This window comes from Chitinophaga sp. sic0106, from assembly GCF_019219075.1.
Taxonomy (GTDB): Bacteria; Bacteroidota; Bacteroidia; order Chitinophagales; family Chitinophagaceae; genus Chitinophaga.
Genome location: NZ_JAHUWJ010000003.1, coordinates 461,372 through 549,188, shown reverse-complemented (window position 1 = coordinate 549,188; position 87,817 = coordinate 461,372). Strand labels below are relative to the sequence as shown.

Annotated in this window: 71 protein-coding genes (1 of these 71 only partly in view); 47 read left to right on the top strand and 24 right to left on the bottom strand. The window is 47.5% G+C overall.

The genetic code is table 11. The features are described 5' to 3' along the window. Together ltrA and KW844_RS07200 are read left to right on the top strand one after the other, a co-directional pair. Positions 1-1,290: group II intron reverse transcriptase/maturase (ltrA, locus tag KW844_RS07205; protein ID WP_218376033.1), on the top strand; the 1,290-nt coding region annotated here is incomplete at its 5' end. 621 nt (positions 1,291-1,911) lie between these two features. Next, positions 1,912-2,277 (top strand): hypothetical protein, encoded by a 366-nt coding sequence (locus KW844_RS07200; RefSeq protein WP_218376032.1) that lies wholly within the window; start codon positions 1,912-1,914, stop codon positions 2,275-2,277. 90 nt (positions 2,278-2,367) lie between these two features. Here KW844_RS07200 and KW844_RS07195 read toward each other — a convergent pair whose 3' ends face one another. Continuing rightward, positions 2,368-2,754 carry a DoxX family protein gene (locus KW844_RS07195; RefSeq protein ID WP_218376031.1) on the bottom strand — a complete coding sequence of 129 codons (387 nt, stop codon included), beginning with the start codon at positions 2,752-2,754 and terminating at the stop codon, positions 2,368-2,370. Between the two features lie 133 nt (positions 2,755-2,887). Then, a complete protein-coding gene (locus KW844_RS07190) occupies positions 2,888-3,862 on the bottom strand; it encodes an AraC family transcriptional regulator (protein WP_218376030.1) in 975 nt (324 codons plus the stop codon). Between the two features lie 176 nt (positions 3,863-4,038). Here KW844_RS07190 and KW844_RS07185 point away from each other — a divergent pair, with 176 nt between their 5' ends. Then, positions 4,039-5,025 (top strand): GlxA family transcriptional regulator, encoded by a 987-nt coding sequence (locus tag KW844_RS07185; protein WP_218376029.1) that lies wholly within the window; start codon positions 4,039-4,041, stop codon positions 5,023-5,025. A 74-nt stretch (positions 5,026-5,099) separates the two neighbouring features. Further along, positions 5,100-5,549 (top strand): nuclear transport factor 2 family protein, encoded by a 450-nt coding sequence (locus KW844_RS07180; RefSeq protein ID WP_218376028.1) that lies wholly within the window; start codon positions 5,100-5,102, stop codon positions 5,547-5,549. A 4-nt stretch (positions 5,550-5,553) separates the two neighbouring features. Here the strand turns inward: KW844_RS07180 and KW844_RS07175 are convergent, their stop codons facing one another. Further along, on the bottom strand, positions 5,554-5,994 hold the full coding sequence (locus KW844_RS07175; RefSeq protein ID WP_218376027.1) for a DoxX protein: 441 nt from the start codon (positions 5,992-5,994) through the stop codon (positions 5,554-5,556). Between the two features lie 500 nt (positions 5,995-6,494). Here KW844_RS07175 and KW844_RS07170 point away from each other — a divergent pair, with 500 nt between their 5' ends. Continuing rightward, complete coding sequence (locus tag KW844_RS07170) at positions 6,495-7,526, top strand: YhcG family protein (RefSeq protein WP_218376026.1); 1,032 nt, start codon at positions 6,495-6,497, stop codon at positions 7,524-7,526. A 69-nt stretch (positions 7,527-7,595) separates the two neighbouring features. Here KW844_RS07170 and KW844_RS07165 read toward each other — a convergent pair whose 3' ends face one another. Genes KW844_RS07165 through KW844_RS07155 form a run of 3 tightly spaced genes read right to left on the bottom strand, consistent with a single transcriptional unit; the run spans position 7,596 to position 9,221 of the window. Next, positions 7,596-8,468 carry an AadS family aminoglycoside 6-adenylyltransferase gene (locus KW844_RS07165; RefSeq protein ID WP_218376025.1) on the bottom strand — a complete coding sequence of 291 codons (873 nt, stop codon included), beginning with the start codon at positions 8,466-8,468 and terminating at the stop codon, positions 7,596-7,598. A gap of 7 nt (positions 8,469-8,475) precedes the next feature. After that, entirely contained in the window at positions 8,476-8,793 is a 318-nt protein-coding gene (locus KW844_RS07160; RefSeq protein ID WP_218376024.1) for a helix-turn-helix transcriptional regulator, read from the bottom strand. Then, positions 8,790-9,221, bottom strand: coding sequence for an SRPBCC domain-containing protein (locus KW844_RS07155; RefSeq protein ID WP_218376023.1), 432 nt, complete (start codon positions 9,219-9,221; stop codon positions 8,790-8,792). Before KW844_RS07155 ends, KW844_RS07160 begins: the two co-directional genes overlap by 4 nt. Positions 9,222-9,452: 231 nt before the next feature. Between KW844_RS07155 and KW844_RS07150 the strand changes: the two genes are divergently transcribed. After that, positions 9,453-9,698 carry a hypothetical protein gene (locus KW844_RS07150; RefSeq protein ID WP_218376022.1) on the top strand — a complete coding sequence of 82 codons (246 nt, stop codon included), beginning with the start codon at positions 9,453-9,455 and terminating at the stop codon, positions 9,696-9,698. Positions 9,699-9,729: 31 nt separating this feature from the next. Here the strand turns inward: KW844_RS07150 and KW844_RS07145 are convergent, their stop codons facing one another. Both KW844_RS07145 and KW844_RS07140 read right to left on the bottom strand, forming a co-directional pair. Further along, positions 9,730-10,164: a hypothetical protein gene (locus tag KW844_RS07145; protein ID WP_218376021.1), complete on the bottom strand. Its 435-nt coding sequence runs from the start codon at positions 10,162-10,164 to the stop codon at positions 9,730-9,732. Next, entirely contained in the window at positions 10,161-10,532 is a 372-nt protein-coding gene (locus KW844_RS07140) for a DoxX family protein (protein WP_218376020.1), read from the bottom strand. The genes KW844_RS07145 and KW844_RS07140 overlap by 4 nt, the downstream gene beginning before the upstream one ends. A gap of 114 nt (positions 10,533-10,646) precedes the next feature. Here KW844_RS07140 and KW844_RS07135 point away from each other — a divergent pair, with 114 nt between their 5' ends. The 9 genes from KW844_RS07135 to KW844_RS07095 all read left to right on the top strand — a co-directional run bounded on the left by KW844_RS07135 (position 10,647) and on the right by KW844_RS07095 (position 26,530). After that, positions 10,647-11,291 carry a MarR family winged helix-turn-helix transcriptional regulator gene (locus KW844_RS07135; RefSeq protein ID WP_218376019.1) on the top strand — a complete coding sequence of 215 codons (645 nt, stop codon included), beginning with the start codon at positions 10,647-10,649 and terminating at the stop codon, positions 11,289-11,291. Positions 11,292-11,413: 122 nt separating this feature from the next. Beyond that, positions 11,414-11,911 carry a ferritin gene (locus tag KW844_RS07130; RefSeq protein WP_073078794.1) on the top strand — a complete coding sequence of 166 codons (498 nt, stop codon included), beginning with the start codon at positions 11,414-11,416 and terminating at the stop codon, positions 11,909-11,911. A 148-nt stretch (positions 11,912-12,059) separates the two neighbouring features. Next, positions 12,060-12,353: a hypothetical protein gene (locus KW844_RS07125; RefSeq protein ID WP_218376018.1), complete on the top strand. Its 294-nt coding sequence runs from the start codon at positions 12,060-12,062 to the stop codon at positions 12,351-12,353. A gap of 454 nt (positions 12,354-12,807) precedes the next feature. Further along, on the top strand, positions 12,808-16,089 hold the full coding sequence (locus KW844_RS07120; protein ID WP_218376017.1) for a TonB-dependent receptor: 3,282 nt from the start codon (positions 12,808-12,810) through the stop codon (positions 16,087-16,089). Positions 16,090-16,113: 24 nt separating this feature from the next. Beyond that, positions 16,114-18,267, top strand: coding sequence for a RagB/SusD family nutrient uptake outer membrane protein (locus tag KW844_RS07115; protein WP_218376016.1), 2,154 nt, complete (start codon positions 16,114-16,116; stop codon positions 18,265-18,267). Between the two features lie 132 nt (positions 18,268-18,399). Continuing rightward, complete coding sequence (locus KW844_RS07110) at positions 18,400-21,348, top strand: sugar-binding domain-containing protein (protein ID WP_218376015.1); 2,949 nt, start codon at positions 18,400-18,402, stop codon at positions 21,346-21,348. A gap of 302 nt (positions 21,349-21,650) precedes the next feature. After that, complete coding sequence (locus KW844_RS07105) at positions 21,651-24,020, top strand: TonB-dependent receptor (RefSeq protein ID WP_218376014.1); 2,370 nt, start codon at positions 21,651-21,653, stop codon at positions 24,018-24,020. 20 nt (positions 24,021-24,040) lie between these two features. Beyond that, complete coding sequence (locus tag KW844_RS07100) at positions 24,041-25,264, top strand: DUF4374 domain-containing protein (protein WP_218376013.1); 1,224 nt, start codon at positions 24,041-24,043, stop codon at positions 25,262-25,264. A gap of 120 nt (positions 25,265-25,384) precedes the next feature. After that, positions 25,385-26,530 (top strand): PepSY domain-containing protein, encoded by a 1,146-nt coding sequence (locus KW844_RS07095; RefSeq protein WP_218376012.1) that lies wholly within the window; start codon positions 25,385-25,387, stop codon positions 26,528-26,530. A 179-nt stretch (positions 26,531-26,709) separates the two neighbouring features. Here the strand turns inward: KW844_RS07095 and KW844_RS07090 are convergent, their stop codons facing one another. Further along, positions 26,710-27,606, bottom strand: a complete 897-nt coding sequence (locus KW844_RS07090; RefSeq protein ID WP_218376011.1) for a hypothetical protein — start codon at positions 27,604-27,606, stop codon at positions 26,710-26,712. A gap of 190 nt (positions 27,607-27,796) precedes the next feature. Here KW844_RS07090 and KW844_RS07085 point away from each other — a divergent pair, with 190 nt between their 5' ends. The 6 genes from KW844_RS07085 (at position 27,797) to KW844_RS07060 (ending at position 36,957) form a co-directional block, all read left to right on the top strand. Continuing rightward, positions 27,797-28,390 (top strand): sigma-70 family RNA polymerase sigma factor, encoded by a 594-nt coding sequence (locus KW844_RS07085; RefSeq protein ID WP_218376010.1) that lies wholly within the window; start codon positions 27,797-27,799, stop codon positions 28,388-28,390. A 79-nt stretch (positions 28,391-28,469) separates the two neighbouring features. Beyond that, the gene (locus tag KW844_RS07080) at positions 28,470-29,612 is read left to right on the top strand and encodes a FecR family protein (protein ID WP_218376009.1); all 1,143 of its coding nucleotides are present in this window, start codon (positions 28,470-28,472) and stop codon (positions 29,610-29,612) included. A gap of 161 nt (positions 29,613-29,773) precedes the next feature. Next, positions 29,774-33,082 carry a SusC/RagA family TonB-linked outer membrane protein gene (locus tag KW844_RS07075; protein ID WP_218376008.1) on the top strand — a complete coding sequence of 1,103 codons (3,309 nt, stop codon included), beginning with the start codon at positions 29,774-29,776 and terminating at the stop codon, positions 33,080-33,082. A 12-nt stretch (positions 33,083-33,094) separates the two neighbouring features. Next, positions 33,095-34,516 (top strand): RagB/SusD family nutrient uptake outer membrane protein, encoded by a 1,422-nt coding sequence (locus KW844_RS07070; RefSeq protein ID WP_218376007.1) that lies wholly within the window; start codon positions 33,095-33,097, stop codon positions 34,514-34,516. A gap of 19 nt (positions 34,517-34,535) precedes the next feature. Continuing rightward, entirely contained in the window at positions 34,536-35,375 is an 840-nt protein-coding gene (locus KW844_RS07065; RefSeq protein ID WP_218376006.1) for a DUF4843 domain-containing protein, read from the top strand. Between the two features lie 19 nt (positions 35,376-35,394). Next, positions 35,395-36,957: a PKD-like family lipoprotein gene (locus KW844_RS07060; protein WP_218376005.1), complete on the top strand. Its 1,563-nt coding sequence runs from the start codon at positions 35,395-35,397 to the stop codon at positions 36,955-36,957. A gap of 139 nt (positions 36,958-37,096) precedes the next feature. Here the strand turns inward: KW844_RS07060 and bioB are convergent, their stop codons facing one another. Beyond that, a complete protein-coding gene (gene bioB / locus KW844_RS07055) occupies positions 37,097-38,080 on the bottom strand; it encodes a biotin synthase BioB (RefSeq protein ID WP_218376004.1) in 984 nt (327 codons plus the stop codon). Positions 38,081-38,112: 32 nt separating this feature from the next. After that, positions 38,113-38,724 carry a hypothetical protein gene (locus KW844_RS07050; protein WP_218376003.1) on the bottom strand — a complete coding sequence of 204 codons (612 nt, stop codon included), beginning with the start codon at positions 38,722-38,724 and terminating at the stop codon, positions 38,113-38,115. A 121-nt stretch (positions 38,725-38,845) separates the two neighbouring features. Here KW844_RS07050 and KW844_RS07045 point away from each other — a divergent pair, with 121 nt between their 5' ends. Further along, the gene (locus KW844_RS07045) at positions 38,846-40,324 is read left to right on the top strand and encodes a PLP-dependent aminotransferase family protein (protein ID WP_218376002.1); all 1,479 of its coding nucleotides are present in this window, start codon (positions 38,846-38,848) and stop codon (positions 40,322-40,324) included. Positions 40,325-40,367: 43 nt separating this feature from the next. Here KW844_RS07045 and KW844_RS07040 read toward each other — a convergent pair whose 3' ends face one another. Next, positions 40,368-41,192: a glycoside hydrolase family 16 protein gene (locus KW844_RS07040; RefSeq protein ID WP_218376001.1), complete on the bottom strand. Its 825-nt coding sequence runs from the start codon at positions 41,190-41,192 to the stop codon at positions 40,368-40,370. Between the two features lie 34 nt (positions 41,193-41,226). Continuing rightward, positions 41,227-42,099, bottom strand: a complete 873-nt coding sequence (locus KW844_RS07035; RefSeq protein ID WP_218376000.1) for a DMT family transporter — start codon at positions 42,097-42,099, stop codon at positions 41,227-41,229. A 58-nt stretch (positions 42,100-42,157) separates the two neighbouring features. Between KW844_RS07035 and KW844_RS07030 the strand changes: the two genes are divergently transcribed. The 7 genes from KW844_RS07030 to KW844_RS07000 all read left to right on the top strand — a co-directional run bounded on the left by KW844_RS07030 (position 42,158) and on the right by KW844_RS07000 (position 52,265). Further along, positions 42,158-42,403 (top strand): hypothetical protein, encoded by a 246-nt coding sequence (locus tag KW844_RS07030; RefSeq protein ID WP_218375999.1) that lies wholly within the window; start codon positions 42,158-42,160, stop codon positions 42,401-42,403. 75 nt (positions 42,404-42,478) lie between these two features. After that, complete coding sequence (locus KW844_RS07025; RefSeq protein WP_218375998.1) at positions 42,479-46,507, top strand: DEAD/DEAH box helicase; 4,029 nt, start codon at positions 42,479-42,481, stop codon at positions 46,505-46,507. A 125-nt stretch (positions 46,508-46,632) separates the two neighbouring features. After that, positions 46,633-46,983, top strand: a complete 351-nt coding sequence (locus tag KW844_RS07020; RefSeq protein WP_370626486.1) for a type II toxin-antitoxin system RelE/ParE family toxin — start codon at positions 46,633-46,635, stop codon at positions 46,981-46,983. Continuing rightward, entirely contained in the window at positions 46,961-47,269 is a 309-nt protein-coding gene (locus KW844_RS07015) for a helix-turn-helix domain-containing protein (RefSeq protein ID WP_218375997.1), read from the top strand. The genes KW844_RS07020 and KW844_RS07015 overlap by 23 nt, the downstream gene beginning before the upstream one ends. A 194-nt stretch (positions 47,270-47,463) precedes the next feature. Continuing rightward, complete coding sequence (locus KW844_RS07010) at positions 47,464-50,238, top strand: TonB-dependent receptor (RefSeq protein ID WP_218375996.1); 2,775 nt, start codon at positions 47,464-47,466, stop codon at positions 50,236-50,238. Positions 50,239-50,244: 6 nt separating this feature from the next. Beyond that, complete coding sequence (locus KW844_RS07005; RefSeq protein WP_218375995.1) at positions 50,245-51,003, top strand: GLPGLI family protein; 759 nt, start codon at positions 50,245-50,247, stop codon at positions 51,001-51,003. Between the two features lie 734 nt (positions 51,004-51,737). Then, on the top strand, positions 51,738-52,265 hold the full coding sequence (locus tag KW844_RS07000) for a hypothetical protein (RefSeq protein ID WP_218375994.1): 528 nt from the start codon (positions 51,738-51,740) through the stop codon (positions 52,263-52,265). A gap of 62 nt (positions 52,266-52,327) precedes the next feature. On the opposite strand, the gene KW844_RS06995 is transcribed toward KW844_RS07000, so the two are convergent. Beyond that, the gene (locus tag KW844_RS06995) at positions 52,328-52,813 is read right to left on the bottom strand and encodes a thioesterase family protein (RefSeq protein ID WP_218375993.1); all 486 of its coding nucleotides are present in this window, start codon (positions 52,811-52,813) and stop codon (positions 52,328-52,330) included. A gap of 86 nt (positions 52,814-52,899) precedes the next feature. On the opposite strand from KW844_RS06995, the gene KW844_RS06990 reads away from it, so the two are divergent. The 3 genes from KW844_RS06990 to rph all read left to right on the top strand — a co-directional run bounded on the left by KW844_RS06990 (position 52,900) and on the right by rph (position 59,888). Beyond that, positions 52,900-54,189, top strand: coding sequence for a PD-(D/E)XK nuclease family protein (locus KW844_RS06990; RefSeq protein ID WP_218375992.1), 1,290 nt, complete (start codon positions 52,900-52,902; stop codon positions 54,187-54,189). A gap of 37 nt (positions 54,190-54,226) precedes the next feature. Beyond that, on the top strand, positions 54,227-57,226 hold the full coding sequence (locus KW844_RS06985; protein ID WP_218375991.1) for an AAA domain-containing protein: 3,000 nt from the start codon (positions 54,227-54,229) through the stop codon (positions 57,224-57,226). 79 nt (positions 57,227-57,305) lie between these two features. After that, positions 57,306-59,888 (top strand): rifamycin-inactivating phosphotransferase, encoded by a 2,583-nt coding sequence (gene rph / locus KW844_RS06980; RefSeq protein ID WP_218375990.1) that lies wholly within the window; start codon positions 57,306-57,308, stop codon positions 59,886-59,888. A 212-nt stretch (positions 59,889-60,100) separates the two neighbouring features. Here the strand turns inward: rph and KW844_RS06975 are convergent, their stop codons facing one another. The 3 genes from KW844_RS06975 to KW844_RS06965 form a co-directional block, all read right to left on the bottom strand. Beyond that, positions 60,101-61,162 (bottom strand): serine hydrolase, encoded by a 1,062-nt coding sequence (locus tag KW844_RS06975; protein WP_218375989.1) that lies wholly within the window; start codon positions 61,160-61,162, stop codon positions 60,101-60,103. A 100-nt stretch (positions 61,163-61,262) separates the two neighbouring features. Further along, on the bottom strand, positions 61,263-61,637 hold the full coding sequence (locus KW844_RS06970; protein WP_218375988.1) for a glyoxalase/bleomycin resistance/extradiol dioxygenase family protein: 375 nt from the start codon (positions 61,635-61,637) through the stop codon (positions 61,263-61,265). Positions 61,638-61,711: 74 nt separating this feature from the next. Continuing rightward, on the bottom strand, positions 61,712-62,506 hold the full coding sequence (locus KW844_RS06965; RefSeq protein WP_218375987.1) for a DUF6597 domain-containing transcriptional factor: 795 nt from the start codon (positions 62,504-62,506) through the stop codon (positions 61,712-61,714). Positions 62,507-62,559: 53 nt separating this feature from the next. On the opposite strand from KW844_RS06965, the gene KW844_RS06960 reads away from it, so the two are divergent. From KW844_RS06960 to KW844_RS06945, 4 genes are all read left to right on the top strand, one after another. After that, the gene (locus KW844_RS06960) at positions 62,560-65,115 is read left to right on the top strand and encodes a M1 family aminopeptidase (protein WP_255578260.1); all 2,556 of its coding nucleotides are present in this window, start codon (positions 62,560-62,562) and stop codon (positions 65,113-65,115) included. 257 nt (positions 65,116-65,372) lie between these two features. Continuing rightward, on the top strand, positions 65,373-66,140 hold the full coding sequence (locus tag KW844_RS06955; protein ID WP_218375986.1) for a bifunctional 2-polyprenyl-6-hydroxyphenol methylase/3-demethylubiquinol 3-O-methyltransferase UbiG: 768 nt from the start codon (positions 65,373-65,375) through the stop codon (positions 66,138-66,140). A gap of 104 nt (positions 66,141-66,244) precedes the next feature. Continuing rightward, on the top strand, positions 66,245-67,111 hold the full coding sequence (locus KW844_RS06950) for an AraC family transcriptional regulator (protein ID WP_218375985.1): 867 nt from the start codon (positions 66,245-66,247) through the stop codon (positions 67,109-67,111). A 68-nt stretch (positions 67,112-67,179) separates the two neighbouring features. Then, entirely contained in the window at positions 67,180-67,866 is a 687-nt protein-coding gene (locus tag KW844_RS06945) for an SIP domain-containing protein (protein ID WP_218375984.1), read from the top strand. A gap of 59 nt (positions 67,867-67,925) precedes the next feature. Here KW844_RS06945 and KW844_RS06940 read toward each other — a convergent pair whose 3' ends face one another. From KW844_RS06940 to KW844_RS06925, 4 genes are all read right to left on the bottom strand, one after another. Next, positions 67,926-70,763, bottom strand: a complete 2,838-nt coding sequence (locus KW844_RS06940) for an outer membrane beta-barrel protein (protein WP_218375983.1) — start codon at positions 70,761-70,763, stop codon at positions 67,926-67,928. A gap of 3 nt (positions 70,764-70,766) precedes the next feature. Further along, positions 70,767-71,975 (bottom strand): 6-bladed beta-propeller, encoded by a 1,209-nt coding sequence (locus KW844_RS06935; protein WP_218375982.1) that lies wholly within the window; start codon positions 71,973-71,975, stop codon positions 70,767-70,769. Positions 71,976-72,183: 208 nt separating this feature from the next. Next, positions 72,184-72,708, bottom strand: a complete 525-nt coding sequence (locus KW844_RS06930) for a GNAT family N-acetyltransferase (protein ID WP_218375981.1) — start codon at positions 72,706-72,708, stop codon at positions 72,184-72,186. An 8-nt stretch (positions 72,709-72,716) separates the two neighbouring features. Then, positions 72,717-73,301 carry a histidine phosphatase family protein gene (locus tag KW844_RS06925; protein WP_218375980.1) on the bottom strand — a complete coding sequence of 195 codons (585 nt, stop codon included), beginning with the start codon at positions 73,299-73,301 and terminating at the stop codon, positions 72,717-72,719. A 97-nt stretch (positions 73,302-73,398) separates the two neighbouring features. On the opposite strand from KW844_RS06925, the gene KW844_RS06920 reads away from it, so the two are divergent. Beyond that, a complete protein-coding gene (locus KW844_RS06920; RefSeq protein WP_218375979.1) occupies positions 73,399-74,472 on the top strand; it encodes a class I fructose-bisphosphate aldolase in 1,074 nt (357 codons plus the stop codon). Positions 74,473-74,550: 78 nt separating this feature from the next. Here KW844_RS06920 and KW844_RS06915 read toward each other — a convergent pair whose 3' ends face one another. Continuing rightward, positions 74,551-75,801, bottom strand: coding sequence for a glutamate-5-semialdehyde dehydrogenase (locus tag KW844_RS06915; protein ID WP_218375978.1), 1,251 nt, complete (start codon positions 75,799-75,801; stop codon positions 74,551-74,553). Positions 75,802-75,813: 12 nt separating this feature from the next. Then, complete coding sequence (gene proB, locus KW844_RS06910) at positions 75,814-76,848, bottom strand: glutamate 5-kinase (protein WP_218375977.1); 1,035 nt, start codon at positions 76,846-76,848, stop codon at positions 75,814-75,816. Positions 76,849-76,928: 80 nt separating this feature from the next. Between proB and KW844_RS06905 the strand changes: the two genes are divergently transcribed. The 6 genes from KW844_RS06905 (at position 76,929) to KW844_RS06880 (ending at position 82,642) form a co-directional block, all read left to right on the top strand. Further along, the gene (locus tag KW844_RS06905; RefSeq protein ID WP_255578259.1) at positions 76,929-77,612 is read left to right on the top strand and encodes a response regulator transcription factor; all 684 of its coding nucleotides are present in this window, start codon (positions 76,929-76,931) and stop codon (positions 77,610-77,612) included. A 1-nt stretch (position 77,613) separates the two neighbouring features. Continuing rightward, a complete protein-coding gene (locus KW844_RS06900; protein ID WP_218375975.1) occupies positions 77,614-78,981 on the top strand; it encodes an ATP-binding protein in 1,368 nt (455 codons plus the stop codon). Between the two features lie 244 nt (positions 78,982-79,225). Beyond that, positions 79,226-79,495, top strand: a complete 270-nt coding sequence (locus tag KW844_RS06895; RefSeq protein ID WP_073078726.1) for a helix-turn-helix transcriptional regulator — start codon at positions 79,226-79,228, stop codon at positions 79,493-79,495. Positions 79,496-80,078: 583 nt separating this feature from the next. Next, positions 80,079-80,828 (top strand): SDR family oxidoreductase, encoded by a 750-nt coding sequence (locus KW844_RS06890; RefSeq protein ID WP_218375974.1) that lies wholly within the window; start codon positions 80,079-80,081, stop codon positions 80,826-80,828. A 281-nt stretch (positions 80,829-81,109) separates the two neighbouring features. Beyond that, positions 81,110-81,859, top strand: a complete 750-nt coding sequence (locus KW844_RS06885; protein WP_218375973.1) for a glucose 1-dehydrogenase — start codon at positions 81,110-81,112, stop codon at positions 81,857-81,859. A gap of 33 nt (positions 81,860-81,892) precedes the next feature. Next, a complete protein-coding gene (locus tag KW844_RS06880) occupies positions 81,893-82,642 on the top strand; it encodes an SDR family oxidoreductase (protein ID WP_218375972.1) in 750 nt (249 codons plus the stop codon). A 67-nt stretch (positions 82,643-82,709) separates the two neighbouring features. Here KW844_RS06880 and KW844_RS06875 read toward each other — a convergent pair whose 3' ends face one another. Beyond that, on the bottom strand, positions 82,710-84,137 hold the full coding sequence (locus KW844_RS06875) for a PLP-dependent aminotransferase family protein (protein WP_218375971.1): 1,428 nt from the start codon (positions 84,135-84,137) through the stop codon (positions 82,710-82,712). A gap of 101 nt (positions 84,138-84,238) precedes the next feature. Here KW844_RS06875 and KW844_RS06870 point away from each other — a divergent pair, with 101 nt between their 5' ends. From KW844_RS06870 to KW844_RS06855, 4 genes are all read left to right on the top strand, one after another. Next, positions 84,239-85,174, top strand: coding sequence for a DNA-3-methyladenine glycosylase (locus KW844_RS06870; protein ID WP_218375970.1), 936 nt, complete (start codon positions 84,239-84,241; stop codon positions 85,172-85,174). A gap of 7 nt (positions 85,175-85,181) precedes the next feature. Further along, complete coding sequence (locus KW844_RS06865; RefSeq protein WP_218375969.1) at positions 85,182-85,664, top strand: methylated-DNA--[protein]-cysteine S-methyltransferase; 483 nt, start codon at positions 85,182-85,184, stop codon at positions 85,662-85,664. 369 nt (positions 85,665-86,033) lie between these two features. After that, entirely contained in the window at positions 86,034-87,428 is a 1,395-nt protein-coding gene (locus KW844_RS06860; protein WP_218375968.1) for a pyridoxal-dependent decarboxylase, read from the top strand. 5 nt (positions 87,429-87,433) lie between these two features. After that, positions 87,434-87,817, top strand: the beginning of a protein-coding gene (locus KW844_RS06855) for an EamA family transporter (RefSeq protein WP_218375967.1). Its footprint extends 531 nt past the window's final position; only the first 384 of its 915 coding nucleotides appear in the window; the start codon lies at positions 87,434-87,436; its stop codon lies off the right edge, out of view.

Here is an 87,817-nt window from a genome sequence, read left to right as displayed (position 1 = left end):
TTTTTTTTTAGTAGTATGCTGGAAGAGATATTAGACATCCGAAATGTACAAAAAGCCTTTAAGCAGGTAACTGCTAATAAAGGAGCCGGAGGTATTGATGGTATGCAGACCGATAAACTTCGCGACTACCTGAATACACACTGGCAAACATTAAGGACTGATATTTTGGAAGGCAATTATCACCCGCAAGCCATCCGGAAAGTAGAGATACCCAAAGGCGGTGGAGGTGTGAGAGTGTTGGGTATCCCCACAGTAATCGACCGACTGTTACAACAAGCGATCTCCCAATGGTTAAGCCCGAAGTATGAGGGCGACTTTTCCTCCAATAGCTATGGTTTCCGTCCGAATCGGAACGCTCACGGGGCCGTATTACAGGCACAGACTAACTTAAATGAAGGTTATACCTGGGTTGTGGAACTTGATATTGAGAAATTCTTCGACAAGATCAACCACGATAAGCTAATGAGTTTACTGTCAGTAAAGATAAAAGATAAGCGCACCTTAAAGCTTATCCGCAGCTATCTGACCAGTGGCTTTATGGAAAATGGATTAGTGAGCGTCAGACAAGAAGGCACGCCACAGGGAAGCCCGCTTAGCCCCCTATTATCTAATATCTTTCTCAACGAACTAGACCAGATGCTAGAGGCACGTGGTCACCGGTACGTAAGATATGCCGATGATTGTAGCGTGTATGTCCGCAGCAGGAAATCCGCCCACCGGGTAATGGAAAGTATCACGAAGTATCTGGAAGATAAGTTGAAGCTAAAAGTGAATCGTGAAAAGAGCAAAATAAGCCGCCCGATGCGCAGTTCGCTACTAGGCTTTTCCTTCTATGGGAGCAAGACGGGTTGGGAAATGAGAATAGCGACCAAGTCTCTGTACAGTATCAAACAGAAGATAAAGGCCTGCACTCAACGTAACGACCCGACGCCAATAGCGGAGAAAATCCGGAAGCTTGAAACGATACTTCGGGGCTGGGTCAACTACTTTGCTATATCCAAGGCCAAAAGCCACATGCAAAGTCTGGATGAAATGGTTCGGGTCCGATTACGGATGATCCTATGGAAAAACTGGAAGAAGATTAGAACCCGGATGAAACGCCTGCTAACACTAGGAATAGACAAAGGGAAGGCGTACGAATGGGCCAACAGTAGGAAGGGGTTCTGTAGGGTGGCACACAGCCCAATATTGCAACGGGCGCTTAACAACGCCTATTTTACAAAGCAAAAATATACGGGCTTCGTGAACTACTACTATTGGAAAACAACCCACCAAATGAACTTATTCTAACAAACCGCCGTATGCGGAACCGCATGTACGGTGGTGTGAGAGGACAGTGAGGGAAATAATCCCTCACTTCCTACTCGATTTTTACGATCATGGAGATTGGTGGCTGTCCATACACAAATGATCTCCATTTTTTATTCCATCCTATAAAATGGTGCTTAATATTCTCCGTTAGAACCTGCTGCCAATAATCTGGCAAACCTTCAATAGGAGTCAAGTGATTATAATTATGACTCGACAGGAAACGTAATCCTGGATAATAATAAGGGCATATCCTAGATAATTTATAAGGATATACAGTTTTATGAAGACAGAGGATATGGACCTTCTTAATAAACTTTTTCCACTGAGGTTCCAAGAGACATATTTATAATCAGCAGAATAGCTGAGCTGGAAGGCGTTTCCTTGTCATACTGCAATCGTGTTAAAAGCTTATTTTCCACTGATCAGTTGAAAGCATTTAAAACCACTGAAAAGCAAAAACATAATGATGCTTTAAAACGTTTGAGAAAAAGAGCTGTGAGAATTGAAGGCGGCAATAATTTTATTCCGGATAGGATGTAAATTTGAACGACAAGCAGCATATTAATGTTGTCGGTCTTTGTTTCGGTAAAATAATTTTCTATGACACCACTTTTTAAAGTCCAGCTGCCAACTGGTTATTATATTACTGATATATTTGACGATTGTATTGATGCTAATATCATCTTGCCTAACAACCTGGTATATGTAGCCTCGTTTTATACGCTGAAAAAGGTTCAGTCATTAATGGAAAACGATGAGTCACCCTATTTTGCTGATCCGGACATGATACTGACCAGGGATCTTAAAAAAAGTACTATTAAGAAGGCTATCCGTACCATGGTGGAAGAAGAAAGTATCGCGTCGCTATGCAGTAAAATTGGTACTATTCAAAAGATTTATAGACTATCTGGTTACACTTCCTTTAAAGACGTAGTAGATGATCTGGCAGATGTAGAAGAGGAATAAATTTAGTTTGGATAACAGCGTCTTTCGTAAACCACAGACGCTGTTATCCTTAAAGACAGCTTTCTATTGCCCCTCAGGGAGCTTGCCTTGTTATGCCTTAACGTATGTTACCGTATATAATTTTCTGTACTGAATATAAGTAACTGAAATAATAGCAAATGCTATAATAGCATCGATTGTAGCCGGAAACCCCAGCACGGCGATTTTAGAAAAGAACGCAAAAAGGATGTCGAAAAATATGCCTGCGAATACCCATTCTTTCAATCTTAACAAACGGCCGGGGATCAACAGTACAGCCACTCCCAATAATTTAGCTACGCCAAGAATATAAATAAAGTGTGGAGGATAGCCTAATTGAACGGTGATGTCCCAAACCACTGGATTGTGAGTTAATTCGAAAAAGCCGCTTGCACCAAACCATAAAGAGATCAATATCGCGCCTGTCCAATAAATTACTTTAGTTGTCTGTGTGTTCATAGCATACATGTTTATTTGTGAATGATGACACAAAGATGGACTTCAATTTTCTGCCGGCATAAGGAGAGTTGCCCAACCGGGCATATTGATCCTTCAGGTGGACATATACTACCTTGGAATAGTCAACAACAATTCATTTTTTACCATTCCTGGGCGTCGTTCCAAACTTCTTTTTGTACGCCTTACTAAAATGCTGCACCGACGAATAGCCCATATCCAGTGCTATTTCACTAATGCTTTTTTCCTTTTTAGAGATCTCTGTTGCGGCCATTTCCAGTCGCTTGTCGGTGAGGTAGCCAAATACCGTGTTGCCGAACATTTCCTTAAATCCGTTCTTAAGTTTGAAGGTGTTGATGCCAACGATGCGGGCGAGGTCGGTGAGGGTAGGAGGCTGCTCCATGTGATTTAGGAGGTATTCCCGGGCGTATATGATACTTTCTTTGTCGGTAGCTGATTTCAGGAAACGACTATTGGAGGAATGTATTTTATGGCTGGCATCCGCCTGTAGTACCAGTAATTCGAGGCATTTGGATAAAAGGTACATTTGTTTGATACCTCCTACATAGGGGCAGTTCCGCATCTGTTCAATCGTATGAACTATTGTGCCATCGATATAAAGGTTCTGTGGCGATAGGGTACAGGGATTACCCAGGTGGATGAGGGACCCGAACTGCTGCAGGGCCTCGTTTGAATTCCGCGTAAGTTCAATGAATTTCTCTGTCCGGTATTGAACCATGAAAGTGATGAGACTGGTATCGTAACTTTTAATGATCCCCCTGCTTTCTGATGAATAGAAGATGTTATGCTGATAGTTGCCAAAGGGATACTCATGCCCATACACAGTAGTCGCAGTAGAGGTATTGCCCCGCAGATTAAAATATTGTGTGACCAGGTCGAGATTGGAAGTCCATTCGAAATGCATATCCTTTTTCAGGTTGCATTCAGCAAAGCCAATACGGATACCATCAAACCAGCAGCTTTGTATTTGCCCGGTCATATCAGGTGTTGAAAAGCGTGTATTTATTTCCGTTAGTCCGGGTGAGTCCATCCCTTCTTTTACTAAACTGTTAGAAAACAGTTCTTCCGTGGTAAATGTCTTTTCTTCCATAGCGGAGTAAAAATAGTTATTTAGGGGAGAGGGTGATTGTTTAGCAACATCAAAATCCCGCAGGTATAAAGAATAATCCCTTTAATACCATCTGTCTGATTACCGTAAAATGGTGATAATGCCTCTTGGTGGGGTGATTTGGACGGAATCTTGTGCTATATTTGTAAAAAATTGGTATGAAACGTCTGACTATTATTGTTCCGGAAGGGGATAATAACCTGAGCAGTATTGTAGGTGCTTACAAGATATTTTCGCGTGCAAATGCAATATGGAAAGGTCGCGAAGGAGAGGAGCTTTTTACCATTGAGCTGGCGGGAACATCACCCACTAAGGACTTCTATGGTGGTATTTTTAGTGTAAGGCCACATACCATGATTTCAAATGTCAGCCAAACGGACCTGATTATTGTTCCCTCTCTCAATCATGCATTTGATGCAGCTATAGAACAGAATAAGGTGCTGATCCAATGGCTGCGGACGCAATACCAGCAAGGGGCTGAAATTGCCAGCATCTGTACCGGTGCATTTCTTTTGGCTGCGGCAGGTATCCTGGAAGGAAAATCCTGCTCTACCCACTGGGCTGCTACGGACGACTTCAAACACCGTTTTCCAAATGTAAACGTGCAGTCGGATAAAATCATCACCGAGGAAAATGGTATTTATACTAATGGTGGCGCCTACTCATTTTTGAATCTGATTCTCTATCTCATAGAAAAATATTTTGACAGACAGACGGCCATCTATTGTTCTAAAGTTTTTCAGATTGAAATGGACAGGCACAGCCAGTCGTCTTTTATGATTTTCAATGGACAGAAAGAACACGGTGATGACCTGGTAAGGGCTGCCCAGTCGTATATTGAAGAAAAAATGGCAGAAAAAATTTCTTTTGAGCAGCTATCAGCAAAGTTTGCAATAGGTCGCCGCAATTTTGACCGCAGGTTCGTCAAAGCGACGGGTAATACCCCATTGGAATATTTTCAACGCATAAAGATAGAGGCGGCCAAGCGGGCATTTGAAACCACCAGGAAAACAATTAATGAGGTGATGTACGAAGTAGGGTATTCTGATCTGAAGGCATTCCGTGAGGTATTTCGTAAAATTACGGGGATGTCGCCGTTGGATTACCGGAGCAGATATAATAAGGAAGCACTCCCAGGTGGTTAACCCAATGAAAATTTAACCAGGAAGCACTAAAAGTATTACATTTAGCCTCGTAGCATTATTAACCTCCGATACTTATGAAATCTGGTTTCTTTATCATCTCCCTAATAATAATGGGCCTGACATCAGTGGCCCAAACAACAAAAGACAGCCTCGCTATCAAGTGGGCCGCGCTGGATTATATTGAGGCGCAGCATAATCCCAATCCTACTCAGATGGAAATGGCTTTACATCCGCAATTAGTGAAACGCACTTTTTGGAAGGACGCCTCCACGCAAAGAGACTATATACGCGAAACTTCAGCCGAATACATGATCCTCCTGGCAGAAGGCTACAATAAAAAAAATGATAAGTTCCCCGCCAATCCTAAGAAAGAAGTCATATTTCTTGATATTTCGGATAGAACAGCTTCCGTAAAATTAGTCGCTGATGAATGGATAGATTATATGCACCTCGTTAAATTAAATGGCTCGTGGAAAATCATCAATGTGCTGTGGCAGTATAATGATAGCTCCAGGCATAAATAGGATCTTATCTCTTAGCTGCCATCGCTTTGTCCAGACTAAATGAAAAGTCTGGCTGGCAAGCCAACAAAAATGCACCGGCACTTCCTGCCCAAACAGAATAGTCCAAAGGCGCTTTAACGCCTAGTGCTACGCTCATGGATAATGCGAAAATTAAAAGTAATAAACCAGTGAGATTGGAAACGATCTTTGTCTTATATCCAAGCAGCAGTAAAATCGCGAAACCAGCTTCCAATACTGTAGCCACAAAAGCGCTTATATTGCTTAATGCCATGGGTAGAAAAAAAGTTAACTGGCGGGTATATGCTTCAAAATTTTCCCAATTTCCCCAGGCGGCATAGCTCCCCCAGAAGCCCAGCCGATCGGCTACCGCTGAAAGTAAGCCGGCAGCTAAAGCTATTCGGAGGAACAGTTGTTGGAAATTTCCTTGAGTGGTTGTTTTAGTCATGATTTGTTGGTTAAGATGTAAAACTACAGTTCATATTTGAATACAATCTTAAACTGGTTTAAGATTGATTATTTTTGTTCTCCTTGAATTTCTATAAACCGCTCGCACTGTACGTTTATAGCATGTTGTGGTTGTCTTAATAAATGCCTGTCAAGATATAGAAAGAAAATAATTTTAGGTTACTTTAATTTAAGTTTTATTTTTGTGATCGATAAGTAGATGATGTGGCGCAAGAAATATTGGAGCAGTTTATAATTTTATTTTTTAAGGGGTAAATGTATTCCCCGCATATATCACAGCAGCGATAGAAATTCGATAAGAATTTGTATCGCTGTTTTTTTTAACCATATAATTTTGAATAAAGGCGTTATCCTACAGATGCTAAGCCGGCATCATTTGACGTTGTTAACCAGCATCGCAACACAACGTAATGTCTGACCCCGTAATCCCGAGTAATTTGGTGAACACAATTTTATTAATCTAAATTTTAAAACCAACGTATGTTAATCGACCAAACATTTATTAGCGACATCAAAACAATTATTACAGATTCCAGGGAAAAAGCTATTCGTGCAATAGACCATCAGCGGACGCTGATGTATTGGCACATTGGTAAACGTATTTTTGAAGAGGAGCAGCAGGGTATGGAAAGGGCGGATTATGGAACGTATCTCATAAAGCACCTTTCAGAACAACTTCAGCCAGAATATGGAACCAACTTTTCTCCAAGGCAATTGCATTGGTATAGGCAGTTTTATAGGACATTTCCAATTGTGTCCGCACTGCGGACACAATTGAGCTGGACACAGTATAAACTGCTGTTAAGTGTTGATAATGAAGAAGCTAGAGAGTTTTATATCGCAGAGGCAACTAAGAATAATTGGACTTCCAGGCAACTGGAAAGGCAGGTTTACAGCAATTTATACGGGCGCCCGTTATTAAGTAACGACAAGGAAAGTGTTCTTGCAGTGGCAAAAAAAGAGAAAGTGCCTTCTGATGCGAAAGAGATTATCAAAGATCCGATGGTCCTGGAATTTCTTGGTATGAAACGGGAAGCCTCTTATTATGAGCGGGACCTTGAAAGTGCAATCATCACCCATCTCCAGGATTTCTTATTAGAGCTGGGCAACGGGTTTTCCTTTGTAGCAAGGCAGAAACGAATCCATCTTGACGGTGACGAGTTCTATGTCGACCTGGTCTGCTATAACAGACTGCTCCAGTGTTTTGTAATCATAGAAATTAAAACTCACAAGCTCACGCATCAGGATTTAGGACAACTACAGATGTATGTAAATTATTTCGACCGGATAGAAAAGTTGCCACACGAAAATGCTACGATAGGTATTTTACTCTGTGCCAGTAAGAACGATACGGTCGTGAAATTTACTTTGCCGGAAGAACAAAAGCAAATTGTTGCAAGTCAATATGAACTGTATCTTCCTTCTGAAAAGCAGCTATTAGATGAGGTTGCGAAAGAAATGGAGATATTTCAGGAGAAAAGTGAAATGAGTAGTCATTTAGATAACAAGTAATGATTGATAGTGGTCACAGCTATCGGGCTGAATGCCCGATAGCTCTTCCGAAATAACTGGCACCTGAGTTCAGCGCAGGGCTTTCTTAGTATATACTTCACTGAGGTAGATCCTCACTTTTCGCTCTGTCTCGTACGGATATACGAAATTTAGCCGCTCCCCAAGTTCAGTACCAAGTTGATGAACGACATCAGTGTACGCAAATAAGGCGCGCCAGTTGTCCTCAATTTCAGCCCCGGAAAAGGTAGCCTGTATGGCACTCCAGCATTCAGGCGTAAGGTATTGGGGAAACAGGCGCCCATGTTTATTGGTGCTTACCTGCCAGTTATGTTGACTACCAATATACCATTCAATGAGGGGCACCAGGTAATTCGTACGCATCATATCTTCCGACATGAATTTAGCATAGAAGATATCATGGCGGGTGAGGCACTTGGCCACGTAGGTCATGTCCCACCAGGCATCGTTGATTACCTGTGCAAATTTTGCAGCAGATGGTGGTTGGATGATGGCCGGTGCATAGGAGGGAGGTAGTAGCTGATTTGTAATGCCGTCCTTGTCAAGGATGACACGATAGCCTATGTCCCAGTCCTCCGGCAGCTGTGGCTCAGCGGCATCCTCCAGGAAATGCTGTACGCTATATAGTTTGAAATCTATTTTTACATGATCTGCGTAGAGTACCATTTTCATCGCATGTCGGCCCTCAAAGGCTTCTTCACCTTCTTCTACAGTAGCATTGATGGAGCCGAATAACTGTAACCAGGAATTGTCGCTGATGTATTTAGGGAGATCTGTAAAGATCAGCTCTATATCGAGGTCACTGAATTCATCCACTGGTGCGTATGGGTTGACAAGGGAACTGGTGAGCAGCATGGCCCGGATTTCTGTGTTTGCCGCAGCCCAGGCAGTTACCGCTTCCAGTTTTAGATCTCTGGTGTTCATGTAAGATTTATGCGTTATTGGATTTATTGTTAAGTACTGTCTCCAGTTTCCTTAGTTTGTTATGCCAGAACTTATCGAAATAGGAAATCCATTCCTGCAATTGATTAAAACCTTCCTGGTTTAATAAACAGTACCGCTCCCGGCCAATATCCCGGATCGTAATAAATCCGGATTGGGAAAGGATTTTAATGTGTTTGGATACCGCTGGTCTGCTCATCTCAAAATTTTCTGCCAGCTCGTTGATCGTAAGCGTTTCCTTTGATAGCAGGTGCAGGATTTCCCTGCGACTAGGATCGGCTATGGTCTGAAATATATCGGGTGTCATACCGTTGCTTTGTTCAATAAGGTAGCAATTTCTCCCATGTTCTTCAGCCATCCGCCGTCCATGATGCCGAAAATCATAGTGTTTCTGTCCTGAAAGCCGCTATGGTTCAGCCGTAGCTCTGTACCGTTGTCTTTTTCATGTAGTTCCCATTCCACAAGTGTGTCCAGGGTGATTTCTCCCGGGCGGGGGCCACCTTTCCAACTGTAGGACAATCGCTTGTAGGGCTGCAATTCCAGTACCTTACAGTAAACGATTCCATCAAAATCGAACGCTGGCATTGGCCTGGTACGGAAGGTAAACTCATGGCCTATTTCCGGGCGGAAGTCGTTCGGCATCAGCCACTGGGCCAGGAGCTCAGCCTCAGTAAGATAGGCCCAAACAGCGGCGGGCGCTTGCTGATAAAAGTAAGTATGTCGGATACTATTCATGATATGTAACTTTTAGGTTACTTAAAATTAAGTGTAACTTTTGAGTTACGCAAATTTATTTTTGAATAGGAAGAGAAGGTCATGTTACACTATGAAAATGACATAATTTATTTTTCTTTTGGAGAAAATAGTGCAGCATTGGTAATAGCACAGGTAGGGCCTGTACTATTGGGAAATAATTCAGCCAGCTGGGGAGATTCAAAATTATTTTTTCTCCCTACCTTCGCACCCATGCGAAAACTATTCCTCTTCAACATCCTCATTTTTGGCTGCTTCCTTGCAGGTTCGCTACTCGTAATCCATTTCTCCGGCACACCAGTGAATCCCTGGATCGGCAGGTTCTGCCTATTCATCTCCTGCATACTCCACCTCATCGCCTTTTGGGCTAAAAACTTCGGTAGCGTAAATCACCGGATCATGGTGTTTCAATCATGGATAGTAATGGCGATGTATGTGATTGCAGGGCTGATCATCTGAAATAATTAATTCTCTTCCTAAATTATTACAGCTAATTAAACTTGAAAATGCTTAAGGTAAATAGGAGTACAAATAAAAGTAATTGTATAACCTGTACCAGATAAAGTTTATTACTCAGTTTCGGATCAGCTGATTTATCCAGGCGGTTACCCAACACCCGGCGTAGCCCCAGACCGTTAAAAATTACCACCAGCAATAGTATCATCTTTATTCGAAACCATAACTGCGTCCCCCATACCTCATGCATCTTTGCCATCATCGCCACGCCGGATACCAAAATAACTCCCATACCTATACCGATGAGCCGTTGTAATTTATTTAACAGCTCCAGGAGCACCTGCTTTTTGCTGATATCCGCCGCATTAAATGCGCGGAATACAATCAGGTCTGTAAAGGAAGTGCCGGCCATCATCGTTATGCCGGCCACATGCAGCACCAGTGCCGCATAATAAAGTGTGAAGCTCATATGGATTGGTTTTCAGTTTTGGAAACATATCGTATCGCCAGCAACATCAGCACCATATCCACACTCACAAAAATTACCTTCGACAAAGGATCGCCACTGCATATATGCGCAATCAGCGCTGATACCATTGCAATCATAAACCCGGCATACACCCACTCCTTCACCCGCAGCGGTGTGAAAGGTAATAAGAGTACTATTGCACCCAATACCTTCGCTATTACCAGCTCTATCCGGAAATAATCCGGAAAACCCAGTTTCCGCAGGTCCTCCCCATGCGTATACGAAAACCAGGCACTGAATAACATAAAGCAACTAATAAAGACCTTTGCAACCCTGTAAAGGGTTTTGTTAGATTTTTTCTGTTCCATAAAATAGTAATTTACTTCGAAACCGAATTTGTTTTGGTAAATATACTACGTTTTGGAAATAAAATAATGTTTTCGTAGTTTATTTGATAAATTTGTTACGAAACCGAAGTATATATGAATAAGACCGTAGAACTGGTAAACCACTGGGGGAATTTTGAAGAAAAGCACCCCAACGCCAGCATCGCCGATTTTTGCAGGTATTACCTGGCACAGCAGCAGCAAACACCAGTGGGCTCCGGAAAATTAGTAGGGGGCGTAATACCACCGGTTAAAGCAGGACTGCTGATGAAGATCATCGGCAGAATCAGCAAACTGAATATGTCATACGCCAACATCGCCCTGGAAGGTACCGGCCTGCATCAGATCGAAGAATTCGGTATCCTCCTGACTATCCGCCAGGAGCAATCCCCGCGCAAAACAGAAGTGATCTACGCCAACTTGTTCGAATTGTCCAGCGGCACGGATATGCTTAACAGACTACAGAAACGCGGACTCATAAAGGAATACGCCGATAAGGAAGATAAACGCTCCAAAAGAATTGAACTCACCGCCAAAGGCGAAAAAGTAATAAAAGAAAGTAAAGCCAAAATTGAGAAAAACGCCACCATGCTGCTTAATTCACTGGCAGATGAGGATAAAGACCTGTGTATCCAGTTGTTAAAGGAGATAGAAATCAAATTGTCTGAACAATGGCAGCGGCACAAAGGCAAATCCTTCGATGAAATATACGATGAACTGATGCCTGCACAAAAGGGCTAACCCCTGCCTGCACTTTTTTATTTTTTCTTGTAAGGACATGACTTTTATTCGTACTTTTCAGGAACTTAACAGTAGGAATACCCGTTATTATTTACCAATATTTAACCTGAACTTATACTAGCATGTTATCACAAAAAATGAAAGATGCGCTTAACAAACAAATCCTGATGGAAGCGCAATCATCACAAGCCTACCTGGCTATGGGCAGCTGGGCAGAAATCCAACCAGGTTTAAAAGGCGTAACTAAATTCTTCTACCGCCACAGCGAAGAAGAAAGAATGCATATGCTCAAACTGATTCACTTTGTGAACGAGCGTGGGGGCTTTGCCGTTATACCTGCCCTCGAGCAACCGGTAATGACCTTCGTATCACTCAAAGCAGCCTTCGAACAACTGTTCAAGCATGAAGTGAAAGTGAGTGAAAGCATCAACGACCTCGTGGAAATCGCCCTGGCAGAAAAAGATTACGCCACGCATAACTTCCTCCAATGGTTTGTAATGGAACAAATGGAAGAAGAAAGACTCGCCCGCGATTGTAACGATAAGCTTGAACTGATCGGCGACGATAAGAGCGGCTTGTATCTCTTCGACAGAGATATCATGACCATCGATCAGGAATAACTCTCAGTACCGCCTACACGCAATTACTGCGTTACCATATAATTACCCTGTAGAGACGCCATGTTGGCGTCTCTGCGCTTTTATCTCCTCCCTTCTTTACACAGTATTTCCAACAAAATCATTACTTTCGTACTTCACCTATATCGCAATGAAAGTAACATTTAAATTCACTAATGAGGTACCTGAAAAATGGATGCTTAAGAAAGCTTACAGGCGCGCCTTTCTCGTTTTCGGATTATTATTCATTTTAATTGGACTGCTATCTGCTGGACTCCAAATCTGGGGGACATCCGATTCACTGGTGTATAAAGCATCCGCCGGAGCTAACAGCAGTCCCTACCTGCAAATACTGCTAGGCTCAATTTCACTTTATGGCTACTTTTCTATTAAAAAAGCATTAAAAGCACAAAAACAAAAGGAAATCGACTCCATTGGCCAATAATCATTTTCTTTAGATTACTTCCGAACGATCATCATCGTATTGCAAGAATATCATCACCCGATAGCCCTCCGCTATCGGGTTTTTTTATACCCCACAGGACAGAGCAGGATAGTAGAAATCAGGATAGAAGTATATTTCGGGTTGAAATATAGTCCGATCAATTACACAACGATAAATCGCAGCAGATAGTAAATGTAGAAAGAGAGACATTGTCAACATAAAAACAGAACACGGACTATACTTTGCTCCTTATTCGCGGAAAACCAAACTGATAGAAATACTGGTCTAATCGTATAATTCTCCGGCAAAACCGGAGCTGGCCATCTTATCGGCCAATCACTAAATATATGTCCAAGTTATGAGAACAAGTGCTTGCCACCATTCAAACACAGGTGCCCGTCTTATTACAGTCTTACAGTCTTTCCGACGACGGGTAATGCAATCACATACTATTGTGAAATCAACTTTATCCCTGCTGGCAGCCATCTGCCTGCTGGCCGTTGCAATGCCAACCAACGCCATCGCCGGCATCCGCCAGCAGCTGACACCCATCGTCATCCACATCCAGGACACCACCAGCATGCCGCTCCCCGGCGCATCTGTCATGGTCGGTAAATCCGAAAGAAGAGGATTAACCGGGGGAGATGGTACGATCACGTTAAACGTTGCTGCCGGCGAAACAATCGCAGTTACCTTTATCGGGTATGATACAAAGCAGGTTCCCGTTACGGAAGAGGTCATCCGCCGCAAATCCATCACCATCCACCTGTCGTCCAAACAATCCATGCTCAACGATATCGTTGTCGTAGGTTATGGTACCCAGAAAAAAAGTGATGTTACCGGTGCACTCTCCCGCATCACTGCTGAAACCATCCAGGAACGCCCCGTTACCAACGTAGCCCAGGCACTCCAGGGTAAAGCTTCGGGTATGAACGTTGCCACCAACATGCGCCCGGGCGAAGTGCCGAGTATCCGTATCCGTGGTACACGCAGCCAGAACGCATCCAATGAGCCACTCTATGTGATCGACGGGGTACCGGTAGTAAGCGCCCTCGGCGTCACTTCCTTCTCCATCAACGATCTCAATCCTAATGATATCGCCTCGGTTGAAATCCTCAAAGATGCTTCCGCCACGGCTATCTATGGTTCCAGAGGCGCCAATGGGGTCATCCTCGTGAGCACCAAAAAAGGCTCCAAAGGAAAAGTATCCCTCAACCTCGCTTCCAACGTCTCACTCGATAGTTATAAAAATCTCACCGACTGGATGACAGGCGGTGAATATATCGATCGTATCCGCTATGGCCTGATCAACGGTCGCCGCTACCAGAGCGGCAGCCCGGCAGACCTCACCGTTGCACCGCAGCAATGGTACCCCGATCCGCGCCTCGACAGCCTCGCCTTCCCAGCCTCCGGTATCACCAATAACTACGCTGAACTGCTGGCCGCCACCATGAAAGGTTATGAATGGAACGCCGACGGCTCCGTGAAAATGCGCCAAACCACCGCCCAGGAAAAAGCACTCGGCTGGCCTGATATGATCCCCGTGTACAACTCCGCTAACATCCCTACCTACAACTGGAGAGATGCAGCCTCCCGTACCGGCGTCACCCAAAACTATCAACTGTCCCTGTCCGCAGGCACGGAAACGGCTAAACTCTATATGTCCGTGGGTTACAATAACCAAACCGGTGTGCAGAAAGACCAGGACTTCGAACGCTTCAACCTCAATCTCAATGGTGATGTAGTAGCGAACAAGTGGTTTACGATGGGCGTTTCCGTGATCGCGAGCATGTCCACCCAAAACTTTGGTATCTCCACAAACAGTGGTAATACAGGTGCGAAAGACCTCTATGGCCGCGCTACCACGCAGTTCCCATGGGCATTCCCGTACAACGACCAGGGCGTTGCCATCCGAAACCCCGGCGGCAACCTCAATACCTGGAACCCACTGATAGATATCGACCAGTCCATTAATGAAAGACGCTCCTCTTCCATTATGTCCAACGTTTACTCAGAAGTGAAACTGGCGCCAGGCCTGAAATATCGGGTGAACTTCGGCGCGCAGATGCGTAACTTCCGCAATGGCGCCTGGACAGGCCCTAACGTAACCGGACACCTCAGTCAGCGCGCTAACACCGCCTCCTACGCCAGAGAAGAAAACTTCTCCTGGGTGGTAGAAAACCTGCTGACCTACGATAAATCATTCAATAAAAACCACGCACTGGGTGTTACCCTCCTGCAATCCGCACAGAAATCACGGAAGGAAAATACCAGTACCAGTGTAGGCGGCGTCGTTATACCACTGAGCATGTGGTACGACCTGGCCTCCAACACACAAGGCAACCCTGGCATTGGTACCGGCTTCACTGAAAATACACTCAGCTCATTCATGGGTAGAATCAACTATACCCTCATGAATAAATACCTGCTGACCGCCTCCGGCCGCTACGATGGCTCCTCTGTGCTGGCTCCTGCCAATAAATGGGAGTTCTTCCCTTCCTTTGCCCTCGCATGGAAAATGCAGGAGGAAAACTGGATTCGCAACATCAGCTGGATCAATGAACTAAAACCACGTGTAGGCTATGGCGTTACCGGTAACTCCTCTGTGGCACCATATACTACCAGTGGCCCGCTCGACAGGGCCAGCTACTCATGGGGTTCCACTCCGGCCATCGGCTACCTGCCATTAACGGCACAAAATCCGGATATGAGCTGGGAAAAAACCGCGCAGATCAACGCCGGTATCGACTTCGCGGTGTTCAACAGCCGTATCTCCGGTTCCGTGGAGTACTACAATCAACAAACATCTGACCTCCTCTTCTCCAGAGACCTGAACGCGGTTGGCGGTTACGTAAGTAAACTGATGAACATCGGCAAGTCCAGAAACAAAGGATGGGAAGTTACCATCAACACGGATAATATCCGCACCAAAGACTTTACCTGGAGTACTAACCTCACCTGGTCTACCAACAAGGAAGAAATCGTGGAACTGATCAACGGCAAGCAGGATATGGTGGCGCAACGCCTCTTCATCGGCCAGCCATGGCAGGTGTTCTACCAATTGCAGGATGCCGGCATCTGGAGTAACAGTAAAGAAGATCTGGAGGAGATGGCCAAGTTCAAATCTATTGGTGGCCTCGATTTCAAACCAGGTACCGTTAAAGTAGTGGATCAGAACGGGGATCATAAAATCGATGCAGCCGACTACGTGATCCGCGGTACCGCGCGACCTAAATGGTACGGTGGTATCACCAATACCTTTACTTACAAAGGCTGGTCGCTAAGCTCCTTTATCTACGCCCGTGTAGGACAAACCTACTTCGGTGGTTATCCGGGCGTGTTCGGCAGAAATGAAACGAACCTCTGGAGCTGGGATAACCAGGGTGGCCGCTACCCGCTGCCTATCCTCGGCGCTACAGGTGTTACCAACATCGAATCAGCTATGCAGTACTATAGTGGCTCTTTCGCGGCAGTAAGGAATATTTCACTTTCCTACGACCTGCCAGAAAGTGTGATCAACAAACTGAAAATGAAAAATATTCAGATAAACGTACAGGTGCTGAATCCATTCATTTTTGGTGGCGACATCGTGAAAATGGGACTCAACCCGGATGATGAAACCAACTGGCAATCAGAATCGCAGGCCAACTCGTTCTTCACCAGCCCGGTGGGTGGACAAAACAACAATACCATCCTGCCACGCAGTATCGTATTTGGTGTACGCGCAGCATTCTAAACCTTAACGATCTTAACTGAAATTATGAAACGATATATTCCGATAGTCCTGGTACTGCTGGCCGGCTCGCTGGATTCCTGCAAAAAGTTTTTAACGGAAAAGCAAGTGTCTAACCTGACACAGGACTACTACAATACTGAAGAAGGGTTGAACTCATTGATCAACGGGTTATATAACATCTCCCGGCTGAAAAATGAATGGGACGCCAGCGGCGCAAGGCTGGTACAGGCAGAAACCGATGCGTATATGTCTGCCACCAATACCTACGCTACCATGACAGCGGCTATCTACGGCTCCAACGTAGCCACCATCGCATCTACCAACATGTACAATTTCCTGGGTGCCACCAATGCGGACAATCCGCCAATGGGCGTTTATCCGCATATCAACAACTGTAACATCGCCCTGGATATTATCGATAACCAGAAGCCCGGTAAATTTGGGTCTGACGAAAACTACCGTAAAATCAAACGGGGAGAGATCCTGTTTCTCCGTGCCTGGGCATACTACCTGGTCACTAATCAGCTCGGCGATGTGCCATTAACGCTGACGCCTAAACGAATGGACAATGGCGTCTATTATTATCCAAAAGCTAAGCTGGAAGATATCTATAAACAGATCATCGGAGATATGCGCGAGGCTTACGCCAACCTCCCGGCCACCGTATCAGAGCAGGGGCGCGTCACTAAGCTGGCAGCAGGGCATTTTCTCGCCAAATTATACTTAGCCAGAGCACAGGCCGCCACGTTCCAGAACAGTGGGGATAATGCCCTGAAAATGCTGTACAAGGGAAATGTGCCTACCGACCTGGATTCTGTGATCAGCATTACCACAGATGTGATCAATACTGCCGGTGGTGCCGCTGGTCTGGCCCCCGATTACTGGACCTTATTTGATCCTAAAGTATCTGAAACCTCTCCCAGCAAAGAGGTGCTGTGGGCAGCGCAGTTTGATATCAACACCTCACTGAATGGCCGCTTCAACAACCGCTCTGTAAACTATCACACCGGCAACTATACCGATGCTACAGGTGTAACCCGTGCCATGGCCTATGGCCGTCCGTTTGGTACGTTTAAACCTACTGACTTTGGTTACGATGTGTTCACGGATAAGGTAAACGATTCCCGCTACTACAAAACTTTCCAGTACGAATATATCTGTAACGCTGCCGGCTCCTGGACCTGGAATGCCAATGCTGCCGCCTGGTGGAATGCAAACAAGCCTGCCGGAGAGCCCTCAGTAGTGTCAGGTACTCCAAGAGCTACCTTGGGCAAGCGCGCACTCATTTACCTGGAGAACCAGAAAAACGAAGCGCTGGATAGCACCATGGTCATGAGCCAGCCTTACCAGTTCGCGGTAAGATGGATACGCTCCGCAGTAACAGGCCGCACCTACTATCGCGTAAACTACAATCAGAATCCGATAGGCTTGAACACCGGTAGCCCTGCACCGTATTTGTCTGTAAAGAAATTTGTGGACCCCTTACGTGGTGGTAGCGCCGACGAGAGCAATTTCAACAGCGAAAGCGGTACCAGAGACGCCATCCTGATGCGCTTAGGTGAAACCTACCTCGTGCGCGCAGAAGCGTATGGCCGTAAGGGTATGTATAATGATGCCCTGGCAGACATCAACGTGATCCGCCAGCGTGCAGCGTATAAGTCAGGCGAGAGCCGCCCGCAGGTACTGATCCAGTGGGAACCTGCTGCTACTGCATTAACAGCTGCTGAAAAAACAACGCCTTACCCTGCTACCGGTGCCTCTTTCAATGCCATCAGGGCCACGGAAGATTTCTTCACACCCGGTGCACCACAGGCGCTGGCAGAACGTTATATCCCTACTGTTACCAGTAAAGCGGATATGTTTGTTCATTTTATTTATAATGAGAAGACAAGAGAGCTGCTCGGAGAAGGTATCTTGTGGGAAGATCTGCACAATGCAGGTATTCTCTACGACAGAACAGTATACCTGAACCAGATGGCATCTCCGCTGGCAGGCCGCTGGCCGGTAGCCGATAATCCGGTGAACGGTGGTGGACAGGATGGTAACGGTAAAGGACAAATGAAAAAGGAATTTACCTTCCGCCCTTGGCCATCCAACTACCTGTTGCAGCTCACCGATGAAAATGGTAAACCGCTGGATGCCGCCGCTATGGCTGCCTACCAGAATCCCGGATATTAATAATACTTTGGATGGATGGCGCTAACGCCGGCATCGCAAAATTCCTGGACCGATGATAGCGGCTCGCCAGCCGCTATCATCGAAAAATCGGGAGGGCCGCCGGCCCTCCCGATTTTTCGTAACTCAAAACTTATGAAAAAAATTCAACTGGCCCTCCTCGGTGTGATGCTGAGTCTCACCAGCTTCGCGCAGCGAACCAAATACAACTTCAACAGCGACTGGAAAGTATTCATCGGCGATACCACCGCCGCAGCAGCCGATTTCAATGACGCCACCTGGAAAAAAGTAACACTGCCCTACGCCTGGAACGAAAAAGAAGCCTTTCGGAAAGACATTAAAGACCTGAGCACCAGCATCGCCTGGTACCGTAAAACATTTACACTGCCTGCATCCGCAGCCGGGCGAAAAGTATTTTTAGAGTTCGAAGGAATCCGTCAGGCGGGCGACTTCTACGTCAACGGCCAACATGTAGGCCTGCATGAAAATGGGGTCACTGCATTTGGCTTTGATATTACCAGCCTCGTAAAACCAGGTGTGGAAAATACCATCGCTGCCAGGATCGATAATAAATGGGATTACCGCGAAAAAGCCACCAATCAGAAGTTTCAGTGGGAAGATAAAAACTTTAACGCCAACTACGGCGGCATTAATAAAAACGTGTACCTGCATGTAACAGGCAAAGTATACCAAACCTTGCCGCTTAATTCCTTCCTGCACACTATTGGCACGTATATCTATGCAACCGATTTCAATATCAAGGGACGGTCGGCCACCGTACATGCAGAATCCGAAGTAAACAATGAAACCGCCGGTCCCCAAAGGGTTACGCTGGAAGTAGTGGTACGTGATATCAATAACAAGCAGGTAGCCACTTTCAGCAGTAACAACCAGACCGTCGCTCCCGGACAATCCCTGGTACTGTCCGCAGCAGCACCGGTGCAAAACCTGAACTTCTGGAGCTGGGGCTATGGCTATCTCTATAACGTAACTACCACACTCAAAATAAATAATAAACCGGTGGATGCAGTGGTGACCCGCACGGGCTTCCGTAAAACTGAGTTTAAGGACGGCATGATCTACCTCAACGACCGCGTGATCATGGTACACGGCTATGCGCAGCGTACGTCCAACGAATGGCCCTCTGTAGGCTTGTCGGTACCGGCCTGGCTGAGCGATTATTCTAATGGCCTCATGGTGGAAGGCAACGGTAACCTGGTACGTTGGATGCATATCACCCCCTGGAAGCAGGACATTGAGAGCTGCGACAGGGTAGGGCTCATGCAAGCCATGCCTGCCGGCGATGCAGAAGCAGATGTGAGCGGCACCCGCTGGGAACAACGTAAGGCCGTCATGCGCGACGCTATGATCTATAACCGCAATAACCCCAGTATCGTATTTTATGAGTGCGGCAATGAAAGTATTAGTGAAATACATATGGGAGAGATGAAAGCTATCCGTGATCAGTATGATCCGCATGGCGGCCGGGCGATCGGCTCCCGGGAAATGCTCAATAGTAAAGCGGCCGAGTATGGCGGTGAAATGCTGTATACCAACAAAAGCGCACATATCCCTATGTGGGCCATGGAATATTCCCGCGATGAGGGCTCCCGTAAATACTGGGACGACTACACGGCACCCTACCACAAGGATGGTGATGGGCCTTCCCACAACGGGCAGAGTGCCGCCGGCTATAACCGGAATATGGAGAGCCACGCCGTTGAAAATGTGAAACGCTGGTATGAATTCTGGCGTGAGCGCCCCGGTACCGGTACCCGTGTGAGTGCTGGTGGTGTAAACATCGTTTTCTCAGAAACCAATACCCACCACCGCGGAGAGGAAAACTACCGCCGGAGTGGAGAGGTGGATGCACTGCGCATCAAAAAAGAAAACTTCTATGCCCATCAGGTGATGTGGAATGGCTGGGTAGTGCCTGAAAAAGAAGGGCTGCACATCGTGGGCCACTGGAACTACAAAGCTGGCGTAAAGAAACCGGTCTACGTGATTTCCACGGCTGATAAGGTGGAACTCCGGGTAAACGGCAAATCCCAGGGCTTTGGCGAAAAAAGTGATGGCTTCCTGTTTACCTTCCCGGCAGTAGCCTGGGAGGCGGGTACTATTAGCGCTGTAGGTTTTGATAAAAATGGTAAGCAGGTGATATCGGGAGAGAAGAAAACCACCGGTGCACCAGTGGCTCTGAAACTGACCAATATTGCATCGCCACAAGGTTTTACGGCCGATGGGCAGGACCTGGCACTCTTGCAGGTGGAAGTGGTAGATGCCGCCGGTAACCGCGTGCCGGATGCATTAAACTCCATTCAATTCTCCCTGGATGGCCCGGCAGAATGGATTGGCGGCATGGCTATGGGGCCGGATAACTATACCCTTACCCGTGAGTTTCCGGTAGAAGGGGGTGTGAACAGGGCATTGATCCGCGCAGCCACCATCGCTGGTACGGTCACCATCAAAGCCACTACGGACGGACTCAAACCAGCTACCCTTACCCTCTCTTCCAAACCATTCCCCACTAAAAACGGACTGGCCACCACCTTGCCCGGCAGCAATCTGCCGGTAAGCCTGGTACGCGGCCCCGCACCACTAACGCCTTCGTATGTGCCTACCCGTACGGCCCTGCGCATTAAGAGCGCTACCGCCGGCGCCAATACGGACTCGGCATTCATGAGTTATGACGACAACGAACTGTCCGACTGGGTAAACGATGGTAAGCTGGAAACTGCCTGGATCGAGTACGAACTGGAGCGAGAAGGCACCATCCACGAAATCACCTTAAAACTCAATAACTTCAAATCCCGCTCCTATCCACTGCGTATAACCGTTGACGGTAAGGAGGTGTTCAACGGCAAAACGCCGCTCACCCTCGGCTATTGCACCCTTTCCTGCACGCCTGCCAAAGGAAAGAAAGTACGTATCCAGCTGGCCGCCATCTCCAAAGAACAGAATGGCACCCAAATGGTGGAAGTCACCGGCAAAAAGCTGGATGACGGCGTAGCCAGAGATGATTCCAAAGCCAAAGGCGCATTGAGTATTATTGAAGCGGAGATTTACGAAGCCGCCATCAAATAACTGAATGGTGGGAGGGATCACCGGTCCCGCCCCAAAACGGGCACTCGTTTATTCAGGAGTTGGTGGGATCACCGTTCCCGCCCTCCAAACGGGCACTCGCTTATTCAGGAGTGGACGGGACTACCACTCCCGCCACTCCTGACTTTATCGTCCTGCCGAAGGCGGGACGATAAAGTCAGGTAAAATTCAAAATTTCTTCAGAATTTCCGTATCCGATAAAAACTTTTCCCGATCCGATACCCCGCCCGCGCCATAATCCCGCACCTTTGCCCCCCGAACATTTTCGCACACATATACGCTATATGAAATTCAACTATTTTGTCCTGTTGATAATGGCAATGCTCTTTGCCGTTACCACAAAGGCACAACAACCAACTACTACATTGTCGGGTCAGATCACCGGCGCTGACGGGCAACCACTGCCAGATGCTGCGATCACCTTAAAAGGAACTAACGCCGGCGCATATACTACCGCCACCGGGAAATTCAAAATCGAAAAAATTAAGCCAGGGAAATATACCATCGTGGTAACCATGATGGGCTATACCAGGCAGGAAAGAAGTGTAACCCTCACCGTGGGAACCAACACGGAGAACTTCCAGCTGGCAGCCGAAAGCCTTGCTAAGGAAGGGGTGACTGTTATTTCCAAGTCCCAAAACCGCCAGGTAAAAGAAAGCGGCTTTGCGGTAAATGCCATTGAAACCAAGCTGCTGGCCAATACCAATACGGATATGAACCAGCTGCTCAACCGTACCACCGGCGTTAAAGTGCGTGAGCAGGGTGGTATGGGCTCCGACTTCAACTTCAGCATCAACGGCCTCTCTGGCAAAGCGGTACGCTTCTTTATCGATGGTGTACCCATGGAAGTATTGGGAAGTTCTATGTCGCTCAACAATATACCCGTGAACCTGGCTGAAAGGGTAGAGGTGTACAAAGGCGTTCTGCCGGTAACGTTAGGTGCGGATGCACTGGGTGGCGCCGTGAACCTGGTCACCAACCAGCAAATTAAAAACTACCTCGATGCCAGCTACAGTGTTGGCTCTTTTAATAGTCACCGTGGCGCCATCACCGGGCAGGTGACCGATAAGAAAACCGGTATCGTTGCGCGTGTAAGTGGTTTCGTTAACTACTCAGATAACGACTACACCATGAAGCGCATGAAAGTATACGACTCCATCGAAAAAAATTACGTTCGCCGGGATGTACGCCGCTTCCACGACCAGTACCGCTCCGCCATGGTGCAGGCAGAAGTAGGTATAGCCAATAAGAAATGGGCAGATGTACTCTTTGTTGGCGCCGGCCTCTCCAATACCGGCCGTGAAATTCAGTCCGGCACCGATCAGGAAAAAGTGTATGGAAGAGCCGTACAAAGTGGCAGCGCCTGGAACACGTCTTTACGCTACAAGAAAAATAACCTGTTTACGACGGGCCTGGACCTGAATGTTTTTGCATCTCACACAGAAGATAAATCAACAATCACCGACACCAGTGAAGTGCAATACAGCTGGGATGGTAGCTACAGACCATACGCCCAGGCGGAACTGAACCAGATAAAAACTATCAATCACATCAACCGCCCCCGCAACTATGCACGGGTGAACCTGAGCTATAAACTTTCTGCTGCACATTCCTTTAACCTGAACTATACTTTTGATCAGGTGACTAATAATACCTGGAACGAACTGCTGACTGACAAAGATGATAATCCGGGCAAGCTGGCCAAAAACCTGGTAGGTCTGGCTTACCGCCAGGATCTGCTGGATGGCCGCCTGCAAAATACTTTCTTCGGTAAGTATTATGGATTGAACCTGCGTCAGCCAAGAACAGTGTCCGGCACAGGTGATATCACCTCCGCCACGGATCAGCAGGATTATTTCGGTTATGGAGTGGCTTCCCGTTATATGGTGCTGCCTTCACTGGGCATAAAAGCATCGTACGAAAAAGCCTATCGCCTGCAGGAAGTAGGAGAGATGTTTGGTAACGGTATCGACCAAACGGGCAATCCTGACCTGCGTCCTGAAAACAGTAATAACTTCAACCTGGGTGCTTTCTATAACCTGACTGCCGCTGGTAAGCACCGTATTTATGGGGAGGCTGGTGTGTTTTACCGTGATGCGGTGGACTTCATATATGCCAGAGCCTATCAGTCCAATTCAAGAGTGAGCAGGTTTGAAAATACATCCAAAGTGCTCGTAAAAGGGCTGGAAGCAGAAATACAATACGATTACCTCGACATCTTCCGGGCTTCTGTCAACGCCAGTTATCAGAATGCCATCAACAATACTAAGTACGCATCTGGCAGCAAAACCGGAACCCCGGAAGCTACCTATAAAAACAAGATTCCTAACCAGCCATGGCTGTTCGGTAACGCCGCTGCCAGCATTGGTCAGAATAACGTGTTTACAAAAAAGGACCGCTTGCAGCTAGGCTGGGATTTCCAGTACGTACATTGGTTTTTCCTTACCTGGGAAGAATTTGCTGCCCCCAATACCAAATCGAAAGTTCCTACGCAGTATATTCAAAATCTCGCAGTTACTTATTCCTTGCAGGACGGCAGGTATAACATCTCTGCTGAATGCAGAAACTTCACCAATCAGCGTGTATACGACAACTTTAGTCTGCAGAAACCTGGTCGCGCCTTCTATGTTAAGCTTCGTTACTTTATTCACTAAAAATTTCAACTCGTTATATCATGTTTAGTTTTTCTAAGAAGTTAGTATACACTGCCCTCACCGTTGCAATGCTTGGCAGCATCAGTTCCTGCACCAAGTATTACGAAAATGACCTGATCGTGAGTGGAGATGGTGAGCAGTCGGACAAGTACGCCATCTGGCTGCAACTCGGCAGCTGGCCCAACACAGCACAATATGTGCTGGGCGTGCCTTCCCTTTCTTCCGGTTCGGTGGACCTGAAAGGTAACGGTGCAGAGGTAACCTCTAAAGCCGACTATGGTATCATTCCTTACAAAGGATTTTACTATTATCCAAGCACCAGTGCTACCACTGGTCGTTTCACCAAGTTCCAGCTGAGCAATAATAATCTCGGAATCGTAAAAGAAGTACCTTTTACTTATCAGTCCAGCATCAGCGGATATGCATTTGCAAATGATACCACGCTGATCATGGTAGGTTCCAATGGTGCCGGTGGTAAGGTGTTATGCTCTGTGGTAAATACCAATACGCTCGAAATCCGTAATGTGGAATTGCCGGTAAATGCGATCCCAACTGGTTTTACAGGTGTGAGAACCAGAAGCGCTACCTACGCAAATGGCCGCCTGTACGTTAACCTGGCTTACTCCGCCACCTGGCCAGCGCCGGAATATCAGTCCGCTATCACTGCTATTTACGAGTTCCCATCTCTCACCCTCGTGAAACAATTAGAAGACAGCCGTTCTTCCAGCATGGGTCAGTCCAACATGTGGATGCAAGGTACCCATGTGGATGAAAAAGGTGATATCTATGAACTGGCGCAACCAGTAGGCGCGACTGTTACACTGCCTTCCGCTATTTATCGCATCAGGAACGGCGCTGCGGAATATGATCCTGAATACTTCTTTAATCTGAATAACACCCTCGGTGGTGCAGCAGTAGCCTTGTACGGCATTGGTAACGGCAAAGCCATCGTAAAGTATAAAGCCCTTCCGGACGATGGTACTGATGCGGGTCACATCTTCGCTTATGCCGTGATCGACCTGCCTTCCGCTAAGCTGATCCGCAAGCTGAATGAATTACCGCTGGATAAAGGCGAAATGCTGGAAACCGTTACCCGCGACGGTAATACCGTATATATCATGGTCAATGCAGAAAGTGAAAAGGATTATGTGTGGATGTATGATGTGGCTAAAGATCAGGCGACGCCTGGCCTGGAGGTAGTAGGTGGTTATGACTACATGCTGCGCGTAGATAAAGTGAAATAGTTTGCCCATAATTCTCAACGGGAGGGAGGGGACGCACCAACGGCACGTTCCCTCCCTCCCGATTTTACCGGCGCCGAAGGCGCTGGTAAAATCGGGAGATCAAATGCCAAAATGAAAAATATGAAATCAATATTTTCCCGCATAAACGCCTGGCTACATCTATGGCTGGGCCTCATTTCCGGCCTGATAGTCGTCATCGTTTCCATCACGGGCTGCATCCTCGTTTTCGAGGAGGATATCTATAAAATCGTGCAGCCGTTCAGGTTATCTCCTCCGGTAGAACAGGCGGTAATGCTGCCACCATCCGCCTTGATAAAATCTGCAAGGGAAGCATTGCCTGGCATTGAATTGAGAAGCCTGACCTACCACGAGGCAGGCGAATCTGCAGAAGTGACCTTCCATTCAGATTCTACCCTCTGGATTGATCCATATACCGCGCAGGTAAAAGGAATCTCAGATCATGACGATTTCTTTCACCTGATGGAGTCGGGGCATACTACCTTGTGGCTGCCGGTAGCCATCGGGCGACAATTCGTGATATACGGTACACTTGTTTTTGGCATCCTCGTGATCACCGGCATGGTGCTCTGGTGGCCAAAGAAATGGAACCGGCATAATATCCGCAATGCATTCCGGGTAAACTGGAAGGCGAAGTTAAAGCGGGTGAACTATGACCTCCATAACGTATTCGGTTTCTACACGCTGATACCTGTCCTGTTTATTATTTTCTCCGGTTTGTTCATGGGCCTGGGCTGGGTAATGAAATCCTCTTACTGGGTGGCTTCCGGCGGGAAGTCGGTGCCCACTTACTTTGTGCCTTCATCAGATACCACGCAGGTGGCCAACACACCACTGATGAAGGTGCTGGATCAGGTCTGGAAATTCTCCGTTGAAGAGCTGGCGGATCATAAAAGTCCTGCCCTGATCCTGGGAGTTCCGGATGAAAAAGATGAATCCGTGTACGTATATACGAACACCGAAAGTGCGCATTACCAGATTCATTATTTCGATCAGTTTACCGGTAAGCAGCTGAAAGGCACCGGTATGGATGTAGATAAATTTAGTGAAGCAAATGGTGGGGACAAACTCCGACGCATCAACTATTCGCTGCACGTGGGTTCCTTATGGGGCATTCCTTCTAAAATCATATATTTTCTGGCATCCCTGATTGCTGCCAGCTTACCGGTTACTGGCTTAATCATCTGGTGGGGTAAGAAAAAGAAACAGTCTAAACCTACCATACGTACGTCAAAAGCGATGGCTTAGTGGTAGTGTATGCCGGGATTCACATAGCTCCCGGATCATAAAAAAGTGGGTGTATCAAAAGTCTGATACACCCACTTTTTATTCGGGTACCTGCTGGAGTCAGGCAGTTGTTTAGGTAATTCTCAGGACGTTCGTTTTCTTTTGATACATCCTCTTCTATTTTATTTTAATAGAGATATCTATTTTTTCATTTCGGTAACCGTATAGGTACTTGGGTCCCAGATATACGTTTTGCTCCCTTTTTCGGTGATTTTCATGATATAATCCCCGTTTTTGTCCATTTTGTCCGTCGCTTCTTCGGTACTCATTTCCCAGGTTATTAAATCTGGTCTTCCATTTTTTTCATTTGGGAAGATGAAATTTTCCTCGTGGTAATAAACGCCGGCGTCCCCTACGGACATTTTCCGCGGTAGTTTTACCAGCTGCTGGTCGGTGGTCCAGGCCAGGTAATAAAAATAGGATGGAATGCCACAGGCTTCACCGCTGAAACATAAGGTTACAATGTTTTGTACATTGGTGAGTCCCAGGCCCGACATGATTTTTCCATAGCCGAAGTTGGCGCTTTCATCGTCATCCGTGATAAAGGAAGTGGTGGATTTGATGATCCCGTTCTGCACAGCTTTTACTTTTACCAGGAAGCGGCGCAGGGTATCGCGGCGCTGTTCCTCGTTAACAAATACGCTGTCAGCGCGGCGTTCTACGGCGGCTATAAACTTGGTATCACCACGGCGAAGAGGGGTAAGGCTCACCAGTCCCTGCCAGATGTAGCCGTTCTTTTGTTCCCCGTTTTTTTGGTAGGTAACTTCCAGCCAGGGGCCTCTGAGGCCACGCACGGTAATAGCTTTTTGGGTAGTGTGCAGTACCACGAGGTTGTCGCCGGCAAATAAAGTATCCATAGGGGCCTGGCGGGTATCAGGCGAAACGCGGATATAAGCAGTATCAGCATATACATAGCGCTCGATGGAGTCACCATACATTGCCCAGCAGCGCATATCCGGATAATACTCTTCGCTCTGTGCGAAAGTGAATTTGCTGATAGCTACCAGCAACAGGCATAGAAATGATAGTTTTTTCATAAAAATCGGCCTTATCGGCAAGGCAAAAGTACAATTTCTGCTTATAAGGGAATATACCCGGAATCAGGGATATCGCTATTAACCTTGCAATGGGGGTGGGGCGCCACCGGTGCTCCCATCCGTGTTAATCCGGTGCCGAAGGCGCCGGATTAACACGGACTAAAACAAACATTTTTTCTATTTTTGACCTGTGAGCGTTTCCAGTACATATGATGAAGCAATGGTGCTGCAACAAATAGCAGCAGGGGATGAATCGGCCTTCAGCGCCTTTTTTCATCGCTGGCAGCCATACCTGGCTACGCATATCTACCGGATTACGGAATCGTCCCAGCTGGCAGAAGAAGTAGTACAGGATGTATTTATGAAGATATGGATGACGCGGGAAACACTGGCTTCCGTAACCTACATAAAGGCTTACCTCCTCACCTTATCCCGCAATGAGGCCCTCAACGCGCTCAAGTCGCTGATGCGCCGCCTCAGCCACGAAGCTACCACAGAAACCTTCCTGCATTATCAGGCAGAGGAGCCGGAGCAGCACCGGGCATTTCAACTGACTCTCATCGATGAAGCAATAGATCAGCTGCCGGCCAGGCAAAAGGAAGTATTCCTGCTGCACCGCCACCAGCGACTCACCTACGCCGAAATTGCCGATAAACTGAGTATAGGAAAGGAATCTGTAAAAACGCATCTGCAACTGGCCACCAAAGCCATCACCAGCCATGTGAAAGGAAGGATTACCCTGTTGATTTTACTGCTGGAAATGCAGGACAAAAACTTTTTTTAAAAATTTTCCCATTGCCATTCCCCCTTTTTTAAGATGGATGTTGTCTAATTATACAGACGGCTCTGATGCGAATTAATTTATGTCTACAACCAAAACCAGGGCGCTTTTTGAAAAGTATTATTCAAAAACAGCCACCGAAGAGGAAAGGATGGAACTGGCGGCTTTGCTCCGGGATACAAATGATCAGCTGATCAGTGAATGGATTACTGAAATGGGGGAGCAATTGCAGGAAGCAAGACACATCATTGCGCCGGAACGCGCCGATGCTATATTAGCCAACATACTACACCCATCAAAAACCAACCATAAACAGCCTGTAAGGCTGTTATACCGCTATGCCGCCGCTGCGGTCGTGGCACTGCTATTGTCGGCCGGTGTTTACCTGCTGACCCATCGTACCCATACACCCGCGCAACAACTGGCGGATGTAAATCCCGGCACCAATGGCGCTATCCTTACACTGGCCGACGGTTCCAGCGTTCAGCTGGACAGTACCCGTCAGGGAATGCTTGTATTGGGCAACGGTCTGAAAGTAAAGGTAGGGGAAGGCCAGCTCAATTATGACCAGGCCACTGCCACCGCGGGTTATAATACCCTCACCGTACCCAGGGGAAGGCAGTATAAAGTCATGCTGCCCGATGGTACCACCGTATGGCTCAACGCCGATTCTTATCTGCGCTATCCTACACAGTTCGAGGGGCCACAGCGCCGCGTAGAGCTGCAGGGAGAAGCCTACTTCGACGTAGCACAGCAACCGGGTCAACCATTCATTGTCAGTACCGGAGCAGTAGAGGTACAGGCACTCGGCACGGCCTTTAATGTCAACAGCTATGCCGACGAAGCACAGATCACCACTACGCTGGTATCCGGCGTGGTTCAGGTGCAATCCCTTTCCGCTAAAAAGGTATTGCGTCCAGGCCAGCAGGAAGTCATCAAAGGCAACACCAGCACCACGGTAAACGAGGGTAACCTGGCACAGGTCACCGCCTGGAAAGAAGGTAACTTCTATTTCGATGATACCACCCTGCCGGAAATACTGCGACAGTTTTCCCGCTGGTACGACCTAGAAGTAGTATACCAATCCACACCGGGTGATAAAACCTACATGGTGATGATCTCCAGGAATACACCGCTGTCAAAGGTGCTGGACTTATTAACCTCCGCCGATGCGGACGTGAAATTTATTATCGAAGGAAAAAAACTAATCGTGACGTCAAATTAATTATCTAAACCTAAAACAGACAGTAACCAACTAACTAAAAACAAAAAGCTCCTGCGGTAACAGGAGCCGGATGTTATTTGACTTTAAACAAGGCCGCTAAACCTTTTTAATCAACCAAACAACGAAGCAAATATATGCATTTATCCCAACTGCTAAGAGCAATGAAGTTAACATCTGTTCTGCTATTGGCCGCTTTGCTGCAGGTTTCCGCCCGCACAAGCGGGCAACTTGTAACGCTGAAAATGAAAGACGTGCCGGTGAAGGCCGTATTCAAGGCCATCCGCCAGCAAACCGGACTAAACATCCTCGTGATCGACGCCGCCAGGCTCGAAAAAACGAAGCGTGTGTCGCTGGATGTTAAAGCCATGGACGTACGCCAGCTATTACAGCTTACACTCCAGGAAACGGACCTGCTGTTCCAGGTAGAAGACGAATCTGTTATCATTAAGCCCAAGCCGGCCATGATATCGCCCTTCATTACCACACCCATTGATACGGCGCTGCACATCAGCGGTCAGGTGCTCAATGAAGTGGGCCAGCCCATTCCCGGCGTAAGTGTCCGGGTGAAAGGCAGCACCACCGGTACTGCTACCAACGAACAGGGGCAGTTCCGCATTGCCGTGCCACCGGGGGGCAGCCTGGTATTCACCTCCCTCGGCTTCCAAACCACCGAAAAACGTGTGACGGACAGCAAGACCTTGCAGATTCGACTCCAGAGTGGCAGCGAATCCCTGAAAGATGTGGTAATAACAGGGATGGTTACACGTAATGCCAAAACCTTTTCCGGTGCCACCGCCACCTACTCCGGCGAGATGCTGCGCACCGTCAGCAATACCAATGTGGTACAGAGCCTGCGCTCCCTCGATCCTTCTTTTCTCCTCATGGAAAATAACCTGGCAGGCAGTAACCCCAATGTCCTGCCCACCATTGAACTAAGGGGTCAAACCAGTATCAGTACGGATGCACTGCGCGACCGATTTTCAAATGACCCGAACCAACCACTGTTTATACTCAACGGTTTTGAAACAGACCTACGTACAGTGATGGACCTGGATATCAACCGCATCGCCTCCATGACCATCCTTAAAGATGCCGCCTCCACCGCCATGTACGGTAGCCGCGCCTCCAACGGGGTGGTAGTAATCGAAACCGTGATGCCTAAACCCGGCCAGCCACGCTTTTCCTATACCAATGACCTCACCGTGGAATTACCGGACCTGAGCAGTTATAACCGTATGGACGCCAGAGAAAAACTGGAGTTTGAAAGATTGTCCGGTGCCTATATTCCGGATACCCGTTTCGATGTGCCGGAAAATAAATACAAATACTACGATACGCTTTACTCCCGCAGATTACAGGAAGTAGAAAGAGGTGTCAACACCTACTGGCTCAGCCAGCCGTTACAAACAGGCATATCCGACCGCCACTCCATCTATGCTTCTGCCGGCTCCAGCACCTTGATGTTTGATGCCAGCGCCAACTACCGCAGTATAAGAGGTACCATGATCGGAAGTAAAAAAGAAGATTACGGTGCAAGAATAAACCTGATATATCGCCCTGGCAGATTCAATCTCAGTAATAATCTTTATATCAATGGGGTAAAAGGAGAAGAATCTCCATATGGTAACTTCTCTACCTGGGTAAACGTAAACCCGTATTATCGGAAATTACCAGCTAATATCGCCTACCTGGATATTATAAGGTCAAGAGGAGAATTGGATTCTATCCGCATGGCAAACCCCCTATATAATGCCAGTCTGAACAGCTTTGATCGTACCAAAACTTTTGCGGTAACGAATAACCTGCAGGCCACCTATGATTTCACCAGTTCATTACGCTGGACTACCAACCTGCAACTGAGGAAGAACAATACTGTGGCAGAGAAATTTGTGTCTCCACTAAACACCACCTTCGACAGACTCATATTTGAAAAGAAAGGTACCCTCGATTACTCACGGGTAGATGGCTTCGCCTATACTGCCAATACTATGCTCACCTGGTTTAAGGTATGGAATAGGAGCTCCCTGACTGCCAATGGCCGCGCGGAGATAGAAGAACAGAATAACCAGGCAGCCGACTTTGCTATGGAAGGATTTCCTACTGCCAGCAACGGCAATATGCAATTCGCATTTGGTTACAAGGAAGATGGTACACCGGTGTCTCTTAAACGGGTAACACGCCGTAACGCCCTGCTGGCGTCAGTGAACTATTCTTACAATCGTAAATATAATGCGGACGTTACCTTCCGTTACGATGGCTCTACTTCCTTTGGTACCAACAATCCGTATTCACCATATTATAGTGTAGGTGGTTCCTGGAACCTGGATCAGGAAAACTACTTCAAGCAATTCAAGTGGATTAACCAGCTGCGTCTCAGAGGGAATATCGGGCTGACAGGTAACCAGAACTTTAACTCCTATACCTCTGTAAGTACGTATAATTATCTCCCTTCCTACACCATTTTCGGACAAGGGGTTTTCATCTCCACAAAAGGTAATCCGGACCTGCAATGGCAAAATACGCTGCAAACAAGCATAGGGCTGGATGCAACGTTAATGGATAATCGTATGACCGTGCAGGTAAACTGGTATAAGAAACTGACCGATCCACTGGTAATCGCGGTGTCATTACCATCCTCCAGCGGATTGTCCAGCTATCCGTTTAATGCCGGTTACCTGGATGTAAAAGGAGCTGAATTTAATGTAAGGTTTTCTCCGGTATTCAAACCCGAAAAAAATATCGTTTGGACACTGGGTGTAATGGGGTCTTTCTATAACCAAATTTACCAGGGACTGGGCGGTGCCCTCCATGGTGTAAACGAAAAGCTGCGTGAGCTGAATTCCGTTACCCGCTATATGGATGGTTTTTCTCCGGATGATATTTGGGCTGTACCATCTGCTGGTATTGATCCTAATACAGGTCGTGAAATATTTATTAAGAAAGATGGTACCCATACCATGGATTATGATTACAGAGATCAGGTGGTAGTAGGTAACATGCGTCCTAAAGTACAGGGTGTGTTTAGCAGCAGCCTGTTGCTGAAAGGTTTTTCATTCAACCTGAATTTCCGCTATATCATAGACCAGGATATCGTTAATTCCGCGCTCTACAATAACGTGGAAAATATCAGCTATCATAGTGTGATGGCTGATAACCAGGACAGACGTGCCTTTTATGATCGCTGGAAAAAAGCGGGTGACTATACGCAGTTCAAAGCTATTTCAATTACCTCCACCACACCTATGAGCAGCCGCTTTGTACAACAGGAAAATACCGTCACACTGGAATCACTTAATATCGCCTACGATTTTCGTAACAAACCATGGTTAACAAAGCTGCACCTGTCCAATCTTAAACTCAGCGGGTTTATGAACGATGTGTTCCGTGTGTCGACCATCAGGCGCGAACGTGGAATCGATTATCCATTCGCCAGATCATTTTCATTTAGTCTTAGCACCAACTTTCAATAAACTCTTTTCAGCATGAAGCATATACGAACTTATCAAATAGCGCTCCTTTGCCTGCTTGCACTGGCATTGGGCTCCTGCAAAAAGTGGCTGAACGTAAAACCTGAAGATAAATTTACAGAGGAGATGATTTACTCCAATCCGGAAGGTTTTGCGAATGCGATGAATGGTATTTATATGAAGATGGCAGGTAATGATCTTTATGGAAGAGGTCTTACACTTACTACACTTGATATCATGGCGCAACGCTATGCCATTGGCAATACCACCTTAAGGACTTACCCTGTCAGTAAATTGGATTATACAGAAGCCACCTTTAAAGCAACGCTCGATGTTACCTGGCAAAGAATGTTTCTCTGTATTGCCGGCGCCAATGAATTGCTTAGCAATTTAAATAAGTACGGTAATGTCCTGACGCCTGCTCAGAGCGACCTGTATAAAGGACAGGCCTATGCGTTAAGAGCCTTCCTGCATTTTGACGTATTCCGCTTGTGGGGGCCAATTTACACAGTGGACTCGTCATCACTCGCTATTCCATATTACCGCAAACTCAGTTCTGAAGTAGTGTCTTTCATTCCTGCCCGTCAGGTATTGGATAGTGTGCTGGATGATTTGAAGATGGCAGAGCAGCTGATGGCTAAAGATCCGGTAGTAGCCCAGGGATCAGTGTTAAACAATACAAATGGATACCGGATAAACCTGATTGCTGTAAAAGCGCTGCAGGCGCGCGTGCTCCTGTACCGTAACGATAAGCCTGCAGCCCTGGCCAAGGCAAAAGAAACCATAGCACTCGGTCACCCGGTATTCCCATGGGCTACTTACAGTAGTGTGGTGGAATCTGTAGGTTTCCAGGACCGCATCTTTGGATCAGAAGTATTGTTTGGGGTATATGCAAACAGCCTGTATCAAACCAGTACAAACCTGTTTATGCCCAACACCTCTCCGGATAGTATCCTGGCTGCCGGTACTTCATCACTGCTCGAAACCGTGTATGAAGGTAACCAGGCAGATTACCGCTATACCCAGAACTGGTTGCTGAGCAGTAGTGGGGTAAGCTACCGTACGCTGGCTAAATATTATGACGCCTCCCGGAAAGACCGTTATCCTTTCCGATACATGGTGCCATTGATACGCCTTAGCGAAATGTACTACATCGCTGCCGAATGTGAAACAGATAAAACCGCTGCGTTGGGATACCTCGATTCAGTGAGGGTAAACAGACAGCGCACACCGGTGTACCTCCCTGCCACCGCAGATCTGGAAGCAGAGCTGTCCAAAGAATATCAGAAAGAGTTTTATGCCGAAGGGCAGTTATGGTACTTCTTTAAACGTAAGAAAATGACAACCATCACTTCTGCAAATAATAACGCCGGTATCAAGATCAGTCTTAATCAATATGTGTTGCCTGTGCCGGAATCCGAAACATCAGTTAGATAACCATAAAGATATTAGTCATATGGAAAGATATATTTTTCGCAGTATTGCCGTACTAATATGCTTGATAGCAGCTGCTGCCTGCCAAAAGCAGGACCTGGATCTCTATGAAGATAGCACCACCGGAAATGATATTTATTTCCTGGAAAAATTCAACTATGCTGCCAATAGCAACTCCGGCGATGTGATGGATAACTACCGCCGCCGGTATATCACCCTCGGCTATACGCCGTTGGATGTAACGGATACGGTGATGGCCATTTATGTAAGGCCAACAGGTGGTAAGTACACCACCGACAGGACTTACACCGTTGAAGTGGCAGATTCTTCCACCATGAAGGAAGGCGTGCACTTCGAGTTCCTGAATAAACCATTTAAACTGACCGCAAATAGTACCAGGGATTCCATTCTAATCAAATTTCATCGTTCCCCCGATTTTCAGAAAGATACACTGATGCTGGCGCTTCACCTGAAAGCAAATGAAAACTTTGGTATCAACTTCCCGTGGAAACGTAGTATCAATGGCCGCGACAGCCTCAATATCATTGAGTATATCATCGATATGGACGATATCACAGGGGAGCCGGGCATATGGTCCGATACGTGGTTCAAGCCCTATGTGCCGTTTTACCTCGGTAAATATTCACGTACGAAAGTGCTGCTGCTGACACAGGTGATTGGTATGGACCCGAAAGAGTTTACGGTGCTGCCTACCACTACTGCCGATAAATCCAAGCTGCTCGACAAGATCGGTACCTGGTGCAAATACCTGTACTGGTGGCTGGGTGTTGAAAAACAAAACGGCCGCAATTATACCGATGAAAATGGTGATCCGATTACGTTTGGTACATTAATCAAATAAACACACAATCATGACGAATATGATGAGATATATATGCTTACTTTCTCTGGTAGTGCTGTTTGCCGCCTGTAGAAAGGATTTGGGAAATTATGATTATAAAGAAGTAAATGCATTGGCGATCAAGGGTATTCCGGATACGGTAGTGGTGAAGCTGGGAACAATCGTTCCCATTACGCCGCAGTTAACTTTTACCCAGGATACCGTAGCTGATCACTTTACTTACGAGTGGATGGCGATTGATAATGCTTCCGAAAATAAATTCAAACTCCTGGATTCTGCCCGTAATCTTACCGTAGAAGTGCCTTTACAGGCGGGTTATTACAATGTGTACTATACCGTGAAAGAAAAGTCGACTGGTATTTCCTGGTCCAAAAGTTTCGTGATGAGTGTGATTGGTGCTTTTGGTACCAAAGGCTGGTTCTTTATGTCCGATGTAGGTGGTAAAACAAATGTACAATTCTGGGAAGAAGATTTGACGCAGCTGGGTGTTTACCCCATCCGTCACCTGGATTTGCTGAGCAAAATTAAAGATCCTGTAAGTGGTAAATCACTTACACTGGAAGGCAAGCCCAAATACATGAACGTGACTAACCTGAGTATCAACGTGGCAGAAACAGGATTTAAAAACTGGATATACCTGGGGTCTGAATTTTCAAGTGAGAAAATAAATCTCAGTAATGGGATGCTCTGGCGGTCCCCTAGCTATTCCTTCCGTTTCGAAACGGCCAATTTGTACCCTTCCAATCCTTTATGGGTACATAGTCAGGGCAGAGGTGTTGGTTATGCTTATTATGAAGGACAACTATACAGATCCAACTCAACGAGTAAGGACGTTTTTGGAATTCCTATCAACAAACTCAATACAGGAGAAACTTTTAAAATATCTCCATACATAGCTGCCCCGTTAAATCTGCTCGAACTGTTGTCCATTGTATATGATGAGGATAATAAGCGTTTCATGAAACACTATGGCGGAAGTACCAGTTACATGACCACGCTCCTCCCTAAAGCAGGTGGCTTTGATCCAAATAACGTAGGTATGGACCTCCTGTATATGGCGCATACGGCAGCTTTCGGCGGACAGGCAGTGGCTGTGCTGAAAGATGCCGCCAATAAAAGGTTCATTGCGCGTATCACTTTAACTACCAGTGGTACCACCTCCGCAGAAAAACTGGAAGAAATTACTCTTCCGGAACTCGCCCAGGCGGATCATTATGAAGTAGATAACCGCTACGGCTTCCTCATTTACAGCGTGAAAGAAAAACTCTACGCTTATGACATGGATGCTAAAAAACAATGGCTGCTGCGCGATTACGGTGCAGGCTCAGAAATAACGATGCTGAAATCCGGTATGAACTGCATTTTACCCTCCTGGGCAGCTTATCTGTTAAGACCACAAAATTATAACAGAGCACAGATTGAGCCACCGGTGGTTGGCCTGGCTGTAGGCGTATTTAACGCTGCACAGGGCACTATGGGAGGAAAGGTAGATGTCATCAACATGGAGCTTTCTACAAATCCAAGCTATTATTCTTTCACCGGTTTCGGGAAAGTGGTGGATGTCGATTATATTAATTTGTAAACACGGAGCGCTTTTTAAGCTCCCCCGGCAGTATCCCTCGCTGCATTCGGAATCCTTCAGTGGCAATTCCTTCGAGAGACAACACAAAAAAAGATCACCACCCGGACGGGTGGTGATTTTATTTTCAGGGTTTAACTCCTTAACAGGAGTGTGCTTCTTTTCGGGCTTCCATAGGTTTGAGTCCCAGCGTTTGCAACATTTGCATATCTTCATCCACACCCGGATTAGGCGTCACCAGTAAGGTCTGACGTTCTCCGGTGAAAATGGAGTTGGCACCTGCCATAAAGCACCAGGCTTGTTCTGCTTCGGTCATTTCGATGCGGCCTGCGCTCAGCCTCACTACAGAGGCGGGCATAATTATTCTTGCTGTTGCAATCATCCGGACCATATCCCATATGTCCACCTTAGGGTTATTTTCCAACGGCGTTCCTTTTACCCGCGCGAGTGCATTTACCGGTACGGATTCCGGATGCTTTGGCATGGTGGCCAGGGTCAGCAGCATAGCCATACGGTCGTGGTGGGTTTCACCCAAACCGATGATGCCGCCGGAGCATACGGTGATACCGGCTTTGCGAACGTTGTTGATGGTATTGATTCTGTTATCGAATTTGCGGGTAGAGATGATCTCTTTATAATATTCTTCGGAAGTATCCAGGTTGTGGTTGTAGGCATGTAAGCCGGCTTCCTGCAGGCGGATGGCTTGTTCTTCGGTGAGCATGCCCAGGGTACAGCATACCTCCATGCCCAACTCATTCACCCCTTTCACCATATCTATTACCTTGTCGAAATCACGGTTATCACGTACTTCCCTCCAGGCAGCAGCCATACAAAAACGGGTAGAGCCGGTGTCTTTCGCCTTTTGTGCATGTGCAATTACCGTTTCAACAGGTAGCAATGCCTGTACTTTGATGTTGGTTTGATACCGTGCTGCCTGCCCGCAGTAGGAGCAGTCTTCCGGGCATCCGCCGGTTTTAATGGATAGCAGGGTACATACCTGTACTTCATCTGCGGCATGGTACCTGCGGTGAACGCCGGCGGCCTGGTATACCAGTTCCATCAGCGGCTGGTCGTAAATGGCCTGGATCTCTTCTTTGGTCCAGTCGTGTCTGATTTCAGCTGTCATTGCTTCCTTATAGATTTAAATTTCGTGTATGCTTAGGCGTATATATTTAATTCTTCTTCAATGGCTACCAGCCATTTTACAAACAACCCTTTTTCCAGTTCTTGTATATGGAGGGCATGCGCTTCCCAGTCGGGCGAAAATAGTTTCAGCTGGCTGATCATTTCTTCCAGGTGTCCTTCTTCTTCCACAATGATGGACCGTACCATCACTTTGCTGTTGGCTTCATCCAGCGCTTGTTGGTATACCGGGTACAGTTCATCTGCTCTTACTTCTATCGCATAGGTTACAAAGAGATAAGCGGCATTTTTGAGTGCCTGTCCGGCCAGGCCGAATTGTTGCTTCAGATAGCGGGAGGTACGCATGTCCAGCTGATGAAGGTAATGGCGTGTATGCGTGGCCGCGAGCAGCTCATGTGGCAGATAGGTTTTGCACAGCTGGGCATCCAGTTTCAGGATTTGCTTTTTCAGGTAATAGGCGTGGCGGTGTTCCTCAGCAGCATGTTTGAGTTGAATGAGATCCACGCTGGTAGGGTGCTCACAGCCGGATATCTTCCGGGCGCCGGCATTTTCCATGAACGACAGGGTGTTGAGCCACCTGGCATGCAGGTGAGGCTGGCCCACTATATGTTGCAATAACTGATGCATAAGTTGCTGATTTTCGGCTCAAATGTAACAGGTTGCCGGATGGTCAGACTAGGCCGGATTTTATATTTTAGGTAGTCCGGATAAATGCTTTATTTTGCCGGACTATTAAAAAATTGCAATTATGGGTAGTCCGGTGAGTGTGCCATACGAAAGCTTTGTGCAGATAGACCGCGAGTCAGCTACTGCAGTATATATTCAGATCGCCAACCAGCTGGTAAACGCCATCCAGCGGGGGTATGTAGTGCCCGGCACCCGCCTCCCCGGCACCCGCCAGCTGAGTGAACTGCTCCGGCTGCACCGCAACACCATCGTGGCCGCCTATGAAGAGCTGGATGCCCAGGGATGGGTGGAATCCCGCCCCAATAAAGGGACTTACGTGATCGGTAACCCGGAAGCCAGACCCCGTAAAATCCGGGAATCTGCTGCCGTGCCGCTGGTGCAATACCCGGCCAGCACCGGCTTCTCCTTTGATAAATCCAGCTTGCTGGATAACCCATTCGAACATGCCGCTTGCGATTATATCTTCAACGACGGTACCCCCGATATCCGCCTCACCCAGATTGCCCAGCTGTCGAGCCTCTATAGCGCCAATATGAAACGCAAAAGCAATCACCGCAAGCTCGGCTACTTTAACCACGACGGGAGCGAGTTCTTCAAACGGAACTTATCCAATTACCTCAACGTTACCCGCGGCCTTCACATCTCCCCAAACAACCTCCTCATCACCCGCAGTACGGAAATGAGCGTGTACATCACAGCTGAAATATTATTATCCAAAGGAGATATGGTGCTGGTGGGCGCCCTAAGCTATTTTTCTGTGAACATGATTTTCCAGAAATCAGGGGCCAGGATCATGCCCGTGCCTATCGACGATGAAGGGATCGATGTAGATGCTGTCCGGGAAATATGCAGCCGCCAAACGATCCGCATGCTTTACATCACCCCCCACCATCATTATCCCACCACGGTCACGCTCAGCGCACAACGCCGCCTGGCATTGCTCAACCTGTCCGCCGAATTTGGGTTCATTATCCTCGAAGACGACTACGACTACGATTTCCATTACGAGAAAAGTCCGGTGCTGCCGCTGGCAAGCGCAGATAAAAACGGAATGGTAGTATACATCGGTGCATTTGGAAAATCGCTGGCCCCGGGTTTTCGTACAGGCTTCATCGTTGCACCGGAAAACCTCATGGTAGAAATGCGGAAACACCTCGGCATCATCGATCGCCAGGGTGATATCCTTATGGAGCAAGTGCTGGGTGAAATGATTGAAGAAGGACAAATTCACCGCTATCTAAAAAAATCATTGAAGGTATACCATGAGCGCCGGGATCACTTCACGGCCCTGCTGGAGCAGCATTTGGGCGATTATCTCGACTTTCAGCAACCCTCCGGCGGCCTCGCCGTATGGACGGAATGGAAACAGCCCATCAATCTTTTTCAACTGGCTAAGGAATGCGCAAAAAATAATCTCTTTATTCCTAAAACCTTGCTGTACCAGCATAGGCAGCTATCAGGCATGCGCCTCGGTTTTGGACATATGACGCTAAAGGAAGCAACGGAAAGTATAGAGATATTGCGGTATTGTTTGCATTGATGGCGCCTGAAACTAATTCAAGCGCCATCGTCACTATAAAAAATTACTGGTACACCCGTACCCAATCCACTATCATCTGCACCGGTAGCTGCTCCGGATGCACTTTTCCTACCCAGTCGCCCCCTAATTGCTGATCAATCAAAATATAAAAAGGCTGATCATATGGCCACTGTGAAGGATCTGCGCCTTGCACACGGGGATAGGTAAACGTAGTTTTACCATTGAGCTGAAACTCTATCCTGTCCGGATACCAGCTGATGCCGAAGGTATTAAACGCAAGCGGGTCCAGCTTTGCAGTGCCGCCATGCGGCGGGTTTTTAGTCTGCTTCAGCTCCAGCGTATACCAGGAGTGCGTAGTCTGATAAATGATGCTATCATGGTTCAGGTGTTCCATGATATCAATTTCTCCGTTTTTCGGATACTTACCATATTTGTCCTGTTCAGCCAGCAGCCACATCGCGGGCCAGGCGCCCCGGGCGCACTCCAGCCTGGCGCGGATCTCTATCTTCCCATACTGAAAGGCGAACTTTCCTTTTGACCAGATGCCGCCTGTAAGGAATGGCCGCGGATCGGCCACCGTATCCGGATTCACGATGCCGCGCAGGTAGAGTAAACCGCTATCCAGGCGGTAGCAGGCATCATTGCTGCTCATATGTTTGCCCCACGCTGCATTGTTGGGTGGAATGCGTGTCCACCGGGAAGTATCCAGCTGCCGCTGGTTAAACTCGTCCTGCCAAACCAGCTTCCAGGTTTTGTGCTCACGTCCTTGCTTTTGCACGTAGATATGCTGGCGGTTGCCGCTGCGGTTAGTGACCTTACACGAAGAAATGGCTGCTACTGCGAGCAGCGCCAGGAGTATGCTTTTCATTGTCAACTGTATATGACTAGAAAGATAACGCATTTTATTTACTCGTTTTAATGGACAACAACATTTGCAGCAACACGGAAGTGATGATGATAAGCAGTCCTGCGTAAAACGCCAGGTTCAGCTGTCTGCCTTCGTGGAAAAACAGTACGGCCAGCAATATACTATATACCGGTTCCAGGTTGAACGACAGGCTCACCGTAAAGGCTGAAATACGGCGCAGCGATTCAGCCACCATTACATAGATGGCAATGGTGCAGAACGAAGCCAGGATCAGCAGGTAACCAATGTCAGCACCGGTGGGCATCAACTTTATAGCTACCGGCGACGCATACACGTAAACCGGTATCAGTAAACCTATACTCAACGTAATGCCGGTCATCTGGTAATAATTGATCATAGCAGCATCGTAACGGCGGATGAGCTTTTCATTAGTCAGCATATACAGGGAGCCTATCATGGAGGAGATGAGGCCCAGCGTAATTCCCAGCCGGTAACTGGTATCAAAGTGGAAGATAAGTCCCACCCCAATCACCGTCAGTAAACTTAATAACACCTCTCTGGAGGAAAACCGTTTTCCCGCTACCAGCGGCCCCAGGAGGGCAGAAAAAAATCCGGTAGTGCAAAAACAAATCACCCCAATGCTGATATTGGAATACTTGATACTGGCGTAAAACAGCAGCCAGTGCAGCCCCGGCAGCAGTCCGGAAGCTATCAGCAGCCATTTGCTTTCGCGGTCATATGTTTGAAATTTGCGGCTGCCCTTTAAAATCAGGTACAGCAGAATCATGGAAAACAACGCCCTGAACCATACCAGGCCGATTTCATTAATGGAGATGAGCTTACCAAATATGCCCGTAAATCCTGCCAGGACCACTGCAATATGCAGCAGCAGAAAAGATTTTTTCATAATTATGTAGGTAGATGCCAGCGCCACCCGGGCACGACAAAAAGTAATTGAAATAAGGTTGAAGTCGGAAAAGTGCTGGGGAGTGCTGAACAGGAAAGAGGGAGATGTTCGTGTAGTACAACAACCCTTACCTGCTTTGGGAGCAGGTAAGATAAACAAAACCCTTTACGAGCCTAAAATCCTTTCGCTTTATTGCAGGCAAAAGAACCGCCACCTGCCGAAGGCAGGCAGCAAGCTGCTGATTCAGCTTAGCAGGCTACTACTGGAGGAGGAAGTGTTCCTAAAAATACTGGTTTCGACATAGTTTCAAAAATAGACAATCCTTTTCAGCAATCCAACAAGGCTAAAACTTTATTTTTGCTGCAATCAGAAAAGAAGCATGTTCGAAGATCCGCATTTCACCAGGCAGTACGATCAATTGTTGCCCAACCTCCGTATCATGACGGATGTATTGGCCATATATATGTACCCCATCGATAAACCTACCCTCAACGCTGCCATGGCTACATTGTTGCCGCTACAGCCGGTAGAGGTGGGGGAATTGCTGCAGCAGCTGGCGGATATGGGTATTGTGGTAAAAAACGTTTCCGGTAGCTTCCTGTTGCCGCTGGAATATTGCCTGCAACTATTTCCCGTGGTGATCAAAGCACCACAGTACCAGGACATGCTGCGTGCGGTGCCTGCCAATGATTTTCATTTTTACAGTATGCATGCCGCCCTCCAGGAAATGCAACGCCTGCTGGTAGCCTATTTTATTGGCGACCGCTCCCTGCTCCAGCTACCTGTCAGAAAGATGGAGCAGCACCTCCAGGAGTACCTGCCTTATCTGTCGTGCCTGGCCGGCCGTACTGCCTATAAAGGCGTCCTGAGTTTTTTTTCTGAAAAGGCGGTGGCAGCTATGTATAGTTCCTCCCTCCGCTTTCAGGAACAACAGCTGCAACCCATAACAGTGCTAAAGGAATTACAGCAGTTGAGCTCCGTTCCTATATGCCCTGAAGTAAGCCTGATGGACGGTAGCCTCACGGCTATCACATCTCCCGAAACAGCAGATGAATACTTTCAACAGGCCGTATGGCTGTTGTATAATGATACCCCCGCCAAAGCGCGGCAAATGTTTGAGCTGGGGATGAAAAAGCAGCGTAGCACCGATAAAAAGAACACGCTGCCCACCACCGCCATCTATGCTTACTATTATGCCTGCAACCTGGCCCTGATGCCGCCGGCAGATGCCAGCCCGGTGATTCAGAAAATCACCACCCATTATGAACGCAAGCCCTTTCCGGCCATCGTGCCGGCGCTCGCCCTCCTGTACCTGCATGCGGGCAAGCGGGAACGGGCAGAAAACCTCCTGGAAATACTGTTCGAAAATGCCGCCAGGGAGGCCGATAAACGTCTGATGGCACTCCTCGGCTACCTGGCCCTGAAATGGTATCATCCTAAAAATAAACTCCTCGTGCTGCACCAAACGGCCCAGCGCATGCTGCTGGCCAGGGCGGTGGCAAATGGTTATGGACTGCCGGCATTCGAATACTGCTACCATGCCAAAGATGAGAACTATGACGGCTACCAGTCGTTTTATGAGGAGTTTGCCGCCACCACCGCACTACAACCGCTGGGCGCTTCCTCGGACCAGATCCCGGAATGGGAGCGGGTACTGAATTCGCTGCTGGGGCATGAGGAGAAGAAAAGAGAAAAAGCAGCGGTGCCGTTCAGGATCGCTTACCTGCTCGACCTCCAACAGTACACCATCCAGCCGGTACAACAGCAGTATAAGGAGGAAGCCTGGAGTAGTGGCCGCCACCTGGCATTGGGGCGACTAAAAGACGGCAGCGCAGAAGGGATGACCGACCAGGATCTTCGTATAGGCACCACCGTGCAAAAGGTGAGCTACTATAATGCAGGATCGGATGGCTGGTCGTTCGAGCCCCGCGTATGGCAGGAGATGGCAGGCCATCCGCTGTTGTTTGATATTAACAACGGTACCCCGGTGGAAGTAGTGAAAGGTGTGCCGGAAATAAATGTAATTACTAACGCTAAAGGGTATACGATTTCTACTAATATCCATGACTTCAATACTCCTATGATTTTTATCAGAGAGAGTAATACCCGCCTCAAAGTTGTGGTGCTCACTACTTATCAGCAACACCTGTTAAGAACATTGCACCAACTGCATACAATTCCGCTCACCGGCAAGGATAAGCTCAATGCAGTACTGCAACAGGTAGCCACACACCTCACCGTACATGCGGATATGCTGGAAACGCCCATGGATATACGCAGTATCACTGCTGATGCACGCATAGTGGTGCAACTGTTACCGGTAAACACGGGACTGAAAACCGCCTTTTTTGTAAAGCCTTTCCGCAACGATCCTCCTTATTGTAAACCCGGACTCGGCGGCCGTGCGGTGCTCGGTATTATGAACGGAGAACGTTGCCAGGCACGCCGCGATCTGGACCGGGAGCTGGCCAACTATAAACAACTCCTCGGTTATATCCAACGGGAAGTAATGCAGGAGGTGGAGGATGACCAGATCATCTTTGAAGATCCGGTGGACTGCCTGCAACTGCTGGAGGTAATCCGCCTGCATCCGGACATCGCCGTAGCGGAATGGCCGGAAGGAGAGCGATACCGCATCCGCCAGGAGCTGGATGTATCGCAGCTGCATATTACCATCAAAGAAAAAGACCATTGGTTTACGGCCGATGGGAATATCCGGGTGGATGAATACACTGTACTCACCTTAAAAGAACTGCTGGACACTAAAAAGATTAAACATAACCGTTTCTATACCCTCAAAAACGGAGAAATTGTATCGCTCACCGATGGTATCCGCCGGCGGCTCCAGGAGCTCGCAGCCTTTACGATGGAAGAAAATGAGCAGATACGCATCCGCCCGATGCTGGTGCCTTTTGCTTCGGAAGCGCTTATGGACCTGGAAGCGGTGAAAACAGATGCCGCCTGGCGTAAGATGCTCCTGAAATGGGAGCAGGCAAAAGATTTGCAGGTGGAAGTGCCGGCAGGATTACAAACCTCGCTGCGCAGCTACCAGGAAGAAGGCTTCCGCTGGATGGTGCAACTGGCCTCCTGGGGAGCCGGAGCCTGCCTGGCTGATGACATGGGACTTGGTAAAACCATACAGGCGTTAGCGTTACTGCTGCATCGCGCTCCGCAAGGGCCGGCGCTGGTGGTTTGTCCGGCCTCCGTATTACCCAACTGGATCAGTGAAGCCAATAAGTTTGCCCCTGCCTTGCAGGTCATCGATCTCTCCTCAGCTAACAGGGCAACTATTATAAAGGAAGCGCAAGCCTTTACAGTAGTGGTTACCACCTATGGCCTGCTACATGCAGAAGCGCAGCTGCTGCATAAAAAGGTATGGCACACCGTTGTCCTCGATGAGGCGCACATCATCCGCAATGCCAGTACCCGCACGGCTAAAGCGGCATATGGATTGGATGCACATTTCCGCCTTGCACTAACGGGTACGCCTGTACAAAACAATCTTGGTGAGATATGGGGGCTGTTCCGCTTTTTAAATGAAGAGCTGCTCGGTAGCCAGGAGTACTTTAATAAACAATATGTATTTCCTTCTCTACGGAATCCGGAAAGCCCGGTAAAGAAACAACTGAAAAAGTTGTTGTCACCCTTTATGCTGAGGCGCACCAAAACCGCCGTGCTGGAGGAATTGCCGCCAAGCACCGAGATAGTGAAGCTGGTACAGCAAACGCCGGAGGAAGCTGCCCTGTATGAAGCAGTGCGCAGAAAGGCTTTGGAATCACTGCATACCCGCGAGGATAATATCTCACAACGCCATATCAAGGCACTCGCGGAGATTACCCGGTTGCGGCTTGCTGCCTGTCACCCTAAGCTCATAGACGCTACGGTAGACATACCTTCTTCCAAACTGGAAGTATTTATGGAGATAGTGACCGAGCTGCTGGAAAACCAGCACAAGGCACTTGTGTTTAGTCAGTTTGTTATGCACCTGGATTTAGTGAAAGCGGCACTCTTGCAAAAGGGAGTTAAATTTTTGTATTTAGATGGTAGTACCCCGATCGCTACGCGTGCAGCGCTGGTGAAACAGTTCCAGGCAGGGGAAGCGGATATATTCTTAATCAGCCTGAAAGCAGGTGGACTGGGTCTTAACCTCACGGCGGCCGATTATGTCATCCACCTGGACCCATGGTGGAACCCCGCCATTGAAGAACAGGCCTCCGACAGGGCCAGGCGCATTGGCCAAACAAGGCCGGTAACGATATATCGGTTAGTAACCATGCATACCATTGAAGAAAAAATTCTTACACTGCATCATACCAAACGCTCGCTGGCGGACCAGTTGCTGGAAGGCACGGATCAATCGGTGAAGTTGTCGGCGGAGGAGTTGGTGCAGTTGATAAGGAGTTATTAAATAAATCAAAGTTTTCCAATCTGTAAATAATTGACGCCGAATAATGTAAAAATGGGCTCTGCTAATCCATTTTAATATTTCATGAAAGTTGTTCTTTAGTGAAACTTTTTGATTATTTTTGAAATGTGGAAACCATTAAATATCGAAAAGTAGTTTTTTACAAGACCTATTTTGAAATGTTTTTCAATGAACAGCGACCAGAAGTCCAAAATAAAATTCTTTGGACTTTAAAAGCGATTGAAGAATTAGAAAGGGTGCCGGAATCTTATTTGAAACATCTGGAAGGCACAGATGGATTATATGAAGTTCGGGTTAAACATGGGACTGATATTTTTCGCATTTTTTGTTTCTTTGATAGAGGAAAGTTAATTGTATTAGCCAATGGATTTCAAAAGAAATCGCAGAAAACCCCGGGGAATGAAATTAGTAAAGCCTTGAAAATAAAGCTTGCATATGAAAAAGAAGAAAAACAGTAATCTCACAACTCTTGAAGACTTCGTCGAAAAACATCATGGTAAACACGGGTCTAAATCCCGGGAGGAATTTGAAGCCGGATACGAAATATTTAAATTAGGTACTATGATCCATGACGCCAGAGTTGCAAAAGGGTTAACGCAGGAAGAGCTAGGAGCTAAAGTAGGCAAGAATAAATCCTACATTTCTAAAATTGAAAATGACGTTAAAGAAATCCGTCTTTCTACACTTCAAAAAATTGTTGAAATCGGATTGGGAGGCAGAGTTCACTTATCAATTGAGCTGTAATTTTCTACCTGAACTTGTATTGTTAACCCCGTACCTCCTCCAATATCCTACTCGATAAGTAGGTTACAATTTAACAGATGTTTATCACCCATGAGAAAATCCGGATGAATTTTTTTATGGAATTTTGACCGCGTTGCATCTGAGCAATGTGAGTGCAGGGACCTGTGAATTCCTTATTAACCTGTAACCCGTTAATGAAAAAACTTATTTTTCTGGTAGCCTTGTTGTTTGCCATGCAAACTACCCGGGCCCAATCCGCGATAGTAAAAGGGAAGGTGGCGGACACCCTGAATCGTACCAGTCTTTCCAATGCAGTGGTAGCTGTTTTGCGAGCGAAAGATTCCACCCTGTACCGGTTTCAGCGGACCGGTGGCGACGGGCGCTTCGAACTCAAAAGCCTGCAGCCTGGCCAGTACCTGGTGTTGATTACTTACCCGAAATTTGCGGATTATGTGGAGTCGGTTACCCTGAGCGACAGTACGCTGCAAAATATGGGTACTGTAAATTTGATCCAGAAATCGAGACTCCTGCAGGAGGTAGTGGTAAAGCAACAGGTAGCGGCTATACGGTTTAAAGGAGATACCACTGAATTCAATGCCGATAGTTTTAAAACTGCCGCTAATGCCTCGGTAGAAGAGCTGTTGAAGATAATGCCGGGCCTGCAGGTAGATAAGGACGGGAAGGTAACCGCTATGGGGCAACAAGTGAAAAAGGTGTTGGTGGAAGGAGAGGAGTTCTTCGGCGATGATCCTACATTGGTGACTAAAAATCTGCGGGCGGATATGGTGGACAAAGTGCAGGTGTTCGATAAAAAAAGTGAGCAGGCAGATTTTACAGGAGTGGATGACGGTGAGAAATCCAGAACCATCAACATCACCCTGAAAGAAAATAAAAAGAAGGGATATTTCGGGAAAGCCAGTGCCGGCGGTGGTACCAATGGATATTTTGATACACAGGTAATGGCGAACCTCTTCCAGGGTAAGCGGAAGGTAGCCTTGTTTGGAATCGCTTCCAACACTGGTAAAACAGGTCTTAACTGGGATGAGCGCGACAAATTTGGCCAGAGTGATGCGGATAATATGAGCTATGATGAGGCAAGTGGTTTTTATACCTTTTCAGGAGGAGGTGATGATTTAGGTGGCTGGGATGGGAGGTTCGACGGCCGTGGCTATCCGCTGGCACAAACAGGAGGCGTGCATTATGAGGACAAGTGGAATCAGGATAAACAACGTATGGCCGCCAACGTGAAAGGCTTGCGTATGGGGGTGGAACAGTGGTCATCTAACCTGAATCAGAACATACTGAACAATGCTGTGCAGTATTCGAAAGATACTAATACCAGCAAGGTGGTGGATAGAAAGGTTCGGGCAGACGGCATGTACGAGTGGAAGATTGATAGTATGGCCACCGTCAAGTTCAATGTGCAGGCGGGGCGTGATAATCACACCAGCTTCTCCCGTACCAAAGGAGAGGTGACAAATGAAAATGACCAGCTGCTCAATGATAATGAAAACAATACCAGCAGCGATGGGCAGCGGGATAAGTTTGGTGTGAACCTGCTATGGAAACAACGCTTTCAGAAAAAGGGGCGTACCGTCACGGTTAACTTCTCACAGAATTATGAAAAGTCCAACAGTAATATGCTGCAGCTTTCTCACGCCAACGTATATACGAACGGACTGCTGGATTCGGTATTAACAGTAGACCAGCATAAGCTAAATACCAGTGAGCAAACCGGTATTAATGGCAATGTAGCCTATACGGAGCCGCTGGGCAAAAATGGGTTATTGCAATTCTCTTATGGGTTGCAACTCAATAATAACCGTTCCGGGAGAAGTTCCTATAATAAAGCGGACAACGGCAAATATGAAGACCTTGATTCTCTCTACAGTAATGACTTTAAATACAATGTGCTCACTAATGTGGGTGGCCTGTCCTATAACTATAATTACAAGAAGTTCCGTTTAAATGTGGGGGCCAAAGTAGGTGCTACGCAGTACCACCAGGATAATTTGTTTACCGGCAATACCTGGGACCGCAGCTTCCTCAACTGGAACCCGCGTCTGCGTTTCAGCTATCAGCGCCGCCAGCAGCAAAGTTTCTCTTTGTCGTACAGTGGTTATACCAGGCAGCCATCCGTGAACCAGTTGCAGCCACTGGTGTCCAACGACAACCAGATTAACATAGTGGTGGGCAATCCGGAATTGAAGCCGGCCTTCAATAACTCGGTTAGTTTGAATTTTGGAGATTATAAGGTATTTAGTGAAAGGAGTCTCTGGGTAAATGTTTCCTACAATTTTGCGATGAATGATTTCGGAAATGCCACCGAAGTGGATGCCAGCGGAAGAAGTAAAAGCATGACGGTAAACGTTGGTGGGAACAGGGGGGTGAATTACTGGATGTCGGGCGAGTGGAAACTGAAGTGGAAAGATATCAGGATTGGCGTGGAGTCGCAGGGAGAAATAGGTAAGCGCACTAACCTGGTGAACCTGGAAAAAAATGTTTCCAATACCTACAATATAGGTGCCCAGTTGCAGCTAAGGAAATTCAAGGAAAAGAAGTATGAAGTCAGAATCCGTGGCGGCGTGAGTTATAATAGTTCCGTTTCCTCTATTCAGCAATCGCTTACTACCACTTATTGGGAATATCCGCTTAATGCGAATGTTTCCTTGCATCTTCCATGGAAGCTCGAATTCAACACCGATGTGGACTATGCTATCCGTCCTAAAACGGCGCTATTTACCACCAGCAACAGTATGGCTATCTGGAATGCCGGGCTGGGTAAGAAGTTTGGCAAAGGGGATGTGTTTGAGCTGAGATGTTCGGTGGAAGATTTGTTGAAGCAGCGCAGGGGTATTAACCGTAATATGTATGGTAACAATGTGTCGCAAAGTACTTACGGTATTATTGGCCGGTATGCGATGGTTACTTTTCTCTGGAATTTTAACAAGTTTGGTGCAGGTAAATAGTTTTTTATGAAGATGAAAATGCTTTTGATAATACTGGTAAGTACCTGTTTGGGGCAACTGGTGCGGGCGCAGGAGGCAATGTTTTTTACAACCGGACGCATAGAGTTTGAAAAACGTACTAACCTACATGCATTGATACAGGATATGAATAAGGATGACCCGGACAATTCCTGGATGCAGGTACAGTTGCAGCGTTATCCCAAATTCACCAGTTTGTATTTCGATTGCTGGTTTACCGATTCGGTAACGTTGTATAAGCCGGGGCGGGAGAGTCCTGATGTGAAGAACAACCGGGAGTTTCCTGCGAATGATAACATTGTCTATAACCTGCTGAGTACGGGGCGTACAGTTTCCCAGAAGCATGTGTTTGAGCAAACCTACCTGATTCAGGATACTCTTAGGAATATTAACTGGAAGATTACCGATGAAACAAGGAATATTGCTGGGTTCGATTGCCGCCGTGCCAATGCTGTGATCATGGACAGCGTTTATGTAGTAGCTTTCTTTACGGACCAGATCATTCCCCCGGGAGGGCCGGAATCCTTTACCGGGTTGCCTGGTATGATTCTGGGGGTGGCACTTCCGCACGATCATATCACGTGGTTTGCTACCAAGGTGCTGGTGGAATCCATACCTGCCGATCAGCTGCTGCCACAAAAAAAGGGGAAGAAAGCAACCCGTGAGCAGCTGCATAAGGATATGTCAGCTGCCCTGACAAACTGGGGTAATTATGGTAAATATTACATCAAATTTGCGGAGTTATAAACACCCTAAAAATCGCTGAAAGCCTCCGTGAACCGGGGGCTTTTTTGTTTTTATGAATTGTTCTGTGTGTGGATAAATTTATTTTTTTGGTGGATAAAAAACTAACATTTAAATTTGGAGTCCTGCGTAATTATAACGATTTAACTCCTAAGCATTGACCTCTAGCATCATTCAAAGTTCTTAGTCGAAAAGTAGCCTGTATCAATGTATTTATAGTAATCATAACTCTATTGATAAAAGATACTTCTTTTTCGTAACGTGGAATTATAATGAATGACTGCGGAGTGATCACACTCCGCAAATTTTTCCTGACATAACTTTTTCAAATATAGTAACCCTAATCTGACGAACTGTAAAAGGTTTGGGAGGAGGAATTTATCTAATCTAAAAATGCGTGTGAATGAAATAATATTTACTAGACAGAGATCTAAGCCGCAATGTCGTTTTAATTCAATGTAACCGTAGCTTAAAGGTAACCGCGAAGACTGGCAGCGATACGTCACAGCGAATAGCAAGTACTACATCAGGCTGAGCCGGGTATTGTTGGTTTTTAGTATTACATCGGCATCTGGTAATCGTATGAAGACCCTTTTATTTGTTAGAGCCCCGGAAGTATTGATCAGTGCATGCAGTTACAACAACGGTATATTTTTTACAGGCAACGTCGAGCCTGGGGTGATATGCGCCAATGGGCGTTGGATCTCAAACAACCGATCACCACAAAATTTATGACCATGAGAAATTTGTTTTGTTTGTTGGTAGTAATGTTAGCCACCCTGGGAGCGCATGCTCAAACTGTTCAGGTGGCCATGCCACTGGAGGGAGAAGATATCATCACTGAGATCTTCGGCAAAAACAAAGATGCCCTGTTGAAAGACTATCTGCGCATTTCACCTGTAGAAACCAAAGGGTTCCAGGAAGCCCTGATGGACTATGAAACGGACAAGCAGCCATGGCAGGCCGAGCGCCTGGCGCTGCTGAGGATGTACAACGAGGAATTCACTTCCCTGGACGAAAAGAAACTGAATTCACTGACTAAACAAATGATGAACAACGATCTGGAATATAGTCACCTCCAGATGCGCTACTTCCGCCGGATGAATAAGTTGCTGGGCGCTAACCGTGCAGCTAAGTTCTTCCAGCTCGACAGCTATTTCGAACAGTCCACCAAGTCGTATATACAAAACAACCTCCCATTTATTAAGGAGTTGGAAGCGGGTCGGCTGGTTTATTTCCGTGAGAAGCCGATTACCCGTCGCTGATTGTTCCCCTTTGAAAAAAGAAGTCCGTTGCTGTGTTTACAGGAACGGACTTTCTGTTATAATCATTCTTCCACATAATCTTCACTGACGGGAAGCTGCTTAAATTTCTGATAAAGGTCTTCCGGTAATGTCCCCAGCTTTCGCTTCGCCACATCAATCCAGGCTCCATCCACGTTTATGGTAGCTGCTTTCACTCCGTCCCTGCGGTAAATCTCATGGCGGATAGACCATCTGCTGCCGTCCTTTCTCGATTTTGTCATTACGCACGTTACTTTCAGGTAGTCGTTAGGCCCCACCTCCCGGTGATAAATCAACTCTTCCCTGAACAGTATCGGCCCCAGCTTCAGCGCTACCAGCTCCTCGGCCTTCATTCCCAGCTTGTCCAGCATGTTTAATCGCGCCTGCGCCGCAAAGTCGGCGTATGCACTATGTCTCATATGCATATTAGCGTCCAGTTGCGCCCATAATACAGGGCCTTCGAAATAAGTCACCATGATTAAATTTACGAAAAATGAAGTAGGGGAGATGCAAAGGGTTTGCCAAAACATGTAAAGGCTTTAAAAAGATTACACATAACCACAGTAACGGCAACTTAGGTTTTTTTATTTAAATTAGTTGATGATTAACATCCGAAATGATGAACTATAACTCTTTGACCAGCGACTGGATACGTAAAGCAATTATTTCATTTAAGAATGATAATAACTTTATCCTGCTTGATCAGCTTTATAAAACCAAATCCTATGCGGAGATCCTGGGGGTGGAAAGAAGGGAAATTTCACATAGTAATTTCCTCGCCTGGATACTGGATTATCAAGGGGATCACCAGCTGGGGGACTATCCCCTGAAAAAGTTTCTTGATATTCTCGTGGTAGCCAGTAATGATGCATTGACCAACCAGCATCAGGACTTATTCGATTTACTGGTAACAGAAAATTATGAATTAACAGCTTATACAGTAGGTCGGGAGATAGTATTGGGTAACAAATCCAGACCCGATCTGGTCATAGAGGTGGCTATCAGAAAAGACGGTCAGGATAAGAATATCAAGATTGTGATTGAAAATAAGGTAGGTGCAAAGGAAAACAACGACCAGACCTTGAAATACCACGAGCATTTTCAGAACGAATACCAGGGAGCAACGGATACCAGCGTGTTATATGTATTTTTATGTGCCATGCCTGGTATAAAATTTAGAACCGCAGTTGCCAACAATCAGCAATTCTGTAAATGTGAACATTTTATACCTATAAATTATCAATTGTTAGTGACTGACCTGTATGAGCGACTGGAAATAATCGCGTCCTCAGAAAGAGTTAAAGTAATTATCAATGAATACCTGATGGCACTTAGTCAACCAGCTCTAGGTACCAATATTGAAAACCGTGGAAAAATACCGATTATGGCCCTTGGAACTAATGAGCGCAAGTTGCTCAACGATTTTTGGGAGAAGAACAAAGAGCTGATACTCGCCTCCCTTTATGCGCTAACGGAAAATGAAGATACGAGTGAGGAAACCAGGAAAACAGTGGAAAAAGCAATCGAATCTATCTCTAATTCCTCCCGAAACAGGGACCGTTATAACCTGTATTATAATGAAGAATTGTTCCGTTCAGGATTCAGAAAAGCGGATATAGGCCTGAATGTAGTACTGCTGCTAGATGAAAAAGGATTGATCGATACGGATGTATTTAATTTTCTTGAAAACGATATGTCCGCTTCTTTCAAATTGTTGAAAACGCCAGAAGAGTTTACAGAAAATGAGATTCAGTACAATAAATATAAAACTGATAGCGATCCTGAATTGATTTATGATAATATCGGTTATTACGTGGCGAGAAACTGGAATGTTGACAATGCCATCAAATTCCGGAAGAAAATAGAAGCAAAATTTCCGGCTATCAAAATTCTAGTGGAAGGATGACATGGAACCCTGCTAAAATTGCTAACCTCTGATAACCATGACAATCAAAGAAAATTATCAATTACTCAGATACTGGCGGAATACCCTTGCTGATGCCTCACGGGCAGTGGTAGAGGTGAGCAAGGTGAAACACCAATACGATGCACAGATCAATTTTGAAACCGGCCAGGTAAATAAGCAACAGGCAGCAACGCTGCTGGATCAAATTGAAGAAAAAAAGAATCATGCGGTTGGTCGTAAAAATGTAAACGATCCGGATTGGGAAATACTGGAGGAAGCCAGTATCATGATTGCTCCGTTTAGCGTCAATCCAACGCCTGAATACACAAAATATTCCGGAGAAAAAGGGACCAGCTATCCATTTTGGATTAAAGCTATTCTTGACAGAAGCGGACGACTCAAACCTGACGATGATACCTTTCCCTATATTCCCAGGCAGCACCTGGAACCACAGACTAACAACCATGTAAATTTTATTTTTTCCTCGGTTGATAAAATTGATAAGACTTTCGCCACCCCCTTTGCCGCTGATGGTGGATGGAATGCTTACTGGCATTATATACAGACCGCCTTTAAACGGATTACAGATATACCATTAGAGTCCTATGCTATCGAAACGCATACCGTTTCATTTTCAAATGTTATGGTAGAGTTTGATATGCTGGTAGGTGCAGCAGATGGTATCATTAAGCTCTATGATTACCTGTTGAGAGAAAAGGAGCTGCCGCCGCTACTAAAAAATATTACAAATAAACACTACGAGGCTATAAAATCTCTTTTAGCACCTGCTGACTTTGAAATGCAGTCAGCGCAGCACCTCGGTCAGATGGCATTTTCATACCCGCTGTCTATCTCACAGCGGAAAGCCCTCTATCATTTCCAAACCTTACAGGAAGGCGAGAGCCTGGCAGTAAATGGCCCTCCCGGGACAGGTAAAACAACCCTGCTACAAAGTATTGTGGCTAATCAGGTAGTACAAGGAGCTATAAGGGGAGGGAATCCTGCTGTCATAGTAGCCTGTTCTTCCAATAACCAGGCGGTTACCAATATTATCGACAGCTTTTTGCATGTTCCGCAAAAGGCCGGATTATTATATGAACGATGGTTGCCTGATGTGCATGGGTTTGGGTTGTATCTACCGGCACAAAGTAAAATTGTTACTGGAGGAATACCATACATAAAACGAAATGGATCAAAATACGATGGAGCACACGTCGAAAAGGAGAATCACCGTTACATTACAGAGGCAGAGAGAAACTTCCAAAATCAATTTGAAAAATATTTTAACCCGCAGGGATACAGCTTAGCGAAGGCAACAGACTTCATTCGGCAGCAATTAATTTACATACAAGCTCAACTGCAGGAGGGTATAGAATTATGGCAGGATTACAAAGCAATACCCGCGCTGTTACAGCAATTAGGAGTTGTGCCAGCCACCTATTTGCTGGATGATGCCGGATTAAAAATGCATGCACTGGAAAAGCTGAAAGCGGAGATGGTAGGCCTGGAAAATACTGTTCTCACCTATTTCGACAAGGAATCTATCTGGACTAAACTGTTTTCCTTCCTCCCAGCGATCAAAGAAAAGCGCGCAGCCAGGTTACGACAGATCTTCCGGGAGGCATCTTTTAATACTGATACCGTAAATTTCTATCGTCAGAAAGAAGTAATGGGATTCTTGGAAAGGCAGTTTAGGTTATTGAAACATGTGCAGCATATCCATCAGCAATGGGATGACTGGAAGCAAATGTACCAGATAGTATATAATCCGCCACTGGATGATGAAGGATTCAGATTAGCCGAAAGCCAGCAACGGTCCTATTTTTATGATGAACTGGAGATGGGACTGAAGTATGATCTCTTTTATCTGGCAATACATTATTGGGAGGGAAGGTGGCTCCTGGCTACAAAAGAAGCAGTGTGGGAAGAAAGGACAAGGAGAAATGGTAGAACAGATGCAGAAAACAGATGGTATCGTTTTGCCATGCTTACACCCTGTTTTGTTTCCACCTTTTTTATGACACCAAAGTTCTTTAGTTATTCCAAACATGTGAGTGGTAAAGGACCAGATAGCGTATGGGAAAATCCACCGTTGACAGCGTTTATCGATCTCCTGATCGTGGATGAAGCAGGGCAGGTAGCACCAGAAGTAGGAGTAGCAACATTCGGGCTGGCCAAAAAGGCAATTGTAGTGGGAGATACATTGCAGATTGAGCCTGTATGGAACGTTCCAAAGAAAGTAGATGTGGCGAACCTTTACAGATTCAACGTCATAAACCATCCGGATAACCATGCCGAACTAAGTACATTACATACAAAAGGATTCCTAAGTAGTTCCGGCAGTATGATGAAGCTTGCCCAGAAAACCTCCTGCTATCATTTGTTTCCACACATGGAACGTGGTATGATGCTTACAGAGCATCGGCGCTGCTACAATGAAATAATTGAATATTGTAACCGGCTAGCCTATGATGGCCTTCTGGAACCTAAAAAAGGGCCGGCAACCACTTTGCCCTTTGCTCCCATGCAATATCAACATAGCAAAGGGAATTCCAGGCAAATAGGTACTAGCAGGGATAATCCGGAGGAGGCCGCCGCTATTGCCCAATGGATCAAGGAACAGGCTAGTCAGTTGCTGCTGTATTATCAACAGGTGGAGAATAAAGCAGCCACCAAAGAAAACAGAGTACCAAAATCTGTGGGATTGCAGGATATCATTGGTATCATCACACCTTTCAGTAGTCAGAAACATCAGCTGACCAGCACGCTGCAGGGAGCTGGTATCAATATTGCCGGACTGACCATAGGTACTGTGCACGCCTTGCAGGGTGCAGAACGCCCGGTCATACTATTTTCTGCCACATATGGTATAAATGACCTGGAAAGTGGCTATTTTTACGATGCCGGCGTGAATATGTTGAACGTGGCCGTTTCCAGGGCAAAAGACTCTTTCGTGTTGTTTGGCTGTAAGGAGGTACTAAGGAAAAGTGCACAAACTCCTTCCGGAAAGTTATATCACTATATTGATAGCTTGTGACTTCTTGCTGCGCCGGCAGCCCGCACCATTCACAACAAATTTACCATCTCTCTAAAACCAAAAAATCCACCCACCCGCCATGCAGTCCTATGTTCGCAGCTTTAACGAAACCGATCGTGCCATGCTCTCCCTTGTTGGCGGTAAAGGTGCCAACCTCGGAGAACTTACCCATATCGAAGGCGTACACGTGCCTCCGGGATTTTGCATCACTACTGCCGCCTTTCAAAAAGTAATGGTAGCATCTCCCGAAATGAATAAACTACTGGAACAGCTGGCCTTACTACAAATCAGCGACCGCTCAGCAATTGCAGCCATAGGTAATGCCTTGCGTAGTATCATTGAGCATGCACCTGTTCCGGCAGACATCAGCGCAGCCATAACCATGCAGCTGCAAGGTTGGGAGTCCGTTCCGGTGGCCGTAAGGTCGAGTGCTACTGCGGAAGACTTACCCACAGCCTCTTTTGCCGGGCAACAGGATACTTATCTAAACGTGATTGGCATCTCCTCCATTTTACAACATATCAGCAAATGCTGGGCTTCCTTGTTCACGGAGAGAGCTATTATCTATCGTATACAAAATGGTTTCGATCACCGGAAAGTACAATTGGCAGTAGTGGTACAGCAAATGGTGTTCCCTTACGCATCGGGAATTATGTTCACCGCTGACCCGGTAACAGGCAACAGGAAAACAGTGGCAGTGGATGCTGGTTTTGGGCTGGGAGAGGCCATGGTAGCAGGCCTGGTTAATGCTGATCATTATAAAATACAGCAGGGAGCTATTATTGTCAGGGAGATACCAACCAAGCAACTCGGTATATTCGCGGTGCCGGAAGGAGGTACCCGGCAACAAGCCATTGCACACCACCAGCAATCCGCACCAGTGCTTACCGATGCTCAGCTGCTCGCACTGGCGCAGCTGGGGCGAAATATTGAAGCCCACTTCGGCCAGCCCCAGGATATTGAATGGTGCCTCGCAGGAGATACTTTCTATGTGGTGCAGAGTCGCCCTGTTACGACCCTATTCCCCATTCCGCAGGTAGATGACACCCACTTCCACGCCTACATCTCCGTAGGCCACCAGCAAATGATGACGGATGCCATGAAGCCACTGGGATTATCCCTGTTTCAGCTCACCACACCGCGACCCATGTACACGGCCGCCGGCAGACTATTCGTAGACGTTGCTCCGGACCTGGCCGTACCAGCCCGCAGAGCCATGTTTACAGGCGTGCTGGGGAAATCAGATCCGCTCATCAAAGACGCCGTGCTTACCCTGCTCCAACGTCCCGAATTCAAGGTCGACCAGGAAGATACCAACCCCGTGCCCATGCACGACTACAACGTCAAAATAGAATACGATCCGCATATCGTAGCAAAGCTGATCGCCGCTAATCAAGCCGCACACGAGCAACTCAAAGCCGATATAAAAGGAAAAACCGGAGTGGCGCTGATTGATTTTATCCTCTTGCATATCAGGGAGTCAGCAAAGGTCCTGTTTGATCCGCAAAGCTTAAACGTAATCATCACCGGCATGAATGCCGCCACCTGGCTCAATGAAAACATCCGGCAGTGGCTGGGCGATAAAAACGTGGCTGACACCCTCGCACAATCAGTACCCGATAATGTGACTTCCGAAATGGGGCTCCACCTCATGAACGTAGCAGATGTATTGCGCAACTACCCGGAAGTAGTGAACTTCTTGGAACACACCACCGCCGCAGATTTCCTGGACCAGCTGCCCGCTTTCGCTGGTGGTCAGCCATCCGCACAGGCTATCAAGGCATTCCTGGATAAATACGGTATGCGCTGCGCCGGTGAAATCGACCTCACTAAAACCCGCTGGGCAGAAAATCCGGCTATCCTCCTGCCAATGCTCCTCAATAACATCCGCAACTTTGAAACAGGTGCGGCTGCACGTAAATTTAACCAGGGTTTAAAAGCCGCCACTGACAAAGAAAAGGACATCCTCTCCCGCCTTGCAAAACTGCCCGGTAGTGAGGAAAAAGTAGCCGAAACGAAACGTATGATTCAGCTGGTACGGGGCTATAGTGGTTACCGTGAATACCCAAAATACAGTATCATCAGGCGTAATTTTATATACAAGCAGGCATTGATGGTGGAAGCGTTACAAATGCAGCAGGCCGGTGTAATACATGACAAAGAAGATATCTTCTACCTCAGTTTTGAGGAACTGCGGGATGCCATTAAAACTCAATACATCGATCAGCAACTGATCCGTGAAAGAAAAGCAGCATTTTTGACATTTGAAAAATTGATTCCTCCCCGTGTGATGACGTCCGACGGAGAAATCATAACCGGCAGGTATACACGTGATCACCTTCCGGCTAACGCCATCGCTGGATTGGCGGTATCATCCGGCGTCGTGGAAGGACGCGCCCGCGTGATCCCCGACATCACGGAGGCTCACCTGGAGAAAGGTGATATTCTCGTCACCGTGTTCACCGATCCAAGCTGGACACCGGTATTTGTAGGTATTGCAGGACTGGTAACTGAAGTTGGAGGATTGATGACGCACGGTGCAGTCATTGCCAGGGAATACGGACTGCCCGCTGTAGTGGGTGTGCAGGACGCTACCCAACTCATTAAAGACGGACAACAGATCAGGGTAAACGGAACCGATGGATTTATAGAAATACTATAGCAACACATTTATTTAGCCACCCAGTAAATCAAATAAAGCCAGAAAAGCCCTTTGATTAAAAAGAACATAAACCCCCAGAAACCGAGGCGCTTCAACCATTTTATGACTTTTTCCTTTCGGGTATTAGTTTTCATTACTAATCGAATTTGCTACGAATAGGTGTATAGCAAAAATAGGAGTTATTTACAGGTGATGAATGAGTTCGGGTAGAATTATTTCTCCTGAATATAAATACGCTCAATCGCTTCCACATACGGCCCCAGTGCCAGCCCATCATTCTGATTGCCAAAAATCACAATCGACAAATGTGCCTCCGGATATCTTACATAGTAAGAAGAAAAACCGGTAGTACCACCAGTGTGCACATAACGCTTCAGCCCATATTTCGTTTCAATTTCCCAACCATAGCCATAACCTAAAGAAGGTGTTGGCCAGGAGCCAGGGGTAAACATTTCCTTAAGCAAAGCAGGTTGTAATAAGCGTTTTGTATATAACGCCTGATCCCACTTGTAAAAATCATCTACAGAAGAATAAACACCGCCATCTCCCAACAGATAACTATACCTGCTCTGGTCCATCAGTTTCAACTGACCATCCCGCAGGTTGTAGCCATAGGCGCGGTTTAAAATCCTGGCATCCGGGGCATTGGTAGTGGTGTTCCGCATTTTCAGCGGCACAAAAATATTTTCTTTTAAAAACTGCGCAAATGATTTGCCCGATGCTTTGGCAACGATCAGCCCCAGCAACACATAGGCAGTGTTACTATACGAAAACCTGGAACCAGGCGTAAATGCAGCAGTGTCCTGCTGACTCACCAGCTCCAGTACATCTTCATCCGAGAGGGGAGTGGTGCGGTTGGCCGGCATCAAATTGCCATAGTCAGGTAAGCCTGCGGTATGGTGTAGCATACGCCTGATGGTTACCTCTTTACCATATGGTGGAAAACCGGGAAAGAATTTGGTAATCGGATCTTCCAGCGACAATTTCTTTTGCTGTGCCAGTATCAGCACCGCCATCGCTGTAAATTGTTTAGTCACGGAGGCGATCCGGTAATTGGTAGCAGGCGTGGCAGGTGTGTGCTGTTCTATGTTGGCCAGGCCAAATGCTTTTTTGTAACTGACCTTACCGTCTTTGATTACCAGTACGCTGATGCCGGTAGTGTTTTGCAGGTTATAGCTGCTAAAGAGGCTGTCGATACGTTGGCTGAATTGGGCCTGAACAGGCGTTGTTACTATCAGGAGTAACCATAGGATGGCGCAGGTGGCGAGTCTCATAATAAGAATTGGCAAATGGTGAAGCAAAACTCACGAGATCATTCTCCTGTAAGATATAAAAAAAATCATGGTACGGCCTACACAACCGTACCATGATAAGTTACTTTACAGAAGTGATCCATAACGAATTGCCATTCGTGTCTGCTATGCCTCCACTGCGGCCATAAGGCTGGTCTGCCGGCTCCATAATGCTGGTGCCACCGTGCTCCAGTGCCTTTTTGAATGTAGCGTCCGCATCAGGTACGTAAATGAATAGTCCCGCGGGTTGCGGACCATACTCGTTCGTGGCATTGCTGAACATAATGGTGGAATTGCCCAACTGCACTTCCGCATGGCGGATCGTTTTCCCATCCGGCTGCATGGACTTGTGAGAAACGGTAGCGCCAAATACCTGCTGCATAAAATCAAGGAATGCCGCTGCATCCTTAAGGATCAGGTAGGGCATAATGGTTTGGTGTCCTGTAGGAATGTTCATAGCTCAGTATTTTGATGAATTTTATACCACAAAACTAGTACCATCGGCATCCGCAGAATTGTAAAAAACCGACATTATTCCATCCAGTCGGTAGCGCCCGATTTACCGGAAAAGTATATCCTTGGATGTTGTCCTGAGAACTGGCTGAAGTCGTGTATAAAGTGCGCCTGGTCATAATAGCCGCATTCCAGTGCCAGGCTGGTGAGCGATATATTTTTATCGCCATAACGCTTCATGGCACCATGAAAGCGTGCAATGCGGGAAAATAACTTGGGCGTAAATCCCGTAAAATGGTGGAACTGCCGCTGAAACTGCCGCTCTGATAAATAATGCGAAGCGGCCAGGTCGGCAATGCTATGCTCTCCATGTGTATTGATAATGGCTGCAATGGCTTTAAACACCGGTGGCTCAGGCTTTTCTGTGGCGGCCAGCCGGCGCAGCAGAAACTGTTCTATCAGCTGTATGCGTTCGCGGTTGTTTGCTGCCTGGTAAATGCTTTCTTCCAGGGGAGCCGCTGCTGATTTTAAAAGGGATTGTAAGTCAGGCATCTGGTTGGTGACTTCCGCCGCCGGTATGCCAAATACTAACGGTATGGCTTGCGGGTACAGGTATACGCCTATCATACCAAAACCATTGTGGATGCTGAACCTGCTGACCTGCGCACTTTGCCCGTGTATGCCGGCGGTGAAGCTGGGCGTGGCACTGCCATCTCCCAGTAATTCATTAAACCTTCCATTGTAGTGAAACAGCAGTTCCGGGCACATATCCGCCAGCGAATGGTGGGTATAGCCTTCCTCGCTTTCCAGTATCCAGTAAAACCGGACAATGTGCTGCAGGTGCGCTTCGGGGTAAATGGTCAGGTATTTCATACCTTAAAGTTAGGTCGTAAAGTCCTATATTTACACCCTTCGGCCAACCAATTATGATGAAAAATTTAGTGACATCCCTTTTATTGCTGGCGGCTGCACCGCTGGCATATGCCCAGCAACAGTCAGCCTCCGTACCGGTTACCGCCGGTGTATCCAAACAGCTGGCAGTTCAGCGCTATAATAATATCAGCCATATTAATTATGCACTGTCGTTTAGTTTTCCTGCCAATAAAACTGCCACCATTCCTGCAAAAGAGAAAATTACCTTCTCCCTGAAAAATGCGCAACCTACTTTACAGCTCGACTTTAAACAACTTGCGCAAAGTATTACTACGCTCGTGGTAAATGGAAAAACGGTGACACCTGTTGTACAGGAAGAACATGTGGTGATAGCGCCCTCACTGCTGCTGCCTGGGAAAAATGAAATCGAAATTTCCTTCCTTGCCGGTGATGGCTCCCTGAACCGGAACAACGAATTTTTATACGCACTCTTTGTGCCCGACAGAGCAAGGTTTGTATTTCCCTGCTTTGATCAGCCGGACCTGAAGGCAACCTACGACCTTACTGTGGCCGCACCTTCCTCATGGACTGTGCTGGCCAATGGTACCACGAAGGATAGCATTGTGAATGCCGATGGTACCACCACCTGGCATTTTGCCACAACAGAAAAATTGCCTACCTACCTGTTCTCTTTTGTAGCAGGGATGTTTAAGTCGGCCGTGCAGGACATTAAAGGCCAGCCGGTGACTCTCCTCTATCGCGAAAAAGATCCGGGCAGCAATATCGACAGCATTTTCCGCCTGCATCGGGAGTCTGTCAGCTTCCTGGAAAAATGGACTGATATTCCTTATCCGTTCCAGAAAATGGGCTATGCCGCCATTCCGGATTTTCAGTTCGGAGGGATGGAACACCCTGGAGTGGTGCATTACAAGGCATCTGCTTTTTTCCTGCAAAGTCCCACCAAAGACCAGCTGCTGTCCCGTACCCAGCTGATTTCCCATGAAACGGCGCATATGTGGTTCGGTGACCTGGTGACCATGAAATGGTTCAACGATGTGTGGATGAAAGAAGTGTTCGCCAATTTCATGGCCGATAAAGTGGCCGAAGATATTCTGGGAGCGGAGCAGTTTAACCTGCGATTCCTGCAGGACCACTACCCCAGAGCGTATAATGTAGACCGTACAAAGGGCGCCAATCCTATCCGCCAGCAGCTGGATAACCTGAAGGAAGCCGGTACTATGTACGGCGATATCATTTACCACAAAGCGCCGGTGATGATGCGGCAGATAGAACTGCTCATGGGTAAAGATAATTTCCAGAAAGGTGTGCGGGAATACCTTAAAAAATATGCTTACAGCAATGCTTCCTGGGACGACCTGATTGCCATCCTCGCCAGGTATACCAAAAAGGACCTGTACAAGTGGAATGCCGTGTGGGTGAATCAACCTCACCGCCCGGTGTTTGATTATAAAATTGCTTATAGCGGTGATCGGGTAAAGGACCTGGAAATCACCCAGCATCCGGAGTTTGGTGGCAGTGAGGTTTGGCCGCAGCTGTTTGATATCGCTTTCGTATATCCGGATGGGGTAAAAATTATTCAGGCAGACATGGATGCCGCGAGGCTAAAAGTCAAAGGTGCTGCCGGGCTGCCGAAGCCGCAGTATATCCTCTTCAATGCCAGTGGCCTTGGTTACGGCCTGTTTCCAGCTGATACCGCCATCAACCGTTACCTATTTACCAATGGTACACCGCTGAACAGGGCATCGGCTTACCTGAACGCCTACGAGAACATGCTGGCGGGCCGGTATTATACGCCACAACAACTGTTGCAGCTCTTTGCTGCCGGCCTGGCAGTAGAAAAAGAAGAAACCAGCATTAAGCAACTCACCAATTACATCAGCACGCTGTACTGGGAGTTTACCAAACCGGAAGATCGTGCGCACATGGCCGTTAGGCTGGAGCATCAATTGTGGGAAGCCTTACAGCAACAGCAGGAGGGCAATAACCGCAAACTGATTTTTAAGGCTTATCAGGATATTTATACCTCAGCAACTGCCGGGGAGCGCATGTACCAGGTATGGGCGGCGCAACAGGCCCCTGAAGGGGTGAAGCTGGCAGAGGAAGACTATATCTCCCTGGCGCTTACCATCTCCCTGAAAAATGATACAGCCGTTCAGGTTATACCGCAGCAGATCAGTCGCCTCAAGGATGAAGATAAGAAGGACAGGCTGCGATTCCTGATCCCGGCGTTATCACCAAATGTGGCGGACAGAGACCATTTCTTTGCGTCACTCCGGGAGCGAAAAGGCCGCAGTAAGGAAGCCTGGGTGGTGTACGCCCTGTACTACCTGCACCATCCGCAGCGCCAGCAAACAGCGGTGAAATATTTACAGGAGAGTCTGGACCTGCTGGAAGATATCCAGCGTACCGGCGATATTTTCTTCCCTGCCAACTGGCTCAATGCCATTTTCGGTAACTACCAGGATGCGCAGGCCTGGAGTATTGTGCAAAGGTTCTTGGAAAGTCATCCTGATTATAATCCTAAGCTCAAAGCCAAAATATTACAATCTACGGATAACCTTGCCCGTGCGAGGCAGCTGTTACATTGATTGCTATTATTATGAAGACACCCCTCGGATATTAGCCACAGACCTAATCGGGCGTGCATGAGGCGCACAGCCTCACTCACTCCCGGGATCACCGGCACCGCAGCTGCCGGTGATCCCGGGCTCTAATACAGTTTCCTGCGTGGTAGTATGTACCCTGGCCTAACGGGGTCAACATCTCTGAAGGTTCCTTTGTACCACTCATCACTACCGGAGGATAATTTGGAAAATAAAAATCAAATTTTTTGTAGTATTGCTACATGATGTCCCCCAAGATTACTTATGAATACGAGCGCATAACTGATATTAAGCGCCTGAACTTTATTACTGACAGTCTGAAATCCGCTATTCCCGCCAACGGCCGCATACTCGATGTAGGATGTGGAAACGGGGTAATCACCCGCCATTTGGGTCAGTTTGGCTACGAGGTACTGGGTATCGATGTAAGCGAAAAAACCATCGCGGTAGCCCAAAGCAAAAACAACCTTCCAAATGTACAGTTTGCAGTGATCAGTGCAGAAGAACTGATTGCCAGCGGTCAGCAGTACGATGCTGTTATCTGTAGCGAAGTGCTGGAGCATCTTCACGAACCAGGTATGCTGTTGCATACGATTTACCAGTCGCTTAAGGATAATGGTACACTTATCGTTACGGTGCCCAATGGAATGGGTCCCCGGGAAGTATTGGTGACCAAGCCTATGCTGCGCCTGCGTAAGAGCCCGCGCCTGCAGGAGATGGTAAACAAGGTAAAGCGGATGCTGGGCTATAAAGGCACTACCGTGCAATCCCAGGCTGATAACCTCGATCACGTACAATTCTTTACCACAAAGGATTTGCAGCAGCTGGCAGCGGCCAACCGGTTTGAGATTATCCGTTTCTCCAAAACCAATTTTGTGGAAGATGTATTTCCGTTTTCACTCCTCACTAAAAAGATAAAACCGCTGCAGACGTTCGACTGCCAGGTGGCCGAAATATTACCGCTGGGCTGTACCGGCGGGTTCAATACCATCTGGAAAAAATCAAAATAATTACAGCCGGAAACCCTTTTGGGTATTGTGTTTCCGCAAATTGTGGAAAAGTTCTTTGCGCAGCGCGTGTTACATCGGAAAACAATAGATCTTATTTTTGCCAGATGAGATCGAGAAAGGCAGCTATTCCCCATTACAGACTACCGGACTACGTAAAGGCCGGCGTAGAGATACATACCCATGCGGATATGGTAATGGAGGTCTCCGAAAATCACGACCTCTTTTCCCCACACCGCGATGATCATTACCTGTTGGCCATCAGTTTTGACGGGCTTTTCCATGGTACTATTGATTTTAAATCTGTGGAGATGTCAGGGTCGTTTATCCTCATGATCCTGCCAGGGCAGGTGCACCTGCTCAAAGAGGTGACTAACGCCCGCGCCTATACGGTGAGCTTTGATACCTCGCTGGTGCCCGCCGCCCTCAAGCCTTACCTCGATCAATGGTTTGCCGCTAATACCGGCTTCAGGCCCACCGCCGGACTGCTGGAGCAATTGGACGAAATACTGGAAATCATGATCCGCCTCAAAGATGACCAACACAATGGTTTTAAGGCACTATCACTACATGGATTGCTGCAAGCCATGCTGGCACTTATAGCAGAAAACCTCGATGATTCAGGAGCCGATTTCCAACATAGTACCCGCGCGGCTATCATCAACAGGGAGTTTCAGCAGCTGCTGCAAAATCACTTTAAAGAGTGGAAAAGTCCGGGCGACTACGCCGGCGCACTGCATATTACTCCTACACATCTCAACGATACGATAAAGGATATTACCGGCCTTCCGGTATCACAGCATATACAGCAGCTGGTAGTGCTGGAAGCCAAGCGCATGCTGTATCATACAGGCATGACCGTTACAGAAATCGCTTACGACCTCGGCTATGAAGATGTAGGCTATTTCACCCGCCTGTTTAAAAAAGTAACCGGCAGCACCGCGCTGATGTTCAGGAAGCAATTCCGTGAATAGTCCTATCACTTCCCCCTTCGGTACCATTTTTCACTGCCGCAATGCGATTGCTTTGTGGTATGGAAACAATGACAAGAAAAAAGGACCTTTCATTTATCGAAAATATCTTCGTTAAATCCGCCACCATACTGGCTGTGCGCTGTTGGGAAACGGACGATTTCTATGAGCTGGACCTGCATCTGCCGCAGGCAAAACCTGAAGGGTGGACAACCGCGCAGCGTATTGCTACCCGCATCAGTAACTTCCACTATTGCGACTATACCCCCGCCAAATGGGATGTGGAAACCAAAACCTGCACCCTGTTTATTGATGGTAGTCATACCGGCCGTGGAAGCCAATGGCTGCGTACTTTGGAAGCCGGCAGTGAACTGCATTACGCCTCTATCGACTCTGTAAGGCATGCCCCGGTGCCGGGAACCGTACCTGTATTCATCGGGGATCATACTGCCATCGGCCATTTCAGCGCACTGCAGCAGCTGGCAGGCAAACAGGCCAACACCACCGGCTTCATGATGGTAAATAAGGCCGCCCACAAAGAGATGGTAGCAGAGAACTGTTCCTGGCTAAACTTACATACGATCTGCCGCCACGAAGATTACTTCACACAATTGGATAATTATCTCGCAGAACTGCCGCCGGAGAACAGTTATATATTCTACCTCGCTGGTAATTCAAAACTGGTAGGCAACACCCGTAAGTTTCTGCGGCAGCTCGGGATCGATAATGCCAGTATTAAAGCGCAAGGCTTCTGGTGATGGGAGCCTCTCCATGCGTATAAACGGTCTGCGCCCGGGCGCAGACCATTTATACAAAGTTACTTCTTCGGCGACCGCTGTGTAAAGAACCTCGGATAATACGCAAACGTACATAGGAAAAATTGCTGCATCACATTGTTCTGTGAGCGTACAATAATATTGCCGCCGGTATAGTTTTGCAACCCTTGATTCTGATGTAAAATATCAAAGGCTGCCAGTCGTACCTCGGCATTTTTTCCTTTCAGGAAACGATACGTCACGTCTGCCGACCAGATAGTAAACCGGTTACCCGGAATGCCCGTAGATATAGAAGTGGTGCGCTCCAGGCTGCTCTGCAATCGCAGTCCTTTTATCAACTGTACGCTACCGGCAAATTTGAGCGTGTTATTGGTCGCATCTGTACGGGTGGAACGATAACTTTGATCAGAAGTCGATTTCGAAAAATCTTCCCCGAATTTGAGCCGGAATCTATCCAGAACTTCATAATTGATGTTGATTCTAAAGCCTTTACTAACGGACGTGAAATCAGAGGAAGCACCATTTACGTAAGACGCATTTTTGTTGCTGTTATAGTACAAGGACGGTTCAAGATTCAGGGTGTGCTGTTTCATCTTAAAGCCTTTCCTGACATACAGGTTGCTGGTAAACTGTGTTTGGCCGCCGCCGTTGATAAAATAGCGTCTTGTTTTGCCATCCACGTCGTAGATAGTACTGTCTGTTACCGGATTGGCGGTGCGACTATAATTACTGTTAATCCCATAACTAAATGGATTTACGGCTGATTGCGTATTGAAGTTATAAGACAGTTGCAAACTATGTGTTTTCGCAGATTGCAGCTGCAGGTTACCGGTGGTGAGGTTCATCACCTGACTGCTATCCACCAGCGGCGCCAGCTGATCAATGCCGGGATAAGTCATACGCTGCTGATATATCAGGCTCGCATTGGTAGCACTTCTGTTATGCACGTATTTATTGTACCCGATCCTGGCACCGGGTAAGAAGTTACTATAGTTTCTGCTCAGGTTTTGGAATGCTTTCTCTGAATTGTTTTTCATAAAAAATATTTCCTGGTCCGCTGTCATGGTGAAGGAGAAATATCTGCTATAACGATTGATGAAATTCTTCGAAAACGTGCGGCTGATCTCTATTCCTGGTTTTTCCTTGAACTCAAGGCCGTTGCTGCGGTTAGATAAATCAGCATTTGATTGATAGGATTTACCGGTAGTGTCAAAATCGAATACACTCGCATTATTGCTGCGATTGTTAAGGGTGGCGTCGTTGTTAAGGCGGATATTGAGCTGGAGTAATTGCTGCAGGTGTTTAGACAGGAGCCAGCGTTCGAGCCGGGTTAGCTCAAACTCCAGCGATTGGCTGGTGCTTGCCGTTTGGTTGTTGTACCGGCGATTGAAATATTGATTTCTTTCAGGATCAATGAGCGAGTTGAAATCAGTGATCCTGTCGGCTATACTGTTGCTGCTATTATTTTTTAGTTCATAATCGAGCTGGTATTTGGGGCCTGCGTTTGGCTCATACCTGCCATAGGTCTGATTACCAAAGGTGAGGTCCAGCCCGAGGTTGCGGTGGTTATTGGTGTTAATGTTGCTATTGTTATTATTGCTCAGTACCTCATTTTTAGCATTAAAAGTACTGCTGGTATTACTGCTGGAGCCTTGGCCGGTGGTATAGCCTGCTGTTGCGTTCGCACGCAATACGCGCTTGTCAGTACCGAGGTTGTAGTAAGCGCTTCCATCCATTCCTGTTTGTGTGTTTACGCTGCTATTATTACTGTGGACCGTTTGGGACTGGCCTTCCGTGAGCAACGTGGTTTGCAGGGTGCTGCCAAGATTGGTGGTAGTGCCCTGATCAATCTTAGAGCTCCCACCCAGTGTGTTTTGGTTATTGTAATCGTTGCCGCCCTCCAGGAAGTCCTGCCGGAAAATCAGGCCACCGGAAAGTGATTTTCGGATACCTCTCTGCCGGAAATCCGGCTTGTAGCTACCCAGGCCGGAGAAGCTTTTATAAGAACCATTTTCCAGCAACTCATTCAGGCTGCCGGCGTTTTTATTAATGTTGTTGGTAGCACCTACTACTGCTAGTTGCGATTTGGAGGTATATGCACTTAACATGAGGTCCGCCTCATAGCGTTCATCCGAACCTGCACCCGCGGAAATCTTACCGAATTTCCCGGTTTTCCAGCCTTTTTTGAGCTTTATGTTTATATCAGTTGTGGAATCCTGTACTGGCTGCGAAGGGTCCGTTGCGCGTTGGTACACCTGAATTTTATCTACCGCCTGTTTTGGAATATTTTGTAATGCCATATTGATGTTACCACCAAAAAATTCCTTGCCATCTACCAGAATTTTGTTGACCGTACGACCGTTCACGGTAACCACCCCATCTCCCCAAACAGTTATACCAGGCAAGCGCTTAAACAGGTCCTCGATCACTGCGTTTGAATCCAGCCGAAAGGCATCTGCATTGAATTCCAGTGTATCGCCATTCATCTCCACGGGAGGCCGGGTAATCACAACGTCTTTAAGCGTGTGTGCCCCACGTTCCATGTTTATTACCTTAAGATCCAGTTTGGCAACAGCTTTCGGGATAGTAGTTTTGATGATATGAGGTTGGTACCCCATGAAGGTAACCACTACTTTCAGGGGTATATCCAACGGCACTTTCTCGATATGAAAATCCCCCAGGCCATCCGTTAGCTGAAAGGTGAGCAGGGTGGAGTCAGCTGCCCTGTACACCGCAATGGTGGCTGCCGGTAGCACAAAGTCATAAGCGGAATCTTTTACATTTCCATGAATACTGCCAGTGATAACGGTATCTTTTTTCTGCGCCTTGGTGGTTACGGCAATCATAACCAGAAAACATAGGGAAAGGACGGATTTCATTTATCAGAGATTGTCTTTGAGTTTGAATCTGATGAGTATGGGATTGTCAGAAGGCTTTCCTTTTTTAAAGAATTTTTCCAGCCTTTCCGGGTATGCTACTGTCCGGAATGCCATGTTTCGCTCATGTGCATTGAACATCAGGGAGGCAGCTTCTGAGCAATACAGGTAGCCTTCGTGAATTTGTGTAATGCCTTCATTTTGCCATTCGTTTCCGGTGGTAAAGGGTAGGAAACAGGTGGTACTGTCGGTACTTACTTTTTCCAGTTGCAACATGTTGCCTGTTTTAAGATTCATCACCATGGTAGCTGGCTTTCCATAGGAGGTAAGCCGGAACAGAAAATAGTTTCCCAAGGTAGCGGTGTTGCCAATGCTATAGATATACGCCGGGTTTTTGGAGAAATATTCCCAGGGTCTTTGTTTGCCCAGACTATCGCGCATGGCATCTGGTGGTACGGTTTGGGCTAGTGGGAAGATGAAACGCAGATAAGGGAGGGCGGTATCTTTTGTAACCCTGTATATCAGCTGTTCATTAAAATCGGACATGTACACCACCGTGTCGTTTTCACTACGTAACAAATTCATCGTAGAGGTAGTGATCATGTTGGTGCCGGCGTCCGGGCCGCCAAAGGAGTTCAGGGGCATCAGTCCCTTAGTAAGCATGGTATCTTTATAAATTGATACCCGGTTTACTGCACTATCTTTTTTGTTATCCCGGGCATAGAAGTGCCGGGCAACCATGTAGCCATTTGATAATAAGGTGGTTGCGTACTTGTCTTTGATGGCAGAATCTTTTCGGATCAGGTTACAATCAAAGTCATATAGTTCACTCATTGGTTTCGAATTCCTGTGAACATAAATCGTTTTCTTATGTACGTCCACGGTGATATGTTGTATCAGGTTCTTATAATTCTCCGCATTGCCACCGGTAATTTTTTTGTAGAAGCTGCCGTCTTTTTTGAACAATAGCACGCAGTTGGTAGAGGCATCCCGGATAATGAAGAAATCATCCGATACGGCCAGCTGATCAATTTTTCCAAACAGGCTGGCTTTGGTGGTTTCCAGCGGAATAAATTCCATTGTCTCAAAAATTTTGCTGGTAGTGCCGCCCCTGGCCATCTTAGGGTCCAGGCGCATCACTTTTTCCTGTGCAATAACAGGTGAGCCGGCACACAGGAGCAGTAATAACCCTGATATCAGCGATATACGAATCATGTATTGGGAGGATGTTGTTAGAAAATAGGTATCACGTAACAGTAGGAAAATGAGGTGTTGGTCAACTCAGGTTCCCGGGGAGATTTGCATTTTCATTGTTTAGCAATAACGTTTTGAACAGTACAGGGATTTTATCGCCTGTAACTATTCAAATGTAATACCAGATATAGTTTTTATAGATATTTTTCTTTGGCTGGATAAGTTGTTACTATTTGCGGGATAATTGGAAAAACAGGAGTTCCTTCGGTTGTGGATGCGGAATTGCTATAAATCCACTTTTTTGGAGCGATCGGATAGATGGTTGATTGGCCGCCACTACTTCTGCATTAACCACCCTTGCGTTCATTTGCTCAAAGGCAAAATGAATCACTGCGGCCATGGCTTCCTGCATGTAGCCCTGGCGTTGGAAGGAGGGCATGAGTTCATAACCGATTTCCACGCTGCCGTCGGCCGGCTGGTAGTTCCAGAGGCATATGGTACCAATTAGTTGGGGAGATGGAGGCGCTGTGATCACCCAATAGAGTCCTTCTGCGTTAGCGAAGCGGTTGTTGGTGCTGGTGATGAATTGTCGCGCTGCAGCCAGATCGATGGCTGCAGGTCGTTCCAGGTACGTGTTTACGTCCGCGTTAGAGCGGAGTTGCTGTATGGCCACGTCATCGGTGGGCTGTAACTCCCGGAGGAGCAGCCTGTTGGTGCTAAGGGAGGGGAATGGATAAAAGTCAGTATGTAGCATAAATGCGGTTATAATTCCAGGTGCTGAACGCAATTGTAAAGATGGCAACTCCAGCTATTATCTGAATGCAGTATTTCTGTGATGGAGGTGTTTTTTAACATGTTTTGATGGGGGGCATCCGGCACCAGTTCCCGGATCATTTTCCGGATAAATCCGCCGTGGCTCACGATCAATATTTTCTTGCCGGGATGTTTGGCAACGAGTTCGGATAAAAACTCCGTGCCTCGGGTAATTACTTCTTCAGGAGTTTCAATACCGAGGTCCATTAGTTTCCAGTCGCTGCCCCATTTGCTGACCCTTTCTTCTTCGGTGGTACCTTCGGTGAGGCCGCCACCGGCTTCGCGGATGCGGTCGTCTTCCAGGAGCGTGCCTGGATGCTGCATGGCATCGGCGATGATCTGCGCGGTTTCTTTAGCGCGTTGCAGTCTGCTGCTGTATACGATATCGTATGTTTCACCCATGAGTCGCTGGCCGAGCTTGCGCGCCTGCTCTCTGCCTTCTTCATCCAAAGGAATATCTGAGCTGCCTTGTAATCTTCCTGCTTTGTTCCAGGCTGTACTTCCGTGTCTGATAATTGCTATGCGGGTGGTCATTAAGTTTATTAAGATATGTTAATGTGCAAAGATAAAAAATGATTCGGGTAGGTTCGAATGCAAAAGGTTAAATTTAGATAGCCAAAAAAGTTATGTTATGTTATCCTTTGAGAGAATCAGTGAATTATTAGGGAAAGACAGCGAGTTGCTGCTCCAGCATTCCAGTAAAACGATCCATAAGTCATCCTTACACATGCCGGGCCCGGAAACTGTCAATGATCTATACGGGTACAGCAGTCGCAACCCGCAGGTACTGCGCAGTTTGGGGCAGTTGTTTGGCACTGGCCGGCTGGCCCAAACGGGCTATATGTCCATTTTACCTGTGGATCAGGGGGTAGAGCATAGTGCCGGCGCCTCTTTTGCCAAAAATCCGGCTTATTTCGATCCGGAGAATATCGTAAAATTAGGCCTGGAGGGCGGCTGTAATGCGGTGGCCTCTACCTTTGGTGTACTGGCGGCCGTTTCGCGGAAATATGCCCATAAAATCCCTTTTATTGTCAAAATCAACCATAACCAGCTGCTCACTTATCCGAACCGCTTTGATGAGGTGTTGTACGGCACGGTGCAGGAAGCCTGGAACCTCGGCGCTGCTGCCGTGGGAGCCACAATCTACTTCGGTTCTGATAATGCCGACCGGCAGCTGGTGGAAATAGCCCAGGCTTTTGAACATGCCCATGAGCTGGGAATGGCCACTATTCTGTGGTGCTACCTCCGCAATGATGCCTTCAAAAAGGATGTGGACTATCACCTCGCCGCCGATCTTACAGGTCAGGCCAATCACCTGGGAGTCACCATTCAGGCCGATATTATCAAACAGAAGCTGCCGGAGGTAAATGGAGGATATAAGGCGCTCAATGCGGGCAATTCCACCTATGGTAAGCTGGATGACCGCATTTATACTGAACTCACGTCCGATAATCCGATTGACCTTTGCCGCTACCAGGTAGCTAATTGCTACATGGGCCGTATGGGGCTGATCAATTCCGGCGGTGCCTCCGCCGGTGACGGGGATTTGGCAGATGCCGTGCGCTCTGCGGTGATTAATAAACGCGCCGGTGGTGCAGGCCTGATTTCAGGAAGGAAAGCGTTTCAGCGGCCGATGGAAGAAGGAGTGGCGCTGCTGCATGCTATTCAGGATGTGTATTTGAATGGGGAAGTAACGATTGCATAACAATTTATCGATTAACGACCGCCTTCGGCGGTCGTTAATCGATCTGGGCGGGACCGCAGGTCCCACCCAGATCGAAAATTATTCGCGCACCTGCCCGCTGCCATACACAAACCATTTCTCCGTTACCAGTTTCTCCAATGCAAACGGTCCTCTGGCGTGTAATTTCTGTGTGGAAATACCTATTTCTGCCCCTAATCCAAATACGCCGCCGTCGGTAAACCTGGTGGAGGCATTGACGTAAACCGCCGCCGCATCCACGGTGTTCATGAATTTTTCGCTTATCACCGGGTCACGTGAGATGATCGCTTCCGAATGTTTGGACGAATGCCGCTGAATATGTTCCAGCGCAGCTTCCAGGCCGGGTACAACTTTTACCGAACATTTCAGGTCCAGGAACTCGCGCCCGAAATCTTCCGGGGTGGCAGTATGCAACTGCGGATAGGCAGATTGCTGCAGTAATTCAAATGCTAACGGTTCCGCATATACGTCTACCTGATACGCTGCGAGTTTAGGTGCGAGCAGTTTCAAAAATTCAGGTGCTACCGCTTCGTCTACCAGCACGGTATCCAGCGCATTACATACCGATGGGCGCGATACTTTGGCGTTGGTGACAATATTGGCGGCCTGCTCCAGGTCGGCCGAGCTTTCCACATAAGTATGACAAACACCCGCGCCGGTTTCGATCACCGGTACTTTGGAGTTGGCACGTACAAAGTCGATCAGCTGCTGGGAGCCGCGTGGGATGATGATGTCGATATATTTTACAGCAGCCAGCATATCCGCTACCAGCGCACGGTCTGGCGGCATGAGCGTAACCGCATTTTTGTTGGTATGGTATTTTTCCAGGAGCGACTGTATGATGCTCACCAGGATGGTATTGGTATGCAGCGCATCTGTGCCGCCGCGGAGCACACATACGTTGCCTGAGCGGATGCAAAGGGCGGCCACGTCAACGGTTACGTTGGGGCGCGACTCATAGATCACCCCTACTACGCCGAGGGGAACTGTTTTCTTTTGTACCAGCAGGCCGTTTTCCAGTTGCTTTTCTGACACGAGCACATTGGCGGGGTCGGGGAGGCGGGCAATATCTTTTAAGCTTGCCGCCAGACCGCGAATGCGTGTGCTGTTGAGCAGGAGCCTGTCTTTCTTGGGATCTTCATCCGGCATCCTGTCCAGGTCCAGCTGATTGGCGGCCATTATCTCGGATGTTTTTTGCTGTAGTACTTCAGCCAGTTCATTCAGCAGCTGCTGACGCTGTGCGTCGTTGAGCTGCCGGAGCGAAGGTGCAGCCTGCTGCGCCTGTTCCAGTAAGGTGTCTATGCTTTGCATGATGGGGATCATTTACAGCAGCACAATATCATCTGCATGTGCTACTTCTGTATTTTGTTGCCGGCCGGTTTTTTCCAGCATATCGGAAGAGAGTCGGGCCCTTCCTACGGCAACGGCTATATTATTTTCATTTACAATTTCTATTACCTCGCCTTCTTCAAATTTCTCCAGCACTTCTTTTACGCCTACGGCCAGCAGAGAGTGTCTGCTCTCCAGGGCTTGCTGGGCGCCGGCATCCACGAGGATACGGCCGGTTACCAGACTGCCGCTGGCCAGCCATTTACGGCGGGCGGGCATGCTGCAGGTTTGCGGCAGGCACAGGGTGCCGGTATTGCCGTTGATGGCGTTCAGGATACCGTCGGTAGTACGGATGCCGAATATTACCACTTGTATGCCCATGCGGGTGGCTAGCCGGGCGAAGGTGAGCTTGGATACCATGCCACCCAGGCCGAGGGCAGATTTTTCTTTATCGGCCAGTCCCAGCGCGTGTTGATCTATTACATCTATTTTAGGTACTACATTTCCTTCGCGGTCCAGTACACCGGCAACGGATGTGCTGAACAGCAGCTGTGTGGCGCCAAAACCAACAGCAATCAGGGTGGCCAGTTCATCGTTATCGGAAAACTTGAGCTCTGTATTGCTCACCACATCATTTTCATTGGCGATAGGGATGATATTGTTTTCCCACAGCTCTTCGTATGTTCGTTTGAGTTGGAGGAACTGTTCTCTGTTGGAAAAATGATGGCGCTCGCAGAGGCTCTGGGCAACGGCGATATCGTACGGGGCAAAGTATTTACTGTATTTGCTCAGCAGCAGGGGGTTGCCGATAGCGGCGGCGGCTTTACGCTCGCTGATGCTGCCGGAATAATTTTTCAGATGTTGCCTGCCTGCGGCCACCGCGCCGGATGATACCAGCACAATATGATAGGATGCGTGCAACTCCGCTACCTGACGGGCAATGCCGGCGATCACCGTTTCGTCCAGGTCACCGTTTTCGCGGGTGATAGACGCGGTTCCAAATTTTATGACAAGTATTGGTTTGCTCACAATTTTTAAGAATTTGCTGACAAAATATTGAAATACTACGAACTTTAATAACGTTAGCGCATAATTACAGACATTTGGATATGATCAGGATATTAGTCATAGAAGATGAAGAGCGTGTGGGAACGCTTATCAGGCGCGGATTGGAGGAGAGTGATTACGAAGTTACCCTGGCCCGCGATGGCAATGCCGGGCTTAAACTGGCCCTCACCGGCGAGTTTGAGCTGGTGATCACGGATATTATCCTGCCCGGTGTGGATGGGTTAGCACTCAGTCGCAGTATCCGCGAGGCTTTACCCGATATCCCGGTGCTCATGCTCACCGCGCTGGACTCTACGGACGACAAGGTAGAAGGCTTTGAAGCCGGTGCAGACGATTACCTGGTGAAACCTTTTGACCTGCGGGAGCTGCAGGTAAGGATTAAAGCGCTGCTCAAGCGCTATAGTGGCCGCCGCCAGCAGCCATCAAAAGTACTGCAGTACGCAGGCCTGCAAATGGATCTCCGGGCAAAAACTGTGACCAGGGATGGGGTGGAAATCAACCTCACACCAAAAGAGTTCCGCCTGCTGGAATACCTCCTGCAACGCCCGGAAGTAGTGATTTCGCGCACGGAACTGGCCGAGAACGTATGGGATACCCACTATGACACAGGGACTAACTTCATTGACGTCTACATAAATTACCTTAGAAAAAAGATTGATAAAGATTTTTCAGTAAAATTGATTCATACCAGAACAGGTATGGGCTTCATTTTAAAAGCTGGATAAAATGAAAATCCGAACGCGGCTGACACTATTGATATCAGGCATCACTGCGGCCATTCTGCTGCTGCTGGTGATCGTAATTTATATTTCATATGCCCGTGACCGTGAGGAGGACTACTACAAAAACCTCCACCGGCAAGCCATCACCAAAGCTAATCTGCTGCTGGATGCGCACATCGATCCGCAGGTGCTGCAGCTGATTTACCGCAATAGCAGCGGAAATCTGGCGCAGGAAGAAATCGCGATTTATGATTCCACGTTTCAGCTGCTGTACCATGATGCGGCCGACATCGACAAGGTAAAAGAAACCCCCGCCATGCTGGAAAATATCCTGGAAAGTGAGGAGATCTTTTTCAAACAGGGGCAATGGCAGGTGGTAGGCTTTTCGTACCGCCATCAGGGTAACAACTACCTGATAACCGCGGTGGCGGAGGATGAGTATGGGTATGCGCGACTCCGTTACCTGGCCTGGATTCTGGGCATCTCCTGGGTGGGTGCGCTGGTTTGTATTGTGATTGCGGCGTACTTCTTTGCGCGACTGGCTTTCAGGCCGGTATCCCAGCTGGTGGACCGGGTGGAGGAAATTACGGCAACCAACCTGGATAAGCGCGTGCCGGAAGGCAACGGCAAGGACGAGATGGCAGAACTGGCCATTACCTTTAATGCCATGCTGGACCGCCTGGAGCAGTCGTTTGACGCCCAGAAACAGTTTGTATCCAACATTTCACATGAGCTGCGTACGCCATTAACCGCTATGATGGCGGAGCTGGAGATTTCAGCATCGCGGGAGCGGCCTGCTGATGAGTATTTGCAGAGTATGCAGCATGCAATAGCGGATGCCAGGCAGCTGGTGCGACTCTCCAACAGTCTGCTCGACCTTGCCAAGGCAAGTTACGACCCGGCAGAAATCCGGTTTAAGTTGCTCCGGCTTGATGAAGTGCTGATGGAAGGCAGGGAAGAGGTGCTGAAGGCTTTCCCTTTTTACCGCATCAATGTAAATTTTGAAGAAGGGGAGGACGCGCCGGATTATTTGTCCATCGAAGGCAATGAATACCTGCTGAAAGTGGCTTTTGTGAACCTGATGGAGAACGGCTGTAAATTTTCTGACAATCATGAGATGCAGGTGGTGGTAACCTGGTTCAAGGGGCATACTATACTGCGTTTCAGCGATCATGGCGTTGGGATTGTGAAAAAGGACCTGCCGAATATATTCACCCCGTTTTACCGGGGTGCTAACGGGCAATATGCGGATGGCACGGGTATCGGGTTGCCGCTGGCCTCACGGATTATTAAACTGCATAAGGGAAAGATCAGTGTGGTGTCGAAGGAGCGGCAGGGGACTACGTTTACAGTGGAATTTGCTTTCACATAATTTGGCGCCTGCGGTACAGGAACCGGCAGTCTGAGGGTGTGAGGCCGCCGGCATCGGTGGCCTCACACCCCTTAAATCCCAGGGCGTAGCCCTGGGATTTAAGGGGTGACAACGGAAACGTTTTCAGGCCCTGCCGGTACTCATAATATTATGTAAATTCGCACTTCCCGGAATTCAAAAATTCCTTTCAAAAAAAATTCATCGAAAAATTTCGATATTTCAAAAATAGTACTACATTTGCATCATGGATTTGGGATTAATTGAAAAAGCAGCCAATGCCATAGCGGACAAACACCGGTTATCCATTCTGATGGAGATCGCGAAAAAAGGAAGTATGGCTTGTGGCGATATGTGCGGTCTGACTTGTTTATCTCAGCCTACTGTGTCTCACCACGTAAAAATACTGGTGGACAGTGGAGTTCTTAATTCAACAAAGACCGGTCGCGTGCTGGAGCTCACCATCAATAAAGAGATGATGAAACAGCTGTCGATGTTCTTTCTTAAATTGAGCTGATCGGCTTTCCACGGTGAAAGCTACCAGCTTTTTTTATCCGTTGAAACATCGATTTTTTTAAATGTTTAGATATGGGAGATGCAAATCTCTTTTTTTGGGTGTTCAAACATTGAAACTTTTAAATAAATCAAAGGAATCATAAGCAATCTGTTTTCAATACGGGCATTGTAGGCAGATTTTGGTTAATGGTAAGTACAAACGGAGGCGCTTTCCCCGCAACGGGTGCGGGGAGAGCGGAACCTTCACAAAAGAGGAATTTCCTCAGATTATTGGATTAGTGTAGTTCTTTATTTCTCGTAGAGCAGCAAAGCAGGTAAGCAGCCAAGGATTTTGTTTTGTTGTATGAATGGAGTTTTTTCCGCCAACGGCGGAAAAAACTCCTCAGGGGAGAGACCAAAGGTCTCCCCCCTGATAAAAAACAAGCCTTTGCTGCTCTTATGTTTGCAACAAACAACAATACATAAGCCTTGGCTGCCTTGCGAGAGAAAAAGACCCACACTAATAAATAAGCTGAGTTCATCATAACAGATTGTATAGCTAAAAAGGGATTTCTATCTGTTCACACAGGTAACTAAAAACAGCAATGGTAAAGAAACAACAGCAAACGATCGTCATCACTGGCGGCAACAGCGGAATAGGTTATGCTACAGCAGAAGAATTTTTAGGAAGAGGTTACCGCGTGCTGATCACAGGTAGAAACCCTGCAGCCATACAAAAAGCCGTACACCAGCTCGGCTATCCGGCCGAAGGATTCAAGGCGGATGTGCAATCACTGGAAGACACCACAAAACTGGCGGAATTTGTCCGCTCCCGCTACGGGCAAATTGACGTGCTCTTTATCAATGCCGGTATCGGGAAGTTCGGACCATTCGAAGCAACAACAGAAGAATTATTTGACGAATTGATGAACATTAATTTCAAAGGAGCATTTTTCACAGTGCAGCAATTGCTGCCACTACTGAAAGAAGGCGCAAGTATAGTGTTTCTTTCTTCCAGCAATGCAAACGGCGGTATGCCGGGCGCAGCAGTGCACTCCGCCAGCAAAGCGGCCCTCAATTCCCTGGCCAGAACCCTGTCCAGAGAACTTGCACCACGCAACATCCGGGTAAATACCATCGTTCCCGGTCCCGTAAACACACCCATACTACAAAAAGCAGGATTTGGTGAAGATACCCTTCAGCACATGGCCAGCCGCATCCCACTGGGCAGAGTGGCACAGCCGGCAGAAATTGCCAGCATGGTAGGCTTCATCACCTCTCCGGAAGCATCTTTTGTACATGGAGCGGAAATCAATATCGATGGCGGTTTCTCAGTTCATCCATTAGCAGGTTAGTCATCAAATTTGCCATAATTGAAATTGTATTCTCCAACCAGACAGACTTCATCCATAACCCCTTATAAACCACTTCATCCATTGTCGGGCTCCAAGGTAATAGTTATCCGGTTTGCCCCGGGAAACGGAAGCCATCCCCCTCCCGGCGTTTTAACCAATTAAAATTTCTGAAAGCCGAAATCAGCGATTTCAGCCTTCGGAATCTATCCCCGCAAAAGGCAAGGCTAGACTCAACAAAAATTTTTTCCTCAATTACATTGAAATATTTAAATGTTTGAAAAATGAGTACTTATCAAGATAAAACAGTCGTTGTCACAGGTGGCAACAGTGGCATAGGCTATTCCACAGCAGCAGAATTTCTGAAAAAAGGATACCGGGTACTGATCACGGGTCGTAAACAGGAAGCAGTACAAAAAGCTGTGCAGCAGCTGGGTGAGCCGGCAGCCGGATTTACCGCCGACCAGCAATCGTTGGAAGATACAAAGGAACTGGCAGCGTATATCCAAAACCGTTACGGTAAAATAGATGTGTTATTCATCAACGCCGGCGTAGGAACATTTGCCCCCTTTGATACCGTCACGGAAGAGAGCTTTGACAACACCATGGACATCAATTTCAAAGGCGCCTTCTTTACCGCACAATACCTGCTGCCACTCATCAATGAAGGAGGAAGCATCATATTCCTCTCCTCCATCAACGCTATTGCCGGAATGCCAAATGCATCGGTATACAATGCCAGCAAAGCTGCACTCAACGCACTCTCCCGCACTCTCGCCAGAGAATTAGCTCCTAAAAATATACGTGTAAACGCCGTGAACCCGGGACCTATCAGAACACCTATTTTCGATAAGGCCGGCATCGACGAAGCCACACTCGAACAATTTGGTTCGCTCGTGCCTTTACGACGTATAGGGGAACCACAGGAAGTAGCGCAGCTCGTTACCTTCCTGGCTTCACCGGAAGCCAGCTTCATCACTGGTGCTGAAATGAATGTGGACGGTGGCTTTGCCGTACACCCACTCGCTGGTTAATTTGTTTAATCACCATATAATCTCAAAAAAACAATGAGTACTAATCAGGAAAAGACAGTAGTAGTAACAGGTGGCAACAGTGGAATTGGATATGCTACCGCAGAAGAGTTTTTGAAGAAAGGATATAAGGTACTTATTACAGGTCGTAACACCAGCCTTATAGAGAAAGCTGTGCAACAGCTGGGAGAAGGAGCGGCAGGCGTTACGGCCGATCAGCTATCGCTGACAGATATTAAAAGCCTGGCGGAGTTTATACGTCACCGTTATGGCAAAATTGATGCACTGTTTCTCAACGCAGGTATTTTCGCCTTCGCCAGTGTGGAAGATACCACAGAAGAGCAGTTCGACTCCATGATGGACATCAACTTCAAAGGTGCCTTCTTTACGGCACAGCAGCTGATCCCACTCATCAACGAAGGCGGCAGCATCACTTTCCTTTCCTCCATTCATGCCGACACCGGCATGCCCAATTCATCGGTGTACAGTGCCAGCAAAGCGGCCGTAAACGCTTTGGTACGCACACTTTCCAGGGAGCTGGCCCCAAAAAAGATCCGTGTAAATGGTGTGAACCCCGGACCAGTTTCTACTCCTATATTAGATAAGGCCAATGTGGAAGCCTCCGCCGTGGACCATATCAGCAACCTGATACCCCTGAAGCGCATGGGATACCCTTCGGAAATAGCCAAACTGGTGACTTTCCTGGCCTCTCCGGATGCCAGCTTCATCACAGGTGCTGAAATCAATGCCGACGGCGGCATGGCCGTACATCCAATGGCCGGTTGATTTGTAATGTTGTAATTGTTCCCGGTATTTCCCGCAGGTAGCTTCCTGGCGGGAAATACTTTTGGGTTTATCCCATCTTGCGAAGCAGCTTCCCCAGCGTTTTCAGACTATCATCCACCTGCTTGCTCCACGGCACACTATAACTGATACGCATACAGTTGCTGTAACGATCCTGCAACGTGAAAATCCTTCCCGGACATATACTGATCTTGTGCTTCAGCGCCTGCTGAAACAATTCGTAGGTGTTGATATGCCCTTCCAGTTCTATCCATAATACACATCCTCCCTGCGGGCGACTCACACGCGCACTCTCCGGGAAATACTCCATGATGGCCTGGGAATAACGCAGACACTGCGTATGTAATATCTTCCTGAGATTTCTTAGATGATTTTCATAACGCCCCGTTTCCAAAAAATTACCTACTGCTGCATGGGTAATACTGGGAGATGCAATCGCATGCATATGCTTTAATTGCAGTATTCTTTCCTTGTACTTTCCCGGTATCGTCCATCCCACGCGGAACCCAGGCGCCACGGATTTTGATATCGAACTACAGTACAACACATTCCCTTTCCGGTCAAAGGATTTACAGGTAGCCGGGCGCTGTTTGCCAAAATACAGATCGCCATATATATCATCCTCTATCAACGCGATATCATACTTCTCTATAATACCCACCAGCTCCTTCTTATGCTTGTCGGGCATACAACACCCAATCGGGTTATTGAAATTCGGCACAAACAGGCAGGCCTTGATCTTATGGCGGGGAATCGCTTTGTCCAGATAAGCCAGATCAATTCCCGTGGCCGGATGGGTAGGCACTTCCAGTACTTTCAGCCCCAGGCCTTCGGCCAGTTGCAGCGCGCCATAGTAGGCAGGGCTCTCGATCGCAATGGTATCGCCAGGCTGGGTAACGGCACTGAGGCATAACGTGAGCGCCTCTACGCAGCCATTGGTGGTTACCACGTCATTTTCTGTATAGGCCCCGCCCCAGTTGAGGGACAACAGTGCCAGCTGCCGGCGCAGACGTACGTTTCCCTGCAAAGGATCATAGGCCACCCCGTAATTGGGCAGCTCACGCAGCGCCTGCACTACCGCTTTCGCCATTTTTGCCGCAGGTAATATCTCCGGTGGAGGTGTGGCTACGGAAAACTTCATGATGTCCGACGCTGCCATCAGGTTAAATACGGCCGCCACCATTTCATGTACCGTTACTTCCGCCGCCTTTTTTACCGGCTCACAGCTGGCAGGCAAATCCGGCATGCGCTTGCTGTTAAACCGGATGTAATAGCCCGACTTAGGCCGCGATTCAATCAGGCCCTTCGCTTCCAGATGGTAATAAGCCTGGAAAGCGGTACTTAAGCTAATCCCCTGCTGCTTGCTTAAAGTACGCACGGATGGCAGCTTTTCGCCAATTTTAAGCACCTCTTTTTCTATCAGCTGCTCAATATTATCTGCTACCTGGATATATAGATGTTCTGCTGTCTTAATCATGATGCTAAGTATCTGATATGGTGTAAAAGTAGGAAATTGAATCTGTTATTTCGCAATAATCGGGCTTGCAACTGTGCGCCGATTTTTTATTTTTGTAGGATATGAAGTCGCAGCAGCTTTTGGTGGATATCAACGACCCCGGTAATTTTTCATTTGCAGCATGCCTGGTGTTCCTTGGCCGGTCGGATAAGGAGAACCTGCATTTTATCCGCAACGGTATGCTGGAAAAGCTGGTGGTGGCCGATAGCATCCCTGTGCTGATCAGGGTTTCAGGCGTTGTGGGTCATCAGTTAAGTGTAGAGATGTTACCGGTTTCTTTCCCTGAGTTAACGGAAGAGGTGCCGGTACTGACGGAAAAAGCCATTGCTTACATCACCCGTTATGTAACGCGGTGGCTGCACCTGGATGGGAGCTTACAGGCTTTTTACAACTATGCTGATCAAAACCCGTTGCTGGCCGGTTTACCGGAGAGATACAAAGGGCTGCGGCTGATCGGCATCCCGGATCTCTTTGAAACCCTCTGCTGGACAATCATTGGGCAGCAAATCAACCTGACGTTTGCCTATACCCTGCGTCAGCGGCTGATCACACACTTCGGCTACAGTGTAACACTGGACGGGCACACCTATCACCTGTTTCCCCGCCCTGAAGTGATTGCCGCCCTTACTCCGGAGGTACTTACGGCCATGCAGTTTTCTGGCAGCAAAGCCCGGTACCTGATTGCCACAGCACAGGAAATAGTAAACGGCACTTTTTCGATGGAAGCACTGGACCAAATGGATTACCAGCAGGCAAAAGAGCGATTGCTTGCACTGAAAGGAATCGGTAACTGGTCCGCCAATTATATACTCATGAAATACGGTCGTTTTCCGGAAGCGCTGCCACTGGAAGATGCCGGCCTGCACAACGCCATCAAAGGGCGCCTGCAGCTGGAAGCCAAACCAACCGCAGCAGAACTGAGAGCAATCACGGGCATATGGGGCGAATACGCCGCCTATGCCACCTTTTATCTGTGGAGAACATTACTACCCCAATAAATTATATATGGATACGCTGTATCATCTTCGTATAGACACCCCCGTAGGAGCACTGCTGATCAGTGGCACCACTGCCTATATTACGTCTGTATCATTTACCAACGACCCGGAAGAGGAGTTCCATGAAGCACCGCCATTGCTGCTGGAATGCGCGCAGCAGCTATTTGAATATTTCGCGGGCGACAGAAGAGCTTTCGATCTCCCCATCTCGCAACATGGTTCTGTGTTTCAACATACAGTTTGGAGTCAGCTGGTGAAAATTCCTTATGGCCAAACCATTACCTACCTCCAACTCGCCAAACGCATTAATAACGTGAAGAGCATACGCGCAGTAGGTACCACCAACGGCAAAAATGCACTCGCTATTATTGTGCCCTGCCACCGGGTAGTAGGCGCAAACGGTGTACTCACGGGCTATGCAGGAGGATTATGGCGCAAGCGGTGGTTGCTGGATCATGAAAGAGGAGATCTGTTTTCAGGATTGAGATAAATGTTATCACGGGAATTATTTTAAGTTCGCAATGGCGCCTTCGGCGCCAGGAGAGCGATCTTTTTTCTCGCAAAGCAGCAAAGCAAGTAAGCAGCAAAGGCCTGCATTTTGTTCCTATAAGTTTTTCTCCGTGAGGCAAGATTATTTTCCGCCATCGGCGAAAAAAAATCTCCATCAAACAACAAAACACAATCCTTTGCTGCTTACCTGCTTTGCTGCTTTGCGAGAAAAAAAGATAAACCACAAGCCATCCACGAAAAAATCTGATCTGTACAAAATTTACAAAACTGAATCTGTTTTAACATCCTGAATTTTATCAATTTTGTGTTGCGATTAGCGAATGATTACTTCACCTTTAATCCGGCACACATGAAATTAGCAGCAGATTTACAAGCAACAGATCAGTTATTAACCCTCAGCCAGGCCTTTACCAGTAAGTATCTTGCAGGATTAAATACACTCGCCCCACATCGTAATATTCCTGCGCTGCCAGCTGCTACGCTCCCTGAGCAAGGGATGGGGGCAGCTGCAACGCTGGAAAAGTTTACCGCTATGTATGGTGATAGTCTCGCTGCCGGTAGCGGCCCCCGCTACTGGGGCTTTGTAACCGGTGGTGTTACACCAGCCGCACTGATGGGCGACTGGATCACCGCCGCCACTGATATGAACGGTTCCAGCAGCGGTTCTGTCGCACTACAAATTGAAAAAGATGCGATACAGCAATTGAAGTCGCTCTTTAATATTCCGGAACATTTCTTCGGCGCCTTCGTGAGTGGCGCTACCACCGCTAATTTTACCGGGCTGGCTATTGCCCGGCAGTGGCTGGGAGAGCAGCTGGGTGTCAATATCGCAGCAGAAGGAATGGCATCTTTCCAAAATATAAAAATCCTGTCCGCAGCTCCCCATTCCAGTGTTCTCAAATCCTTGTCCATGCTGGGTATTGGCCGTAATAACCTGGTGCGTATACCAGCCATTCCCAACCGGGAAGCGGTAGAGGTGCACGCACTAGAATATTACCTGCGGGAAAATCCCGGTCAGCCGGTGATATATGTTGCCAATGCAGGCACCGTGAATACTGTTGATTTCGATGATATCGAAGCCATTGTCGCCCTGAAGAAAAAGTATAATTTCTGGTTGCATGTGGATGCTGCCTTTGGTGGCTTTGCTGCCTGCAGTCCGGATTTCAGCCACCTGCTAAAAGGCTGGGAGCAGGCGGACAGCATTACCATTGATGCACATAAGTGGCTGAACGTACCTTATGATTCCGCCATGATTTTTTGCCGTCATCCGCAGTTACAGGTTAGCGTTTTTCAAAATCCTGGCGCCGCTTATCTTGGTGATCCGCAGGAGGAGTTTCACTACAACAATTACGTACCTGAAAACTCCCGCCGGTTAAGGGCTTTGTCGGCCTGGTTTACCATGCAGGCTTATGGTAAGGATGGCTACCGTACTATCGTGGAAAATAATGTGAAGCATGCGCGGCAATTGGGAACGCTCATTGCCTCGGATGCGCGGCTGAAGCTACTGTCGCCGGTGCGTTTATGTGTGGTGTGTTTTACGGTAGATGTGGAAGCTGCCGCGCAGGCAGCCAAAGTAGATGCTTTATTACAGGCACTGAATGCCAGCGGCGTAGTATACATGACTAAAACGCGGTACCAGGGGCAGCCCGCTATCCGTGCAGCTTTGGTCAACTGGCGTACTACCGCTGAAGATGTAACGCTGGTATGGGAAACCATGCAGCAACTGTTAACCACTATATATTAGCTACCATGCGTAAAGCAACACCCATTGGGTACCTGGCACTGGCCATCGTTAGTATTTTCTGGGGCACCACCTATATGGCTTCCAGCATTGGCGTCCGTTATCTGCATGGCATTAGCCTGTCGGGCTTGCGGCAAGGGACCGCAGGATTTATACTCGTTTCTATTTTCCTGTTGCGTGGTAATGCCATTCCTAACCGCGCCGTATTAGGCAAGCTGTTCATGATTTCCTTACTGATGCTGGTGGGGAGTAACGGATTAATGACCTGGTCCATGAAATACATACCCAGTGGGCTGGGCGCAATTATCAGTGCTACGGTGCCGATCTGGATCACGCTCTTCAGCTTTATCCTGGTGCAGCGCACGCGACTCAGCACCCAGCTTTGTGCGGGG

Excerpts from the sequence above, each read along its gene's own strand:
- KW844_RS07050 (WP_218376003.1), bottom strand. The coding sequence starts at position 38,724 with ATGCATCAGTTATTGCAACATATAGTGGGCCAGCCTCACCTGCATGCC.
- KW844_RS07075 (WP_218376008.1), top strand. The coding sequence starts at position 29,774 with ATGAAGTTAACATCTGTTCTGCTATTGGCCGCTTTGCTGCAGGTTTCC.
- KW844_RS07175 (WP_218376027.1), bottom strand. The coding sequence starts at position 5,994 with ATGACTAAAACAACCACTCAAGGAAATTTCCAACAACTGTTCCTCCGA.
- KW844_RS07145 (WP_218376021.1), bottom strand. The coding sequence starts at position 10,164 with ATGAGCTTCACACTTTATTATGCGGCACTGGTGCTGCATGTGGCCGGC.
- KW844_RS06930 (WP_218375981.1), bottom strand. The coding sequence starts at position 72,708 with ATGCTACATACTGACTTTTATCCATTCCCCTCCCTTAGCACCAACAGG.
- KW844_RS07015 (WP_218375997.1), top strand. The coding sequence starts at position 46,961 with ATGAAAAAGAAGAAAAACAGTAATCTCACAACTCTTGAAGACTTCGTC.
- KW844_RS06870 (WP_218375970.1), top strand. The coding sequence starts at position 84,239 with ATGAAGTCGCAGCAGCTTTTGGTGGATATCAACGACCCCGGTAATTTT.
- KW844_RS07155 (WP_218376023.1), bottom strand. The coding sequence starts at position 9,221 with ATGAATAGTATCCGACATACTTACTTTTATCAGCAAGCGCCCGCCGCT.
- KW844_RS06890 (WP_218375974.1), top strand. The coding sequence starts at position 80,079 with ATGGTAAAGAAACAACAGCAAACGATCGTCATCACTGGCGGCAACAGC.
- KW844_RS06895 (WP_073078726.1), top strand. The coding sequence starts at position 79,226 with ATGGATTTGGGATTAATTGAAAAAGCAGCCAATGCCATAGCGGACAAA.
- KW844_RS07195 (WP_218376031.1), bottom strand. The coding sequence starts at position 2,754 with ATGAACACACAGACAACTAAAGTAATTTATTGGACAGGCGCGATATTG.
- KW844_RS06970 (WP_218375988.1), bottom strand. The coding sequence starts at position 61,637 with ATGAACATTCCTACAGGACACCAAACCATTATGCCCTACCTGATCCTT.
- KW844_RS06965 (WP_218375987.1), bottom strand. The coding sequence starts at position 62,506 with ATGAAATACCTGACCATTTACCCCGAAGCGCACCTGCAGCACATTGTC.
- KW844_RS07190 (WP_218376030.1), bottom strand. The coding sequence starts at position 3,862 with ATGGAAGAAAAGACATTTACCACGGAAGAACTGTTTTCTAACAGTTTA.
- KW844_RS07180 (WP_218376028.1), top strand. The coding sequence starts at position 5,100 with ATGAAATCTGGTTTCTTTATCATCTCCCTAATAATAATGGGCCTGACA.
- KW844_RS07150 (WP_218376022.1), top strand. The coding sequence starts at position 9,453 with ATGCGAAAACTATTCCTCTTCAACATCCTCATTTTTGGCTGCTTCCTT.
- KW844_RS07185 (WP_218376029.1), top strand. The coding sequence starts at position 4,039 with ATGAAACGTCTGACTATTATTGTTCCGGAAGGGGATAATAACCTGAGC.
- KW844_RS07040 (WP_218376001.1), bottom strand. The coding sequence starts at position 41,192 with ATGAAAAGCATACTCCTGGCGCTGCTCGCAGTAGCAGCCATTTCTTCG.
- KW844_RS06925 (WP_218375980.1), bottom strand. The coding sequence starts at position 73,301 with ATGACCACCCGCATAGCAATTATCAGACACGGAAGTACAGCCTGGAAC.
- KW844_RS06955 (WP_218375986.1), top strand. The coding sequence starts at position 65,373 with ATGATGTCCCCCAAGATTACTTATGAATACGAGCGCATAACTGATATT.
- KW844_RS07060 (WP_218376005.1), top strand. The coding sequence starts at position 35,395 with ATGATGAGATATATATGCTTACTTTCTCTGGTAGTGCTGTTTGCCGCC.
- KW844_RS07065 (WP_218376006.1), top strand. The coding sequence starts at position 34,536 with ATGGAAAGATATATTTTTCGCAGTATTGCCGTACTAATATGCTTGATA.
- bioB (WP_218376004.1), bottom strand. The coding sequence starts at position 38,080 with ATGACAGCTGAAATCAGACACGACTGGACCAAAGAAGAGATCCAGGCC.
- KW844_RS06985 (WP_218375991.1), top strand. The coding sequence starts at position 54,227 with ATGACAATCAAAGAAAATTATCAATTACTCAGATACTGGCGGAATACC.
- KW844_RS07165 (WP_218376025.1), bottom strand. The coding sequence starts at position 8,468 with ATGAACACCAGAGATCTAAAACTGGAAGCGGTAACTGCCTGGGCTGCG.
- KW844_RS07135 (WP_218376019.1), top strand. The coding sequence starts at position 10,647 with ATGAATAAGACCGTAGAACTGGTAAACCACTGGGGGAATTTTGAAGAA.
- KW844_RS07105 (WP_218376014.1), top strand. The coding sequence starts at position 21,651 with ATGAAATTCAACTATTTTGTCCTGTTGATAATGGCAATGCTCTTTGCC.
- KW844_RS06865 (WP_218375969.1), top strand. The coding sequence starts at position 85,182 with ATGGATACGCTGTATCATCTTCGTATAGACACCCCCGTAGGAGCACTG.
- KW844_RS07110 (WP_218376015.1), top strand. The coding sequence starts at position 18,400 with ATGAAAAAAATTCAACTGGCCCTCCTCGGTGTGATGCTGAGTCTCACC.
- KW844_RS06905 (WP_255578259.1), top strand. The coding sequence starts at position 76,929 with ATGATCAGGATATTAGTCATAGAAGATGAAGAGCGTGTGGGAACGCTT.
- KW844_RS07080 (WP_218376009.1), top strand. The coding sequence starts at position 28,470 with ATGTCTACAACCAAAACCAGGGCGCTTTTTGAAAAGTATTATTCAAAA.
- KW844_RS06920 (WP_218375979.1), top strand. The coding sequence starts at position 73,399 with ATGTTATCCTTTGAGAGAATCAGTGAATTATTAGGGAAAGACAGCGAG.
- KW844_RS07010 (WP_218375996.1), top strand. The coding sequence starts at position 47,464 with ATGAAAAAACTTATTTTTCTGGTAGCCTTGTTGTTTGCCATGCAAACT.
- KW844_RS06935 (WP_218375982.1), bottom strand. The coding sequence starts at position 71,975 with ATGATTCGTATATCGCTGATATCAGGGTTATTACTGCTCCTGTGTGCC.
- KW844_RS06975 (WP_218375989.1), bottom strand. The coding sequence starts at position 61,162 with ATGAGACTCGCCACCTGCGCCATCCTATGGTTACTCCTGATAGTAACA.
- KW844_RS06860 (WP_218375968.1), top strand. The coding sequence starts at position 86,034 with ATGAAATTAGCAGCAGATTTACAAGCAACAGATCAGTTATTAACCCTC.
- KW844_RS07000 (WP_218375994.1), top strand. The coding sequence starts at position 51,738 with ATGAGAAATTTGTTTTGTTTGTTGGTAGTAATGTTAGCCACCCTGGGA.
- KW844_RS06990 (WP_218375992.1), top strand. The coding sequence starts at position 52,900 with ATGATGAACTATAACTCTTTGACCAGCGACTGGATACGTAAAGCAATT.
- KW844_RS06940 (WP_218375983.1), bottom strand. The coding sequence starts at position 70,763 with ATGAAATCCGTCCTTTCCCTATGTTTTCTGGTTATGATTGCCGTAACC.
- KW844_RS06945 (WP_218375984.1), top strand. The coding sequence starts at position 67,180 with ATGACAAGAAAAAAGGACCTTTCATTTATCGAAAATATCTTCGTTAAA.
- KW844_RS06885 (WP_218375973.1), top strand. The coding sequence starts at position 81,110 with ATGAGTACTTATCAAGATAAAACAGTCGTTGTCACAGGTGGCAACAGT.
- KW844_RS07125 (WP_218376018.1), top strand. The coding sequence starts at position 12,060 with ATGAAAGTAACATTTAAATTCACTAATGAGGTACCTGAAAAATGGATG.
- KW844_RS07100 (WP_218376013.1), top strand. The coding sequence starts at position 24,041 with ATGTTTAGTTTTTCTAAGAAGTTAGTATACACTGCCCTCACCGTTGCA.
- KW844_RS07090 (WP_218376011.1), bottom strand. The coding sequence starts at position 27,606 with ATGAAAAAACTATCATTTCTATGCCTGTTGCTGGTAGCTATCAGCAAA.
- KW844_RS07045 (WP_218376002.1), top strand. The coding sequence starts at position 38,846 with ATGGGTAGTCCGGTGAGTGTGCCATACGAAAGCTTTGTGCAGATAGAC.
- KW844_RS06960 (WP_255578260.1), top strand. The coding sequence starts at position 62,560 with ATGATGAAAAATTTAGTGACATCCCTTTTATTGCTGGCGGCTGCACCG.
- KW844_RS06900 (WP_218375975.1), top strand. The coding sequence starts at position 77,614 with ATGAAAATCCGAACGCGGCTGACACTATTGATATCAGGCATCACTGCG.
- KW844_RS07170 (WP_218376026.1), top strand. The coding sequence starts at position 6,495 with ATGTTAATCGACCAAACATTTATTAGCGACATCAAAACAATTATTACA.
- KW844_RS07025 (WP_218375998.1), top strand. The coding sequence starts at position 42,479 with ATGTTCGAAGATCCGCATTTCACCAGGCAGTACGATCAATTGTTGCCC.
- KW844_RS06915 (WP_218375978.1), bottom strand. The coding sequence starts at position 75,801 with ATGCAAAGCATAGACACCTTACTGGAACAGGCGCAGCAGGCTGCACCT.
- rph (WP_218375990.1), top strand. The coding sequence starts at position 57,306 with ATGCAGTCCTATGTTCGCAGCTTTAACGAAACCGATCGTGCCATGCTC.
- KW844_RS07200 (WP_218376032.1), top strand. The coding sequence starts at position 1,912 with ATGACACCACTTTTTAAAGTCCAGCTGCCAACTGGTTATTATATTACT.
- KW844_RS07115 (WP_218376016.1), top strand. The coding sequence starts at position 16,114 with ATGAAACGATATATTCCGATAGTCCTGGTACTGCTGGCCGGCTCGCTG.
- KW844_RS07160 (WP_218376024.1), bottom strand. The coding sequence starts at position 8,793 with ATGACACCCGATATATTTCAGACCATAGCCGATCCTAGTCGCAGGGAA.
- KW844_RS07095 (WP_218376012.1), top strand. The coding sequence starts at position 25,385 with ATGAAATCAATATTTTCCCGCATAAACGCCTGGCTACATCTATGGCTG.
- KW844_RS06880 (WP_218375972.1), top strand. The coding sequence starts at position 81,893 with ATGAGTACTAATCAGGAAAAGACAGTAGTAGTAACAGGTGGCAACAGT.
- KW844_RS06875 (WP_218375971.1), bottom strand. The coding sequence starts at position 84,137 with ATGATTAAGACAGCAGAACATCTATATATCCAGGTAGCAGATAATATT.
- KW844_RS07070 (WP_218376007.1), top strand. The coding sequence starts at position 33,095 with ATGAAGCATATACGAACTTATCAAATAGCGCTCCTTTGCCTGCTTGCA.
- KW844_RS07130 (WP_073078794.1), top strand. The coding sequence starts at position 11,414 with ATGTTATCACAAAAAATGAAAGATGCGCTTAACAAACAAATCCTGATG.
- KW844_RS07005 (WP_218375995.1), top strand. The coding sequence starts at position 50,245 with ATGAAGATGAAAATGCTTTTGATAATACTGGTAAGTACCTGTTTGGGG.
- KW844_RS07035 (WP_218376000.1), bottom strand. The coding sequence starts at position 42,099 with ATGAAAAAATCTTTTCTGCTGCTGCATATTGCAGTGGTCCTGGCAGGA.
- KW844_RS06950 (WP_218375985.1), top strand. The coding sequence starts at position 66,245 with ATGAGATCGAGAAAGGCAGCTATTCCCCATTACAGACTACCGGACTAC.
- KW844_RS07140 (WP_218376020.1), bottom strand. The coding sequence starts at position 10,532 with ATGGAACAGAAAAAATCTAACAAAACCCTTTACAGGGTTGCAAAGGTC.
- KW844_RS06995 (WP_218375993.1), bottom strand. The coding sequence starts at position 52,813 with ATGTTTTGGCAAACCCTTTGCATCTCCCCTACTTCATTTTTCGTAAAT.